92 protein-coding genes, 1 tRNA gene and 1 pseudogene (2 of these 94 only partly in view) are annotated in these 115,343 nt (G+C 61.7%); 48 read left to right on the top strand and 46 right to left on the bottom strand.

Annotation, left to right across the window (positions count from 1 at the left end; all coding sequences use genetic code 11):
- From SIN04_RS08225 to SIN04_RS08215, 3 genes are all read left to right on the top strand, one after another.
- Window positions 1–434, top strand: partial view of a glycosyltransferase family 9 protein gene (locus SIN04_RS08225; protein WP_341264360.1) — the 3' portion only. The gene continues 661 nt to the left of window position 1, outside the view; 434 of the gene's 1,095 nt are visible here — the last part of the coding sequence; its start codon lies beyond the left edge, outside the window; the stop codon is at window positions 432–434.
- 87 nt (window positions 435–521) lie between these two features.
- Entirely contained in the window at window positions 522–1,076 is a 555-nt protein-coding gene (locus tag SIN04_RS08220; protein WP_134488226.1) for a D-glycero-alpha-D-manno-heptose-1,7-bisphosphate 7-phosphatase, read from the top strand.
- Between the two features lie 176 nt (window positions 1,077–1,252).
- Window positions 1,253–2,281, top strand: a complete 1,029-nt coding sequence (locus tag SIN04_RS08215; protein ID WP_166795879.1) for a CgeB family protein — start codon at window positions 1,253–1,255, stop codon at window positions 2,279–2,281.
- 450 nt (window positions 2,282–2,731) lie between these two features.
- Here the strand turns inward: SIN04_RS08215 and greA are convergent, their stop codons facing one another.
- The 3 genes from greA to SIN04_RS08200 form a co-directional block, all read right to left on the bottom strand.
- Window positions 2,732–3,205 carry a transcription elongation factor GreA gene (greA, locus tag SIN04_RS08210; protein WP_134488222.1) on the bottom strand — a complete coding sequence of 158 codons (474 nt, stop codon included), beginning with the start codon at window positions 3,203–3,205 and terminating at the stop codon, window positions 2,732–2,734.
- 271 nt (window positions 3,206–3,476) lie between these two features.
- A complete protein-coding gene (carB, locus tag SIN04_RS08205) occupies window positions 3,477–6,800 on the bottom strand; it encodes a carbamoyl-phosphate synthase large subunit (RefSeq protein WP_134488220.1) in 3,324 nt (1,107 codons plus the stop codon).
- A 406-nt stretch (window positions 6,801–7,206) separates the two neighbouring features.
- Window positions 7,207–8,211 carry an aldo/keto reductase gene (locus SIN04_RS08200; RefSeq protein ID WP_134488218.1) on the bottom strand — a complete coding sequence of 335 codons (1,005 nt, stop codon included), beginning with the start codon at window positions 8,209–8,211 and terminating at the stop codon, window positions 7,207–7,209.
- Between the two features lie 146 nt (window positions 8,212–8,357).
- Here SIN04_RS08200 and SIN04_RS08195 point away from each other — a divergent pair, with 146 nt between their 5' ends.
- From SIN04_RS08195 to SIN04_RS08180, 4 genes are all read left to right on the top strand, one after another.
- On the top strand, window positions 8,358–9,542 hold the full coding sequence (locus SIN04_RS08195; RefSeq protein ID WP_341264359.1) for a glycosyltransferase family 2 protein: 1,185 nt from the start codon (window positions 8,358–8,360) through the stop codon (window positions 9,540–9,542).
- 373 nt (window positions 9,543–9,915) lie between these two features.
- Window positions 9,916–12,321 (top strand): ATP-binding protein, encoded by a 2,406-nt coding sequence (locus SIN04_RS08190; protein WP_423136019.1) that lies wholly within the window; start codon window positions 9,916–9,918, stop codon window positions 12,319–12,321.
- The gene (tsaE, locus tag SIN04_RS08185) at window positions 12,311–13,882 is read left to right on the top strand and encodes a tRNA (adenosine(37)-N6)-threonylcarbamoyltransferase complex ATPase subunit type 1 TsaE (protein ID WP_134488212.1); all 1,572 of its coding nucleotides are present in this window, start codon (window positions 12,311–12,313) and stop codon (window positions 13,880–13,882) included. The genes SIN04_RS08190 and tsaE overlap by 11 nt, the downstream gene beginning before the upstream one ends.
- Window positions 13,883–13,904: 22 nt before the next feature.
- Entirely contained in the window at window positions 13,905–14,630 is a 726-nt protein-coding gene (locus SIN04_RS08180) for a nucleotidyltransferase family protein (protein ID WP_134488209.1), read from the top strand.
- Between the two features lie 94 nt (window positions 14,631–14,724).
- On the opposite strand, the gene SIN04_RS08175 is transcribed toward SIN04_RS08180, so the two are convergent.
- Complete coding sequence (locus SIN04_RS08175; protein WP_166795878.1) at window positions 14,725–15,822, bottom strand: acyltransferase family protein; 1,098 nt, start codon at window positions 15,820–15,822, stop codon at window positions 14,725–14,727.
- A 265-nt stretch (window positions 15,823–16,087) separates the two neighbouring features.
- Between SIN04_RS08175 and SIN04_RS08170 the strand changes: the two genes are divergently transcribed.
- The 3 genes from SIN04_RS08170 to rfaE1 all read left to right on the top strand — a co-directional run bounded on the left by SIN04_RS08170 (window position 16,088) and on the right by rfaE1 (window position 20,568).
- Complete coding sequence (locus SIN04_RS08170) at window positions 16,088–17,626, top strand: YifB family Mg chelatase-like AAA ATPase (RefSeq protein ID WP_174513272.1); 1,539 nt, start codon at window positions 16,088–16,090, stop codon at window positions 17,624–17,626.
- Window positions 17,627–17,744: 118 nt separating this feature from the next.
- The gene (locus SIN04_RS08165; RefSeq protein ID WP_166795877.1) at window positions 17,745–18,956 is read left to right on the top strand and encodes an AGE family epimerase/isomerase; all 1,212 of its coding nucleotides are present in this window, start codon (window positions 17,745–17,747) and stop codon (window positions 18,954–18,956) included.
- Between the two features lie 136 nt (window positions 18,957–19,092).
- The gene (gene rfaE1 / locus SIN04_RS08160) at window positions 19,093–20,568 is read left to right on the top strand and encodes a D-glycero-beta-D-manno-heptose-7-phosphate kinase (protein ID WP_341264357.1); all 1,476 of its coding nucleotides are present in this window, start codon (window positions 19,093–19,095) and stop codon (window positions 20,566–20,568) included.
- 44 nt (window positions 20,569–20,612) lie between these two features.
- Here the strand turns inward: rfaE1 and SIN04_RS08155 are convergent, their stop codons facing one another.
- Window positions 20,613–22,175 (bottom strand): AAA family ATPase, encoded by a 1,563-nt coding sequence (locus SIN04_RS08155; RefSeq protein WP_134488201.1) that lies wholly within the window; start codon window positions 22,173–22,175, stop codon window positions 20,613–20,615.
- Between the two features lie 194 nt (window positions 22,176–22,369).
- Between SIN04_RS08155 and ribH the strand changes: the two genes are divergently transcribed.
- Genes ribH through thiL form a run of 3 tightly spaced genes read left to right on the top strand, consistent with a single transcriptional unit; the run spans window position 22,370 to window position 24,346 of the window.
- Entirely contained in the window at window positions 22,370–22,864 is a 495-nt protein-coding gene (ribH, locus tag SIN04_RS08150; RefSeq protein WP_134488199.1) for a 6,7-dimethyl-8-ribityllumazine synthase, read from the top strand.
- Window positions 22,864–23,328, top strand: a complete 465-nt coding sequence (gene nusB, locus SIN04_RS08145; protein WP_134488197.1) for a transcription antitermination factor NusB — start codon at window positions 22,864–22,866, stop codon at window positions 23,326–23,328. Before ribH ends, nusB begins: the two co-directional genes overlap by 1 nt.
- Window positions 23,267–24,346, top strand: a complete 1,080-nt coding sequence (thiL, locus tag SIN04_RS08140) for a thiamine-phosphate kinase (protein ID WP_134488195.1) — start codon at window positions 23,267–23,269, stop codon at window positions 24,344–24,346. Before nusB ends, thiL begins: the two co-directional genes overlap by 62 nt.
- A gap of 61 nt (window positions 24,347–24,407) precedes the next feature.
- Here thiL and SIN04_RS08135 read toward each other — a convergent pair whose 3' ends face one another.
- Window positions 24,408–25,295 (bottom strand): hypothetical protein, encoded by an 888-nt coding sequence (locus SIN04_RS08135; protein ID WP_134488193.1) that lies wholly within the window; start codon window positions 25,293–25,295, stop codon window positions 24,408–24,410.
- Between the two features lie 30 nt (window positions 25,296–25,325).
- Entirely contained in the window at window positions 25,326–25,694 is a 369-nt protein-coding gene (locus SIN04_RS08130; RefSeq protein ID WP_134488190.1) for a hypothetical protein, read from the bottom strand.
- 385 nt (window positions 25,695–26,079) lie between these two features.
- Between SIN04_RS08130 and SIN04_RS08125 the strand changes: the two genes are divergently transcribed.
- Window positions 26,080–28,218, top strand: a complete 2,139-nt coding sequence (locus SIN04_RS08125; RefSeq protein ID WP_134488188.1) for a sodium-translocating pyrophosphatase — start codon at window positions 26,080–26,082, stop codon at window positions 28,216–28,218.
- A 259-nt stretch (window positions 28,219–28,477) separates the two neighbouring features.
- On the opposite strand, the gene bamE is transcribed toward SIN04_RS08125, so the two are convergent.
- Window positions 28,478–28,966: an outer membrane protein assembly factor BamE domain-containing protein gene (gene bamE, locus SIN04_RS08120; protein WP_134488186.1), complete on the bottom strand. Its 489-nt coding sequence runs from the start codon at window positions 28,964–28,966 to the stop codon at window positions 28,478–28,480.
- Window positions 28,967–29,186: 220 nt separating this feature from the next.
- Here bamE and SIN04_RS08115 point away from each other — a divergent pair, with 220 nt between their 5' ends.
- From SIN04_RS08115 to SIN04_RS08090, 6 genes are all read left to right on the top strand, one after another.
- Window positions 29,187–29,714 carry a ubiquinol-cytochrome C chaperone family protein gene (locus tag SIN04_RS08115; RefSeq protein WP_174513263.1) on the top strand — a complete coding sequence of 176 codons (528 nt, stop codon included), beginning with the start codon at window positions 29,187–29,189 and terminating at the stop codon, window positions 29,712–29,714.
- A 28-nt stretch (window positions 29,715–29,742) separates the two neighbouring features.
- Entirely contained in the window at window positions 29,743–30,360 is a 618-nt protein-coding gene (locus SIN04_RS08110; protein WP_134488184.1) for a YceD family protein, read from the top strand.
- Between the two features lie 375 nt (window positions 30,361–30,735).
- The gene (plsX, locus tag SIN04_RS08105; RefSeq protein WP_134488182.1) at window positions 30,736–31,815 is read left to right on the top strand and encodes a phosphate acyltransferase PlsX; all 1,080 of its coding nucleotides are present in this window, start codon (window positions 30,736–30,738) and stop codon (window positions 31,813–31,815) included.
- 24 nt (window positions 31,816–31,839) lie between these two features.
- The gene (locus SIN04_RS08100) at window positions 31,840–32,832 is read left to right on the top strand and encodes a beta-ketoacyl-ACP synthase III (protein WP_134488180.1); all 993 of its coding nucleotides are present in this window, start codon (window positions 31,840–31,842) and stop codon (window positions 32,830–32,832) included.
- A gap of 358 nt (window positions 32,833–33,190) precedes the next feature.
- A complete protein-coding gene (locus tag SIN04_RS08095; protein ID WP_134488178.1) occupies window positions 33,191–33,526 on the top strand; it encodes an integration host factor subunit alpha in 336 nt (111 codons plus the stop codon).
- A gap of 89 nt (window positions 33,527–33,615) precedes the next feature.
- Window positions 33,616–34,176 (top strand): MerR family transcriptional regulator, encoded by a 561-nt coding sequence (locus SIN04_RS08090; protein WP_134488176.1) that lies wholly within the window; start codon window positions 33,616–33,618, stop codon window positions 34,174–34,176.
- 174 nt (window positions 34,177–34,350) lie between these two features.
- On the opposite strand, the gene SIN04_RS08085 is transcribed toward SIN04_RS08090, so the two are convergent.
- Window positions 34,351–34,917 carry a hypothetical protein gene (locus SIN04_RS08085; protein WP_341264356.1) on the bottom strand — a complete coding sequence of 189 codons (567 nt, stop codon included), beginning with the start codon at window positions 34,915–34,917 and terminating at the stop codon, window positions 34,351–34,353.
- A 108-nt stretch (window positions 34,918–35,025) separates the two neighbouring features.
- On the bottom strand, window positions 35,026–35,847 hold the full coding sequence (locus SIN04_RS08080; protein WP_423136018.1) for an EcsC family protein: 822 nt from the start codon (window positions 35,845–35,847) through the stop codon (window positions 35,026–35,028).
- Window positions 35,848–36,246: 399 nt separating this feature from the next.
- Between SIN04_RS08080 and SIN04_RS08075 the strand changes: the two genes are divergently transcribed.
- Complete coding sequence (locus tag SIN04_RS08075; protein ID WP_134488168.1) at window positions 36,247–36,891, top strand: transglutaminase-like cysteine peptidase; 645 nt, start codon at window positions 36,247–36,249, stop codon at window positions 36,889–36,891.
- Between the two features lie 134 nt (window positions 36,892–37,025).
- On the opposite strand, the gene SIN04_RS08070 is transcribed toward SIN04_RS08075, so the two are convergent.
- On the bottom strand, window positions 37,026–37,361 hold the full coding sequence (locus SIN04_RS08070) for a carboxymuconolactone decarboxylase family protein (protein ID WP_197731953.1): 336 nt from the start codon (window positions 37,359–37,361) through the stop codon (window positions 37,026–37,028).
- Between the two features lie 137 nt (window positions 37,362–37,498).
- Between SIN04_RS08070 and SIN04_RS08065 the strand changes: the two genes are divergently transcribed.
- Complete coding sequence (locus SIN04_RS08065; RefSeq protein WP_134488164.1) at window positions 37,499–38,065, top strand: TetR/AcrR family transcriptional regulator; 567 nt, start codon at window positions 37,499–37,501, stop codon at window positions 38,063–38,065.
- Window positions 38,066–38,298: 233 nt separating this feature from the next.
- On the opposite strand, the gene SIN04_RS08060 is transcribed toward SIN04_RS08065, so the two are convergent.
- From SIN04_RS08060 to SIN04_RS08030, 7 genes are all read right to left on the bottom strand, one after another.
- A complete protein-coding gene (locus SIN04_RS08060; protein WP_134488162.1) occupies window positions 38,299–40,731 on the bottom strand; it encodes a TonB-dependent receptor in 2,433 nt (810 codons plus the stop codon).
- A gap of 359 nt (window positions 40,732–41,090) precedes the next feature.
- The gene (locus SIN04_RS08055; protein ID WP_134488160.1) at window positions 41,091–42,107 is read right to left on the bottom strand and encodes an alpha/beta fold hydrolase; all 1,017 of its coding nucleotides are present in this window, start codon (window positions 42,105–42,107) and stop codon (window positions 41,091–41,093) included.
- Between the two features lie 293 nt (window positions 42,108–42,400).
- The gene (locus SIN04_RS08050) at window positions 42,401–43,876 is read right to left on the bottom strand and encodes a DEAD/DEAH box helicase (protein ID WP_134488158.1); all 1,476 of its coding nucleotides are present in this window, start codon (window positions 43,874–43,876) and stop codon (window positions 42,401–42,403) included.
- Window positions 43,877–44,230: 354 nt separating this feature from the next.
- On the bottom strand, window positions 44,231–45,064 hold the full coding sequence (locus SIN04_RS08045; protein WP_134488156.1) for an FTR1 family iron permease: 834 nt from the start codon (window positions 45,062–45,064) through the stop codon (window positions 44,231–44,233).
- 219 nt (window positions 45,065–45,283) lie between these two features.
- Window positions 45,284–46,339, bottom strand: a complete 1,056-nt coding sequence (locus SIN04_RS08040) for a S1C family serine protease (protein ID WP_134488154.1) — start codon at window positions 46,337–46,339, stop codon at window positions 45,284–45,286.
- Between the two features lie 69 nt (window positions 46,340–46,408).
- A complete protein-coding gene (locus SIN04_RS08035) occupies window positions 46,409–47,446 on the bottom strand; it encodes a glycosyltransferase family 4 protein (protein WP_134488152.1) in 1,038 nt (345 codons plus the stop codon).
- Complete coding sequence (locus SIN04_RS08030) at window positions 47,446–48,261, bottom strand: UDP-2,3-diacylglucosamine diphosphatase (RefSeq protein ID WP_244605724.1); 816 nt, start codon at window positions 48,259–48,261, stop codon at window positions 47,446–47,448. The genes SIN04_RS08035 and SIN04_RS08030 overlap by 1 nt, the downstream gene beginning before the upstream one ends.
- Window positions 48,262–48,555: 294 nt before the next feature.
- Here SIN04_RS08030 and SIN04_RS08025 point away from each other — a divergent pair, with 294 nt between their 5' ends.
- Both SIN04_RS08025 and SIN04_RS08020 read left to right on the top strand, forming a co-directional pair.
- Window positions 48,556–49,173 (top strand): helix-turn-helix domain-containing protein, encoded by a 618-nt coding sequence (locus SIN04_RS08025; RefSeq protein WP_134492362.1) that lies wholly within the window; start codon window positions 48,556–48,558, stop codon window positions 49,171–49,173.
- An 83-nt stretch (window positions 49,174–49,256) separates the two neighbouring features.
- Window positions 49,257–50,468: an MFS transporter gene (locus SIN04_RS08020; protein WP_341264354.1), complete on the top strand. Its 1,212-nt coding sequence runs from the start codon at window positions 49,257–49,259 to the stop codon at window positions 50,466–50,468.
- 3 nt (window positions 50,469–50,471) lie between these two features.
- Here the strand turns inward: SIN04_RS08020 and SIN04_RS08015 are convergent, their stop codons facing one another.
- From SIN04_RS08015 to SIN04_RS08005, 3 genes are all read right to left on the bottom strand, one after another.
- Entirely contained in the window at window positions 50,472–53,597 is a 3,126-nt protein-coding gene (locus SIN04_RS08015) for an efflux RND transporter permease subunit (protein ID WP_134488146.1), read from the bottom strand.
- A 3-nt stretch (window positions 53,598–53,600) separates the two neighbouring features.
- Window positions 53,601–54,692 carry an efflux RND transporter periplasmic adaptor subunit gene (locus tag SIN04_RS08010; RefSeq protein WP_341264353.1) on the bottom strand — a complete coding sequence of 364 codons (1,092 nt, stop codon included), beginning with the start codon at window positions 54,690–54,692 and terminating at the stop codon, window positions 53,601–53,603.
- 335 nt (window positions 54,693–55,027) lie between these two features.
- The gene (locus tag SIN04_RS08005) at window positions 55,028–55,909 is read right to left on the bottom strand and encodes a dienelactone hydrolase family protein (protein ID WP_134488144.1); all 882 of its coding nucleotides are present in this window, start codon (window positions 55,907–55,909) and stop codon (window positions 55,028–55,030) included.
- A 293-nt stretch (window positions 55,910–56,202) separates the two neighbouring features.
- Here SIN04_RS08005 and SIN04_RS08000 point away from each other — a divergent pair, with 293 nt between their 5' ends.
- Window positions 56,203–56,955, top strand: a complete 753-nt coding sequence (locus tag SIN04_RS08000; protein ID WP_134488142.1) for a GlcG/HbpS family heme-binding protein — start codon at window positions 56,203–56,205, stop codon at window positions 56,953–56,955.
- A gap of 108 nt (window positions 56,956–57,063) precedes the next feature.
- On the opposite strand, the gene SIN04_RS07995 is transcribed toward SIN04_RS08000, so the two are convergent.
- Window positions 57,064–57,258 (bottom strand): CsbD family protein, encoded by a 195-nt coding sequence (locus SIN04_RS07995; RefSeq protein WP_134488140.1) that lies wholly within the window; start codon window positions 57,256–57,258, stop codon window positions 57,064–57,066.
- A 139-nt stretch (window positions 57,259–57,397) separates the two neighbouring features.
- On the opposite strand from SIN04_RS07995, the gene SIN04_RS07990 reads away from it, so the two are divergent.
- Both SIN04_RS07990 and SIN04_RS07985 read left to right on the top strand, forming a co-directional pair.
- Entirely contained in the window at window positions 57,398–58,201 is an 804-nt protein-coding gene (locus tag SIN04_RS07990; RefSeq protein ID WP_134488138.1) for an ABC transporter permease, read from the top strand.
- Entirely contained in the window at window positions 58,191–58,943 is a 753-nt protein-coding gene (locus SIN04_RS07985) for an ABC transporter ATP-binding protein (RefSeq protein ID WP_134488136.1), read from the top strand. The genes SIN04_RS07990 and SIN04_RS07985 overlap by 11 nt, the downstream gene beginning before the upstream one ends.
- A 158-nt stretch (window positions 58,944–59,101) precedes the next feature.
- On the opposite strand, the gene SIN04_RS07980 is transcribed toward SIN04_RS07985, so the two are convergent.
- From SIN04_RS07980 to SIN04_RS07970, 3 genes are all read right to left on the bottom strand, one after another.
- Window positions 59,102–60,247 carry an LptF/LptG family permease gene (locus tag SIN04_RS07980; RefSeq protein ID WP_134488134.1) on the bottom strand — a complete coding sequence of 382 codons (1,146 nt, stop codon included), beginning with the start codon at window positions 60,245–60,247 and terminating at the stop codon, window positions 59,102–59,104.
- 17 nt (window positions 60,248–60,264) lie between these two features.
- Complete coding sequence (locus SIN04_RS07975) at window positions 60,265–61,170, bottom strand: hypothetical protein (protein WP_134488132.1); 906 nt, start codon at window positions 61,168–61,170, stop codon at window positions 60,265–60,267.
- Between the two features lie 111 nt (window positions 61,171–61,281).
- A complete protein-coding gene (locus SIN04_RS07970) occupies window positions 61,282–62,112 on the bottom strand; it encodes a sulfotransferase domain-containing protein (protein WP_134488130.1) in 831 nt (276 codons plus the stop codon).
- A gap of 347 nt (window positions 62,113–62,459) precedes the next feature.
- Between SIN04_RS07970 and SIN04_RS07965 the strand changes: the two genes are divergently transcribed.
- Window positions 62,460–63,731: a glycosyltransferase gene (locus SIN04_RS07965; protein ID WP_244605721.1), complete on the top strand. Its 1,272-nt coding sequence runs from the start codon at window positions 62,460–62,462 to the stop codon at window positions 63,729–63,731.
- A 92-nt stretch (window positions 63,732–63,823) separates the two neighbouring features.
- On the opposite strand, the gene SIN04_RS07960 is transcribed toward SIN04_RS07965, so the two are convergent.
- Entirely contained in the window at window positions 63,824–64,600 is a 777-nt protein-coding gene (locus SIN04_RS07960; RefSeq protein ID WP_134488126.1) for an FkbM family methyltransferase, read from the bottom strand.
- A gap of 145 nt (window positions 64,601–64,745) precedes the next feature.
- Window positions 64,746–65,512: pseudogene (locus SIN04_RS07955) on the bottom strand (IS5 family transposase).
- Between the two features lie 367 nt (window positions 65,513–65,879).
- Here SIN04_RS07955 and ahcY point away from each other — a divergent pair.
- Both ahcY and SIN04_RS07945 read left to right on the top strand, forming a co-directional pair.
- A complete protein-coding gene (gene ahcY / locus SIN04_RS07950) occupies window positions 65,880–67,286 on the top strand; it encodes an adenosylhomocysteinase (RefSeq protein ID WP_134488122.1) in 1,407 nt (468 codons plus the stop codon).
- A gap of 344 nt (window positions 67,287–67,630) precedes the next feature.
- Window positions 67,631–68,623 (top strand): cytochrome-c peroxidase, encoded by a 993-nt coding sequence (locus SIN04_RS07945; RefSeq protein ID WP_134488120.1) that lies wholly within the window; start codon window positions 67,631–67,633, stop codon window positions 68,621–68,623.
- Window positions 68,624–68,781: 158 nt separating this feature from the next.
- Here SIN04_RS07945 and SIN04_RS07940 read toward each other — a convergent pair whose 3' ends face one another.
- On the bottom strand, window positions 68,782–69,195 hold the full coding sequence (locus SIN04_RS07940) for an EVE domain-containing protein (protein ID WP_134488118.1): 414 nt from the start codon (window positions 69,193–69,195) through the stop codon (window positions 68,782–68,784).
- Between the two features lie 91 nt (window positions 69,196–69,286).
- Window positions 69,287–70,315 (bottom strand): NAD(P)H-dependent glycerol-3-phosphate dehydrogenase, encoded by a 1,029-nt coding sequence (locus SIN04_RS07935; protein WP_134488116.1) that lies wholly within the window; start codon window positions 70,313–70,315, stop codon window positions 69,287–69,289.
- Between the two features lie 143 nt (window positions 70,316–70,458).
- On the opposite strand from SIN04_RS07935, the gene ybgC reads away from it, so the two are divergent.
- From ybgC to tolB, 5 genes are all read left to right on the top strand, one after another.
- Window positions 70,459–70,905, top strand: a complete 447-nt coding sequence (ybgC, locus tag SIN04_RS07930; protein ID WP_134488114.1) for a tol-pal system-associated acyl-CoA thioesterase — start codon at window positions 70,459–70,461, stop codon at window positions 70,903–70,905.
- A gap of 191 nt (window positions 70,906–71,096) precedes the next feature.
- Window positions 71,097–71,840 (top strand): protein TolQ, encoded by a 744-nt coding sequence (gene tolQ, locus SIN04_RS07925; RefSeq protein WP_134488112.1) that lies wholly within the window; start codon window positions 71,097–71,099, stop codon window positions 71,838–71,840.
- Window positions 71,841–72,012: 172 nt separating this feature from the next.
- Window positions 72,013–72,459, top strand: a complete 447-nt coding sequence (locus SIN04_RS07920; protein WP_134488110.1) for an ExbD/TolR family protein — start codon at window positions 72,013–72,015, stop codon at window positions 72,457–72,459.
- Window positions 72,460–72,465: 6 nt separating this feature from the next.
- Complete coding sequence (locus SIN04_RS07915; protein WP_134488108.1) at window positions 72,466–73,596, top strand: cell envelope biogenesis protein TolA; 1,131 nt, start codon at window positions 72,466–72,468, stop codon at window positions 73,594–73,596.
- A gap of 80 nt (window positions 73,597–73,676) precedes the next feature.
- On the top strand, window positions 73,677–74,957 hold the full coding sequence (tolB, locus tag SIN04_RS07910; protein WP_244605941.1) for a Tol-Pal system beta propeller repeat protein TolB: 1,281 nt from the start codon (window positions 73,677–73,679) through the stop codon (window positions 74,955–74,957).
- Window positions 74,958–75,021: 64 nt separating this feature from the next.
- On the opposite strand, the gene SIN04_RS07905 is transcribed toward tolB, so the two are convergent.
- From SIN04_RS07905 to SIN04_RS07860, 10 genes are all read right to left on the bottom strand, one after another.
- Window positions 75,022–75,738: a hypothetical protein gene (locus SIN04_RS07905; protein WP_341264352.1), complete on the bottom strand. Its 717-nt coding sequence runs from the start codon at window positions 75,736–75,738 to the stop codon at window positions 75,022–75,024.
- Entirely contained in the window at window positions 75,735–76,286 is a 552-nt protein-coding gene (gene gspM / locus SIN04_RS07900) for a type II secretion system protein GspM (protein ID WP_134488104.1), read from the bottom strand. The genes SIN04_RS07905 and gspM overlap by 4 nt, the downstream gene beginning before the upstream one ends.
- Complete coding sequence (locus SIN04_RS07895; protein ID WP_134488102.1) at window positions 76,283–77,410, bottom strand: PilN domain-containing protein; 1,128 nt, start codon at window positions 77,408–77,410, stop codon at window positions 76,283–76,285. The genes gspM and SIN04_RS07895 overlap by 4 nt, the downstream gene beginning before the upstream one ends.
- Window positions 77,411–77,619: 209 nt before the next feature.
- Window positions 77,620–78,528 carry a general secretion pathway protein GspK gene (locus SIN04_RS07890; RefSeq protein ID WP_244605720.1) on the bottom strand — a complete coding sequence of 303 codons (909 nt, stop codon included), beginning with the start codon at window positions 78,526–78,528 and terminating at the stop codon, window positions 77,620–77,622.
- A complete protein-coding gene (locus tag SIN04_RS07885) occupies window positions 78,525–79,283 on the bottom strand; it encodes a PulJ/GspJ family protein (protein WP_134488097.1) in 759 nt (252 codons plus the stop codon). The genes SIN04_RS07890 and SIN04_RS07885 overlap by 4 nt, the downstream gene beginning before the upstream one ends.
- Entirely contained in the window at window positions 79,280–79,705 is a 426-nt protein-coding gene (locus SIN04_RS07880; protein WP_166795876.1) for a type II secretion system protein, read from the bottom strand. The genes SIN04_RS07885 and SIN04_RS07880 overlap by 4 nt, the downstream gene beginning before the upstream one ends.
- Window positions 79,683–80,144: a prepilin-type N-terminal cleavage/methylation domain-containing protein gene (locus SIN04_RS07875; protein WP_134488093.1), complete on the bottom strand. Its 462-nt coding sequence runs from the start codon at window positions 80,142–80,144 to the stop codon at window positions 79,683–79,685. Before SIN04_RS07875 ends, SIN04_RS07880 begins: the two co-directional genes overlap by 23 nt.
- The gene (gene gspG / locus SIN04_RS07870) at window positions 80,141–80,626 is read right to left on the bottom strand and encodes a type II secretion system major pseudopilin GspG (RefSeq protein ID WP_341264458.1); all 486 of its coding nucleotides are present in this window, start codon (window positions 80,624–80,626) and stop codon (window positions 80,141–80,143) included. The genes SIN04_RS07875 and gspG overlap by 4 nt, the downstream gene beginning before the upstream one ends.
- A 142-nt stretch (window positions 80,627–80,768) precedes the next feature.
- Window positions 80,769–81,986: a type II secretion system F family protein gene (locus tag SIN04_RS07865; RefSeq protein WP_134488091.1), complete on the bottom strand. Its 1,218-nt coding sequence runs from the start codon at window positions 81,984–81,986 to the stop codon at window positions 80,769–80,771.
- 136 nt (window positions 81,987–82,122) lie between these two features.
- The gene (locus SIN04_RS07860; RefSeq protein WP_134488089.1) at window positions 82,123–83,799 is read right to left on the bottom strand and encodes a GspE/PulE family protein; all 1,677 of its coding nucleotides are present in this window, start codon (window positions 83,797–83,799) and stop codon (window positions 82,123–82,125) included.
- Window positions 83,800–84,095: 296 nt separating this feature from the next.
- On the opposite strand from SIN04_RS07860, the gene gspD reads away from it, so the two are divergent.
- From gspD to SIN04_RS07815, 9 genes are all read left to right on the top strand, one after another.
- The gene (gene gspD / locus SIN04_RS07855; protein ID WP_341264351.1) at window positions 84,096–86,438 is read left to right on the top strand and encodes a type II secretion system secretin GspD; all 2,343 of its coding nucleotides are present in this window, start codon (window positions 84,096–84,098) and stop codon (window positions 86,436–86,438) included.
- Window positions 86,435–87,034, top strand: a complete 600-nt coding sequence (locus tag SIN04_RS07850; protein WP_134488085.1) for a prepilin peptidase — start codon at window positions 86,435–86,437, stop codon at window positions 87,032–87,034. The genes gspD and SIN04_RS07850 overlap by 4 nt, the downstream gene beginning before the upstream one ends.
- 8 nt (window positions 87,035–87,042) lie before the next feature.
- Window positions 87,043–87,612: a tetratricopeptide repeat protein gene (locus SIN04_RS07845; RefSeq protein ID WP_244605717.1), complete on the top strand. Its 570-nt coding sequence runs from the start codon at window positions 87,043–87,045 to the stop codon at window positions 87,610–87,612.
- Between the two features lie 78 nt (window positions 87,613–87,690).
- Window positions 87,691–87,764 (top strand) — tRNA-Gly (locus SIN04_RS07840).
- Between the two features lie 327 nt (window positions 87,765–88,091).
- Complete coding sequence (locus SIN04_RS07835) at window positions 88,092–89,543, top strand: carbohydrate porin (RefSeq protein ID WP_166795875.1); 1,452 nt, start codon at window positions 88,092–88,094, stop codon at window positions 89,541–89,543.
- A gap of 225 nt (window positions 89,544–89,768) precedes the next feature.
- Window positions 89,769–90,824: an enoyl-CoA hydratase/isomerase family protein gene (locus SIN04_RS07830; RefSeq protein ID WP_134488081.1), complete on the top strand. Its 1,056-nt coding sequence runs from the start codon at window positions 89,769–89,771 to the stop codon at window positions 90,822–90,824.
- Window positions 90,821–91,294 (top strand): hypothetical protein, encoded by a 474-nt coding sequence (locus SIN04_RS07825; RefSeq protein WP_134488079.1) that lies wholly within the window; start codon window positions 90,821–90,823, stop codon window positions 91,292–91,294. The genes SIN04_RS07830 and SIN04_RS07825 overlap by 4 nt, the downstream gene beginning before the upstream one ends.
- 241 nt (window positions 91,295–91,535) lie before the next feature.
- Window positions 91,536–93,923, top strand: coding sequence for an RNA degradosome polyphosphate kinase (locus SIN04_RS07820; protein ID WP_244605716.1), 2,388 nt, complete (start codon window positions 91,536–91,538; stop codon window positions 93,921–93,923).
- Window positions 93,924–93,969: 46 nt separating this feature from the next.
- Window positions 93,970–95,451 carry a Ppx/GppA family phosphatase gene (locus SIN04_RS07815; RefSeq protein ID WP_134492352.1) on the top strand — a complete coding sequence of 494 codons (1,482 nt, stop codon included), beginning with the start codon at window positions 93,970–93,972 and terminating at the stop codon, window positions 95,449–95,451.
- A gap of 22 nt (window positions 95,452–95,473) precedes the next feature.
- On the opposite strand, the gene rnd is transcribed toward SIN04_RS07815, so the two are convergent.
- On the bottom strand, window positions 95,474–96,667 hold the full coding sequence (gene rnd, locus SIN04_RS07810; RefSeq protein WP_134488077.1) for a ribonuclease D: 1,194 nt from the start codon (window positions 96,665–96,667) through the stop codon (window positions 95,474–95,476).
- Window positions 96,668–96,841: 174 nt separating this feature from the next.
- Here rnd and aspS point away from each other — a divergent pair, with 174 nt between their 5' ends.
- From aspS to SIN04_RS07790, 4 genes are all read left to right on the top strand, one after another.
- Window positions 96,842–98,647: an aspartate--tRNA ligase gene (gene aspS, locus SIN04_RS07805; RefSeq protein WP_134488075.1), complete on the top strand. Its 1,806-nt coding sequence runs from the start codon at window positions 96,842–96,844 to the stop codon at window positions 98,645–98,647.
- A 231-nt stretch (window positions 98,648–98,878) separates the two neighbouring features.
- On the top strand, window positions 98,879–102,247 hold the full coding sequence (locus SIN04_RS07800) for a DUF2126 domain-containing protein (RefSeq protein ID WP_134488073.1): 3,369 nt from the start codon (window positions 98,879–98,881) through the stop codon (window positions 102,245–102,247).
- A 329-nt stretch (window positions 102,248–102,576) separates the two neighbouring features.
- Window positions 102,577–102,876 (top strand): HdeA/HdeB family chaperone, encoded by a 300-nt coding sequence (locus SIN04_RS07795; RefSeq protein WP_134488071.1) that lies wholly within the window; start codon window positions 102,577–102,579, stop codon window positions 102,874–102,876.
- A 32-nt stretch (window positions 102,877–102,908) separates the two neighbouring features.
- Window positions 102,909–103,199, top strand: a complete 291-nt coding sequence (locus tag SIN04_RS07790; RefSeq protein ID WP_134488069.1) for an HdeA/HdeB family chaperone — start codon at window positions 102,909–102,911, stop codon at window positions 103,197–103,199.
- Window positions 103,200–103,242: 43 nt separating this feature from the next.
- On the opposite strand, the gene glgX is transcribed toward SIN04_RS07790, so the two are convergent.
- The 6 genes in view from glgX to SIN04_RS07760 are tightly spaced (at most 60 nt apart) and all read right to left on the bottom strand, a layout consistent with a single transcriptional unit that may run on beyond the window.
- Window positions 103,243–107,478, bottom strand: a complete 4,236-nt coding sequence (glgX, locus tag SIN04_RS07785; protein ID WP_341264349.1) for a glycogen debranching protein GlgX — start codon at window positions 107,476–107,478, stop codon at window positions 103,243–103,245.
- 17 nt (window positions 107,479–107,495) lie between these two features.
- Window positions 107,496–109,124 carry an alpha-D-glucose phosphate-specific phosphoglucomutase gene (locus SIN04_RS07780; RefSeq protein ID WP_134488065.1) on the bottom strand — a complete coding sequence of 543 codons (1,629 nt, stop codon included), beginning with the start codon at window positions 109,122–109,124 and terminating at the stop codon, window positions 107,496–107,498.
- 12 nt (window positions 109,125–109,136) lie between these two features.
- Window positions 109,137–110,615 (bottom strand): glycogen synthase GlgA, encoded by a 1,479-nt coding sequence (gene glgA / locus SIN04_RS07775; RefSeq protein WP_134488063.1) that lies wholly within the window; start codon window positions 110,613–110,615, stop codon window positions 109,137–109,139.
- 13 nt (window positions 110,616–110,628) lie between these two features.
- A complete protein-coding gene (gene glgC / locus SIN04_RS07770; RefSeq protein WP_134488061.1) occupies window positions 110,629–111,882 on the bottom strand; it encodes a glucose-1-phosphate adenylyltransferase in 1,254 nt (417 codons plus the stop codon).
- A gap of 60 nt (window positions 111,883–111,942) precedes the next feature.
- Window positions 111,943–114,159, bottom strand: coding sequence for a 1,4-alpha-glucan branching protein GlgB (gene glgB / locus SIN04_RS07765; RefSeq protein ID WP_341264348.1), 2,217 nt, complete (start codon window positions 114,157–114,159; stop codon window positions 111,943–111,945).
- A 2-nt stretch (window positions 114,160–114,161) separates the two neighbouring features.
- A protein-coding gene (locus tag SIN04_RS07760) for a glycogen/starch/alpha-glucan phosphorylase (RefSeq protein WP_134488057.1) crosses the window boundary here: on the bottom strand, window positions 114,162–115,343 show its 3' end. It continues 1,326 nt past the right edge of the window; only the last 1,182 of its 2,508 coding nucleotides appear in the window; the start codon falls outside the window, past its right edge; its stop codon occupies window positions 114,162–114,164.

Here is a 115,343-nt window from a genome sequence, read left to right as displayed (position 1 = left end):
GTCAGGAAAACTGGCGACAATTGTTGCGTGAGCTATCGGGCAGTTTCGGCGGCTATGGACTTTTGTTTCTCGGCGCCGCTGACGAGGCAGCCGCCGTGGAGGAGGTTTCGGCGAGTTGGCCGAGCACGGTGGTGAACAGCTGCGGAAAACTGGCCCCTCGTGAGAGCGCGGCGGCGTTGAAGCGAGCGAGCCTCTTCGTCGGCCATGATTCAGGTCCGATGCATCTTGCCGCGGCGGTTGGCATCGTCTGCGTCGCGCCATTTGGAAGCCTGAATAAGCCGCGCAAGTGGTACCCTTACGGAAAGCAGCACCGGATCGTGCATCGCGCGGATGGGGTAACGAACGTCAAAGTGGAACAGATCGTCGCGAAGGTGCGTGAAGTGCTGCCGGAACGCGCCGTTCTGAGGCTGAATGCAAAAGCCAGTCTCGGTTGAGGATCAATCTGTCTCGCGTCGATATGAGAGTCTGAACTTGCCGCATCATTCGCATTTCAAAACGACGCGTCGCGGCTAGGGGTGCGGATGTCGTCTCCAGCCATCTTTCTCGACCGCGATGGAACCATCATCGTGGAAAGAAACTATCCTTCTCATCCCGATCAGGTCGAACTTCTCGACGCCGCGACCGCCGGTCTTCGCGCTCTGGCGAAACATGGCTTTCCCTTCGTCGTCGTCTCCAATCAATCGGGCATCGGGCGTGGCTATTTCTCGGTTGATGAGGCAGACGCTGTCGAAGCCCGGGTCAGGGAGCTTCTCGCCGGCGAAGGCGTCATCATCGCTAAATGGTACCGGTGCCCCCATGCGCCGGACGAAGACTGCGGGTGCCGGAAGCCTCTGCCAGGCATGATCCATTGGGCTGTCCGCGATCTTGATATTGATCCATCCCGCTCTTTCGTCATCGGCGATAAATGGTCGGACGTCGAGCTTGCCGCCGCGGTCGGCGCCGTCGGCATTCTGGTGACGACCGGACACGGACAATCGGATGCCGACCGCGCGCGCCGTCTCGGCGTCGCTGTCTGTCGCAACCTCCTCGAGGCGAGCGAGGAAGTCGCCCGCCAGCTGGCTCTGAACAATGCGTAAGCTTGGCGATTTCTGCTTTGAGCGGCGCGAGGGTTCGGCGCCCCTGTGTCTTGTCTCCCCCGGTCCGTCGGCGCTTTGCCGCGGCGGTTCATAGGTTCTTGCGCGCGTCGCCATGAGCGCGGCAAATCATGCTCATCAGTCTTTCGTCGCAGGGCGGATGCCAGAAGGTAAATCGAATGAAGATATTGTATCTGGGTCCAACAGAGGGAACTGCGATTCAGCGCATCAAGGCGCTCCGCAGGCTTGGCCATGACGTCACTGTCGTTGACCCCCACCTCGGCCGCTTCGTTCCGCTCATTCCTGAGAGGTTGATCGATGCATGGTGCTTCAGGACAGGCGCCATCGGCGTTGAGTGGCTCGTCGAGCGCTATGTCGCCAAGCAAATCGGAAACACCACTTTCGACGTCGCCTTTGTCGACCACGGAGACTTGCTCAACGCCTCGTGCATTGCCCATCTGAAGACGCTCGCAAAGGTCGTCGTCAATTATAATCAGGATAATCCCTATGTGCCGAGGGATAAGGGTCGCTGGCGCGTCTTCCTGACAGCGCTGCCTCTCTATGATTTGATTGCGACCCATCGGGTAAGCAGCGCCAATAGCGCCGCGCGGGCCGGGGCAAAGCGCGTATTGCTGACGAGAGAGGCGGCCGACGAGGCTGTCCATCGGCCGATCGAGCTGAGTGGCGAGGACCTTGCTCGATTTTCATCGAAAGTCGCTTTCGTTGGAACGTGGATGCCTGAACGGGGACCGATCATGCTCCGACTCATCGAACGCGGGGTCCCCTTGCGCATTTACGGACCAAGGTGGCAAAAGGCGCCGGAATACGAACAGTTGCGCTCCCACGTCGTTTTGGGGGAACTCAAAGGTGACGACTATGTGAAGGCGATCCGGGGCGCTTCGATCGCAATCGGCCTTCTGTCAAAGGGAAACGAGGACCTTCACACGACGCGAAGCTTCGAGATCCCCGCCATCGGCACGCTTTTCTGCGCCGAACGCACAAGCGATCACCTCGAAATGTACAAGGACGGTGAGGAAGCGGTGTTTTTCGATACGGTCGACGAATGTGCGGATCTTTGCCTGTCCCTGCTCAAGCATCCGGACCGTATAAAAGAGATCGCCGACGCCGGATTGAAGCGGGTGCATCAGAACGGCGACTTCAATGAGAAACTGGTGACGAAAATCATCGACGCGGCCTTGAAAGGCTAAGCGGCATTCCTTGCGCCGCGGCGCGTGATCAGGAAGAGCGGGGCAGGCATGTGCAGCTTGCTACGCCGTCTCAAGAAAAACAGCCTAAGCGAACGGCTGCAAAGCCTCGGCCTTGCCGAATTGATCATGGTCATCGAGCGCCTTGCAGCGCATCCGCCGGCCTGAAATCAAGCGCCCCCTTTGGACGATTGGATCACTTGCCCGAGCAGGCGATCGCATGAGATTCTCTGAAGCCGGGGCCTCTCGGCCGACGAAGGCGCAAAACCCTTGAGGCGTCGCAGCAGTCCTCCCCGCAAGACTAAAACGGTTAGCCTTGTCAGCGGCTTGGCGCGTGTTTTTCGAGCGAATCAAGAATTTGATGCTCTTCAATAGTCCTTGAAGAACATGGGACGCTGAAGTGTCGCGGGATCAAGGCTCATGCGCCCGTTGACGTGACGCACGAGCCTACGGTCACTGAAATGCTACTTTCAAGATTTCATAGCTCTTACCGCCGCCGGGCGTATTGACCTCGACCGTATCGCCGACTTTCTTGCCGATCAGCGCGCGCGCCGTGGGAGACGTGATTGAGACGCGGCCGGACTTCACGTCCGCCTCGGTCTCGCCAACGATCTGATAGGTTTTTTCCTCGTCCGTGTCCTCGTCGACCAAGGTTACGGTCGCGCCGAACATCACCGTGTTTCCGGACAGTTTTGAAACGTCGATCACCTCCGCGCGAGACAATTTATCCTCGAGTTCGGCGATGCGGCCCTCGTTCAGGGACTGCGCCTCTTTGGCGGAGTGATATTCGGCGTTCTCGGACAGGTCTCCATGCGAGCGCGCTTCCGCGATCGCCTGGATGATCCGCGGCCGCTCGACCTGCTGGCGCCGCTTCAACTCGTCTTCGAGCGCGAGATGCCCCGCTGCCGTCATGGGAAACTTGTCCATCGCGATTCTCTTTCACATCCTCTTTAACCAATACAGACCGCTCCGCCCAAGGCGCAACGTCCTCACAGCGTCGGGAGACGGCTTCTTAAGGCGCCGATAAAACGCCGCCGGATTTGAGCGTTTCACCGCTGCAAATCCGTTATTGAATAAGAGACACCTTCATGAATGCCGCCGCAAGGGGCTCGTTTCATAAAGGACGCCAAGGCGCCGGCGCCTCTCGCTCCGCGGCGGGAAGGCGCGGCGGTCCCGTTCTTGATTTGGCGTTGAATCGTTAAGCGAAATAGTCCTGGAGGGCGCGCACTTCGAGATCGCCGGCGAGATAGGCCTTTATTCCTTCCGAGGCGGCGATCGCTCCGGCCAAAGTGGTGTAATAGGGCACCTTATGGAGGAGCGCCGCGCGGCGCAGGGAGCGCGAATCAGCCAGGGCCTGCTTGCCCTCGGTGGTGTTCAGGACAAGCTGTATGCCGCCGTTCTTGATGGCGTCGACGACATGCGGCCGGCCCTCCGACACTTTGTTGATCCGCTGCGCGGGCACGCCCTCGCTTTCGAGATAGCGCGCGGTTCCGCCCGTGCCGAAGATCTTGAAGCCGAGCCCCGCGAGCAGCTTAACCGTGCCGAGGACGCGCGGTTTATCGACATCGCGCACCGAGACAAAGACGCTGCCCGAGACCGGCACTGTGGTGCCGCCGCCAAGCTGACTCTTGGCGAAAGCGACTGCAAATGAGCGGTCGAGGCCCATCACTTCGCCAGTCGAGCGCATTTCGGGTCCGAGCACAGTGTCAACGCCCGGAAAGCGCGCGAAGGGAAAGACGGATTCCTTGACGCCGACATGATCGAAGCGGGACGGCTCAAGACCAAAACTCGCAAGGCTCTCTCCCGCCATCACCCGCGCGGCGATCTTGGCGATCGGCGCGCCGATCACCTTGGCGACGAAAGGCACTGTCCGCGCCGCGCGCGGATTGACCTCGAGCACATAGATCTCGCCGTCTTTCAGCGCATATTGCACGTTCATCAAGCCGCCGACGCCGAGCGCCAGCGCCAGTTCTCTCGTCTGCCGCTCGAGTTCGGCGATCTTGTCGGCGGAGAGCGAGCGCGGCGGCAGGGAACAGGCGCTGTCGCCGGAGTGGATGCCGGCCTCCTCGATATGCTCCATGATGCCGCAGATGAAAACGTCGGCGCCGTCGGAGAGGGCATCGACGTCGACCTCGACCGCGTCGGAGAGATAACGGTCGAACAGCAGCGGATTCTTGCCGAGCACGGTGTTGATCTGGCCGGTCTTGTCGTTCGGATAGCGCGCCTTGACGTCGGAGGGCACGAGGCCGGGCAGGGTGCCGAGCAGATAATCGTCGAAGGCGCCATTATCGTGAATGATCGCCATGGCGCGGCCGCCCAGAACATAGGACGGCCGGACGACGAGCGGCAGCCCGAGTTCGGCGGCGACGATGCGCGACTGCTCGACCGAATAGGCGATGCCGTTCATCGGCTGCTTCAGTCCGATGCGATCGAGCAGCCGCTTGAAGCGGTCGCGATCTTCTGCGAGGTCGATCGAATCGACCGAAGTTCCGAGAATCGGAATGCCGGCCTTTTGCAGCGCATTGGCGAGCTTCAGCGGCGTCTGTCCGCCAAATTGCACGATGACGCCCTTGAGCAGCCCCGACTCATTCTCCTTGGCGAGGATTTCGAGCACGTCTTCCGGCGTCAAAGGCTCGAAATAGAGGCGGTCCGAGGTGTCATAGTCGGTTGAAACCGTCTCCGGGTTGCAATTCACCATGATCGTCTCATAGCCCACGTCCCTGAGGGCGAATGAGGCGTGGCAGCAGCAATAATCGAATTCGATGCCCTGGCCGATGCGGTTCGGGCCACCGCCGAGGATGACGATTTTCTCGCGATCCGAGGGGCGCGCCTCGTCGGCCGGCGCCCCCGCGAAGGGCGGCGCGTAGGTCGAATACATATAGGCGGTCGGGGAGGCGAATTCGGCGGCGCAGGTGTCGATCCGCTTATAGACGGGATGCACATTAAGCCTGTGACGCAGCTCGGTCACGGCGGTGCGCGGCGCGCCGGAGAGAGCCGACAGGCGCGCGTCGGAAAAGCCCGCGGCCTTCAGCATCCGCAGATTGGCGGCGTCATTCGGCAGGCCATGCGCGCGAACCAGCGCCTCGAGCTCGAGAATCTCCCGCAGCCGCTCGATGAACCAGAGATCGATTTTGCACGCGTCGTGGATTTCGTCCGGCGTCATGCCGTAGCGCAGCGCCTGCGCTGCGACCAGCAGCCGGTCCGGCGTCGGACGGCCGAGCGCGGCGCGCAGAGCGTTCATGTCGTCGCCAAGGCCAAGGCCCTCGATCTCGATTTCGTCGAGCCCATTAAGGCCGATGTCGAGCGAGCGCAGGGCCTTCTGCAGGCTCTCGCCGAAGGTGCGGCCGATCGCCATGGCCTCCCCAACGGATTTCATCGCCGTGGTCAGTATATTCTCGGCGCCGGGAAATTTCTCGAAAGCGAAGCGGGGAATCTTCGTCACGACATAGTCGATGCTCGGCTCGAAAGAGGCCGGGGTCGCGCCGCCGGTGATGTCATTGGCGATCTCGTCGAGCGTGAAGCCGACCGCGAGCTTGGCCGCGACCTTGGCGATCGGGAAGCCGGTCGCTTTCGAGGCGAGGGCCGATGAACGCGAGACGCGTGGGTTCATTTCAATGACGATCATGCGGCCGTCCGCCGGATTGACCGCGAACTGAACGTTGGAGCCGCCCGTCTCGACGCCGATCTCGCGCAGAACCGCCAGCGAGGCGTCGCGCATGATCTGATATTCCTTGTCGGTCAAGGTCAGCGCAGGGGCGACGGTGATCGAATCGCCCGTGTGAACGCCCATCGGATCGATGTTCTCGATCGAGCAGATGATGATGCAATTGTCCGCCTTGTCGCGGACCACCTCCATCTCATACTCTTTCCAGCCGAGCACGCTTTCCTCGACCAGCACCTCGCTCGTCGGCGAGGCGTCGATGCCCCGTTCGATAATGTCGATGAACTCCGCCTTGTTGTAGGCGATGCCGCCGCCCGTGCCGCCCATAGTGAAGGAGGGGCGGATGATGGCGGGCAGGCCAATGTCATCGAGGATCGCGAGCGCCTGGCTCAGCGTCTTGATCTGATGCGAGCGCGGCGTTGAAAGGCCGATGCGCGTCATCGCCTCGCGGAACAATTCGCGGTCCTCGGCCATGTCGATCGCCTCGGCGCTGGCGCCGATCATCTCGACGCCGAAATCGTCGAGCACGCCCATTTTCTTCAAGGAGAGAGCGCAATTCAGCGCGGTCTGGCCGCCCATGGTGGGCAAAAGCGCGAAGCCGCCGGGAATGGCGTAGCGCTCCTTGGCGATGATCTTGGCGACCACTTCCGGCGTGATCGGCTCGATATAGGTGCGATCGGCCATGTCCGGGTCGGTCATGATCGTCGCCGGATTGGAATTGACGAGGACGATCCGATAGCCTTCCTCGCGCAGCGCCTTGCAGGCCTGTGTGCCGGAATAATCGAATTCGCAGGCCTGTCCGATGATGATCGGACCCGCGCCGATGATGAGGATCGTCGAAATATCAGTCCGCTTCGGCATAAAATCTCTTTCCCCGTCGCGGCGGGCGTTAGAGCAAAGCCAGGCAAAGGGGAGATCCTTTATCCTGACCAGCGACAAGACAACGCCTCGGAGCGGGGCAGCCTGACGATCAGGGCCGCTCCCGGCGTTCCCGAGGGCATGCAAAAAGACCGCGCCGAGCCTTGCGGCCAGCGCGTCCGGGGCGCCTTTGCTCGAAACGGCATTGTTTCGAGGTTCGTTGACTATGGCGCGCGACTGAAGGCGCTGACCCGCGCGCAATTATTAGAGGCATACTCGTGATGAGACGTGTCTAAACCAGAATTCAGCCGCTGTGAACCCGCCAGCTTCAGGCATGCGTCATCGCCGCGCCCGCCATCCGGCGCAAGCGCGCCCGCGCGCCGAAAAAAGCGCCGCGCGCCCTCACTCGCTAGAGATAAGCGTTCTTCAGCGCCGCCTCGGGATAGCGCTCTCCGGCGGCGGCATTGTTCGGAATCATTGTCGAGAGCTCTTCGAGCTCGCCTGCGTCAAGCTTTACCGCGAGCGCGCCGATGTTCTCAAAAAGGCGGCTGGTCTTCGTCGTGCCCGGGATCGGCGTCACATCTTCCCCCTGGCTCATCAGGAAGGCGAGCGCGAGCTGCGCCGTCGTGCAGCCCTTCGCCTCGGCCATCGCCGCGACGCGCTCGGCAAGGCGGCGGTTGTGTGAAAAATTCTCCGGCGCAAAGCGCGGATGTTCGCCGCGCCGGTCACCTGCGACATCAGCCGCCGACCGGATCGCGCCGCCGAGAAGGCCGCGTCCGAGCGGCGAATAGGCGACAAAGGCGACGCCAAGCTCGCGGGTCGTCGCCAGAACCTCCTCGGCCTCGGCGCGATAGAGCAGCGAATATTCCATCTGCACCGCGGCGAGCGGATGAATCCTGTGAGCGCGGCGGATCGTTTCGGGCTTTGCCTCCGACAGTCCGATGGCGCGCACTTTGCCTTTGACGATGAGTTCGGCCATGGCGTCGACGGTCTCGTCGATCGGCACCTGCGGGTCGACGCGGTGCTGATAATAGAGGTCGATATGATCGGCTTTCAGCCGCGTCAGGCTGGCGTCGCAGGCCTTGAGTACATAGTCCGGGCGCCCGTTGACGCGGATTTCTCCGCCGGGCCCGCGGACATGTCCGAATTTCGTCGCCAGCACGACCTCATCGCGCCGCCCGGCGATCGCAGCGCCAACGAGCGTTTCATTATGGCCCCAGCCATACATGTCGGCGGTGTCGAGAAAATTGATCCCGGCGTCGAGCGCCGCCTTGATGACGGCCGCGCCATCGGCGTCCTCGCAGGCGCCATAGACGCCGGAAAAGGACATGCAGCCAAGGCCGAGCGCGGAGACTGTAAGCCCACTCCCTCCGAGGCGATGAAAACGGGTGACGGCGGGCGAAGATTGGGCCATGCGATGGACTGTCCGGAATGAGCGCCGCAACGACTGCGATCGGGAGCTTGCATGGCCGGACAATGTCCTCAGGACCCTTCGGAGCACAAGTCAATATTGACTGATGGCGGAAATCTCGTCCATGTCTCGGCTTTCGGGGATGAGCCATGAACGAAGTTCGAGTGACGGAGCGGTTTCGAAGCGAGCCGCGCGAGGCGCCGGCGCTGAGCCTTCCGCTCGTCAGCGTCATCGTCGTCAATTACAATTATGGCCGGTTCCTCGACGTAGCCGTCGATTCGATCTTTCGTCAGACCTATCCGAACGTCGAATGCGTGATCGTCGACAACGCCTCGACGGACGAAAGTCCCGCCGTCCTGCGCGGGATCGAGGCGCGCTACCCCAAAGCAAAGGTTGTCCGGCGGGCGGCCAATGACGGCCAGACGCCCGCGGCGCTCGATGGGCTCGCCGCGTCGAGCGGCCCCTATGTGATCTTCCTCGACGCCGACGACATGCTGCTGCCGCATGGCGTCAGCTCGCACATTTTCGTGCACCTTTCTTTGCGGGTTCACGTCGGCTTCACGTCCGGCGATCTGCTTCAGGTCCTGAACGATCAGGTGGTGCTGGGTTCGGAGGAAGCTTTCAACCGCGTGATCTGCGCCAATCGCGGCGTCAAAGCCGATTCGGTGCGGCCCTATCGGCACGCTACCGGCCAGGCGTTGGGCGCGCCCTGGCCGGAGGAAGGCTTCGACCGCTCGATTCTCGATCGCATCCGGTTCGTCGAGCCGATGACCAATGAATGGGTCTGGTCGCCGACATCCGGCAATTGCTTTCGCCGTGACGCTCTGGTTCTTTTTGCCGACAATCCCGCCCTTGGCGGCCTTCGCACGGGGACGGATCTTTATTTCTGTCTCGGCGTCAACGCCATCACCGGCAGCGTCCTGATCGATGACGCCATCGGAGTCTACCGCCTGCATGGCGGCAATATCTATTCGAAGCGGCCGCAGCTGCACAATGTTCTGTCTTATCAGCCAGGCTGCTCCGGCGACAGCAATGCCCAGGCCAAGGCGGTTCTCGTCGACCATCTCATTGACCGCGCGGCGTTCTTCCTGCAGCGCGGCTGGACTCCTTTTGATTATGCGCGGCTGCTGCGCCGAATCGACTGCTCGGACCCGGACGCCGGGCCCTTGAGCCCGCGCTGGTCGGCGCGCTCGCGCGTTGCGAGCGTCCTCGTCAAGCGCTTTCCAGAGGTCGCGCCGGTTCTCGGGCCGTGGATCACGAGGGGCTTGATGTTCGCCAGCGGCGCGCCCTGGCCGAGCGTCCTATCCGCGCGCGCCTCGCGCCAGGCGCTTTGACGGCCGCCTGGAGCGCTTTCGGGATCGAATGGAGTCATTCGATCGATCAGAAATCGCTCTAGATTCAAAAGCTTGAGCATATTATTGTCAATCAGATCGAACCGGTCTGATCGGAATATGCTCTGGCCGCTCCGGCGCCTTGAAGGGAAAAGCCCCGCATAGGGTCTTAACGGGATTCTCAAAGGTTGGCTGTACCGCTACAGTGCTGCGAATCAGGCGGCGGTCGGCCTCCATCGAGACCGATTCGGAGACGTGTATGGAGCGGCGCTGGGATCAGCGGGGGGAAACAATGTGGAAGCCGGCGGCGGGGTTGCGTCTTGGCCTCGGCGTTTGTCTCGTGCTGGCCCTCTTCCTCGCGCCGGCATCGGCCGGGATGGAAACAAGCGCCGGCGAGGCTTTGCATCACAGCGCCGAGGCGGCGGGACTTGCGATCATCGCCGGGCTCATCCTCTTTTCGACGCTGACCGCGCTCTTTCATCTGAAGGAACGGCGCCAGGGCGCGCGGCGCGAGAGCGTCCTCACCACTGAGGTCGCCGCTTTGCGGGCGAGGCTCGATCGCGCCGAGCTCTTCCTTGCGGGCGAATCGCAAATCGTCATCGTGTGGGGCGGCCCCGACGACGAACCCGAGATCGAGGGCGATCTCGGCCTCGTCACCCAGGCGTTGATCGCGCATCGCGTGCTCGCCTTCGGCTCATGGCTGCCGCCCGAGATGGCGCGAAACCTCGAAGACAGCGTCGCGCGTCTGCGCGCAAGGGGCGAAGGCTTCCGCTTCGCGGCGACGGATCTTGAAGGCCGTCATCTCGACATTGAGGGCCATCCGATCAGCGGCCTCGCCGTCTTGCGGATCAGGGATGTTTCAGGCGAACGACTCGAAGTCATTCGCCTGCACGAAGTGCAGGCGCGCACCGTCGGCGAACTGCGTTCCTTGTGGGCCATGCTGGACGCCGTTGCGAGCCCCGCCTGGGTGCGCGACGGGGAAGGGCGGCTGACCTGGGTCAACGCCGCTTATGCGCGCGCCGTCGAAGCTAAAGATCCGGCCGAGGCGGTGGCGCGCGGCGTCGAGCTTCTCGAGCGGACGACGCGCGACGCAAGCGCGGAAGCGCGGGAATCAGGTTCGATCTGGCGCGGTCGAGCGCCCGCGATCGTCGTCGGCGAGCGCCGCATCTTCGACATCGTCGACGCGCCGGCGGGCGCGGCTTCCGTGGGAATGGCGATGGACGTGTCGGAGATTCAATCCGCCCGCGACGCGCTCGAACGCGAGATGCAGGCGCATGCGCGAACCCTCGATCAACTCTCGACGGCGGTGGCGATTTTTGATCGCACGAAGCGGCTCGTTTTTCATAACGCCGCTTATCGCCAGCTCTGGAGCCTCGATCAGGCCTGGCTCGATCAGAAGCCGGCCGATTCCGAAATTCTCGACCGCCTGCGCGCGGCGCGGCTGCTGCCCGAACAGGCCGACTTTCGCGCCTGGCAGGCGAGCCTTCTTGGCGGCTATCAGTCTCTCGAGACGGAGGAGCAGGCCTGGTATCTTCCCGACGGCCGCACGCTTCGCATCGTCATCAATCCCAATCCGCAGGGCGGCGTCACCTATCTCTTCGACGATGTGACGGAGCGATTCCATCTCGAACAGCAGTTCAACGCCGCGATCCGCGTCCAGAGCGAAACGCTCGACACGCTGAAGGAAGGCGTCGCAGTGTTCGGCAGCGACGGCCGCCTCAAGCTGTTCAATCCGGCCTTCGCCCGCCTATGGGCGCTGCGGCCGGAACAGCTGGATGATCAGCCTCATATCGACCGCGTGGCGCAGATCTGCGCGCCCCTTTCCGTCGATGAATCGGACTGGAACGAACTGCGCGCCATCGTCGCCGGCCTGCAGGATCATCGCCTCGGGTTTGAAAGCCGCCTTGTCCGGCGCGATCATTCAGTTCTGGATTGCGCCGCCGCGCCGCTGCCGGACGGCGCGACCATGCTGACCTTCATCGACGCCACGGCGGGCGTCAATGTCGAGCGCGCGCTGACCGAACGCAACCAGGCTCTGCTCGACGCCGAGAGGCTGCGCAATGATTTCGTTCACCACGTCTCCTATGAATTGCGCTCGCCGCTGACCAACATCATCGGCTTCATCCAGCTCCTTGGCGACCCCGCGGTCGGCCCGCTCAACGCCAAGCAGTTCGAATATGCCGGCTATGTGACGAAATCCTCCTCCGCGCTTTTGGCGATCATCAACGATATTCTCGATCTCGCCTCGATCGACGCTGACGCCATGGAGCTGTCGTTGGAAGCGATCGACATTGCCGAGACGATGCGCGGCGCGGCCGAGGGCGTGCAGGACCGTCTCGCCGAGTCAAATCTTACGCTGCGCGTCATCGCGATGGACGGCGTCGGCTCGTTTGTCGCGGACGGCAAACGAATCCGGCAGATCCTGTTCAATCTGCTGTCGAATGCGATCGGTTTTTCTTCGGCTGGCCAGACCATAGATCTCGCCGCCCTGCGCCGCGGCGAAGAGATCGTATTCAAGGTGAGCGATCAGGGGCGCGGCATTCCGGCCGATGTCATCGATCATATTTTCGATCGGTTCAAGACGCATACCACGGGCTCGCGCCATCGCGGCGTCGGGCTTGGCCTTTCCATCGTCCGGTCGTTCGTCGAATTGCACGGCGGCCGCATTCTGATCGACTCCGCGCTGGGGGAGGGAACAACGGTGACTTGCATCTTTCCAGGCGAACGTATGAAGGTGAGCGCGATCGAAACAGGGCGGGAGCGTGAACGTAATGGGGGCTGAGGCGGAGCTGGCGACCCGGCCCGAGACAGTGTGGCTGCGCCGCCTCACAGACGAGGCGGCGACGCAGGCTCTCGCTGTCGACATCGCCGAACTGGTCGGCGCCGGCGATCTCATCACGCTCTCCGGCGATCTCGGGGCCGGCAAGACCACCTTCGCCCGCGCCCTGATCCGGCGGCTCACGGGCGAGCCCAATCTCGAAGTGCCGAGCCCGACTTTTCTCCTCATGCAGATCTATGACGGCGGTCCCGCGCCGATCGTACACGCCGACTTCTACCGGATCGAGCGGCCGGACGATCTCGTTGAACTCGGCTGGGACGAGGCGACCGATGGGGCGCTGGTCCTCGTCGAATGGCCCGACCGCGGCGGGCGCCATCTTGGTCCCGACCGGCTCGACATAAAGTTTACGCTCGATCCAGCTTCGGGCGAGGGCGGCGGTCCGGCCGGATCGCGCACCGCGACGGTGACTGGCTTCGGCGCTTTCGCGGCCCGCCTCGCCAGAGCCAAGGCGGTTCAGGATATTCTGGAGCCGACGAGCTGGCGCGACGCGCAGCGCCATTTCATGCAGGGTGACGCCTCGACTCGCTCCTTCGAACGCCTCGTCAAGGACGACGGCTCGAGCGCCGTGCTGATGATCGCGCCGCAGCGTCCCGATGGTCCGCCGATCCGCTACGGCAAGCCCTACAGCGCCATCGCCCGGCTCGCCGAGGACATCAGACCGTTCATCGCCGTCGATAAAGGGCTGCGCAGCCACGGCTTCTCGGCGCCGGAAATCTACGCCTTCGATCTTTCGACGGGCGTCATTTTAATGGAGGATCTCGGTTCTGAGCCGATCGTCAACGACGCCGGCGTCGACATTGAGCGTTACGCCTCGGCGGCTTCGGCTCTCGCCAGGCTTCACGCGACCGCGCTGCCAGACGTCTTGCCGATCGGCGATGATGAGACCTATCGCATCCCGACCTACGATCTCGACGCGCTTTCCATCGAGGTCGAACTGCTCCTCGACTGGTATGCGCCGCATTGCGCGCGCGCGCAGCTCTCTTCCGGCGCCAAAGCGACCTTCGTCAACCTCTGGCGCCGCACCTTGACGGAAGGGTTGACGACGGATTCGACCTGGACCCTGCGCGATTATCATTCGCCGAACCTGATCTGGCTTCCGCGGCGCGAAGGCGTGGCCCAAGTCGGCATGGTCGATTTTCAGGATTGCGTGCTGGGCCATCCAGCCTATGACGTCGTCTCGCTCCTGCAGGACGCGCGGGTGGATGTCCCCGACGTCGCCGAGCTGAAGCTTCTGTCGCACTATGCGCGGCTGCGGCGCGAAGCCGATGCAGGCTTCGACATGGGCGATTTCGCGCGCGCCTATGCGATCTTGGGGGCGCAGCGGGCGACCAAGATCCTTGGGATTTTCACGCGGCTCAATGTGCGCGACCATAAGCCGCATTATCTTGCCCATATCCCGCGCGTCGAAAAATATCTGGCGAAAGATATGAACCACCCGGTTCTGGCGGAGCTCAAGATCTGGTATGAGACAAATCTTCCACGGATCTTCGAAATAGCCGCCTGAGCGCACCATAACCAGGGCCGATATGTCTTTCACTGTGCCAAGCAAAGCGATGGTCTTCGCCGCGGGGCTTGGCACGCGCATGCGCCCCCTCACGGAAACTGTCCCGAAGCCGATGATCAAAGTCGCGGGCAAGCCGATGATCGACCATATGCTCGACCGTTTCGCGCGCGCGGGAACCCGCACCGCCATCGTCAACGTGCATCACCTTGCCGATCAGATCGAGGCGCATCTTTCGACGCGCACGGATCCCGAGGTCATTATCTCCGATGAGCGGGACGAGCTTCTCGATCAGGGCGGCGGCATCGCCAAGGCGCTGCCCCTGCTGGGGAGCGAGCCCTTCTTCCTCGCGAACACGGATGCGCTCTGGCTCGAGGGTCCGCGGCAAAATCTGCGCCGCATGGCCGAAGCGTGGGACCCCGTCAGAATGGATATTCTGTTGCTTGTCGCCGCGACGACGGCGAGCGTTGGCGTCGACTGGCCCGGCGATTTTCTGATGGCTGCGGACGGCCGGCTGACCCGCCGCGCGGAATTTCAGGTCGCGCCGTTCGTCTATGCCGGCGTCGGCATCGTGAAGCCGGAGTTGTTCGCCGCGCAGACGCGCAGAGTGTTTCCGCTGGCGCCATTTTTCTTCGAGGCGGCGCAAAAGGGCCGGCTTTATGGACAAAGGCTGGATGGTTTGTGGCTGCATGTGGGCGTGCCGGAGATGATCGCCGAAGCCGAATGGATCATCTCGCGCAGCGTGCTGTGAGGCGAAACGCCGCTGTCCGCCCTGCATCCGGCTCTCATCAATAAGTTAGAGCATGATGTCGCCCGAAAAATCTGCACCTTTTCGGCGTCATGCTTTAATCCAGCGCTTTCGCGAGCCTGTAGCCGCTTTTCCTGAAGCCGAGGAGAAGAGCCTCCTTCAGCCGGGGGTAAAACGGCCGCACGAGCGCGCCAAGAGCAGCCGAGGCGACCAACGCGCCAATCACAACCGCGCCGGTTTTGACCGGACCATCGGGCCGCTCATGAAGCGCGGCGGCGATCCAGAGCTCCAGCGGGAAATGGAAAGCGTAGATTGCGAAGGTCAGGGCGCCCGCGTGGCGGATCGCTCGTTCGGCCGGTCTCAGCAGGCGTCCGAGTCGCCCAGCGATGGCCATCGCCCCTAGAAGATGAAGGCAGATCAAGGCTCCGACCAAATTTTGCCAGAGGAAATTCTCGGCGATATTGAGATAACGATCAGCTACATTGGCGCCGAGCAGCAGGCGCTGCATTGAGAACAGCCACGGACTGACGTGGAGCGTCTTCAATGCGAAGATCAGGGCTGGCGCTCCAAGGTAAAGCGCGAGGCCCCAGCCTGGGCTCAACTTTAACTTGTCCCGCCTCTGGTAGAGCCATACGCCGAATAGCCATCCAGGCATGAGAAGCAGGATCTGCGGACCCGCGAAAAGTGCGACCGCCGCGACGATCCAGTTGCGCCACGCGCGCGGCGAAAACATGAACGCTGCGAAAATGGCGTAATACCAGGCGATATATCCAATCGACCACAGTGGAATGTTCGAAAGCGGGGAGACTTCGAGGAACCAGGTCTGGTTTTGAAATATGGCTGTCAGGAAGAGCCGCAGCAGGGGATTGTCGAATCCCATATACTCGCCCCAATCCTCATAGGGCGCCGGGGACAGGCGTAATCCGATGCCGTCGAGGATAAAGGTCAGCGCCAGCGCCGGCAACACGATAGACCACAATCTGGCGAGGCGCGACGCGCTATAAACAGCGAGACTGCGTTCGCGCGTCGCCACGACATAGGCGATGACAAAACCTGACAATACGAACGTCGCCTCGATCGCCTCCAGTCCCAAACTGAACTTGAGCCAGTCTCCACCCATCTGCGTCACAAGTCCATGGGAGATGACTATACTCAGCACTGCCAGGAAACGAAACAGGTCAATGTAAAGCGACAATCCTGGAGCCATAGAGCCAGCCTCAATCCTGGAAGAACGGGAGATCTAAACCAAAAATAATACCGTCAAGACGCGGAGAATTCCTGGGATATGATTTCAGCGACGCGCCGAAGACGCGAGAATGACGGCATATTGTGTGCATTTTTTGGCCTATTCTTGGAGATCTTCGCCGCGCTGCCCTGCTCAAGCTCCGTTCCCCGATTGTTCTTGCTGGTCCGCGAGATCTCCGTTAAGCTGAGTATAAGCTGAGAAATGAGGCGTCTCCATGGTCGTCAGAATCGCGACAGTCGCTTTCGAAGGCATCGAGGCTCGGCCCGTCGACGTTCAGGTGCAGATCGCCAACGGCAACGTCGCCTTCACCGTTGTCGGACTCGGCGACAAGGCGGTCGCTGAATCGCGCGAACGCGTGCGCGCCGCCCTCAACGCCTCGGGCCTCGCGCTCCCGGCCAAGCGCATTACCGTCAATCTCGCGCCCGCCGATCTGCCGAAGGAGGGCAGCCATTATGATTTGCCGATTGCGCTCGGGGTCATGGCGGCGATCGGGGCGATCCCTCCCGACGCGTTGCAAAATTATACGGTGCTCGGCGAGCTCGCGCTCGATGGGACGATCACGGCGGTGACCGGCGTTCTTCCCGCGGCGATGGCCGCCAATGCGCGCGGGCAGGGGCTGATCTGCCCGCATGACAGCGGCGCGGAGGCGGCCTGGGCAAGTCAGGATCTTGACGTGCTGGCGCCGATCTCCCTGATCCAGCTCGTCAATCATTTCAAGGGTCTTCAGGTCATGGCCGCGCCGCGCCCGGCGATCCGGCAGGCGGGGGGAGCTTTGCCGGACCTTCGCGACGTCAAGGGCCAGGAAAGCGCCAAACGCGCGCTCGAAATCGCCGCGGCGGGCGGCCATAATCTGCTTTTCAACGGACCGCCCGGCGCCGGCAAGTCCATGCTCGCGGCGCGCCTCCCCTCGATTTTGCCGCCGTTGACGCCGCGCGAATTGCTGGAGGTTTCGCTCATTCATTCGATCTCCGGCGACCTTGCGGGCGGCGCCTTGACCGATCGCCGTCCGTTCCGCGCGCCCCATCATTCCGCATCGATGGCGGCTCTCGTCGGAGGCGGCGCGCGCGCGCGGCCGGGAGAGATTTCTCTCGCCCATCATGGCGTGCTTTTTCTCGATGAATTGCCAGAATTTCAGCCGCAGGTCCTCGACAGCCTGCGCCAGCCGATAGAGACCGGCGAGGTGGCGATCGCCCGCGCGAACCATCGCGTCATCTATCCCGCGCGCTTTCAGCTTGTCGCCGCGATGAACCCTTGCCGTTGCGGTCATGCGACCGACCCGGGATTTGCCTGCAATCGCCAACCAAATGCGCGATGCATCGCGCAATATCAGTCGCGCCTATCAGGGCCTTTGCTGGACCGCATCGACCTTCACGTCGAGGCGCCCGCCGTCGCCGCAGCCGATTTGATGCTGCCGCCGCCCGCCGAAGGGTCCGCCGAGGTCGCCGCGCGGGTCGCCGCGGCGCGGGCGATTCAGGCGCGCCGCTATGCCGAGCTTGGCCTCCAGGGCGTAGGCTCCAATGCCGCCGCTCCATCCGCCGTCATTGAACAGGTCGCGCAACCGGACGCCGGCGGCCTCGCCCTTGTCCAGGAAGCCTCCGACCGGCTCCGTCTCTCGGCTCGAGGATTCCACCGCATTTTGAAGCTCGCCCGCACGATCGCGGATCTCGACGGGGCGGGGACCGTCGGCAGTCTGCATCTGGCAGAAGCGCTCTCCTACCGCGTCGATGCGACGCGCCAGTTACGGGCCGCTTGACCTAACTGTGAAGGTCACGCTTCGTCTGGACGTCTCAGAAACGTGCTACACAAGCGTGAGGCTCATTGGATGCGGTCTGGACAGGCGCCTCTACGCGAGGCGCGCAATGGAGAGAATAATGGATGTCGCCGCTCCGGTTACGGCAGACGCATTGAAATCGGCGCGCGCCAGCGCGACGGCTTTGCGCGACTGGATAGTCGAGAGAGCGCTTCCCCTCTGGTCGACGATCGGCTTCGACGCGCAGCGGGGCGTCTTTCAGGAACGCCTTGACTGGAGCGGACGGCCAGTCGAGACGGTCCCGCGCCGCGCCATGGTGCAAGCCCGGCAGATCTATGTCTTTGCCCATGCGGCGCATCTTGGCTGGTTCCCCGAAGGCGGGCGACTGGCCGAGATCGCGATGAGTTCGCTTTTGCAGAAGTTCCGCGAGGCGGGCGGCGGATCCGGCGGCTTCGCCTTTTCAGTCAGCACGGAGGGCCGCGTCGTCTCGACGGCGCGCGACGCTTACGCGCATGCCTTCATCCTCTTCGCCATCGCCTGGCTCTATCGCCTTAATGGCGATCCGCGGCTAATTGGCCACGCTGACGAGACGATCGCCTTCATTGACGCGGCGCTCGAAGATCGCGCGCATGGCGGTCTCTACGACCAAAGCCCGGTTCATGACCGCAACAAGCGGCAAAATCCGCATATGCACCTGCTCGAGGCCTATCTCGCGCTGGAGGGCGGCGCTCCCGGCCGCGGCTACGGCGAACGCGCCAAGAGCCTCGTCGATCTTTTCAAGACTCATTTGTTCCGCGAGGATCCCGGCGTCCTGCTCGAATATTTCGCCGAGGACTGGAGCGCTCATCCCGATCCGCTGAAGCGCGGCGTCTTTGAACCCGGACATCATTTCGAGTGGGTCTGGCTTTTGGCAGAATATGAGAAACTCACCGGCGAGGATCTGCGGCGGTGGATTTTGCCGCTCGATCGCATCGCCCGGCGCAATGGGCTCGCGGAAGACGGGATGATCTTTGATGAAGTCGACAGCGAGATGCGCGTTCTGAAACGCTCGCACCGGATCTGGCCGCATACGGAAGCGGCGAAGGCGGCGGTCGCCCGGTGGGAGATGGGCGACGACGCTTCGCCGCGCTTCGCCGCCGCGATGATCGACGCGCTGCGGACAGGTTTTCTCGACAGGCCATTCGTCGGCGGCTGGACCGATCATATCAGCGCGGACGGAAGCCCTCTTGTCGATTACGCGCCGGCGAGCTCGCTTTATCATCTGTTCCTGGCGACGGCGGAGACATCGCGCGCCTTTCCCCGCAGCCCACCGGCTGAACCGCAGGAGTCCTAAGCTCAAGCTTTTGCCCAGGCGCGCTTTCACGATAGACTTCAGCTATGTTCTGGCTGGATCCTTGCTAGCCCTTCCTTCACTCCCGAGGCGTCGTGGCTGCGCCGCCAACGCCTTTCTATTGTCGATTGGATCTTAAATGCTTCCTATTCTCGATCGCTTTGCGAAAGCTCGCGTCGCGGTGATCGGCGATCTAATCCTGGATTGCTATCTGCACGGGGACGTCAGCCGGATCTCGCCTGAGGCTCCGGTTCCTGTCGTGCGCTCTCTTTCGGAGGAGGTGGTCGCCGGCGGCGCCGCGAATGTCGTCGCGAATCTTGCAACGCTCGGCGTCGTCGTCGACGTCGTCGGCCTGACCGGCCTCGATAACGCCAGGGACAGTCTGATCGATCGTCTCCAAACGCACGGCGAAATCGACATATCCGGCATGATCGGCGTCGCGGACCGCCCGACGACCAGAAAGCTCAGGGTTTTGGGCGCGCATCAGCAGATCGTTCGCGTCGATCATGAAGACACCTCGCCATGCGGCAGCCAGGTGGAAGATCAGCTTCTGGAGGCCGCTCTCAGCGCCGTGGACCGGGCCGACGTCGTGATTTTGTCGGACTATGGCAAGGGCGTCCTCTCGCAGCGCGTCCTGCGGGAGGTCATCGCCAAATGCAACGCGGTGGAGAAGAAAGTCCTTGTCGATCCCAAGCAGCTTGACCTTTCAGCCTATAGCGGCGCGTCGATTCTCACGCCAAACCGCAAGGAACTGACCGCCTCGACGCGGTTGCCCTGCGAGACCGACGCCGAGGCGCTGGTCGCGGCGGCCGCGGCCCAGGAGATGAGCGGGGCCAATATTCTGCTGACGCGTTCCGAAAAAGGCATGTCCTTCTTTCCGCTCTCCGGCGAGCCGATCCATCTTGCAACCGTCGCGCAGGATGTGTTCGACGTGTCTGGCGCGGGCGACACAGTGATCGCCGTGATGGCGGCCTCGCTGGCGACAGGCCTCTCCGTCCGCGACTCGATGAAACTCGCCAATCACGCGGCCGGCATCGTCGTCGCCAAAGTCGGCACGGCCTGCGTCATGCCGGAGGAGCTTGCCGCCTCGCTCGCGGCCGAACTGGCCTCGCCCTCGGTCAATGACGGGCGCCACATTTCCCGCGAGGAGGCCGTCGCCCAGCGCTGGGCCTGGGCCAGGGAGAAGCTTACCGTCGGCGTCGCCAACGGCTGTTTCGATCTTTTGCATCCCGGCCATGTGTCGCTCATCAAGCAGGCCGCCGCAGCGTGCGACAGGCTTATCATGGCCCTGAATTCGGACGCCTCCGTGCGCCGTCTTAAAGGGCCGAGCCGTCCCATCCAGGATGAAGAGTCGCGTGCGGCGGTGATGGGCGCCCTCAAAGGCGTCTCCGCCGTCGTGCTTTTCGATGAAGACACCCCGCTCGAACTGATCAAGGCCTTGCAGCCCGACATTCTGGTCAAGGGCGCCGATTATACGGAAGACAATGTCGTCGGCGCCGAGATCGTCAAGGCGCGCGGCGGCCGCATCGTCCTCGCGCAACTGTCGCCCGGACAGTCGACGTCGAAGCTCGTTGCGACCTCGAAACTGCTCGCAAAAACAGAAACCACCTATTGAGCGGCGCCGTGGCGCGCAACTGAGAGCAGGGCCTCGGCTTTGCGTCACTTCGGCGTTTCAGCGCGGCTGCTTGCGTCGATTGCAGCAAGCGCCTGATTGACGAGCGCCTCGATCGGCTGTGATGCGTCGAGGCGCCGCCAGTCGATGATCCCGACCGCCTCCCGCGCCTGCGCGGCGGCGATTTCGGGGCCGGCGTCCGACGCATCATCCTTGCGGCGCGAAACCCGTTCCAGCCTGATCCCGGTTGGCGCTTCGAGCCAGAGACCCGTGAATCGCGCCCCCGCGCTTTTGCCGATATCGGCCTGCGCCCGCTCTTCGGCTGTTCGGTGGGCGGCGTCGAGGACCACGCTCTGGCCCGCTGCGAGCGCCGTCGCCGCGAGATCGCGCAAACGGTGGTAGACGATCACCGAGATTTCCGGCCGGTAGGCCTGCTGCGGCAAGGTCTCGAATTCGCCGGCGTGAAGAAAGCGCTTTCGCTCGATGTCGCTGCGCAGATGGACCGCGCCGGGCGGACGGCCGATCAAAGGCGCGATTTTTCGTGCGAGCGAGCTTTTCCCGGTCCCCGAGAGGCCGCCGACGGCAACGAGCTGAAGCGGCTCCGGCACAAAAAAGGCGCGGGCGGCGGCGAACAGCGCCCGCGCCGCGGCGATCGTCGTGGCCGTTTTGCAAGGTTCGAGGTTGGTCACTTTGGCGCGGATCGCCGCGCGCAGACTGAGAAAAAGCGGCAGCGCGGCCAGCGCCTCAAGCTGCCTTTCGACGTCGTCGCACTTCGAAAAATAGCGGTTCATCAGCAAATTGGCCTCGATCTTCAGGCCGCGCGTCCAAACATCCATCAGCAGAAAGGCAAGATCATAGAGAATGTCGCAGGTCGCCAGCCGCTCGTCGAATTCGAGCGCGTCGAACAAAACGGGCGTGCCGTTTATCATGGCGATATTGCCTAAATGGAGATCGCCGTGGCAGCGACGCACTTCGCCTGCGGCTTCGCGCCGCTGGAGCAGCGATTTTAAGCGCTCGAAACTGTCCAGCATGCGGCGCTTGAGGTCAGCCGTTTCACCGGCCGGAAACACACCGGGAGCGCCTTCAAGGGACGCCATCGTTTCTTCGATTTGAGCGCGCAGGGCCGCCGGCGCGTCCCTGTCGCGCATGATCGGCGCTCTTCGGTGCGAGGCGGCGACCGCCTCGGCGAGCTTTTCGACGAGCTTCATATCGAGTTCGCCGCGCGACGCGAGCCGATCCATCGCACGGTTTTCGTCGAAGCGGCGCAGATGCACAGCCCATTCGATGATTTCGCTGCCAGAGCCAAGCTTTAAGCGGCTGTTCTCGCGTGAAATGGGAACAACGCCGAGATAGATCTCCGGCGCATTTCCCTTGTTGACGGCGATCTCGCTCTCACATGCCGCGCGCCGTTTTTCCAGCGTCGAAAAATCCATGAAGGGAAAGTGCACGGCGCGCTTGACCTTGTAGACATGTTTGCCGGCGAGGAAAACGGCGGCGCCATGCGTGTCGATCCTCACCACCGGCTCATCGAGCCCATACGTCGCGGAATCTGCGAGGAACGAGAAAACCTCCGACTGGTCCGGCTTTTGGCTACGCTCAGCTTCGTTCATTTGAAAGTCTCGCTGTGGCTTTGAGATCGCAGCGCCAGGCGCGAGCATCGCCGTAGGATTGTGGCGCTTTGAAGCGGAGGCCTCGTTCGCGCGCTTTCAGCTTGCCGCGACGGGCGGGCCTTGTTACTCCCAAAAGAAATTTGCGAGGTTCGTCCTCGATCCTTCCCGAAATCGTCTCGAGTTTAAGATCCATCATGGTCATCCCGCGCCGGTCATCCCTGGATGCCGCTGAAACAAACGCCGCCGGCGCAAGATTTCTGATCGTTGAAGCGCGCTTTTACGACGCTATTGGCGCGATGCTTCTCGCCGGCGCGGAGGCGGCGCTGAGCAGGGCTGGAGCGCGCCATGACGTCCTCACCGTGGCGGGCGCCCTCGAAATTCCCATCGCCATGGCGATCGCGCTCGACCATGCGGAGAAATCGGGCGAGCCCTTCGCCGGCGCGATTGCGCTTGGCTGCGTCATTCGGGGAGAAACCTATCATTTCGAAATCGTCTCCAATGAAAGCGCGCGCGCTTTGATGCAGCTTGGGGTGGCGCGTCAGCTTGCTCTCGGCAATGGCGTCCTGACCGTCGAAACCGAGGCCCAGGCTTTGGAGCGGGCGGACCCCGGCCGGGGCGATAAGGGAGGCGACGCCGCGCGCGCTGCTCTTGGCCTTCACGCGCTCAAACAGAAAATAGGAGCGCTCTGATGGCCAATGCCGATGGACGCTCCGCAGCCCGCCTCGCCGCCGTTCAGGCCCTCTATCAAATGGAAGTGTCGGAAAAAGGTTTGAACGAGACCTTCGCTGAATTCGAGTCTTTCTGGATCGGCAATGAAATCGAAGGCCAGCGCTACAAGGCGGCTGAAGTTGCATTTTTTCGCGATATTCTAACGGGCGTGCTGGCCGATCAAGGCCCCATCGACCGGGCGATCGATCAAACGCTTGTCGACGGCTGGCCTCTTGCGCGGGTCGATGCGGTTTTGCGCGCCATTTTGCGCGCGGGCGCCTATGAACTGAAGAAGCGCGCCGACATTCCCGCGCGCGTCTCAATCAAGGAATATGTCGATGTCGCCGGCGCTTTCTTCGATCGCGAAGAGGCCGGGATGGTCAATGCGGTGCTGGACGGCCTCGCCCGCCGTTACCGCGCCGCCGAATTCGAGCCGCGCGCTTAAGAGGCTGAGTGAGGCCGGGCATCTGACGCAACTCACCGAGGACGAGCTGATCGCGGCCTATTTTGCGCCGCTCGCGGGCGACGCGGGGTTGCGGCTCAGCGACGACGCGGCCCTTTTGCGCGCTCCCTTGGGACGCGAACTCGTCCTCACCAAGGATATGCTCGTCGCGCGCGTGCATTTTTTCAGTAACGATCCGCCCGCGGCCATCGCGCGCAAGGCGCTGCGCGTCAATCTGTCGGACCTCGCCGCCAAGGGCGCCGAGCCTTTGGGATTCCTGCTTGGGCTCGCCTTGCCGGAAGACTGGACGACGGACTGGCTCGGGGCCTTCGCGAAGGGGCTCGGCGAGGACGCGGCCCTCTTTCAATGCCCGCTGCTTGGCGGCGATACCGTCAAGACGCCAGGGCCTCTCACGATCTCGATCACAGCCATCGGCGCCGTGGCTCCGGGAAAAATGATTTTACGCGGCGCCGCCGAGCCTGGCGATCTCATCTATGTAACAGGAACCATCGGCGATGCGGCGCTCGGCCTCAAGCTTCGGCTTGGCGCGACGTGCGATCAGGACTGGATTGGCGCCCTGAATGAAGCCGACGCGGCTTTTCTGCTCGATCGCTTTCTGCTGCCGCAACCGCGCCTCGCGCTGAAAGGAGCGCTCGCATCAAACGCCCATGCCGCGATGGACGTTTCCGACGGTCTTACCGGCGATCTTTCCAAAATGCTGCGCCTTGCCGGACTGACGGCGAAGATCCCGGCAGCAAATATTCCCCTCTCGCGCGCGGCGCGGGAGGCTTTGAGGTTGGAGCCAAAGCTCATCGAGCCGGTCTGCGCTGGCGGCGACGATTATGAAATTCTATGCGCCGTTCCGCTTGCCAAAAGCGCGGCGTTCGAGGCGGCGGCTCAAGCAGCCGGGGTCATGGTGAGCGCAATCGCCAGCGCCGCGCCGGGAGATGCGCCGCCCGTGTTCGAGGACAGGGAAGGACGAAAACTGATCTTCGCCCGGCCTTCCTTTCAGCATTTTTAGCTTTCACCGGGCAATGGCGACAGCAACGGCTTCAATGGTCCGCACGAAGCCGGCCGGCAGTTTACCCGACATTGGGCGGCAGATCGCTTGCCCAGAAATCCAGTCTCATCGGGGAAAGCCCTCTGTCGGACTCGCTATGGGTTAGAAAGTCGTTTCCTTTAATGCTTTTATCAAACGCCGGCAGGAAGATATCGTTTGCGATGGGTCCCGATGGATTCGCCAGAATGGCCTGCAAATCAGCGTCGCGGGGCGGCCCCGCGACAAATTTATCCAATATTGTAAACGAGCCCCATTCGGATGCGGATGGAACTCCCGATCTCCAGAAAAAATCAACCTTGTGCGCGACGCGCCAGTGGAAGTGCGCCAGATAGTTGCGAGACTGGTCGGGAGCGATCGCTGTAAGAATCGTCCAGAATTCACAATCATGTTTAAAGTCATACAGAAAATTATTGATGTTCGACGCTGTATGGTTCTGCATCAGCAGCGGCACGCTTAAACGCGGTTCATCATGCGCGCTTGGACTGGCCAGCGATCCTGTGAATTTGGATTTGCCGTCTGGGTCGCGCATCCACGGAATGGTGGATTTGTTCAAACAATCGAGCAGCGTTTGACTCGAAATTGCTGGAGTGGCGTCACAGACGATTGAGCCTTCCGATTGAACTCTCCCAGTATAGCGCGTCCTCAAAGCTGTTTGACGCACGATCTGAAAGAAGCCGACTTTCCAGCCGTCGAGCGCGTCTCCGGGCGCCATCGAGAATCGGACCCGCGCATCCGCCTTAAAACCGAATGCCGCCAATGCTTTTTCATCTTTGTTGCTCGTGAAGAACGCAGCGGATCCAGGCGCGGCCGGCACGATTTTGCCCGGGAAATTGAGGATAACGGCGAGCGGCCTCACATCATCGGCATGAACGGTAATCTGGATCGATGACATGTCGATACTAACAGTCATTTGGCCTCCCAAGCAATCTGGAGGGACAAGTCAGGACACTTTCATGCCATAAGTTGACGGATCCGGTAACAAGCGCGGCTGCTGTTCCTTGCGCAGCATCTCTTCGTCGAGCGCGGCGATCGTCATCTTGCCAACGATGTTGTCTACCTCGTTTTCATACGTGTAGTTGATGATCTTTCTTTTTCTTTTGAACGCCAAAACTGCGGCGACGGTGGATTGACCATAGCGGCAGGTCTGCAGATCGTCGGTCGACACAGATAAATTATCAAGCGCGAACAAGGCCGAATGTATCTTGGACACATGGTCTCCCGTCGCCCCCTCGTTGATGTGAGCGGAATTATCGACGAGGCAGGCCTCAAGCGCGGGATCGCCTTTGAAGAGTTTCGATCGCAGCCCCATTTCTCGCTCCGAAGAGGACTCGCCACGATGGCGGAGGGTAAGCCTGGAAATGATGTCATAAATTATTAGTTGACAATATCAGAAAATGGCGAACCCCCAAACGGGCGAAGACGAGGTTCAAGCTCTCGAGTCCGGCGGCGCAGCGGCGCGGGAATCGCGGCGGCCCCGGCCCAACGCAGCCAGTCGAGCCCCAGTTTCCGCATTTTTGTAGAAGCTCATGATTACATGGGTATTTCTTGCCAATTGTCGCCGATCGCGCAACCGATAAAAGCCTTCCGAATTTGATCGGTTCGATTGCGCCCCGCGGCGGTTTCTGCAAAACTCATTCATCAGGCGCGAGCAACGTCTCTTCAAAGCCTCAACAAAAGATCAAGGTAGGAAACTGATGAACGCCATTTGGCTTGTCATCCTGGCAGGGCTTTTATCCATTGTTTACGGGGTGACGACATCCTCGAAGCTGATGTCGGAGAGCGCCGGCTCGGCGCGAATGCAGGAAATCGCGGGGGCCATCGCCGAGGGCGCGCAGGCTTACCTCAAACGCCAATATCTGACCATCGCCCTTGTCGGCGTCGTCATTTTTCTCGCTTTCTGGTTTTTCATGAGCGGGACGATCGCGATCGGCTTTCTCATTGGAGCCGTTCTGTCCGCCGCCGCCGGCTTCGTCGGCATGAACGTCTCGGTGCGCGCCAATGTGCGCACGGCGCAGGCCGCCTCGCGATCGCTTGCCGCCGGACTTGATATTTCGTTCAAGGCAGGCGCCGTCACCGGCATGCTCGTCGCCGGCCTCGCGCTGCTCGGCGTCGCCTCATATTTTTATGTGCTGACCGGGCCGCTGGGTTTCGCGCCGAACAGCCGGCCGACCATCGATTCGCTCGTCGCCCTCGGCTTCGGCGCTTCGCTGATCTCGATTTTCGCCCGCCTTGGCGGCGGCATCTTCACCAAAGGGGCCGATGTCGGGGCCGATCTCGTCGGCAAGGTCGAGGCCGGAATTCCGGAGGATGATCCACGCAATCCAGCGACCATCGCGGACAATGTCGGCGACAACGTCGGCGATTGCGCCGGCATGGCGGCGGATCTCTTCGAGACCTATGCCGTGACCGTCGTCGCCACCATGGTCCTCGCCGCGATCTTTTTCGTCGGTCAGCCGGTTCTCTACAGCGCCATGCTCTATCCGTTGGCGATCTGCGCGACCTGCATCGTGACCTCGATCGCTGGAACCTATTTCGTCAAGCTCGGCGCCGATGAATCGATCATGGGCGCGCTTTATAAGGGTCTGATCGCGGCAGGCGGCCTGTCCATCATCGGACTGGCGCTCGCGACAACCGTGACGGTCGGCTGGGGAACCATCGGCGTCGCCAACGGGACGCCGATCTCGGGGGCGCATTTGTTCGTTTGCGGCCTGATCGGCCTGATCGTCACCGGCTGCATTGTCGTGATCACGGAATATTATACCGGGACCGGCAAGCGTCCGGTGGTGTCGATCGCCCAGGCCTCCGTCACGGGACACGGCACCAACGTCATTCAGGGCCTCGCCGTGTCGCTTGAATCGACAGCGGCGCCCGCGCTCGTCATCATCGGCGGCATCATCGCAACGAGCCAGCTCGCGGGCCTCTACGGCACCGCGATCGCCGTGACGACGATGCTCGGAATCGCCGGCATGATCGTCGCGCTCGACGCTTTCGGGCCGGTGACCGACAACGCGGGCGGCATCGCTGAAATGGCCGGCCTGCCGAAGGAGGTCCGCCGCGTCACGGACGCGCTCGACGCCGTCGGCAACACGACAAAGGCTGTGACAAAAGGCTATGCGATCGGATCGGCGGGTCTTGGCGCCCTTGTGCTGTTCGCCGCCTATAGCCACGATCTCGAATATTTCGCCGCAAATCCCGGTCAGTTCCCATATTTTAAGGGGATTGGCGCGATCTCCTTCGATATCTCCAACCCTTATGTCGTCGCCGGGCTTATCTTCGGCGGGATGATACCCTATCTGTTCGGAGGCATTGCCATGACGGCGGTGGGGCGCGCCGCCGGCTCCGTGGTGGAAGAAGTGCGGCGTCAGTTCAGGGAGAAGCCTGGCATCATGCAAGGGACGGAGCGCCCTGATTACGGCCGGGCGGTCGATATGCTGACCAAGGCGGCGATCAAGGAAATGATCGTTCCCTCGCTCCTGCCGGTGCTGGCGCCGATCGTCGTCTATTATGGCGTGCTGCTGATCTCCGGCTCCAAGGCTTCGGCTTTCGCGGCGCTTGGCGCCTCGTTGCTCGGCGTCATCGTCAACGGCCTTTTCGTCGCGATCTCGATGACTTCCGGCGGCGGCGCCTGGGACAACGCCAAAAAAAGCTTCGAGGATGGCTTCGTCGACAAGGATGGCGTCAAGCATTTCAAGGGCGGGGAGGCGCATAAGGCGTCGGTGACCGGCGATACGGTCGGCGATCCTTATAAGGACACGGCCGGTCCCGCGGTAAACCCGGCGATCAAGATCACCAATATCGTCGCTCTGCTGCTGCTCGCCGCGCTGGCCCATTGAGAGGCCGCGCGGCCAGTTTGCAACCGCATCCGGCGCAAACCTCAGGCGACGTCCGCCTGAGGGATACAAAGCGCTCTTTGCTTATAATCTGTTTGTGAATTGTCCCGTCGCGCGCTGCGCGGGCGGACTGAAAACGCTGGAGCCGGATGGCTTTGGGCGGGATCGCGCCACGATCCCATCCAAAGTCTAAATCCGTCTCTCATCAATAAGTCAGGGCATGATGTCGTGCGAAAGCCGGTCTTCGCTTCTCGGCGGCCGGCTAGAAGTGCATCAGGTTAAGGAACATTCCCTTGAGGAGAGATGATTCGGCGCCGGCCGTCGGTGTCGTCCGTGAGACGAAATCGAACACTTTGCCGTCCTGAACGCCGTAATTGGCGACGCGCTCGACCTTCTTGTTCTTGTCGAAGTAAACGGCGAAGACGCGCTGGTCTATGAGCTTCGGCTGCATGAATGCAAGGCCGTGGTCTGTGACCTGCGTCACGTAGTACCAGGCGTCGCCGCCCACCGTCGACGTCGTGGTCGGCGTTCCAAGAAGGGTCAGGATCTGCTCCGCGGAGGAGCCTACTCTTACCTGATCGAAAGTGCGGGCGTCGGTCTGATAACCGTGGATGACCTGACCGTCATAGCCGAGGCAGCCGCCAAGGCCGAGCGAAAGCGCCGCCGCCAATGCGATTTTCAAGCTGACCGATCGGGAGCCTGAAGCCGGCGCCTTCTTGCTGCGAACATTGGCCGCGATGCCGAACCACATTCTTTGAAGCCTCCGGCTGAAGTCGTGTTGAAGAGATTGAAAGCCGGCCGTCAGTTGCATTTACGGCGAGGCTGAGCGATGCCTAACCTCCGGCTATGTCAAAAGCAAGATATCGCTCCAGGGCTCGAGCCGGAACCGTGCGGCCTTCGCCCGCAGCAATTTGGCCATTCGAGGTTAAGCCGAGGTGAATTTCAGCCCGGCGAAACGTGGATATTTACGCATGCTTTCGAGCCTTTTCCGCCGCTCCGCCAATCGTCCGGTGCTTGATCGCCTGCATGGCGAGATCATCGCGGCCGCGCGCGAGCCGGCGCTTTACGCCGATTATGGCGTCCCCGACACTTTCGAGGGGCGCTTCGAGGCGATGACCCTCCACGCAACGCTTGTCTTGCGGCGCCTCAACGTCATGGCGGCTCCAGCGCCCGACCTCGCCCAGGACCTTGCCGACGCCATTTTCGCGCATCTCGATGCGACGCTGCGCGAAATGGGCGTGGGAGACGCGGCCGTTCCGAAGCGCATGAAAACTCTTGCCGAGGCTTTCCTTGGGCGCGGCGTCGCCTATGATCAGGCCTTGCGCGCGGACGCCTCGGCGCTCCTCGCGGCGCTGGCGCGCAATGTTTACGCGGACCGTGCCGACGCGGCGCGTCTTGCGCGTTATGTAAAGGCTGCGAGCGCGGCCCTTGAGGAAGCCCCGTTTGAAGCTTTCGCCAAGGGGCCGGTTCCCTTTCCAAAGCCCGCGGCGATTATTTGACGACCATAAGGTCAAGGAGGCGATTGCGATGAAATCGAACAGCGACGCCAGCTCCAGGAAAGCGCCGCGAGGGAACGCCGAGGCCCGCGCGAGCGAAGTTCCCAATCTGTCGCGCCTCGTCGAGGTGGATAATATTCCGGACGCAGGGCTAGACATTTCAGTGCGGGCCGATGCGGCTGAACGCGCGGCAATCGCTAAAGCCAACGGCCTCGTCGCCGTCGAAAGTCTTGAGGCCGACCTTGACGTGGTCAAGGAAAGCGCGAAAAAATTCAGGATCACCGGCCCGCTGCGGGCGCGCATTGTGCAGGCCTGCGTCGTCAGCCTTGAGCCCTTTGAAAGCGAAATCGAGGCGCAGGTCGAAGCCGATTTTCAGAATTTCGTCGAAAAAGCCGCGCCGCGGGCAAGGTCTGCGCGGCGGGCGGAGGCCGAAGCCGAGCCGGAGCCATCCTTCGCCGCGCAGCTCGATGCGCCTGATCCCGTCGTCAATGGGCGGATCGACGTTGGCGCGCTTGTGGAGGAATTCCTTGTCCTCAGCCTTGATCCTTATCCGCGCAAACCCGGCGTCCAATTCGAAGGCGCCGAATGTCCCGGCGCGCCGGATGAACCAGCTTCTCCCTTCGCGGTTTTGAAAAAGCTGAGGGATTAAGACTGAGCGGAGGACATCCCGCGGGCGGCGAATTTGGCAGGACTTGCGCCTGCGCCCTGAAACATGGGCTTTTCTCAGAATCCTGCGCCGCGTGTTTTGGGCGCCACTACCATCTCGTAAGTTTATCCTATATTTGAAGCCAAGGGAGCGTCAGAGTCCCATCGAAACTCCATAACGCTGAACGTCAGAAAGCCGGTTCACCTGAGAGCGCCTGATCTCGAAAGCCATGGGAATGACTGGATCAGGCCCTTTGGTTTGCCTCGATTTAGCATGGGCCGTCGCCGATCAGGACGAATTTTCAACTCCTTACCACATGATCTTTAGATCTGCCGCGAACGTGGCGCCTTGGCGCGCATGACCTGAGTTGCGAACCTTATGATGAAGCCAGTGCGAATAGCGCTCGACGCGATGGGCGGCGATTTTGGACCGGAGGTTATGCTTCCAGGGGCCGCGCGCGCGCTTGAGCGAGGCTCGGATATCGCCTTCTCGATTTTTGGCGACGAAAAGCTGATCGGCCCTTATCTCGCAGCCAATCCAGGGCTCGCCGCCGTCTCCAGCCTGCGTCATACGGATGTCGCGGTCCGGATGGACGACAAGCCGAGCCAGGCGCTGCGCGCCGGGCGGCGCAATTCGTCGATGTGGCTGGCGATCGAAGCTGTCAAGAAGAACCAGGCCGACATCGCCGTTTCGGCCGGCAACACCGGCGCATTGATGGCCATGGCGAAAACCTGCCTGCATACCATGCCGAACGTCGATCGGCCGGCGATCGCGGCCATCTGGCCGACCGTGCGGGGTCGGACGATCGTGCTCGACGTCGGCGCCTCGATCGGCGCCGATGCGCAGCATCTCGTCAACCTCGCCATCATGGGGGCTGCGATGGCGAGGATCGTTCTCTCCGTCGAGCGTCCGACCGTCGGCCTTTTGAATATCGGCTCCGAGGAGATGAAAGGGATCGACGAGGTGAAGAAAGCTTCGCGCCTTTTGCGGGAGGCCGCCTTGCCCAACCTTGACTATGTCGGCTTCGTCGAGGGCGGCGACATCGGCAAAGGCACGGTCGATGTCGTCATTACGGAGGGGTTTGCGGGCAATATCGCCCTGAAGACGGCTGAGGGCACCGCCAATCAGATGGCGCAGTATCTCCGCGAAGCGCTGAGCGGCGATCTCCTGTCGAAGATCGGCTATCTTCTGGCGCGCAAAGGCTTTGCCGCGCTCAAGGTCAAGATGGACCCCCGCAACGTCAATGGGGGCGTCTTCCTCGGTCTTGATGGAGTCGTCATCAAGAGCCACGGCCATTCCGACGTTTTTGGCACCTCCGTGGCCATCGAAATCGCCTATAAAATCGCGCGCCACCAGCTTCTTGGCCAGATACGCGAGGCGCTCGCGAGATCGCATGAAGCGCGCGCGCCGAAGCTCAGCGGCGCCAGCCAACCTGCAACCGCGCCGTCTCAATCCTGACCGGCTTCGATTGGATCATTTGCTTTGATAGATGCAGCCAAAGGCAAGCTCCGTTCCGTCGTCGTGGGACTTGGCTCTTACCTTCCCAAACGGATCGTCAGCAACGCCGATCTCGAAAAGTCGCTCGACACGACCGATGAATGGATCGTGCAGCGGACCGGGATAAGGCAACGCCATGTCGCGGCCGAAGACGAGCCGACGTCAATACTTGGCCTGAACGCCGCGCGCGCCGCGCTGGCGGACGCAGGCTTGACCGCCGACGACATTGATCTTGTCATCGTCGCGACCTCTACGCCCGATTATACTTTCCCAGCGGTCGCCACTCAGATTCAGGCTGGCCTTGGCATGCATCACGGCGCGGCCTTCGATCTGCAGGCCGTTTGCTCCGGCTTCATCTTCGCCGTCGCCACCGCCGACAAGTTTCTTGTGTCAGGCTCTCACAAGCGCGCGCTCGTGATTGGCGCGGAGACATTTTCGCGCCTGCTCGACTGGAACGACCGGACGACATGCGTTCTCTTTGGCGACGGCGCGGCGGCGATCGTGCTCGAAGCCACGCCCTCCGCGGGAACTTCGAGCGATCGCGGCGTGCTGACATCGCACCTTCGCTCGGACGGGCGTCATCGCGAAAAACTCTACGTCGATGGCGGCCCATCCTCGACGAAGACCACCGGCGTGCTGCGCATGGCGGGGCGGGAGGTCTTTCGCCATGCCGTCGGCATGGTCACGGATGTCGTCACCGAGGCTTTCGCCGCGACCGGCACGACCGCTGAGGATCTCGACTGGTTCGTGCCGCATCAGGCGAATCGCCGAATCATCGACGCCTCCGCTGAAAAACTCGGCATTGACGCGCGCAAGGTCGTCATCACCGTCGATATGCACGGCAACACTTCCGCGGCTTCCATTCCGCTCGCCCTCGCGGTCGCACGCGACGATGGCCGGATCAAGCGCGGCGATCTTGTCATGATCGAGGCAATGGGCGGCGGCTTTACCTGGGCTTCCGCGCTGATCCGCTGGTAAAAGGCGCGGGCAATCCAGCGTCAGACGCCTTGATTTGACCTGTGATTTGCTCCAGACTTCGCGGGCCATCGTTTTCAATCAACCGGCGGCGTCAATCAATCCGATAGATTTCGTTTGATCTATACGCCTTCCCGGCCGACGGAAACCTGCGCGAAACGCTGGACTCGCGACTTTCCTCGGCTACACTTTATGTATCGCCTCGGATCGGCTCCGGTCAGGTCCCCGCTTTTGGGCACGGTCACATCGTCTGAATTAAGCTCAGACGCAAGGTTCGCTCGGACAGACAAGAGATTGAAGGATGACAAAGTTTGCAACCATATCCGCCGCAGGTAAGCTTGCAGACACGCCTGCGGAGCAAATGGTTGATGCGCTCCCAAAGCTTGACGCGCGGACGATTACGCGCGTGGATCTCGCCGAGGCAGTCTACCGCTGTGTCGGCCTGTCGCGAAAAGAATCCGGCGCCCTCGTGCAGATGGTTCTGAATGAGCTGTCGGACGCCCTGGCCCAGGGCGAAACCGTCAAATTGTCCTCCTTCGGCTCCTTTGTCGTGCGCTCAAAATCCGAGCGCGTCGGGCGTAACCCTAAGACCGGGATCGAAGTGCCGATTACGCAACGCCGCGTTCTCGTGTTCAAGCCGTCGAGCGTGCTCAAGGGGCGCGTCAATGGCCAGACCGTGACGGAGGACGACGCATAGCCGAAGCGCGCCCTGAATGCTTTACATGATTTGATCGACATAACCGATTGGGAGCGCGATCGCGCCTACGGCCTGGAGCCCGAAGCGAAATGGACAAGAGCGCCGACGCTTTTCGAACAATCAGCGAAGTCGCCGAAGAGCTTGATCTGCCGCAGCATGTGCTGCGTTTCTGGGAGACGCGTTTTCCGCAGATCAAACCGATGAAGCGCGCTGGCGGGCGCCGTTTTTATCGCCCGAACGACATCGACATTCTTCGCGCTATCAGGCGGCTCCTTTATAGCGAAGGCTATACGATCAAGGGCGTGCAAAGGATCCTGAAAGAGCAGGGCGCGCGGGCGGTGATCGGCGCCGGACTCGCCGCCGCAGACGTCGGCGTTCATGCCGCCTCGCCAGCCGCGCCTCAAGCGCGCGCGGCGCGCGGCGACGATTTATTCAGCCAGCCCGCGGATCCCGCCGTACTCGACGAGGATTCAAATTACACTGTGCCAGAAGGCATGGCCGCGATGAGCGATCAGGGCGCGGCTCATACGGGCGCCGAAACGGGCGCCGGCGCCGGAGCCCTGAACACGGAAGCGATCGGGCGTTTGAAGTCGATCGTGCGCGAACTCGACGAATGCGAGCGGATGCTCGACGCGGCCCGCCGGCGTTAGGCGGCCTTTCCCGGACTGCTGTGATTTTGTACTCATTTCATCCGAAAGCGGCGCGCGATTTTCGCCGCCGATACTTCGAGCAGAATGAATCCCGGAATCGCATTCCGCGCTTTAAGCCTTTGTTTTACCACATGATGTGGGTCAGGAAAGTCTGCAACTTTTCGGCCTCATGCTTTAGGGGCCAACGTAGCGGATCCTGTGGCCTTTCGCGTCGGTGATCATCGCGCCTTCCGATAGTCCCGAATCGGCGACGGAACGGCCGACCAGGAGAGCGGAATCGCCGCTACCGCCGGAACTGCCGGCGTCGATGGCGAGCAGGACGTTGCGCTCGCGGCTCGGGAGCCCTTTGATCTCGGATATTTTGGCGAAGTCGTCGGTGCTATGATGAGTGCTTGAGGATCCCGTGAAGATGCGGATGCCGTCCGGCGTCATCACTGCGTCGCCATCCCTGAGGCTGTCGTCATCCATGAAGCCCGTCACGCCATGCGCCGAGGAGGGGTGACTCCTGGCGACGACGATTCGCGGATGGCGCGCCGCGATTTTTCTTCTGTGCTGACGATGCTCATAGCGAAACCCGGGCGGGTAGGCAGGCGCGAGGGCGGGGGACGGCTGAGGCGGGAAAAGGAAATCGAAAAACCCGGCCTGCGCCGGGCTGACAGGCGCGATGAGGGCGACAAAGACTGCCGCGGCGACGCCGGCGCGGCCGGCGTAATTCCTCAGCGAACTCGTCAGGGATTTCATGGAAGCTCCATAGCTGATCGAAGACCAGCGCTGTTCAGCCGGAGGAGACGCCTCTGAAGCGCCGCATTATTACCACAATGGCGCCATCTCGGGCAAGGCTCCGGCCCGTTACATTTCGCGCGCGAGCCGATTATATTCGGCCCGAACCAGGCTCGCTCCATAGATACGCTCCAGCCGGCGAACGGTGAAATGGCCGCGCGCCAGCGTCTGGAAGTGATCGACGAATGCGTAATTGATGGCCGCGCCGCTGGCGGCGCCGATGATTGGGACGCTTTGAGCCGCGAGCTTTTGCGAAACCACGACGCCGAAACGCGTGCTGATCTGTGCGATGAGGCGCACGAGCATAGGGGCCGCCTGCTCGGTCAGCCCGCGATCCAGAAAATGGCGGGCCGATTCGCTGACCGATCTGGCGAGCATGACCCGCACGGCGAAATAGCCGGTTTCGAGCGCGCCGCCGCGCTCTTCCCGGCGGCTTGAGCCGGCGTCGCCGCCAAGGGCGAAGACCTCAAGACAGGCCAGGGCGACGTCTGGATCGGTCAGATCCTCGCCTTCGCTTCGGGCGACGTCCGCGATCGAGCGCAGCATGACCGTGGTTGTGAACGGAAGCTCGACCGGCAGCCCGGCGAGACCAAAAGCCCCGCCGGCTGCGCCGGCCATTGTCGCAAGGGATTTGTGCAGCCGTCGCCGATCGCGCACTCTCGCGCTTGAAAGGCTGCGCAAGGCAAGGCCCATGGCGGTATGAATGGCGGTCTCGGCCGCCTTGTTGACAACCTCCGCGACGGGCGCTGGAACGACAAGGCCGATCAAGCCGATCTGGCGGCCGATCAGCGACGTGAGCCGCATCGCGAGGCTCGAGCGCTTCAGTTCGTCGATGGCGCGCCGCAACGACGCCTCGTCGGTCGGCGACAGCGGAACGGCTTCGGTCGGCATGAGATCCCGGCTGGTCGGCGCCGGCTGAATGTTCGTCGAAGAGTTCAAAATGGCGCCTCGTTAACAATGTTTTAATTCTGTAGCGTGGCGAAAGGGCCTTGAGGTTGACCCTGCGTCAGCATCGCATTAACGATTTAGAAACGAATTGGGCAAGGCGCGGTTCGCCATCCGGATCGTTGAATTGTAGGTGCTCCCGCGGGCTCAGTTCTACAAGAGGGCTGTCTGCGATCCGAAACAAAATTACGTAAGATTGGGTTGGTTCCACGGAAGAACAGATTAAGCAACGTTCGGCTTCCGCCCAGTGTTCGCTCCGTTAGGATAAAATCCGAGCATCGCATTTAATCGCGCGACAAACCCCCGCTGCGAAGACTGCCGACACATGACGTTGGAGGCTCGAAGATGGACAGTTGGGTTGCAGACAGGAAATTGGCCGGGGGGCTTGTTTCATTCGCAATGCTCTCGGTCTGCCTTTTGTCGCCAAACGCCGCATCGGCGCACGCCGCGCTCCCCTCAGCTGCTTCCTTCACGCCCGTCGGAGAGCCAACCAGTACGCCTTACGGTTGGGCCGATTTCTGCCGCCGTTACCAGGGCGAATGCGAGGGCGCCCCGCTCGAGCCGGTCGATATCGTCGCCGCCTCAAAAACGTCGAAAGAGATCGAGCGTGTCAATAAATGGGTCAATGATCATGTCACGCCCGTGACCGACATGGAGCATTGGGGCGTCGTCGATCAATGGGACTATCCGACCGACGGCAAAGGGGACTGCGAGGATTTCGCGCTGATGAAACGCAAGATCCTGCTGGAGGAAGGCTTTCCGCGCCAGGCTCTGCTGATGACCGTGGTCAAGGATTCCGGCAACGAGGGCCATGCCGTATTAACGATCAAGATGAGCGACGGCGATTTCGTTCTCGACAATCTGTCGGGCGAGATGAAGCCTTGGGACAAGACGGGCTATCGCTTTGTCAAGCGCCAATCCCAGAGCGACCAGAACGTCTGGGTTCAGCTTGGCGATCCGACGCCCGCTCCCGATTATGTGTCGCGCTGATCGCTAGCGAGGGAGATCTTTGCCCGGCGGCTTGAAGAGGACGCGTTTTCGCGAAAAACGCATCCCGCCGTCTAAGCTCTTGTCTAATCGCATGATTTGCGCCCAAAAGCCGGCGGCTTTTGGGCATGGATGCTTTAACCGGCGTCGAAGGCGTGCATGGCGCGCGCCGAGTAAACCAAAGCGGCGCCCGTGTTCAGCGCGATGGCGACGCCGAGCGTTTCCGCCAGCTCCTCCTTTGTCGCCCCCGCCTTGCGCGCCGCTTCCGTATGGAAGGCGATGCAGCCGTCGCAACGCGTCGTGACGGCGACCGCGAGCGCAATGAGTTCGCGCATCTTCGCGCTCAGAGTGGCTGTCTTTGGCGCGGCATCGGAAAGGATCTGATTTCCTTTGAGGATGTCGGGATTGATTTGACCGATCGTTCCGAAAGTTTCGGAGAGTTGCTCGCGGTAGGCTGCCCAATTTTGCATCATTTTCCTCCTGTATCTATTTATTAGTAGATAGAACATTTATCTATTAATAGATAGATGGGCGGGGATCAAGAGGCAGTTTGCGCATCTTGCCGTGATGGCATACTGGCCTATCAAGGGAAGGTTCAGGCGCGCAACACATGAAAGACACGCGATTGGAGCTGCTGACCAAAGCGGAGGCGCTGGTCAGAAGCCGGGGCTATAGCGGCTTCAGCTATGCGGACCTTGCGCTTGCCGTCGGCGTGCGCACAGCGAGCATTCACTATTATTTCCCCGCCAAGAAGGATCTCGGCGTCGCGCTGGTCGCGTTTTACGACGAAAGATATGACGCGGAGATGGCCCGCATACTTCGCGCCACCGACGATGGGCTGGAGCGCGTCACTGCTTATGCGAGACTCTACCTGAGCGGATTGGAGCAAAAGCTCGGCTGTCTGTGCGCTGTGCTTGCGATAACGCCTGAATTTCTGCCCACTGAAATCCGGGAAGCGGTGCGGCGCTTCTTCAGGAAGCATTTTTTGTGGCTCAAGACCGTCCTTGAAGAAGGTCGCGCCAACGGCAGCATCCGGAAAGACATAGACTGCGACCAGCAGGCCCGCGTCGCGATTGCGCTTCTGGAAGGCGCCTTGCTGATGGAGCCGATGCTTGACGGCTCCAGCGGATTCATGAGCGCCATCGCGGCGCTCCAGAGCCAGTTGCGGCCGGCATAGACAGCGCCCCATGCGCCCCAAACAGCCAATGGCGTTGATCAACGGAAAAAGGCATGACCCCGCGCCGAATTTGCATGGTCATGCCAAGGCTTCCGGAGAGAAGCTGGGATCGGGCCGGCCTAGAGCATATTCCGATCAGATCGGTTCGATCTGATCGACAAGAATATGCTCAAGCTTTTGAATCTGGAGCGATTTCTGATCGATCGAATGTCTCCATTCGATCGGAAAGCGCTCTAGAAAGTGACCTTGACGCCGCCATAGAGCGAGAGGGGCGTCATGGGCGTTTGATTGCGCGGATCGGTCAGTGGCGTGCCATTGGCGATCTGGGCGTTCGTCGTCGTATCGAAAAATGAGCCGTAGGTAGCGTTGCGGTTGTTGAATAGATTATTGACCAGCCCGAAGATCTGAATGTTGTCGGTCAGCTGGTAGGACGCGTGAATATTCGCCGTCCAGTAGAGCGGAAGCTGCGGATTTAGGTTTGAATTGTCGCCGATATAATATTGGCTGCCAACGATCAAAATATCCGTCCCCGCTTTGAACTTCGGCGTGAAGGCATATTCGCCGCCGAACTTCAGCGTCTGCCGGGGAATGCCGGGGATATGATCGCCGGGAGTCACCAGCACATTGCCGTTGGCGTCGGCGTAAGGGTTAAAGGGAGACGCCAGCTCGCCGGTGAAGCGGTAGGTCGCGTCGGTGAAGGCGTAGTTTACATAGGCCATGAGATCGCCATTGTGATAATCGAGCCCGGCCTCGACGCCCTGGCGCAGGGTCGCGGGCACATTGGCGTAATAGCCGTGGCCGGTGATGGTGCTGGATAGAGAGATGATGTCGTTTGTGTTTTCGGTGTGGAAGTAGCCTGCCTTCCAGTTGATCCGTCCATCGCCGAATATGTTGTTCGAGGCGCCGCGCAGGCCTGCTTCGATCGTGTGCGAGACGACTTGCTGCAAAGGCGGGTCCGAGACGAGAGAATTCTCCAGCAAGCAAGGATTGAGCTTGTTGGCGCAATCAAGCTCCAGCGGGGTCGGGGCGCGGTTGGCTTCCGAATAGCCGCCATAGGCGGAAATCCAGGGCTGGATCTGATAAGTGATCCCGACGACCGGATTGATGCGATCGAAATTATTGGAGCTGTTCAGCTCCGAATTGTAGCCGCCGCTGGCGTCCTGCGTGTCGATATTGGCGATATTGAGCCGGGCGCCCGCCGTCACCGCGAGATCCGGCGTGACGTTGAAGGTATCGAGCGCGAAGACGCCGTAATAAGTCGTCGTGCCCGTCAGCCACGTCGGCACATAGCCAATATCGCCCGCCGTTTGGATGACTGACCCTGAGCCTGCAAAGAGTCCAGTCGGGGAGACGAGCAGATTAGGTTGAATGGCCCCGAGAGTGCTGTTGGAGCTGAAGCTGAAAGAGCCGCGGTCGACGCTGCCGCCGAAGACGAAATAATTGTCATGGCCGAAGAATTTATCCTTGTTCGTCGCCTGCAGGGTCGTACCGGCCGTCGTCGAATGGGTGACGGTGCGGTCGATCGTCCCGTAGACCGTGGTCGGCGAGAAAGGGATCGGATTGCCGTTCTTATCGTGGAGAACGAAAGCGGCGCCGTTTGTCTCTGATGGGAAATTATCGCTCGCGAGGCAGAGAAAGCCCGAAAATCCGGCCGGATCTGCGTTATCGGCGCAATCCTGAAGATCGGAGTCGTTGCCGTCCGTATGCTTTTGCTGGAACGTGCGGAGGTAGAAATTGCTGCCGATCTGCCAGTTCTTGTTGATGTCGAACTTGCCCGTGAAAGCGATCGAGCCGGCGTCGTTCTGCGTCGATTGCGGCGAGGTGAAGACGCTGGAAAGGCTTTGGCTCAAGAGGTTGACCGGCGTTGGTCCAATAACCCCGAGGTTCGATGTCGCGCCCGAGGCGATGAGGTGAATTTCGGCGTCCTGCGTGCGGTAGCCGAGATCGCCATAGACGCGCGCCAGCGTCGACGGCGAGAAATAGCGCCAGCCGCCGTCATGCGCCGCGTCGGCGGTGACATAGAGGCTGAAATTGTCGACCTGCTTGCCATATTGGAAATAGCCGGAGACGCGGCCATAAGAGCCGCCGAGAATCTGCGCCTCAAATCCCTGCCAGTTGAAGCCGTTCTTCATCTCGATGCTGATGGCGCCGCCGAGGGCGTTGAGCCCGAAGATCGGATTGGCGGTGAAGATGTCCGTGCGGGCGATGGCCTGCGGCGGGATCAGATCCCAATTGACTGTGTCGCCGAACGCCTCATTGACGCGCATGCCGTTCTGGTAAACGGCAAGGCCTTGCGGCGTGCCCTGCAGCGGCGAGGCCTGAAAACCGCGATAATAGAGATCCTGCGAAAATGGGTTGCCGTTGACGTCGATAACTGTGACGCCCGGCACGCGCTGCTGCAGCGCATCCGTGACGTTGGGAGATCTGGTGCGCGCGAAATCATCGGGCGTCACCGTCTGCACCATGCTTGGGAAGCTGTTGCGTTCTTCGCCCGTTCCGCCAGACAGCGGCGAGGTCGAAATGACGTCGACCTCAGGGAGCGCGACGACATTCGGATCAGCGGGCGCGGCAGCCGTCGGGCTCTGCGCCAAAGCGCTGGTAAAAGCCAAAGGCGTCAGCCCGGCCGCCAAAAACAATATTTTGGATAAACCGAATTTCCCCAGCACTCTTCCCCTCCCGATCGCTGACGCCTTTGGCCGTCAACAAGTTTCGCGAGAGAGTAGTTTCAGGTTCTGTCTGGAACAAGCATTTTGCGAGGCGAATCCGTACAAAACGCCAAGTCTGTTGCGTAATTACTTCACATCAGCCCTATCTTCGGAAGAATTCTTTTCAAGTATAGAAAAATCCATGAAGTAAAAGACCATTCTGGCGCCCGGCATGGATAAGACTTGGCGCCGCCGTGGCAAAAAGCCGAGGGCTGGCAGGGTCAAGGGGCCGCGCGAGGGAGCCTTGACCCGATCTTCGCGCGCAGAAAAATCAAAGGCGCGTCATTGGCCTCGCGGCGGCGCGCCCGGCGCCGGTGGCGTCAGCTCGCCAGCAATTCGCGCAGAGCCGCGTCCAGCGTCTTGACGTCGGCCGGGCTCGTCCCGGGCCCCCCGGCGAAATGTCCCCAAATGGAATCGATGACCCGCAGCTCGGCGTTCGGCATATGGGCGACCTCGAAGGCGTTGTCTTCCGGCGGGAAATAGAGATCGGTTTTCGACGGCATGATAAACGCCTTCGATTTGATAGCGGCGAGCGCCTTGGGAAAATCGCCGTTGAACACCTCATTGTTGCTGATGTCGCCATTCTGCCAGGTCCAGAGCATCGTCAGCAGGTTGTTGGCGTCTCGGGGCAGGAAGATCCCCTCCCAGAATCCGACGAGGAAATCCTCCAGCGAGGCATAGCCCATCGCCTTGATGTCGAGTTCTTCGCGATAGAATGCTTGCGAGAAGCCCCAGCCGGCATAGACGCGCGCCATCGCGCGCAGGCCCTTGGTCGGCGGCGACCTGTACCAGCCGTCCTGAAATGCGGCGTCCGCCGTCAAAGCCGCCTTCACGCCTTCAAGGAACACGAAATTGTGGCGTGAGCATTTAGCCGACCCAGCGAAGGGAAGAATGCGCTTCACCATATCGGGGTAAAGCGCGCCCCAATGATAGGTCTGTAACGCGCCCATCGACCAGCCGGTGACAAGTTCGAGGCTCTCGATGCCGAACTTTTCCGTCACCAGCCGGTATTGTTGCCGCACATTGTCATAGGCGGTGACATTCGGAAATCGCGCCTGATTATAGGGTTCCGGCGCGTTGCTCGGCGAGGTCGACAGCCCATTGCCAAACATATTTGGAACGATGACAAAATATTTGCGAGGATCGAGCGCCATTCCTTCCCCGATCAGCCACTCGTTTTCATAGTGCTGGCCGGAATACCAGGTCGGGTAGACAATAGAGTTGTCTTTTTTGGCGTTCAGCGCGCCATAGGTCTTATACGCGAGCTTGGCGCCGCGCAGCGTTTTCTTGCTTTGCAGAACAACGTCGCCAAGTTCGAAGATCTCATAATCTGTCATCTCTACCTCTGGAATATGTTCGGGCCACCGGTCACCGTGGCAGAGACTGGTCCGGGCGAACCATCGCCGTGATGAGGCGCGAGGCTCAGCGCGCCCCGGCCAGCATATGGACGCGGCTGAGCTTCGACATACGTGTTGCTACGTATGTCGAAAGATTGCGCCCGGCGCGCTGACGCCGCTGGAGCCGTGAATTGATTTTTAAGGGAAAACGACGCCGAGCCGGGCCCGGCGGGTTTGATATGCGCAGGGCTGCAGAGGACTGGCGTGTTGAAGCGGCGCCCGCGTCGAGAGGGTCAGCCGACGCGGGTCGACTCGTCTTCGTCCGCAGCGACGGTCTTTCCAGGCTTCAGCTTGACCGGGCGCAGCATGAACATGGGCACATGGTCGCCCATGCCGACGACGGGGGCGTCATCGTCCGCGTGATGCCGACCGCGCTCGCGGCTGGGCGCCGCCGCCCGCGCCTGCGGCTCGGGGGCCGGCCGCTCTTCCACGTGCTGGCGCTGGGGTTCGCTCTTTTCCCTGCGTCGCGATTTTTGCGGAACGTCGGCTTCCGCGCGCGGGCGCTCGCCGCGCGAGGAGCCGCCGCGCCTCGAGCCGCGCTCATGATGCGGCGCCTCGGCCTCGCCTTCATCAGTCAGATCGGAGAGCGCCTCGCCGCCGAGCCAGTCAATCTTGCGGGCGATCAGCTTTTCGATCTCGGCAAGGTATTTTTGATCGGCCTTGGTGATGATCGAAATGGCGACGCCGCTCTTGCCGGCGCGTCCGGTCCGCCCGATGCGGTGGACATAATCTTCCGCGTGGGTCGGAAGGTCGAAATTGAAAACGTGGCTGACATCGGGAATATCGAGACCGCGCGCGGCGACGTCGGAGCAGACGAGGAGTGCGACTTCGCCAGACTTGAAGGCGTCGAGCGAGGCGGTGCGCGCACGCTGATCCAAGTCGCCATGCAGTGCGCCGGCGTTGAATCCGTGCTTTTGCAAGGACTTATGCAGCAAAGCCACGTCGCGCTTGCGGTTGCAGAAAATGATCGCGTTCTTGAAGTCGGCGGCGCCGCGAAGAAGGCGGCGCAGGGTTTCGCGCTTCGCTGGCCCCGGCGCCGAGGCGACGAGCCCCTGCGTGATGGTCGTGGCGGTGGAAGCGGCGCGCGCCACCTCGATCCGCACCGGATTGTGCAGAAAAGTCTCGGTCAGGCGGGTGATTTCCGGCGGCATGGTGGCGGAAAAGAACAAGGTCTGCCGCGTGAAGGGCACGAGTTTGCAGATACGCTCGATGTCCGGGATGAAACCCATGTCGAGCATGCGGTCGGCTTCGTCGATGACGAGGATCTCGATTGCGGTAAGCAGCAGCTTGCCGCGCTCGGCGAAGTCGAGCAGGCGGCCGGGCGTTGCGATCAGCACGTCGGCGCCGCGCATGATCTTGGTTTCCTGATCGCCAAAGGAGACGCCGCCGATCAGCAGCGCGACATTGATCTTGTGATTGACGCCATAGCGCGCGAAACTCTCTTCGACTTGCGCGGCGAGCTCACGGGTCGGCTCGAGAATAAGGGTGCGCGGCATTCTCGCCCTGGCGCGGCCCTGCTCCAGCCGCGACAGCATCGGCAAAGTGAATGCGGCGGTCTTGCCCGTGCCTGTCTGCGCAATGCCGAGCACGTCGCGTCCGGCGAGCGCGTAGGGGATGGCCTGGGCTTGAATCGGCGTCGGCGTCGTATAGCCTGAAGCTTCGACCGCTTGCAGCACTTTCTCGCTGAGACCGAGTTCGTTGAATGTCATTCTGTTCCTGAAATGGGCGTTGATGCTGGATATTATCCGGTTGAGGCTGCAAACCCGCCAGCAAGAGGGAGAGCCTTAGGCTGTCAGGCGATGAATTTCGTCTTGGCCGCCGGGACTTTTAGACTGAAGCGTGAGGGCGCGCAGGGCCGAACGGCGGATTAAGCCTGACGCGGCTGCGCGACACGACAAGAATTCAGGCGTTGTCTTGAGAACACTCTTGCCTGAAATCTCTGCCCGAAGCAACGAAATTAGACGCGCGCGCCTCTACGCCCGGCGCAATCAATCGGATCGCGCGATAAAAAAGCCGGCGGCTCTTCTCCGGGGGCCGCCGGACCCGCGCCGCCGCCCGCGTCGTCAGTTGACGGCCAGCCTCGGGTTTTGCTTCACGGATGGCGCCGTCAGTTTCATCAGGGCGAATATGACGAGAAGCGTCCCGACATAGGCGAGCCCCTGCAATTGCGTCGGCCGATCCGTATAGCCGAGAAGCGTGTGGAGCACGCGGCCGGGAATGCTGCTGTCGGACAGGAACGCCGACGTATTCCAGAGCGTCCGTCCAAGACCCGTTGCAATGTCGGCCTGCTCAAGAAAGGCGATGCATTGCGCGGCCATGCCAGCGGCCATGAAAGCAATGAGGAGGCTCGTCACCCGGAAAAGATAGCGCACAGGTATGATGACAAGGCCGGTATAGGTCAGCATGCAGACGCTAACGCCCAAAAACACGCCCAAGGCGCCGCCGGCAAAGAGGCTCAAACCCGAATCATGGGTTGAAATCACAACGCCATAGAGGAACAGAACAACCTCGGAGCCTTCGCGTAGCACAGCGACGGCGATAACCACCGCCAAGGCCATCAGCGAGCGCGATCCGTTGCTGACCTCGCTGCCGACGCGGCGCAGCTCCGCGCTGAGCTCGCGCCCGTGCCTGGCCATCCAGACATTGTGCCAGGTCAGCATGATGACGGCGATGGCGAGGATCGAAGCGTTGAAGAGTTCCTGCCCGACGCCTTCGAAGGCGTTTGAAAGGACGCCCGCGAAAACCGCGACGAGGCCGGCGCCGAAAAGGCCGGCGGCAAGGCCGCCCCAGATGAAAGGAAGGCGTCCAGGCATGGTTTTCGTGACGGCGAGCACGATGCCGACGATAAGTCCGGCTTCAACCACCTCGCGCAGAACAATGATAAGAGCCCCAATCACGCCGAACTCCCTCGCGCCGACTCCGCGGCGGTCGCCGCGTCGATACCGAGCTCCTTGGCAAAAAGCGCGCCGCTCGTCAGCGTTGCTCCGGCTCTACACCAGAACAGATGGCCGATCAATCGAAGCCGCGTTTTTTAGAATGATTACAATGGGCTGCCTGCTTCGACAGCGAGCCGGGCAAAAGCCGGCCCGCGTCGAATTGTCCCAGCGCGCAATATTTCATTTGGGCCTCGGGCCGCTGTCGCGCTCGCGCAGCGCAACCCAGAATCTGCGCCTGTCCGACCGGCGAAGTATATCGAGCGGCGCCACGCGGTCGATCAGATCGGCGCCAAGCAAGCGTACGAGATCGTCGGCGCCAGACACAGGATTGCCGTCGACGGCGAGCAGAATATCGCCGCTGAGAAGGCCCGCATGATCCGCCGGACTTTGCGGCTCGACCGAACTGACGACAGCGCCCTGCGTCTGCTGGAGCCCGAGCCGGAGCGCGATTCGCCGCGGCAGAGCGACCGTTCCGGCGCCGACGCCGAGATAGGCGCGGCGCACGCGGCCATGCGCGACAAGTTCGCCGAGGACGAAGCGCGCCGTATTCGCCGCCACGGCGAAGCAGATGCCCTGCGCGCCGGCGATGATCGCCGTGTTGACGCCGATGACGTCGCCATTGGAGGCGACGAGCGGCCCGCCCGAATTGCCGGGATTGAGCGCTGCGTCGGTCTGGATCACATCGTCGATCATGCGGCCATTATTCGAGCGTAGCGAACGGCCGAGCGCCGATATGACGCCGGCGGTGACGGTCGAATCGAAACCGAGCGGATTGCCGATGGCGATGGCGATTTCGCCAGGCCTCAATCTCTTGGAATCGCCAAGCCTTGCGGCGGGAAGAGTCGTGTTTTCGTCGATCCGCACCAGGGCGAGGTCCGTGTCCGGGTCATCGCCAAGGACGCGGCCGGAGAGCGAGCGCCCGTCGAGGGTCGAGACGTCCGCGCGGCGGGCCCCCTGGATAACATGGCTATTGGTCAGAATGAGGCCGTCCGGCGAGACGATGACGCCAGAGCCGGAGCCGCCTCTTCGCCCGTCGCCGCGCCTGATGTCGAGACGCACGACGCTCGGACCCACCTGTTCGACGATGCGCGTCACGCTCTTCGAATAGGCGTCGAGAAGGAAGCCGTCGTCAGCAGCGCCGAGCGCTTCGGAGCGCAGGCGCGCGCCAGCCTCGGAGGGCTCATCCGAAAAGCCAGCCTCGGTTTCATCGAGAATAAAGGAAGGAAAAGACTCCATGTGCGAAAATCCTTGAGTGTTCCCACAATATGGGACGGGATTTTCGCGTGTTAAGAGCCGATGAGGGTTCTAAAAGCCGGGGCTGGCGATGAGGCGCGTGGAACTCGTCGATTTGGCCAGAAGGATATTGTCCAGAAACTGGCGCGCGCTATTGGCCCAGGTGAAGGTCAGCGCATGGGCGCGCGCCTTCTCGCGCGGGATATCGAGCGCCCTGAGGCAGGCGCCGCGCAAATCCTCGTCGAGGATGCCGGCGCCGCTGTCGCCGATGACGTCGAGCGGGCCGGCGACGGGCAGGGCGGCGACGGGCAGCCCGCAGGACAGCGCCTCGAGCAGCACCATGCCGAAGGTGTCCGTGCGGCTCGGAAACACGAAAACATCCGATGACGCATAATGGACGGCGAGGGCGTCGCTGGTCTTCGCCCCAACGAAATGGGCGTCGGGATAGGCGCTCTCCAGGGCCCGGCGCGAGGGACCGTCGCCGACGATGACTTTCGATCCGGGCAGATCGAGCGCAAGAAAGCTCTCGACGTTCTTCTCCGGCGCGAGGCGCCCGGCATAGAGGAAGATCGGGCGCGGCAGATCCAGCTTCAAAGCTTTGGCCGGGGTGAACTGGCTATGATCGACGCCGCGCGACCAATGCATGAGACGCTCAAAGCCGCGGCTTTGGAGGTCGCTGGCGATCGAGGCGGTCGATACCATGACGCCCGAGCCGGCGTTATGGAAGCGGCGCAGCACAGCATAGGTGATCGCCTCCGGAAGACGCGTGCGGGCGGCGATGTATTCGGGAAAACGGGTATGATAGCTCGTCGTGAAGGGGCGATTGCCTTGCAGGCAGTAGCGCCGTGCGGCATATCCGACAGGGCCTTCGGTCGCAATATGAATGTGGTCGATCGGCGCGCCGTCGAGCCTTTTGCGGATCGCCCTCGCGCTCGCAAAAGCGAGCTTGATCTCGCTATAGGTCGGCAGTGGGATCGAGGCAAACCCTTGCGGCGTCAAGAATTCGATTTCCGCGCCGAATTCGCGCAGCGCCTTCGCCACCGATTCGAGCGAGCGTACGACGCCGTTGACCTGTGGCTTCCAGGCGTCGGTTGCAATCAGAATGCGCATCAGGCGACTGCCTTGGGAGCGGTTCGCGGCGGGGCGGAGGCCGCGGCCGCGTTTCGCTCCTCGGCCGTGCTCTGCCAGCGCAAGATCTCGAGGCGTCCGTCCGCGTGTTCCGCAATGGCGGTGCAGGACTCCACGAAATCACCCGTATTGACATACATGATTCCGTCCATCTCGCGGATTGCGGCATGATGAATATGCCCACAAACCACGCCGTCAGCTTGATGGCGCCGCGCCGCGTCGGTCAAGGCAAGCTCGAAAGCGCCGATGAAGTTCACCGCGTTTTTCACCTTAAACTTGGCCCAGGCTGACAGCGACCAGTAGGAAAAGCCAAGCGATCGCCGGGCTTTGTTGAGCCATAGATTGGCCCAGAGCGCGAAGTCATAAGCCCAATCGCCGAGAAGCGCCAGCCAGCGGGCGTGTTTGACGACGACGTCGAACTGGTCGCCGTGGATGATCAGCAGGCGCTTGCCGTCGGCTGTGACATGAAAGGCGTGATCGATGACCTCCACCCCGCCGAGGAAGATGCCGAGGAAATCGCGCGCGAATTCGTCATGATTGCCGGGCACGTAGACCATTTTGACGCCTTTGCGGACCTGACGCAAAAGCTTTTGTACGACGTCATTATGCGTCTGCGGCCAGTACCAGCCGCTTTTCAGCCGCCATCCGTCGATGACGTCGCCGACAAGAAAAACCGTTTCCGCTTCATTGTATTTCAGGAAGTCGAGGAGCAGATCAGCCTGGCATCCGCGCGTGCCGAGGTGAATATCGGAAAGGAACAGCGTGCGATAATGGTTCGGCTCTCGTTCGTGGTCCACCGGCGCGCTCTGGGCTATTCGATGTGGCGTTATCGACAAAGAGCAGATTCTCATAACTTTTGCATGACGGCGCGCCTCAATGAATAACGAGGCTGCTTGCGTGACGAACAAAATCGTTCGATATTCCAAACGGAATTGGCTCTTTTGCCTGACGCGAGGCCGCCGCTGCTCTTGGCGCGCGTTTGCACGGGCGCCTGACGGAGCCGCGCATTCCGCGCGCCGACTGAGGAGTTTGACCTCACCAAATCCCTCAGGATCGGCCCCGCGTCAACGAACCGGATGAGCGAACTGCATATGGGCGTAGAAGGGCGCGACAAGGTCAAGGTTTTGGAGGCGGGCGCGCTCGCCTTGTCGGGCCAGCTCGGCAAAACGGTGCAGAGGCTCCGCAAAGCCTATAATCTGTCGCTGTCCGAGCTTTCCGAACAGTCGGGCGTCGCAAAATCCATCATCAGTCAGATCGAACGCAACGAGACCAATCCCACCCTCGCCACCATCTGGCGGCTGTCGCAGGCGCTCGATGTGTCGATCGAGCGCGTTCTGCAGGCAGCGGACGACGAACCCTTCCTTGAGAAATCCTCGCGCGGGGATACGCCGATCCTCGTCTCCGACGATGGCAAGTGCCGCCTGTCCATCATTGGCTGGATCAAGACCGTTGAATGGCTGCAATGGTATGAGTTTTCGGCCGATCCCGGCGGCGTGCTCGAGTCGGAGGCGCATCAGCGCGGATCCGTTGAAAGCCTTTCGATCAGCGAGGGCGAACTCGAAGTGGAGGTTTCCGGCGCGATCGAGCGTGCGAAGGCGGGCGAAACACTCCGATATCGCTGCGATCGCCCGCATATCATCCGTAACGTTTCCGCCAGGCCCGCGAACGCCATGATGGTCTGCATTTTGAAGGCTGCGGCGATGGAATGAGGCTTTGCCTCTTCCTCATCCGCAGCGTTCATTGCGCGCGGGACAAAGACCCTGGACGATTCAAAGTTGCGGCGGACTGACATTTGACACCGGCCAAACACGGAGAGCTGCCCGGCGAAAGCCGCGACCAGACCGCGGTTCAGCTCTCGATCATCGCCGCTCTGCTGTTTCTGCCGCTCGGACTTCATCTGCCTTATTTTCCGGTTTGGCTTTCCGCGCGCGGCCTCAGCGATGCGGAGATCGCGGCGGCGCTGGCGACGCCGATGGTTTTGCGCGTCATCGCAACACCTCTCATCGCTGCTTTTGCGGACAGGCGCGGCATCGGCGTCGCGCTCGCCGCCTGCGCCGTCAGTCTGTTCGCGGGCTATTGCGGGCTCCGCTTCGCCACGGGCTTTGGGCCAATTTTCATCGGCGCGCTGATCGTCGCGGTGGCGATGGGTTCGCTGCCGGCCCTCGCCGACGCCCTGACTCTCACGGAGATCCGGCGCGCCGAGGTATCCGCGCGGGCGCCCATCGCCTACGGCCATATTCGGGTCTGGACCTCGATCGGCGTCCTCGCCATGATGCTTTCGTCGGGCCGGATCGTCGAGGCCTTTCCAGGCGATCGCATCATCGTCGCGCTTGCCGGGCTTTCGTTGTTTTCGGTCGGCGTCGCCGTGTTCGCCGCTCTCAGGATGAACCCGACGCATGTTTATGCGCCGGGCGAGGGCGGACGCCTGACGGCTGACGGCGCGCGTCTGCGCCTCGCCATCGTCGGCATCGCGGCGGCGGCCCTGATCCAGTCGAGCCATGCGGAGGTCTATTCATTCGCGACCATCCATTGGCGTGAATCCGGGCTCTCGCCGGATCTCATCAGCGCCGCCTGGGCCATGGGCGTCGCGTCCGAAAGCATTCTCTTCGTCATTGCCGCGCGCTACTTCAAGAGCGACCGCAGCGCCATCACTTTTCTTCTCATTGGCGCGGGCGGAGCGGTGTTGCGCTGGACCGCCATGAGCTTCGATCCGGGGCCTGGCCTCGTCATCGCCCTGCAGGCGATGCATGGGCTGAGCTTTGGCGCGACGACCTGCGGCAGCGTGCTGCTGCTCGGGAGCCTTGCATCCTCATCACACCGCGCGCGGATGCAGGGTTGGCTCGCCGCGGCCTCCTCGCTCAGTCTTGCCGCCGCGACCTTCGCCTGCGGGCGGCTGACGGGCCTTTTCGGCGAGAGAGCCTATCTCGCCATGGCTGCCCTCGCCGGCGCCGGCGGCGTCGCCGCTCTCCTCGCCGGATGGCTGAAGCAACGGTTGCCGGAGTGAGCGCTATTCGGCCGCCGAACGGTCGGCGATGCTCTGATGCCGGGCAAACAGGTCATAGTCCGTGTCGGACCTATCTTTTTTGTGTTTCTGATGATCCCGCGCGATCAGCGTATAGACCGCGGGCGTCACGAACAGGGTAAAGAGCGTGCCGATGCTCATGCCGGAGGCGATGACGACGCCGATTGCGAAACGGCTGCGCGCGCCTGCGCCCTCGGCGACGATGAGCGGAATCATGCCGACCACCATCGCCGCCGTGGTCATGAGAATCGGACGCAGCCGCACGGCGGCGGCGTGTTCGATCGCCTCCCTGCGGCTCATGCCTTCTTCCTGCTGCATCCGGTTGGCGAATTCGACCATCAGGATGCCATGCTTGGAGATGAGGCCGATGAGCGTGACGAGGCCGATCTGCGAATAGATATTCATGCTTGCGGCGCCGACGACGCCGAGGATGTTCAGGGGCAGCAGCGCGCCGAACATCGACGTCGGCAGGGCGATCAGGATAATCAGCGGATCGCGGAAGCTTTCGAACTGGGCCGCCAGAACGAGGAAAATGACGACGATCGCAAAGACGAAAGTCCACAGCAGTGTGTTGCCTTCCTGGACATATTGCCGGCTCTCGCCCTGATAGTCGACGGTGAAGCCGGCGGGCAGAAACTCTTTTGCCTTCTCCTGCAGGAAGGCGATGGCCTCGCCCATCGTATGGCCCGGGAAAGGCACCCCCTGGAGCGTCGCCGAGTTCAGCTGCTGAAACGTCGGCAGGCCATTTGGCTGCACGCTGATTGAGACGCTTGCAACGGTCGCGAGCGAGACGAGGTCGCCGCCGGTGGTGCGGACCTGATAGCGGGTCAGCCATTCCGGAGTCAGCCTGAAATCGCGCGGCGCCTGCGCGATGACATGATAGCTGCGCCCATTCATGCTGAACTGATTGACGTAATTGCCGCCGAGCAGCGTCGCCAGCGAGGAGCCGATTTCCTGCATGTTGAGGCCGAGCCGATTGGCCTTGTCGGCGTCGATCTTGAACTCGATTTGCGGCAGATCGAATTTGAGATCGCTGTCGGTGAAAATGAACAGTCCGCTTTCGCGCGCCGCGGCCTCGATTTTGGCCATGACTTCGGCGATTTGCTTATAGTCGCCAATGCTGCGCACGACGAACTGGATCGGCGGGCCGCCTGTCGATCCCGGCAGCGCGGGCGGCGAGAACGCGATCACCTGCGCGCCCGTGACCGCTGAAAGCTTGGGCTGCAGGGCGGTGAGAATTTCTTTCTGGCTGCGCTTGCGCTGCTCCCAGGGCTTGAGGATCAGACCGCCAAGACCCTGATGCACGCCAGCCGAGCCATTGATGAGAAAAAGGTGATCTTTCTCCGGGATTTGGTCGGCGGCGGTCTGAACCTGCGCGGTCGCTTTCTCCATATAGTCGAGATTGGCGTATTGCGGCGATTTGACCAGGATGAAGATCACGCCCTGATCCTCCTCGGGCGCGAGTTCCTTTGGCGTCGTTACGAACAAGAGGCCGGTCAGCACGAGCACGCCAAACAGAATTAAAATCGTCAGTGCGCGGAAATTCAGCGTCTTGTGCAGGCGGCTTTGATAGGCGGCGCGCAGCCAGTTGAAAAATCGGTCGAGCATGGCCGAAAAACCATGCGGCTTCTGCTCAGGCGCCTTGAGCAGAAGAGAGCACATCATCGGAGACAGCGTCAGCGCGATGACGCCTGATACGACGACGGAGCCAGCCAGCGTGAAAGCGAACTCGCGAAACAACGCGCCGGTCAGTCCGGAGACGAAGCCGATCGGCGCGTAGACGCAGGCGAGCGTGATCGTCATGGAAATGACGGGGCCGGTGATTTCGCGCGCGCCCTGTAGCGCCGCTTGTTTTGGCGTCATTCCGTCTTCGATGTGACGATAGATGTTTTCGACAACGACGATGGCGTCATCGACGACGAGGCCGATGGCGAGCACCAGGGCGAGCAGCGTCAAAAGGTTGATCGAATAGCCGAGCGCCAGAAGAATGATCATCACGCCGACGAGGGAAAGCGGGATGGTGACGATCGGAATGACCGTCGCGCGGAGGCTCCCAAGGAATAGGAAAATCACCACGATGACGACGACCGCGGCTTCCGCCAGCGTCTTTTCGACTTCAAAGATCGAGGCCCGGATGAATTCCGTCGCGTCATATGCGATCGCCGCGTCGAGCCCGACGGGAAGCTGCGATTTGAGCTCGGGAAACGCCTGCCGCACGGCGTTGATGACTTGGAGAGGGTTGGCGCTGGGGGTTGGATAAATGCCGACGAAGACCGCTTTCAGGCCGTCAAACGCCGAGGAGGAATCGACGGACTCGGGTCCAAGTTCGATATCGGCGATCGCTCCCAGCCTCGTCAGGGCGTCGCCGCGCGCCGACACGACCAACTGGCCAAAGGCCTTGGCGGAATTCAGCGAAGTTTGCGCATTGATGCTGGTCTGAACGAAATCACCTTTGATCTGCCCCGCCGCGGCTGTAAAATTATTGGCCGCCAGCGCCAGTTTGACGTCGTTTGGCGTGACGCCGCGCGCCGCCATCTTGTTCGGATCGAGCCAGACGCGCATGGCGAAGGTCTGGCCGCCGAGAATTTGCGCGTTGGCGACGCCGTCGATCGTCTGCAGCTTCGGCTGTACGACGCGCGTCAGATAATCCGTGATCTGCGAAGGCGTCATGACTTTCGAATTGAAAGACATATAGAGGAGGGCCGTTGAATCCCCGGTCTGCTTCACGACGACAGGATCCAGCGCCTCGCGCGGCAGCAGATATTTGACCTGATTGACTTTCGACAGAACGTCGGCGACCGCCCGGTCCGCATTGGCGTTCAGCAGAAGATTGAGGGTGATCGTCGACGTGTTCTGTTGCGAGTCGGACACCAGAGTATCGATGCCTTCGGCGCTGGCGACGGCCTGGGCGATCGGGGTCGTGATGAAACCTTTGATGACGTCGGCGTTGGCGCCGGGATAAGAGGTGGTGATGGTGATCGTCGTCGAGGACAGTTCCGGATATTGCCGGACCTGAAGCTTGAGGCCGGCCTGCAGGCCGACCAGCAAAATCAGCAGGCTGACGACGCTGGCGAGCACCGGCCGACGAACGAAAATATCGGTGAATGACATTCTCTATTCCTTCGGCCGGACGGCCTGCGGCGTCAGTTTCGCATCTGGATCAATGCGAACGCTGGCATCCGGCGTCAGCTTCACCTGGCCCTCACTAACGATCTTCTCGCCCGGCTTGACCCCCTCAAGAATGGCGACCCGATCGCCACGCGCTTCCCCAACGCGCACGAACCGGCGCTCCAGCTTCAAAGGGACGTCGCCGCTGGCCGTCGCTGCCTGCGCGCCGCCGCTGGCCGTTGCCGCCTGCGCGCCGCCGCTCGGCGTTTCGGCGGGCACGACAGCGAAAATGCTATCGCCGTAGAGCGAATAGCTGATCGCGGTGCGCGGCAGCGTGACGACCTTTTCGGGTTCGCCGGCGTTGACGCTCACATTTGCGAACATCCCCGGCAAAAGCTGTTTGTCTTTGTTGTCGAACTGGCCGCGCACCAGAACATTGCGGCTTTCTGGCGAAATGCGCGCGTCGATCGTCGCGACCTGCCCATGAAAGGTCTTGCCGGGAAAAGCGTCGACCGTGACGTCGATCGACTGTCCCGGCTTCAAAACGTCGAGCCATTTCTCCGGCACGGGAAAATCGACATAGATCGGATCCAGTTGCTGCAGGGTGATCATGCTGGTCCCTGGCGAAACATACTGCCCGAGATCGATTTTACGGATGCCGAGCCGGCCCGAAAACGGCGCGACCAGCTTCTTCTGGGCAATGACGGCGCGTATGCGCTCGACCGATGCGGCGGCGGTGTCGCGCGCCGCCTGCGCTGAATCGAAATTCGCTTTGGCGGTATTGCCTGTCGCGCTCAACTGACGCTGCCGCTCCAGAGTGAGATCGGCGTTTTTGAGGACGGCGAGATAATTCTTGAGATCCGCCTGCTCGACGAAATTGTCGATCTCGAACAAAGGCGTGCCTTTTTCGACATCCTGCGCTGACCGCACATTGACCGCGACCACGGCGCCGCCGACCTGGGGAGCGACGTCAATGCCCTGCACGGCGCGAAAGCTGCCGATCGCCGGGAGGATCGGCGTCCAGGTCTCAGCCTTCGCCTCGGCGACCGCCACGGTCAGGGGAGGGCGCCCCATCTGCGCGATGAATTGTTTGATCATCTGCGGCTTGACGATGAACTGGAAATAGCCGAGCCCAGCGCAAAGTCCGGCCAAGATCAAAAAGACTGATATAAAAGTGATGCTGCGCTTCAAGGTCAACCAGACTGGCTTGGGGTGAAACAATACGCTAAGCAACGAAAGTTTAACTGGTTCATGGCCGCCGGCGCAGAACGCCGCTTGCAAAGAGCGTTCCCGCAATCAAAGCGCAGAGTTTCAATGGTCGCAAATTGTTTTTCTAACAGGATGTAGAGCGAATAGGATCGCTGACAATATTAAGCATTCGTCATAATTCGTTTGTCGGACCTCTAAACTCACGTCTAGACGAAGCGGCGGCCTCAATCGAGGACGCCATATTTTTTGAACCAGGCGGTCGCGCGCCGCCATGCGTCTTCGGCTGCCTCCTGGCGATAGCTCTCCCGATAATCGGCAAAAAAGCCATGTGGCGCGCCGGGATAGATCCTGAATTCCGCCGTCTTGCCGGCGTCTTTCAATCTGCTTTCCATCTGCCGCACCTGCTCTGGCGATATGCCCTGATCTTCCGCGCCATATAATCCGAGCACCGGCGCTTTGACGTCTCCGGCCAGATCGAAAGCATTCTTCGGCATGAAGGCGTTGGGCGGATCCATCAGGCTCCCATAAAAGGAAACCCCCGCCTTCAACGCCGGATTATGTGTGGAATAGAGCCAGACGGTGCGCCCGCCCCGGCAAAAGCCGATGATGCCGAGACGGCTCCCATCGCCGCCCTGCGCCTTCGCCCAGGCGACGGTCGCGTCGAGGTCGGAGAATAATTCCTGATCGGGCTTGCTGTTCACGAGCGGCATCAATTGCGCGAAATTCGTAATCTGCGTCAGATCGCCCTTGCGGAAATAGTAATCGGGCGCAACCGCGAAGGCGCCTAATTTGCCGAGCCGGCGCACGACGTCCTTGATGAACTCATGCAGGCCGAAAACCTCCATCGCAACGAGAATGATCGGCGGGTTGGCGACGCCTTCCGGCCTTGCGAAGTAGAGCGGCATCTCGCCATCGCTCGCCTTCACGGCCGCAGCGCCCGCGATGAGGCCGTCCGCGGTGGTTTTGATCGCATCGGCGCGCACAGGGCCGGTCGCCAAGGTATAGCCCGCCGCGGCGGCTGTCGAAGTCGCCATGAAAGCGCGGCGGGAAACAGGTAAGGGGAGCGTCAGGCCTGCGATGTCGGACATTTTGGCGTCAGCGGGCATGGGAGTCCTCTCTGTTCTCGCCAGCCCTTTACATGAAATGCGCGCCGCCCGCTCGTTTATCTTTGGTAAGGATTCGTCCGAACCCCTCATGCCGTCCAGCCGCGATCGTTGCAAACACAGCGAATCGCTAAAGCGGGTCAAAACAGATCCATAAGAATTAATTTAGGTCAATTCTTTGTGATTGTGCTAATTGTCGCACGGGCGGACTTTGCATCAGCGACGAAGCCCCGCGCGCGCAAAGCCTCGCCCCCAAGGAAGTTGGTTTCAACAACTTCGGCAGGAGGGAGGAACATATGAAAAAAAGCGCTTTGCTAATCAGCCTTGGAATGCTGGCGACGCAGCCCTTTGCAACCGCCGCGATGGCCGGGGATCAGTGGTCGAGCCAGTGCGACATTCCCGAAGCGGTCATCACCAAAATCCAAAGTCAGCTCAAGACCGTCGTGAATTTGCCCGATCACAATGGGGGAATTTTCGCGCCGAACCGCATGTGGTCGGCGATCGTCGATCGAAAAGGACAGTTCTGTTCGATCATCAGCATTGGCGACGCATGGCCAGGAAGCCGGGCCATCGCCATCGCCAAGGCGGAGACGGCGAACGATTTCAGCAATGATGGCCTCTCGCTCTCGACCGCCAATCTGTATGCGCCGACGCAGCCGGGCGGATCGCTCTACGGCCTCAACAACTCCAATCCTTTCAATCCTGATTATCTCGCGCAAAATTCGCTTTCGCCGAATTACCATATCGCCTCCAATAGCGACAATTGGGGCGGCGGCAATGGCCCCAAAGTGCCCGGCGGAATCATTACGTTCGGCGGAGGCGTCGCGCTCTACGTCGGCGGCAAGGTGATCGGCGGATTAGGCGTCAGCGGGGACAGTTCCTGCGCCGATCATGCCATCGCCTACCGCATGCGCAAGGCGGCAGGCTTCGATAAAATCCCATCCGGCGTCGGTCCGGGCGGAACGGACAACATCCTTTACGCGGCGGCCGGCACGACGCCGACGGGCTTCCAGCATCCCCATTGCTTCCCGCAGGACATCACGCCGTAATCCACGTGGCAAAAAAAGAAGCGCGCCTCCCCGGGGAGGCGCGCCCTTGCGCTCTGATTGCCCTGGCCCCGCGGGCGCGGCGTCCAGAACGTCGCGCCGCGAAAAAGACTAGCGTTTGACGCTATCGGCGACCTTGCGGCCCGCGTCCTTGACGTCGCCCACCGATTGACGCACCGATCCTTCCGCCTTGTCAGTCTTGCCCTCGGCGACGAGCCTGTCATTGCCAGTCACCTTTCCGGCGGCTTCCTTGACGGCGCCCTTGACCTTATCGGCTGCGCCTTTGATGTGCTCTTTATCGACCATAATGGGCTCCTTTCCTCGGTTTGGACCTGAACGTCGGACCCATCTCATGGTTCCTGAGGCCGCGTTGACGAATTGACCTCAAACTGGTCTACATCCGCGGCATTGCGCAGCTCTCAGTGACAGAACCGGTTTTTGAGGAATGAACTTAGCGACGCCGTTTGAAAATGCTTGGCGCTATCAGGAATTGATCAGGGCCGTCGTGCGCCGCGAATTGGCGGTCAGGTTTCGCGGTTCGATCCTTGGCTGGCTCTGGGCGGTATTTGGACCGCTGGTCATGCTCTCCGCCTATACGGTGATTTTTTCGAGCGCCGTTGGCGTGCCCCCGTCGGCCAAGGGAGCGGGCGTCGGCGGCTATGCCTTGTCGATCTTCACCGGCTTGATCATCTTCAACCTCTTCAGCGAACTCGCCTATCGCTCGCCCGGAATGCTGCACGAGCAGGCCGCGCTCATCAAGAAGTCGATCTTTCCGAGCGAGACGCTGGCCTGGACGGCGACCATCAGGGCGTCCGTCTATGCGCTCATCAGCCTTTGCGTCCTCCTGGTTTTCAAGATCGCCGTGACGCACGGGCTGCCGCTGACGGCCTTGCTCGCGCCCTTTGTCGCCGTGCCGTTCTTTCTGGCCTTACTCGGCGTCTCATGGTTCCTGATGGCGCTCGGATCGTTCACGCGCGACGTGGCGCATCTCATGATTTCGATCGTGCCGGTGTTCATGTTCGCGACCCCGATCTTCTATTCGATCGACGACGTTCCGCCGCATTTGCGCCTTTACGTGCATTTAAATCCCATAGGCAATTATGTCGAGATGATGCGCGATCTCCTTTTGTTCGGTCGATTGCCGGGCGCGCTGCTCTATTTCGGGACGGTTGCGGGGTCGCTTTTGGTATTCTACTTCGGCTATCGTTTCTTCATGCAATACAAGGCCGTGTTCGTCGATGTCATCTGATCCCGTCATCAGCTGCAGCAATGTCGGCAAGGCGTTCCAGCTCTATCTGCGCCGGAACGACCAGCTGAAACAGGCGCTTTTTGGACGCTGGAAGCAGTTTTACCATCAGCACTGGGTGTTGAAGGACGTCAGCTTCAAGGTTCAGCAAGGCGAAACCGTCGGCATTATCGGTCGCAATGGCGCGGGCAAAACGACGCTTTTGCAGATCATTTGCGGCATCACGCGGCCGACTCAGGGCGCTGTCAAGGTGGCCGGGCGGATCGCTCCGATCCTCGCGCTCGGCTCCGGCTTCGACCACGAACTGACTGGCCGCGAGAACGCTCTGATCGGCGGCGCCATCCTTGGCGTCAAGCGCTCGGTCATCGAAGCGCGGCTCGATCAGGTCGCCGCCTTCGCCGACATCGGCGAGTTTTTCTATCAGCCCCTGAAAATGTATTCGACCGGCATGGCCGCGCGTCTGGCTTTCGCGGTCTGCGCTCACGCCGACGCCGACATTCTGATCGTCGATGAAGCTCTTTCGGTCGGAGACGCCGACTTTCAGGCCAAATGCGACGCCTACATCCATAATTTCGCCAAGCGCGGAACGATTATCGTCGTCTCGCACGATCTTGAGATGCTGTCGATGCTCTGCGACCGCATCATCTGGATCGACGATGGCGCTGTCCGTGAATTGGGCGATTCGCGCGCGGTGATCGAGGGCTACCGGCACTCCACCGACGACAAGGCGACGGCGACGCTTTAGCTGTTCCGCCGGTTTCTTCAGGTCCTCAAGCAGGAACCGCTCAGATTGCCCCCGCTTTTCGCCGGTGGCGCGTCCTTCGGCCGCAGGCAACGCATGCGGGCGCAAATCGCGCGTTATGGTGCTGGTCCGGAAAGTCCGCGACTTTTCGGCGTCAGGCTCTAGCCGCTGGCGAAGGCCGGGGCCGCGACAGGTTCCTTGACCTTCGGGAAATCCGCATTCTGCCGCCAGATCAAAAACAAGGCCGTGATGAACTCGGCGACGATCGCGAGAGCGACGACAATGACGAGGCGCGGGTTCTGACGCACCAGTGATTCCGATCCGACGAGAATGGCGACGTGAATCAGCGGGATGATGAGAATCATTGATGTCGTCGCCGCGGAGCCGCGTCCGGTCGCCGCCGAAACGGTGAGCACAAGGCCGACGGCGAGCAGAGAGTGGCTCAGCGCCAGCAATGGGATTGCGCAGCGTTTGGTCGCCTCGCTCATCCATTCGGCGTAGCCGCGCGGATCCCAGGCGGCGATCGGTATGGAGGCGAAAAATTCGCCGAAGGGCAGTTCGAAAACGCCGCGCCAGTCGCGTTTCGGCAGGCCGCCGGCGCCCTGCATGTCGACTGGGATGGCGTATTGCTCGAAATTCGCGTTGCGTATTGATGAACCGCCATCGGGCAGCGTCTCGATCGAGCCATGATTGAGAACGATAACGACGCCCTGCTCGTTGCGGCGAAATTCCGCCTCATCGGCGTTGATGATCTGCTCTTCGTTCTTTTCCGTGGAGAACTGGTGGATGAACATGCCGCTGGCGACGTCGGAAGATCGCCAGCGCTGGAAATAGAGCGTCCGCGCGCCCTTGTCGAAAGTGTAGAAATGCGCCGGCTCGAGCATCCGGTGATTGAGCGAATTGCGGATCACATAAATGACGTCGTGCATCTGGCCGACGTAGGAGGGCGCGAAAAAGGATGACAGCCAGTAGCCTATGCCGACCGCCGCGCAAGCGACGACGATCGCTGGAGCGCAGAGCGACCATACTGAAAGGCGCAGCGAATATAAAACGGCGATCATGCCGTCCGACGACATGCGGCTGAATTCGAGGGCGACGGCGACTCCGACAGCCATCGGCAGAGCGAGATAGAGCACGGTCGGCAATGTCCCAAGCAGCGCCGGGACCAACAGGCCGCCGCGCACCGCCGCCGCCGGCAGCGTCTGGAACAGGGAGGTCATGACGAGAGGAACGCAAAGCGTCGTCTCGATCAGCAGCGCCGTCAGCGCAATCCGCTTGGCGAGATAAAGGGTAAGCAGCCGAGGCATCAGGTTTCCGGTCGCGGTCAGGCCTTCATGCGAGCCTGCGCCCGTTTTGCATAATCGAGCCACGCCTTGTCGAAAACACGGCGGCTCGGAAGCGAAACGGCGCCAGCCCAATGCGCGAAGAAAATGCGATTGCCGGCGCCGTCGAGAGGAAGCCCCTCCGCGTCGAAACTGACGTCCTTGGCTTTATAGAAGCTTTCGTCGGAGGCGCCGGCGACGCGTTCCGTGAGCGAAGCGATCTTAAGGCCGCGCCGATGCGTGACGAAATTGCTCAAGGGCTGGGCGAACAGCATGCCATGTTTGCGCACGTCATGAAAAATCGCCTCATCCCTTTCGATCACCTCATAGAAATGCTGAAGCGACAGAATCCTGTTCGAAGTCAGGAAAAAACCATCGTTGAACAGTCTGACGTCGCGCAGGAATTCATATTTTGCGCGCTTCTTGTTGTAGACATATTCCTCGCTGGTCGAGGCCATGATGAAGTCGGTGCTGCCGGGTTCAAGCTTGCCAAACACTTCGCTGATGTCGCGAAAAAGGATCGTGTCGACGTCGATATAGAGGACCTCGTCGAGGGGCAGGGCGAGCGACAGAAATTTCCGCAAACGGCGGCGATGACCCGGGAACAAGGGATAAAGCCGGCTCGCGAGCGCGTCGAGTTCGCGCGAATCCTCCGTGACAAGATGTGCGCCATAGATCTCCGCGGCGCGCCGCGTCACAGCGAGATTGTCGTCGTAAGGGATAAGATAGAGAGGCGTTTGCGCGTTGGTCGCGTAATAGCTCTCAAGAAACGGCAGCAGCCAGTCGGCAATGCGATCATTGGCGACGATGGCGACGCCCGTCGCCGCCGATCGGCCGGGCGAAGGGCTCGTCGAAGTCTGCGCGGCGGCGTTGTCGATCGTCTGTTCGTCGATATGGGATTCGCGCATCAGCTCAAAGTTGGTCGGGTCTGCTTGTTCAACGATGGCCCATAGCGCAATGCCGCGTTCAAGTAAAATAAGGCCGTCCCTCGCACCGGGCAGGTTTTCGTTCCAGCGTCTTCATTCCAGCGTCTCCTGGACGCATTCGGCGCTGTTCACGAGGTAGCCGAAGCGCTGCAGGGTGGATCTGGCCTGGTCCATGAAGAGCTTCAAGGCGTCAGCGGGCATTTCGTCCTTATGGCTGCCCGCCACGCCACGGCGAAAAAAGAACGGGCCGGATTCAAATGTGTGGTCGGTCCGGCCGAACCCCATTTTCGCTTCTTTATCGCGTAGCTGGCGGAAGGAACTCGCCGCCGCCACCGCGGAAAGATGGCCCACATCGCGCTGCAGGCCGGCGAATTCGCAGAAGCGCTGGAGCTGTCTGACCGGTTCGCGCAGAAGGTCCTCGTACTTGATCACGATCATTTCCGCGCCATGGGGATTCTGCGCCCAGGCGTCCACATGCTCATTCCAATGGCAAGGGTAAAGATCCGTTTCCGGACTGACGAAATTCAGAAGATCAAGTTTTTCTCCATCGACAACCTCACGATAATGCCGGTAGGACACCATCACGTCGCGGCCGTCGCGCAAAAGATAGACCACGCGTCGATAGTCCGGACGAGGGAGCGCATGCGACTTGAAAAACATCGGCGTCGCATAGCGCCGATAGTGCTTGTTGTAATGGACGTCGGGAACGAGTTCATGCACCAGCGCCGGCGGACTCCATCTGGGGTCGACGCCAAATGCGACGCCGGCGATCAAATTCTGGAACCAGGTATTGCCTGATTTCGGGTATCCGACGATGAAGATGTCATCGGCGCGGCACTCGCTGATTGGCGTGAACCCCTCGGGGAGGGGATCCTGATGTCTTAAGGCTTGCAAATAGGCCCCAACTTTCCCAAAAAGCGACATGTAGCGATCGCCTCCCTTTCAATAACCGATTTTTCTCGATGGCGGCGGCGGCTCTGGATAGCTGCGTTGGTGAAGCTGAGAAAGCCCCGCAATGTGACAGATTCATTTCTGTTTGGACAGATCCGGGTTGTCCGTCTCGCCTCAATTTCCGCGAAGGCGCGAGTTGATGAGCATAGTCGCGGAAGGATTCGGCATCTTCCGAAGGACGTTTTGAACATGCCGCGTTCGATCTCTTGTATTGCGTGAGATATTCTCCCGATGAGCGTGTGATATTTTCCTGCCGCCATCGCTCTTCATGATGGATGGCATTGACGCGCATGGATGCGCATTTGAACGGAACCGCAATCATGATGCTTCCCGGGCGCCAAGATTCGCACGGCTCGGCGGCCGTCTCCGGCAATCTGCCCATGGACGGCAAAGCCGTGCTTCTCGTGCATCCGGCCTGGCATTCCTGCGGCAGCCATCAGGTGTTTGTGTCGCAGGCGCGCGCCTATCGCAGTCTTGGCGCGCGCGTCATCAGCCTCGCGATCGCCGACTCTCCTGGCGCCGTCGAAGGTTCGGGCGCGCATAAGACCTACGCCGCCGCCACGCGCGATCTTGAGGCCGACGCGCGGCTTTATTCCGGGATGCCGCTGCTTTCGGTGCTCAATCCGGCCTTCCTGGGGGCGGCAAAGCTCTGGCTACATGGAAACTTCGCGAAAATTCTCCTTGAAAGCGCCAAGCTTGCGCCAATTCCGGCGGCGCTCAGGGCGGAGCCGCGAATCGATCTCATCCATTGCAATCACTTCTTTTGCATGCCGGTGGCGATGCGCCTCAAGCAGAGGCATGGCTGCGCTATTTTGCTCGACACTCATGATCTTCAGGCGCGCCAATATGCGCTGCGGAATGAAGCGGGCTGGACATTGCCGCCGGCTGCGAATTTTGAAGATATGCTCGCAGTCGAGCTTGCCGCCATGCGTGACGCAGACGTTCTGCTGCACCTGAACGATGAAGAGGCGGCAAGTTTCAAAGTTCTGCTGCCCGCCATGCGGCACGAACTGCTTTATCCCGCCGTCCCGGCTGTCGCGGCGGGGCAGGGCGGAGCCGATCTCATCATAGTCGCCAGCGCCAATTACGCCAATTTCCTCGGCGTCCTCTGGTTTCTGGAGAAGGTTTTGCCGCTTGCGCCCGGCGTCGGCGTCAAGATCATCGGCAATATCGACGGCGCCTTTCGCGCCAGGGCCCCGGCGCTGCTGAAACGCCATGCCGCCCTGTTTAAAGGGCGCGTCGCCGATCTTGACGCGGTCTATGCGAACGCCTCCGCCATCCTTCTGCCGACGACCGAAGGTCATGGCATTTCTATCAAGACCATCGAGGCGATGTCCTCCGGCGCGCCCTTGATCGCGACCCCGCACGCGTTTCGAGGCATGAATATCGACCCGGCGCAGTTGAAGAACGTCACTCTGGCCGCGGACGCGCGGAGCTTCGCCGCGGCCTTGCTGCGGGCCGATGCGGAAAGAGGAGGAGCGCAGATCGATCAAGGCGCCTCCGACACGCGCCGGACCTATCAGGAACGATTTTCTTTTGAGGCCTATCGCTCCTCTCTCGTGAAAATCGCCGCCCCCCTCGTTCGGGGGTAAAGCGGCCGGCCGCCAGTCAGAGTCCAAGAAAATCGGCAGGCAGCGCGCCCGGACCGTGCAGGCCGGCGAAATTGCTTGCCTCGTAGTCGGCCTTACGTGCGGCCACCTTCGCCTCTGAAGGCGGTCAGAGGGAAGGTGTCATTGACTGTAAATCCAAGCTTGCGAAGCATAACAGAAATTTCCTTCTCGTTCCGATTAGGCACTTTATGCACCTCCATCGAAATTTGCTTGATGCGGAAGGAAAGATCCTTGTCGAGGGACTCGAGTATGGAATACTCCGAACCCTCGCAATCAATTTTCAGCAGACTAATTTCGCCGTCTATATTCGAGATGATCGAGTTGATAGATCTTGACTTCACTTTAATTTGCGTGGCGCCCGAGTTTCCCCTCTGGTCGACAGAGTCCATGAGAGTGCTGAAGGCGGACTTTGGATGAACGAAAAAACTCATTTCACCATCTTTGCCGCTGACGGCCTCGTTAAAGGTGATGACGTTTCCTAATCCATTAGAATTTATATTTTGATTTAAGCGCTGATGTATTAGAGGATCAGGCTCAAAAGCAATAACTTTCCCCGTCTGGCCAACTTTTGCTGAAGCTAGTGCTGTGAAGGCGCCAAAATTCGCGCCAATATCTAATACGATGTCGCCTTTCGATAGAGATACGCCGTGCTTTAAGTAGTCTTCTTGAATTAAGTTTTCAAAAACTGTATACCACTCGCCGCATTTGGCTTTTAGCTCGAATTTAAATCCCTTACACTCGGCGACGTAGTTGCTTCGCTTTAGTCTTAGTAAGTCTAGAACGAGCGGTATAGGGTCTGAGCTTGCTCTATATATGGACGTCACTTGTATGGCTTTTGCTTTAACATCCATGAAGAATCTCCACTCCGGCAATTAACGCTGCTCTGCCATCAAATGGCTCTCGCAGTGATGGCGCGGTCGGATGGTCAGGCGTTCAAAGCTAGTTCATGGTTGATCCAGGCGCTATTGCGGTCTCTACCTAGGTCGTAGTGACGATTTACCTTAGCACTATGGCGATAGCGGCGAGGAGAACGAAGCCTCGGTAGTTGGCGATGAGCTTGTCGTATCTTGTCGCGACCCGTCGAAACTGCTTCAACTTGTTGAAGAAACGCTCGACGAGATTGCGCTCCTTGTAGAGCGCCTTGTCGTAGTGGAGCGGCGCGCGGCGATTGGATTTCGATGGGATGACGGGTTTGGCCCCGCATTCGAGGACAGCCTGGCGCAAGTGATTGGCGTCATAACCCTTGTCGGCGATGACGGCTTCGGCCTCGAAGCCTTCGATCAGGGCGTGCGCCTTGGTGATGTCGTTGCGCTGGCCTGGCCCGAACAGCAGGCGGACGGGATTGCCGAGCGCGTCGGTCGCGGCGTGGATCTTGGTGCTCAGGCCACCGCGAGATCGCCCCAAACCTTGGGCATCCGCCCCCCTTTGGCGATTCTTGCGCCGGCAGCGTGCTGGTGAGCCCGCACGATGGTTGAATCGATCATCAGCCATTCGAGGTCGGCTTCGGTGGTGAGCGCTTTCAGAAACCCATCCAACGCGCCTCGCTCGATCCAGCGGTAATAGCGTCGTTTCACCGCTTGATGGTCGCCGAAGCGCTCGGGCAGGTCGCGCCAGCGCCCGCCCGAGCGGGCCATCCATAACAGCGCATCGACGAAGCGCCGGTTATCACAGCGCGGCCCGCGCTGACCGGCCCTGCCGCCCGGCACGAGGTCGCAAAGCCGCTCCCATTGATCGTCGCGTAGCGCATCGACATCCCGAATCATCAGAGCTGATCTCCAAAAATCAGCCTTGAATCATGGAAAACGACCGCCGAGAATCCCTCCAGCGAGGAATTCGTCACTACGATCTAGGTTTCCCAAATTCGCGATCGGAACGCCCCCCATGACGCTAACGCGCAGCGGCATTTGGCGCTCCTCGGCTCCAGCTTGTCGTTCAGGGGGGCGGCCCATGACGCTCCGCGCCAGCTGCAATCCGCCCTCAATCTGGATTCATCGAAAATATCGCGCCACGCCCTGACGCTGCTTGTGAACCGTTGAAATCTCCCATATAAAGACTTGCTTATATCTTTATTGCCTACGCCGCGCTGTCCTGATATAGAGCCGCGATCGCAATTCGGGAGCGTCAAACGCCATGACCCATTCGTTCAATGACTACGCCATCACGGATATCAAGCTGGCCGAGTGGGGCCGCCGCGAATTGGCGATCGCCGAAACGGAAATGCCCGGCCTGATGGCGACACGGGCGGAATATGGTCCGAGCCAGCCGCTGAAAGGCGCTCGCATCGCGGGTTCGCTGCATATGACGATCCAGACGGCGGTGCTGATCGAGACCTTGAAGGCCCTTGGCGCCGATATCCGCTGGGCCTCATGCAATATTTATTCGACGCAGGATCACGCGGCCGCCGCCATCGCCGCCGCCGGCATTCCGGTCTTCGCGCGCAAGGGCGAGAGCCTCTACGACTACTGGGAATACACCCACAAGATTTTTGAATGGGAAGACGGCGGCGCGCCGAACCTCATTCTCGATGACGGCGGCGACGCCACCATGCTCGTCCATCTCGGCATGCGCGCGGAAGCTGGCGATACGGCCTTCCTCGAGACGCCCGGCAATGAGGAGGAAGAGGTTTTCTTCGCGGCCATCAAGCGCCGCCTTGTCTCCCATCCCGGCCTCTACACGAAATATGGTCAGGCCATCAAAGGCGTCAGCGAAGAGACGACCACGGGCGTTCACCGCCTCTATCTCATGGAGCGTGACGGCAAGCTTCTCTGGCCCGCAATCAACGTCAATGATTCCGTCACCAAGTCGAAATTCGACAATCTCTATGGCTGCCGCGAATCTCTCGTCGACGGCATCCGGCGCGGCACGGACGTGATGATGGCCGGCAAGGTGGCGATGGTCGCGGGCTTCGGCGACGTCGGCAAGGGCTCGGCGGCCTCGCTGCGCAACGCTGGCGCGCGCGTGCTCGTCTCCGAGGTCGATCCGATCTGCGCGCTGCAGGCGGCGATGGAAGGTTATGAAGTCACGACGATGGAGGACGCCGCTCCCCGCGCCGATATTTTCGTGACCTGCACCGGCAATATCGACGTCATCACGATCGACCATATGCGCGCGATGAAAGACCGCGCCATCGTCTGCAACATCGGTCATTTCGATTCGGAAATTCAGGTCGCTGGCCTGCGCAATCTCAAATGGCATAATGTGAAGCCGCAGGTCGACGAGATCGAATTCACGGACGGCAAGCGGATCATCCTTCTGTCGGAAGGGCGCCTCGTCAATCTCGGTAACGCCACCGGCCATCCGTCATTCGTGATGTCGGCCTCCTTCACCAACCAGACGCTGGCGCAGATCGAACTCTGGACCAAGCAGGGCCAGTATGAGCGCAAGGTCTACACGCTGCCAAAGCACCTCGACGAAAAGGTCGCAGCGCTCCATCTCGACAAGATCGGCGTGAGGCTATCAAAGCTGACCCCCGCGCAGTCAGTCTATCTCGGCGTGCCGGAGCACGGCCCCTTCAAGCCGGATCATTACCGCTACTGAGCTTTACCCCGGCGGAAAAACCTTGAGCGCGGTCGTCGTCTTTGCACGTCGGCCGCGCTTTCGTCTGCCTGGACCTATTTCCGAAGGAAAAATCCGCAATTTGCGCTGAGAGGTTGCCCGCGCGCTTTGCCGCGAGGAGGCTGCTTGCGGCAAAGAGCCTCAATCAATTAGTCGTTTATGGACGCAAATCCGAGGTTCGTCTAAGTAGACACTCACGCTGCGCTTTTCAACTGAGGCTTCGAAGCAAGTAGAACTTCGCGTGTATTCTACGTTTCTGCAAGCATTAGGCGACTCAGAGGCTACAGCGTCCCGATATATTCGGATGGCGCCCTCGGAGATATCTTATGAAACGCCGCATCCTCGCAATTATGCTCGGAGCTTGCGTGACTGTGTTCGTTCGACCAGTCCGCGCAGAAGAGCCTATCCAGCCGATCGCTCCCGCTAAAGTAACAAATCCCGCGCTCGTCGAACTCGGCAAGAAGCTCTATTTTGACCCTCGCCTTTCCAAATCCGGCGCGATCTCGTGCAACTCCTGCCACAACTTGAGCTTGGCTGGGACCGACAATCTTAAAATGTCGATCGGCGACCACTGGCAGCCGGACCCCATCAATACGCCGACGGTGCTCAATTCGCGCCTGAACCTCGCGCAATTCTGGGACGGGCGGGCCAAGGATCTGAAGGCGCAGGCCGGCGGTCCAATGGTCAATCCCGTCGAAATGGCCTCGACGCATGAGTTGGTGGTCAATGTCGTGCAGTCGATCCCGGCCTACGCCACAGAGTTCAAAGGGGCGTTCGGGTCGGACGGCGTCGACATCGATCGCGTGACAGCGGCGATCGCCGCCTTCGAGGAGACGCTCGTCACGCCCAACTCTCGCTTCGACAAATGGCTTGAGGGCGATAAGTCGGCGCTGACCAAGACGGAACTCGAGGGCTATGCGCTGTTCAAGGATAGCGGCTGCGTCGCGTGCCATAACGGCCCTGGAGTGGGCGGCAATTCGTTCCAGAAAATGGGCGTGGTCGAGCCCTATAAGACGTCGAATCCGGCGCAGGGCCGGGTCGCCGTGACTGGCGACGACGCTGATCGTTTCAATTTCAAAGTGCCGATGCTGCGCAATGTCGAGCTCACCTATCCCTATTTCCATGATGGCGGAGCGGCGACGCTTGAGCAAGCAGTCGAGACGATGGGCAAGCTCCAGCTCGGCCGAACCTTCACGGAGGAGGAAAACGCGAAAATCGTGGCCTTCCTCAAGACGTTGACAGGCGATCAGCCGCAGATCGTTCTGCCGCACCTGCCGCCGTCAACCAAAAAGACCCCGCAGCCGCAACCCTTCGGTTGAGCGCGCGATTTCGCAGGCGGGCGCAAGGAGGTTGACGCCGCTCGCATCAGCGTCGGGTCAAAACGGGATGACTCGTCGATGGCGGACAGTCTCTGTTCGCTATCGACCGGAGCTTTTCTCTCTTCCCGCGCCGCCGCTTCGGGTGCATCAGGCGCCCTTCAAACCCCGCCCTCCGCGCAAATAATCTGCCACTCGACGTCGCTGACCGGCTGCACCGACAGCCTTGAATTATTGACCAGCACCATATCCTTCAGCCGCGGATCGGCCTTGATCGCCTCCAAGGTCACGGGGCGGTTCAGCGCCTTTTTCGCGCGGACGTCGACCATGCCGAACTTGCCGGTCGGATCGCTGTCATCCGGGTAATAGGGCTTGATGATCTCCACGATGCCGACGATCTGTTTTCCCTCATTCGAATGATAGAAAAAAGCCTCTTCGCCGACCTTCATCGCCATCAAATTCTGTTTTGCCTGATGATTGCGCACGCCGTTCCAGAAGGTGCCTTTTTTGCCCGCCGCGACCTGGTCGTCCCATGACCATTTATTCGGCTCGCTTTTGATCAGCCAATGCGCCATTTCGTCCGTCCCCGCCGCGCGAAGTGATTCTGCCCGGCGCAATCTATCCGCTTGGACGGCGGAGTTACGCGAAAATTCAGGAAATTCGGCTTTATACGCCCTCGGCTTTAGAGGGGCGCGCCAACAATTCGGCGATCGCCTCGTCGATGGTGATCCGCTCGGCCAGCACCGCGTCGACGGCTTTGGCGATCGGCATATCGACTCCTGCCGCGTTGGCGAGATCGACGAGGACGCCGCAGGTGTAAAGACCTTCTGCAAGGCCGATGCGGGCGGAGGCCTCGGCGACGGTCTGGCCGCGCCCGAGCGCAACGCCAAGCGAAAAATTGCGCGACAGCGCGGATGTGCAGGTCAGCACGAGATCGCCAAGGCCGGACAGGCCCATCAAGGTCGCGGGCTCCGCGCCGAAAGCGCGGCCAAACCTGATGAGTTCTGCGAAGCCGCGCGCGACCAGCGCCGCGCCGGCGCTAGCGCCAAGGTCTCGCCCGGCTGCGACGCCGTTTGCGATGGCGAGGACATTCTTCGCCGCGCCGCCAAGCTCCACGCCGCGCACGTCGGTTGAGGAATAGACGCGAAATCCAGGACCCGCGAGCCGGCCAGCGAGGATGGCGGCGAGTTCTGCGTCCGCGGCGGCAAGAGCGACGGCGGTCGGCAGGCCGCGCGCGACATCCTGCGCAAAACTCGGACCGGAGAGAACCGCCGGCGGATGGTCCGGCAGCACTTCGCTCACGACTTCGCTGAGGAAATGGCCCGTGCCATGTTCGATGCCTTTGGCGCAGACGACGATTGGCGCCTTGCTCCCCGCGACGAACGGCTCGAGCGATTCGAGGAGACCGCGCAGCGCCTGCGCCGGCACGACGGCTAGAATGACATCGGCATCCGCCGCCGCCTCCGCGAGATCCGAGGTCGGGCGAACGTTCGAGAGGAGCGGCACACCGGGCAGACGCCGGGCGTTGACGCCGGTCGCCTGCATCTCGGCGACATGGTCGCAATCACGCGCGAAAAGCGTCACAACGGTTTCAGCGCGCGGCTCGCGGCCGCCGCGCGCGGCGAGATTGGCCAGCGCCGTGCCCCAGGCGCCAGCGCCGAAGACCGCTATTCGACCGCTGCGCCCATTGGTCATGATGTTTCCCCATCCCCAACCGATTGTTCGTGAGCCAATATGCCGACCATGTCCGCCGGTTCGGCCACTCCGGCCAAGCTTGAGCGATCGCTCGCAAAAAAGCTAAGCTTTTTCGTGGTCAGAAAACCCATTGTCCGAGGCTCATGCGACACAAATCTGAACAACCGGCAAGCCCTGCGGACGAGCCGCACCGCTTTGACCTGCGCGTCTATTATGAAGATACCGATTTTTCCGGCGTTGTTTATCACGCCTCCTATTTGCGATTCTTGGAGCGCGGGCGCACCGAATTTCTGCGCGCTCTCGGCATTGGACACCGCGAGATTTTCGAGCAGGGGAAGGACAGCTATTATTTCGCCGTGCGGGCCATGGCGCTCGATTTTCGCAAGGCCGCTCTGATGGACGACAAGCTCAGCGTCGAGACGCGGACGGATTCGATCGGAGGCGCGTCGATCGAAATGGGCCAAAAGATTTTGCGCGGGGGAGAGCTTCTGGTCGGCGCGAAGGTCAAAATCGCTGTCGTCTCGGCCGGAAAACCCATCCGTCTCCCTGCGTCGCTCCTCGATAAGCTCAGGGCGGTACCAAAAACCTGAATGGCGGCCTTGTCCATCCTGGACGGTAACCGGATTTTAACTGCGCTGACGGTTAAACTTTGGGTCAGATAAAGCCGCAGAAATGACCGATTTTGGCGTCAAGAGGAATCGGCTTTGCGGAGCATTGGGCGTTCGCGCAGCGCAAGGCGATAGCCTTCCATTCAAATTCGCCAGCCGATGAGGACGATGAGATGAACCCTGCGGATATCGCGGCCACGGGCGTGGCGGCAACCGGTTTTGCTCCGGGAAGCGAAGTCTCGCTCCTGTCGATGTTCCTGTCCGCCCATATCGTCGTCAAACTCGTCATGCTGGGATTGCTTGGCGCCTCCGTCTGGTGCTGGGCGATCATCATCAACAAGGCCATTTTGCTCCGCCGGACCCAGCGCGCGATGGCGCAGTTCGAGGAAGTATTCTGGTCGGGGGCCTCGCTCGACGAGCTTTACGCCACTCTGTCGTCGCGGCCAACGACAGGCACGGCAAGCCTTTTCGTCGCCGCGATGCGGGAATGGCGCCGCTCAGTGCAAGGCGGCGTCTCCTCCTTCATGGGATTGCAGGCGCGCATTGAAAAAGTGCTCGACGTGTCGATCTCCCGCGAAGTTGAGAAGCTGGAATCAAATCTTCTTGTTCTGGCGACGGTCGCCTCCGCCAGCCCCTTCATCGGCCTCTTCGGGACGGTCTGGGGCATCATGACGTCGTTCCGGTCGATCGCCGCTTCGCGCAACACCTCCTTGGCGGTGGTTGCGCCCGGCATCGCGGAGGCGCTTTTCGCCACCGCGATCGGCCTCTTCGCCGCCATTCCGGCGCTGATCGCCTACAATAAGCTGCAGGGCGACGTCGCCAAGAAACAGGCGCAGCTCGAAGGCTTCGCGGATGAATTCTCCTCGATCCTGTCGCGTCAGATTGACCAGCGGACGGCGCACGACCAGGCAGCCTGAGCATGATTTTTCGGGGCATTTTCAACGGAAGCGATGATCGTCTCGCTTCCGGGAAACGTGGTGAATGGAACAGAGCTGAAAGTCGCGGACCATTCGGCGGTCCTTCAAGCGGACAGCACGGCGGCCGCGACCGACCGCTTCCTATCCGGCGCTTGCACGGGAGTTTTTGAACATGGCCATGTCGGCGATTGCAGTGCGCAAGGGCGGCCGCGGACGGCGCGGCTCGCCCCGCTACCGGCCGATGGCCGATATCAACATGACGCCGTTCATCGACGTCATGCTGGTGCTCTTGATCATTTTCATGGTCGCAGCGCCCTTGCTGGCGACTGGCGTGCCGATCGACCTGCCGCAGACGAAATCAGCGGCGCTGAATGTCGATCAAAAGCCGCTATCCGTCGCCATCGACGAGAAGGGCGCCGTCTTTGTCATGGACCAGCCGGTGGAAATGAACCAGCTCGCCGACAAATTGAAAGAGCTCGCGAAATCAGGCTTTGACGAGCGCATCTATGTGCGCGGCGCCAATCAGGTGAATTACGGCAAGATCGCCGAGGTCATGTCGATCATTACGACCGCCGGGTACAAAAAGGTCGCTCTGGTCACCGACCCCAGCAAGAATTGAGCTTCAATGTCGTTGCGGGACAACCCGGGAGCTGCGGTCTCTGGCGGCATGCATGCTTTGCTGCTTGCCGCCGCGCTGCTGTCCTTTTCGCACACGGCCAAATTCGAGGATGCGCAGGAGAGCATCCCGGTCGACATGGTCAGCGATCAGGAATTCAACCAGATCATGAAGGGCGAAAAAACCGCCGCGAAACGCGAGAAGCCACAGCAGAAAGTTGAGAAACTGGCCGAGGTCGCGGAAGCGAAACCGCAATCGACGCTGCCCGACGCCAAGGTCGATATTCCAGCGCCCCCGACCCGCGCCAAGCTTGAGGACGATCCCGGCCGCGACGACGCGAAAAGCCCGCCAGAGCCGCCGGAGCGGCCGGTTCAGGACAACGCCAAAGCCGAGCCCAAGCCGGAGCTAAAGCCCGAGGTCCAAAAGCCCGTCGTCGCGGCTGCGCCGCCGCCAGCGCCGCCTTCGGCTGAATCGCCCGACGCCGTCGAGCCGAAGCCCGTCCCGCGGCCGAAGGCGGAGCCAAAAAAGGTGACGGCGACGGAGCCGAAGCCAAAACCGGCCGAGCCGCCGAAGAAGGCCGAGCCGAAATTCAAGCCTGATGAATTGGCGAAGCTGCTCGAGCAGGAAAAGCCGCAGAAGGATCAGCCGCCGAAACCGGCAGCCAAACCAAAGTCGGGCGAGGAAGCCGCTGATCCCGCGGACAAGTTCGATGCGAGCGACATCAGCCGGTTCCTCAACAAGGAGGCGCCGCAGAAGAAAGCCTCGACCGGCCATGAGTTGCAGCAGGTCGCCTCCCTCGGCGCGGCGACGGCGAGCGCTTTGAAAATGTCGCCCTCGCTCTGGGCGCAACTCGACGGACTGCTGCAGGATCAGTACAGGCATTGCTGGAATTACGTCGGCGTCACCAGCGAACAGAAATATGTGCCCGAGATTCATGTTCAATACGGGCAGGATGGCGCAGTGATGGGTCAACCGGAACTGCTGAATCCGCCATCCGACCCCAATATGCGTTCTCTCGCCGAAAGCGCCCTACGGGCCGTCCGGCGTTGCAATCCGTTGCGCATTCCCGCGCAGTACCAGCCCTATTATGACCAGTGGAAAGGCCGGGTTGTTCGCTTCGATCCGGAGGACATGCTTTGACAATTTTCAATCTGACGCCTCGCTTAAGGAAGACCCGGCTCGCTCGGCTGATCGCGGCTCCGCTCGCATTATGCGCGGTCCTGCTCACGCAGCCATTGGCTGGATGGGTCACGAGTCCGGCTCACGCCGAGGACCGCTACCTCGATGTTCGCCGCGGCGAATTCAAGCCGGTGTCGATAGCGGTGACGCCTTTTGCCGGAGATCCCGCCGCGGCGGCGCAAGCCACCAGCATCATCACCAATAATTTCAAGCGCTCCGTGTTCCTCGCGCCGCTCGACTCGAAAACCTTCGTCGAGCCGATCGCCAATCCGGATCAGACGCCGAACATGGACGCCTGGCGCGCGCTCAATGCGCAATTCGTCGTCACCGGGCGGAGCGGGCGCAGTCCGGATGGCCGGCTGCAAACCGAATTCCGTCTTTGGGACGTCTCCACAGGCCAGCAGGTCGCCGGCCAGCAATATGTGACGGACCCCAATAACTCACGCCGCGTCGCGCACATCGTTTCCGACGCGATCTTTTCGCGGATCACCGGCGAGGGCGGCTTTTTCGATACCCGCGTCGTCTTCGTTGACGAAACGGGGCCACCCGAACATCGGCGCAAGCGCCTTGCGATCATGGATCAGGACGGCGCCAATGTCCGCTATCTGACGCGTGGCGATGATCTCGTCGTGACGCCGCGCTTTTCGCCGTCCTCGCAGGACGTCACTTATATGTCTTTCGGCCCGACCGACCCGAAGGTCCTGTTGCTGAACATCGAGACTGGCCAGCGCGAAGTCGTCGGCAATTTCCCCGGCATGACTTTCGCGCCGCGGTTTTCGCCCGACGGGCAGAAGATCGTGATGTCGCTGGCGCAAGGCTCGGCCTCCAATCTCTTCACGATGGACGTTCGCTCGCGCACGACGACGCGGCTCACCGATTCGAGCGCGATCGACACGTCTCCCTCCTATTCTCCGGACGGAAGCCAGATCGTTTTCGAGTCCGACCGCGGCGGCAGCCAGCAGATTTATATCATGTCGGCGAATGGCGGCGCGCCCAAGCGGATTTCATTTGGCGAGGGGCGCTATTCGACGCCAGTCTGGTCGCCGAAGGGGGATCTGATTGCGTTCACCAAGCAGAAAGCGAATACATTCGCGATCGGGGTGATGCGGCCGGACGGGTCTGGCGAGCGAATTTTGACCGAGGGCTTTCACAATGAAGGGCCGACCTGGGCGCCGAACGGGCTCTATTTGATGTTCTTCCGCGATCCCGGCGGCTCGAGCGGAGCGAAAATCTATATGATCGACGTGTTTGGCAGGGCTGAATTTCCTGTCCCGACGCCGAGCTTTGCGTCCGATCCGACCTGGAGCCCGCTGCTGAATTGAGCAGAGTTCGCTTCAAGCCATAACGTCGCGGCGTCAGGCCGGACGCCGCGACGCAGATTGGGGCCTAAGGCTGCGGACAAGGCCCATGCGGCGGGCAGGGCGGCGGATTAGAAAAGGGGTGGGGCGAAAAACGGCCTCCGGGGGGCGGCGGCGCCGGGCTTGTCGAGGCCATAACGCCGACAGGAGGCGCGAATGGCGATCCCGCGGTCTCTGCGTTGCGGGCCGGCAGCTCCAGCTTCACCTGCTGATTGTCCTTCTCGAGCGTCGTCGCCCTAAGATCGACCGAGCGAACGACCCAGCCATGATCATCCTGACCCACGTGAAGCGTGATGGGTTTGCCCGACGAATCGGAAAACAGGCCCAACTCCGCCTCCCCTCCGTGGACGACGCCGACAAGCGTGATCTGCGGTTTTTCTGGCTCCGGGGGCGGAGGCGGCGCGCTGACTTCGACCTGGGCCGGCGCCGTCATCGGGGGCGGCGGCGGCCGCCGCGATGCGGAGAAAAGCGGACGTTCGCGCGTCGCATGCAATGAGTCGATGGGGATCGCCCAGAGCGGATTGGCTGTTCCCGATATCGGCTGCGCGGCGGGCGCGTCCGCGCGTCGCGGCTCGATGTCGATATGTTCGACCGGCGCGGCGAGGCGCGCCGGAGACGCCGAGCTGAGATCGTTGTGGTCGGCGCTCAGCTGAGCGTCGCTGGGACTTTGCGCCCGGGCGAGGGCCGCCGCGCTGCAAAAGGCCGCCAGCGCCAAACCGAAAAGCGCCCTGTCGCGCCGGATCATTTCGCCACCTGCCATTGCCCGGCGACGTCGATTTGGATGCGCATTCGTTTGTCTTCCGAATCAGCGCCGGCTTGCGGCGCCTGGACGATCAGTTGTTCGACGAAAAGAAAGGGCATGCCTGCTTCTATATCATAAAGGAGCGGCTGCAACGCGGTTTGGCTCAGTTCGCAGTTCGCGGTTAGCACGACGTAGCCCTGGCTCGCCTGAGATCCCTGCAGATCGATCTGCGAGGACAGCACGGCGCCGCCGACGGCCGTGACGGCGTTGACGATGCGCTGCTGCAGATCGGCGCCGGCGATCGTCACCGTAGGCCCATCGAGGAAAGGCGAGCCGGCGGCTTCATCGTCGCCGGATTGATCGCCCGATTTTCCGTGGTGTTCAAGCGCCGCGAGCCGGCCGGAGGCGGCGGCATAGTCGGCATAGGCGTCGCTCAATCCAGATAATGTCACCGAGATGACTGCGAGCAAAGCGATCACGGCGGCGGCATAGGCGAGGGCCGCTGGCGCATGCGATTGATTGAGGCGTTTCCAGAGTTCGGCGCTGGTCATTGGCTCGCAGCCCCGGGCGCGCGGAAGACCGGCGCGATATGCGCTTCGATTGAGAAATGCTGAGCCGTCTCCGACTGCGAGCGCGTCGTCGCCGCGAAAAACGTCGCATGTGTGAAATGCGGCGATTGCTCGATGAGGTGGATCAACTCAGGCGCGTCATGCGCGAGGCCGACGATCTGCACTTTGTTGCCCTGAATGTGCATCTCGGTCAAATAAGCGTCGTCGGGCAGGATGCGCGAAAGCTCTTCGTAAACGATCACGGCCGAGGGCGTATCGCGCTTTCTTTGCCGCAGCGCAAGCGCCGCAGCGCTGTTCGCGTCGCCGTTTCGATGCAGCGCGGCGCGGCGTTGCGCGATGCTTTGGTTGATCTCATCGCGCTGCGCTTCGAGCGCGCTTCCGGCGATGGCGGAAAAGATCACGGATGCGACGCAGACAAACGCCAGCGCGCCGATGAGAACGATGAGACCGCGCCGAAGCCGGCGCGCTTCGAGGACGCCCTCGAGTTTTTGTTCGAGCACCTTGATCGGGGCCGCGCCTTCTGGCGCCTGCGTCGAGATCGTGACGGCCTGGACGCGAAGGCCCCGAACGGCGTTGACGTAAGGCGCGAGCCGCGCGCGCGCCGTCGCCGCGACAGTCACCAGCATGCGCTCGCCGGACGCCTCCTTCGAGGGGCGCCAGCCGAAGGCGGCCTCCGCGGGGCTCCAGGGCGTCAGCCTGTCAATCTGGGCGCGGATGATGCCTTCGAGAAAATCGGTGGCGCGGCGCGGCAGCTGAAGCGGCCGGATCAGGAATCGGTCCGGTCGCAGCACGAATTCGACTCGTGCGTGCGACACGAACGGGGCCAAGGTCGCTGCGTCCTTCGGCGCGATGACGCCGTTGACAATATGGATCGCGCCGCGCGGCAACTCGGCTTGCGCCTTTTCCCGCGCCGCCCTTTGCCGGATCGTCAGCTTCGAGGAGGCGTCAGGCGCCGACGCCGCTTGCAGCAGGAAGCCACCGTCTTCCTGTTCGACAAGACGTGCGAAGCGCGGCGGGCGCAATGCTTCGCCCGCCGCGAGAATCGCCGCCGCGACTTCGTCGATCCAAGCCGAGGCCCGATTGAGGATCTTGTGGATCCAACTCATGTCATGTCCATTTCGGCGGCCAGAATGGCCAAAGTGAGGGCATTTTCAAGCGAAACGCCGCCGTTCAGCGGCCAGAAAATGCGAAAAGAGAAACAGCTAAGCTTCCCTGGCGAAAAAACTTTAGAGCAGAATGCGTTCCGGAGGAATCGCATCCGGCTTCTAAGCCTTTTTCTGATCGATCGAATGACTCCATTTGATCGGAAAGCGCTCTAGAAAACGCCGTCGAAATCATCGCTCCAGGCGAGGATGGCATAGGGCTCCGTGTCTTTGTCGTTCTGGAGGATGACCGCCTCGGCGTTCACGCGCCGCCCGTCCTTGAGCCGAATGGCCATGTTGACGCGGTTCGCTTTGCGAGGGTCGAGCGAAACGCTGTCCTTGGCCTGACCGAGCTGGGACATGATCGCTTTGGGATCGCTCGTCCTGCGGGTGTCGAGGAGCGTTTTTGCAAGGTCGGGCGTCATGTGGGGCAGCGACTGGATCACCTCCGGGGGCGCCGCCATCACATCGATCTGCGGGATTCCATTGTAGATCGTCAAGAAAGGCATCGCGCTTTCGACGAGTTCCGGCGGCAGACCCAGCACGAACCGGAGTTCCGCGACATTCTGAAATGGCGATTGACGGGGTAAATATTTCAGCCCGGCGTCCTTATAGGCGTCGGCCTCCTTGTTTTGACCGGCGCCCTCGTTTTTTTTGCGCCATCCGATAATCCTATCGGCGTAATAGGCCGCGTCGCTGGACTTTGCGCCGAGCGTCTCGAACAGGCCCGCAAGCAATTCCTTCGTCGCCGCGTTGAGGTCGACGCGCGCTCCCTCGGTGCGGAAATTCACAGCGACATTGGCGCCCGCTAGCTGAAACCGGAAATCGCCAGTCGGACGGGGATCGTCAGGCGTCCGGCCGGTCAGCTGCAGCGCGGTGAGTTCGAGCCCGGCTGAAATCAGGGCGTCCGACTGCAGCCTGTCGCTGGAAACGCGCGCCGCGAGCGCGCTATTGCCGACATAGATCGCATAGCATGACGCGAACGTCGCGAGCGCCGCGATAATCCAGAGCACGGCGACGATGATGAAGCCGGCCTCTCCTTGCTCTCGGGGGAGATCCCTTGCCGTCGACGACAGCCTCAAAGGACCTCTCCGTTCGCTGGTTTCGTAGCGTCGTTCGGCGGCGGCTGACCACCGCCTTTGGTCGACTGTCCGCCGCCGCATTGCGACGAGGGCGTGGCTGAGGCGCAGATGGCGGCTGTGTTGACATGAATGAGGGTCGCCGTCGAAACGGCGAGAGTCTCGCCCGAATCCGCATTGCTGACGGTGATGCGGACGGCGGCGGGCAACACGGTCGCCTTGTCCCAGCTGTCGACCCAGGTCCGGTCGGGTCCCGCGAAAGCGAAAGATAAACGCAATGGGGCGCGCAACAGGAGGCTTGCGTCTGAAAATTCGAAATCATCAGTGCTGACGCCGACGCTGGCGGCCGGCGAGAATGCGATGCGCGAGCGCACCAATCCGCCTTCCTTTTCACTGTTTGCGAATCGTATGATCTCGAGGCCCGTCGGCGCTGGCCCGGTGGAGGGTTTAGGGCCGATCGGCGATCGCACAAACGTCACGGCGGATTCCGAACCGTAGAAAAGGACGCGTTCTTCGCCGATTGGCGCGATGAATTCCGCGGCGGCGAGGTCGGAGGCGACGCGATCAAGCCCGAGGCCGACGAGTTCGGTGCGCTGGAGAAGAGAGAAGCCGGCCTGCCAATGCGGAGACCATTGCGCCGTGACGACCGCGAGAATCGACAATATGAGCCCCATGAGGGCGACCGCCACAAGCGTTTCGATAAGCGAAAAACCATGCTGCGCCAGGCCGCGGCGCGCGATCGCGCGCAGAGCTTTCATTTGTCCGTCCTCGGGACAAGACGGAGTGTTTCGACCTCGACAAGCGATCCCGATGGAGAGCGAACCTTCACGACAATCGCCTCGGGGACCCAGTTTGGCGGCTCTTTCCCGGCGACTGGCGGCGATGGGTCGATAAAGGGAGAGGCGGAGACGCTCCAGGTCCCGCCAGAAGCGTCGCCGGCAAGATCCGCGGCGACGAGCTTCGACCGCTCAGGCAGGGCGGTTTCGACCTTACGCAACGTCGAAACAGCCACGAGCCGCTGATCGATCTGATGCACGGCGCGAATATTCGTCCCCATCAGCGCTCCAATGGCGCTGATACAAACGGCGACGACGGCGAGCGCGATCAGAACCTCGATCAGCGTGAATCCCGCTTCGCCACCCGCGGACGCGCGGGCCTCAGAAGGTCTTCTTTTGCACAATCTCAACGCCTCCGGTCAGCCACGCGACGCGGATCTCGAACGTGGCGCCGAGCCGCGAGAGAGATAACGTGCCGCCGCAGGAGAGTCCCGACCCGAAAAAGGAAATGCTCGTTCCCGCGTCGTGCTGGTCGCAGCTATCGGCGAGGATTGCGCTGAAAGCGACATCCCCTGGCACCCTGACGGACCCCCCGCCGGCGCCCGAGCGGACCGTTCGCGCAACCGTGTTGATTTCCGTCGAAACAGGAGCGCCCCGGCGCAGCGCCGCGTTGCGGTCGGACTTGAGCACGGCCGCGGTCGCGACGGCCAGAGCCTCGAGCCGCGAGCGCGAGGTGCCGTGCGGAAACGCCGGCAGCGCAATCGCCGCCAGCATCGCAATGATGGCAAGGACGCAGACGATTTCAAGCAGGGTGAACCCGCTCTCGTCCCATCGCTCCTTCATCGCCCCTCCGCTTTCTTCGTGCCTCCGATTTCCCAGCTCTTGATGTCGGCGGCTAAGCCGGTTCCGCCTTCCTGTCCGTCGGAGCCAAGGGAGGTGATCTCATAGGGGCCATGTTCCGAAGGCGAACGATAGATATAGGGATGAGCCCAGGGATCATTCGGAACATTGGCGTTCTTGAGGTACGGGCCATTCCAGGCGTTCGCGCCGCCGGGGCGCTGCACGAGGGCCGCGAGCCCTTGCGCGGTCGACGGATAGCGTCCGAGATCGAGATAATAGAGATCGAGCGCGCCGGACAGGCTCTCGATCTGAATTGTAGCGGCCTTGACCTTCGATTCGGAAAGATAGTTCAGGACGCGCGGTCCGACGAGGCCCATGATGAGCCCGATGATCGTGATGACGACCAGAATTTCGACCAGCGTAAAGCCAGCCTCGCCATGTCTTTCGTCCGGCGGCGGTCCGGCGCGGCGATTGGCGGCGCGCATCGTCAGCCAGAGCGCCGCGCGCCTCGGATGGAGTTCAACTCGCGCGGTCCGGCGTTCGCCTATGGTTTTGGCAGGCCCGTCTTTTTTCTTCATGTTGTAATCGCTTCCAAATTCAAGAATTTATTACCTTCAGGGGCATCGCTCACCCTACCACCTGGCTCACCGACATGAGCGCCGTCATGATCGATACGATCAGTCCGCCGACTATGACGCTGATGCTGATGATGGCCAGAGGACCGATGACCCCGACGAGCTTATCAAGGCTGCGTTGCAGTTTGACTTCATAGTAGCCGGCAATTCGCTCGGCGAGCATCGGCAGCTGGCCTGATTCCTCGCCCAGCCTGAGCGTGCGGATGGCCATCGGCGGAAGCGCCTGCGTTTCGCTCAGCGCATCGGACAGCTTGCCGCCCTGACGGACGATGTCGACGGTTTGGCCCCAGGCCTTCGAGCGCCCCGTCGTCGCCATCATATCGGCGAGGATGCGCAATGTCGCGGTGAGCGTCACTCCCGCCGTCAACAGCACGCCGAGATTGCGGCAAAAGACCGCGGTCCGCTGATAGCTCAAGACTTTGCTGAGCAAAGGCATGCGCCCGAGCGTCTCCATGATCGCGGCGCGCACCTTCTGCTGGCGCAGCAGCAGCCACGCGCCGACGGCGAGCGTGACGAAGCCGGCTCCCAACGCCTGAATGTGGGCGGAGAAAAAATCAGACAGGTTGAGAAATCCGGTGACGATCGGATCGAGCTTGGCGTTGAAATCGCGCAGCACGGCGCCGAACTGCGGCAGCACGAATGTCAGAAAGAAGATCAAAACCGCGCCGGCGGCGGACAGAACGAATGCGGGGTAGCGCAGGGCGTCGACGACCTTGCGGCGCAACGCCTCGGAGCGCGTGCGCTCCGCCGCCAGCGCCTCGAGCACGGGCACGAGATTGCCGGACGTCTCGCCGACGCGCACGAGGGCGACGTACATTGGCGAAAACAGCGAAGGGTAATGCGATAGCGCATCGGCGAAGCTTTCGCCGCCGAGAATTGTCGCGGTGATCTTGGCGATGGTCGGCCGCAAACGTCCGACGTCCGAATCCGTCGCGACGAGATCGAGCGCTTCATTGATGCGCGCGCCTGTCTTGAGGAGCAGCGCCAGGTCGCCGGTGAAGAAGGTCACATCCTCAAAGCGCGGGGCCGCGGCGACGCTGATCGTCCACCAGGCCGACCCGGTCCGGCCGCCATCGTCGCGCACCGTTTCAATGGGGATGAGGCCGAGATATTCGATGCGCAGCGCGACTTCCGACGCGCTCGCGGCCGAGATCGTTCCGCTCACCACCTCGCCAGTCTGGGTTAAGGCCTGATAGCGAAAATTCAACATCTGGAACGTCTTGGCATGTTGAGTGAACTTTGCAGCGGGATCGCGAAAGCTATTACGTTACGCGGCTGTGGTGTTCTTATCGCTAATATTTTATGCCTTCTCCTAGTCGATTTGGAAGTCCTTGAAAAGACCTTGGCTAGCGCAGCGTCGTTACGCGGAGCACTTCAGCGGTGGACGTTATCCCTGCGCGGCATTTGGCTACGGCGTCCTCGACCATGGTCGTCATGCCGGACCGGCGCGCGGCAAGATCGATCTGATGCGCGTCAGCCTGCGGCCCGACGAGGTCGTAAGCCTCCCCCCGCAATTCGAGCATTTCGAAGATCCCGTTGCGGCCGCGATAGCCGACGCCGCCGCAGCGTTCGCATCCCGCCGGCTCGCAGATGCAGTCGTCGGCCTTAAGGCCGAGAGCGCTGAGGCGGGGATCATCGGCGAGATCATCATCGGTCAGGGTCCGTTGGACCTTGCAGCGGTCGCAGAGAACGCGCACGAGACGTTGCGCGATGATGGCGCGCAGGGTGGACTTGAGAAGAAAGCCTTCAACGCCGAGGTCGAGCAGCCTCGGGATGGCGGCGGCGGCGGATTCGGTGTGCAGTGTGGTCAGGACGAGATGGCCTGTCAGCGCCGCGTTAACGGCGATATTCGCTGTCTCGGCGTCGCGCACTTCACCCACCATGATGACGTCTGGATCCTGGCGCACGAATGCGCGCATCGCCGTGGCGAAAGTGAGACCGATCGCGGGCTTGACCTGGCTTTGGTTGATGCCTGGAATTTCATATTCGACCGGATCCTCGATCGTCAGAATTTTGCGCGACGGCTGATTGAGCAAGGAGAGCATGGTCGCGAGCGTCGTGGTCTTGCCGCTGCCGGTCGGCCCGGTGACGATGATCATCCCATGCGGCAGAGCAAGCAGCCGCGTTACGATCTTTTCGTCGGCCGCGGATAATCCCAATCGGGCGACGTCGAGCAGACCGCGATCTTGCGGCAGCAAGCGCAGCACCGCGGATTCTCCATATTGCGTCGGCATGGTTGAGACGCGGATGTCGACGTCGGATCTTGCGATGCGCTGGCGGGCCGCGCCGTCCTGCGGCAGGCGCCGCTCGGCAATGTTAAGCCCGGCGAGGATCTTGATGCGGGAGATCAGCGCCTGCGGCAACGTGTCTTTCGGGGCCGGAACCGCCCGCAGCAGCCCGTCGACGCGCATGCGCACCGTAAGCGCATTGCGAAAGGGTTCGATGTGGATGTCGCTGGCGCGTAGCTCCACGGCTTTTTCAAACAAATCATTGACGGCGCGGACGACAGGGGCGCCGCTTGCCAGATCGCGCAGGCTTTCAATGTCGTCGTCGGCGCCTGCGGATCGGCGCTCATTCTGAGGCGCGGCGTCCTCTCCGCCGAGCCGCTCGCCAAGGATGATCGCGATGTCCTCGAAGGAGGCGACCTCGACCGCGACGGAAACGCCAAGGACGATTTCGGCGGCGCGCAGGGCGGCGCGGTCGCTTGGATCCGCGGCGGCGAGCTTATGCTCGCCCTCGGCGGTCACGAAGGGAAATACCGTGGTCTCGCGCAAGAAGCGGGGCGCAAAGCGATCGCATAAGGATTTCGCCGACACGAGTTCAGGCAGGCTCAGACGCGGTATGCCATAAAAATGTGCGACTTCGTCGGCAAACCCATGAGCCGAGAGATCGCTTGCTTCCCATAATTTGCGTAAGGTCGGTTCCGCGCTCCCTTCGGTCGCGGAGTCGAGCGGGGTTTCCGACGACAAGTGTCTTTTGTCCACAAGATGCTTGGCGAATTCGTTGAGTGGATTTTGATTCATAGCGTCCTGCCTGCCAATGAGACTAAGCTAGCCGTTCGGCGAACCACGAAGGGATCACTGGGAAAATGGGACCTGACCGACGCTGCCGGCGCATAGCTTGACCTCTACCGTAAGAATGGCGAAGATTTACATTATAGTGTCAAACTGTGACGATATTCGCTAGCGGGCTTTGGACGCGCATCAGTTGGTCGCTTTTATTCGGGTTGGGGTTATTGTTCAGAATTCAGCGCCGCGCCAAAGTTTATCTTTCGAGCCGATTGGTTTCGATCGCCTTGCTCCTGTGGGCGACGGCGTTTGTGGCGTCGTGCTCTCAGCTGCCATTGACGGGCGGCGGCACTGAATCGCCTGACGCGTTTGACAAGGTTCGCGGCCTCGATCTTCAGCCGAGATTTCCCAAAGGAGCCGAGACGGCCAACACGGGAGCGTCGGGCAGCGACCGGCCGGCGATCTATTATGGCGTCGAGGGGCCGGCGGGCGGAGCAGGCTCCGCTGCATCCGCGACCGGCGGCGGGGGCGCCGGAGCCGGCGAAGGCGTCGACCTGAATTTCGACAACGCGCCGGTTACGGCGGTCGCGAAAGTCATTCTCGGCGACATTCTGGGCGTTGGCTATTCGGTCGACCCGCGGGTGCAGGGTTCGATCACGCTGTCCTCCGGCCGTCCGGTTCCGAAATCGCGGCTCCTGTTCGTGCTCGAGAGCGCGCTTCGCACGGCCAATGCGGTGCTGACCCATGACGCCGGCGGCTATCGGATCATCCCGGTCGACGACGCCGTCGGCAATGGCGGCGTGGACCACGCCGGCGGCGAGCTGGAGCCGGGTTACGGGATGACCATCGTCCCGGTGCAGCATGTCGCCGTGCCGACGATCATGAAGCTCTTGGAGGGGTTTGCGACGCGGCCCGGCTCGATACGCGCTGATCCTGGAAATAATCTGATCATCGTGGTCGGCAATGGCGTCGAGCGCCGCACCGCCGTCGAGACCATTCTCAGCTTTGATCAGGACTGGATGCGCGGCCAGTCCGTCGGCATTTTCCCGGTGCGCAACACGAGTCCGGAGCCGGTTGTCGCGGAGCTCGAGAAAATTCTCGATTCGGGCGAAGCCGGCCTCAGCCAGAACATGGTCAAGCTGCAGCCGATCGCGCGCTCGAACGCGATTTTGGTGGTGGCCCGCAAGCCCGAGCTGCTGCGCGCCGCGGCGACCTGGATTTCCCGCCTCGACGGATCGTCGATGACCAGCACGGGGGTCAAGGTTTACCGGGTCCGGTATGGCGACGCCAAGCAGATCGCCAAGCTGCTGAATGACTTGTTCACGGGCGGCGCCGGCGGCGGCCTCGACTCTGGGGCCAATCAACTGGCGCCAGGCTCCGGCAGTCTCTCGGCGGCGGATCGATTGACGGGCGGCGGATCGGCCTCATCCTCGGGCCTTGGCGGCGGCGGCGCAGGCGCGGGAACGGGCGGCGGGATCGGAGGGGGTGCTGGAACGGGAACGGGAATGGGCGCCGGAGGCGCGGGGGGAATGGGAGCGGGCGGCGGCGGTGGCGGCGGTTTTGGGTCCTCGGGCTCGAACCCAAGTCCGTTCGGCGGGCTCGGCGGGGCGGCGGGCGGCGCAGATACAGGCGGCGCGGGCGCCGGCGCGGGTTCGGGATCGAGCGGCGGCGGCAAAGGACCGGTGTTGCTGCCCGGCGTCAGGATCATGGCGGACATTCCCAACAACGCCATCGTGATCTACGCCAATCAGCAAAGCTATCATGTCATCGAAAAAGCGCTGGAGCAGATCGATCGTCCGAAGCTGCAGGTCGCGGTCGATCTGACGATCGCCGAGGTGACCTTGAACGACACGCTGAATTACGGCGTCCAGTTCTTCCTCGGCAGCAGCAATCTCGGCCTTGGCATCAATAATGGGTCGATCACCAACACCGCGACCGCTATTCCCTTGGCGCAGACCTCCGCCACACAGGGGGGCACTTTGCCCGGCTTCAATCTCGTGCTGGGCAATCAGTTGAGCCCTCACGCGATCATCAACGCTTTGCATCAGTACACCAATGTGAAGGTGCTCTCCAATCCATCGCTCGTCGTCGTCGACAATCAGGTGGCGACCCTGCAGGTTGGTCAGCAGGTGCCGATCCAGACGGGTTCGGCGACCGTGCTCTCCGCCAACAACGCCGTCGTCAACACCATCGACTATAAGGACACGGGCATCATCCTGCGGGTTCAGCCGAGGGTCAATTTCAACGGCAATGTGTCGCTCGACATCGAACAGGAGATCAGCGCACAGGTCGCCGCGACGACGACGCTCGGGCCGACCTTCACCCAGCGCAAGGTGAAGAGCTCGATCAATGTCGCCAGCGGACAGACGGTTTTGCTCGCCGGCCTGATCCAGGACCAACAGGGCGGCGCCAAGCAGGGCATTCCCGTTCTCGACCAGATCCCCGTTCTCGGCAACGCCTTCAACAACAACGCCTACAACAACGTGCAGCGGACCGAACTCATCATCTTCATCCGTCCGCAGGTGATCCACGACGGCGTCGACGCTTCTTTCGTCGCCGAGGAATTGCGCGCCAAATTGCGCGGCGAGAAGGTCGGCAGCGTCTATCCGACAGGCGCCGTGACCCCGGTGCCAACGCGGGCCCTGCAGCAATGAACCGCAGCGCGGCTCCAGGCGCCTCCCGCATGCCGGCATGGGCCGACCGCGCAATGATCAAGCCGGCCGCGCTCGCCGCCGTGGCGCTTGGCGCAACTGTGTCCGTCGCCGATGGGACCGGGCGCTGGTTCGGGAGCGGGCTGGCGCTTCTGATGCTGGCCATCGCCGCCATTGACGCGCGCCGTTTCATCATTCCAAACAGCCTCTGCCTCGCCGCCTTTCTGCTGGGCCTCGTTGAGGCCTCCTATGACGCGTGGCCGGACGCGCTCGAGGGGATAGGCCTCGCCCTTGGCCGCGCGGCGGTCCTCGGCCTCGCCTTTTTCGGACTTCGCGAGATCTATGGCCGCCTGCGCCGGCGTGAGGGGTTGGGCCTTGGCGATGTGAAGCTCGCCGCCGTCGCGGGCGCCTGGCTTGACTGGACTTTCATGCCGCTTGCCGTCGAGATCGCGGCGCTTGCGGCGCTGGCTGTCTACGCGTTCAATCAGATAGCGGACCGGCGTCCGTTCGACCGTGCCGCCCGGTTGCCATTCGGGCTGTTCTTTGCGCCCGCGATCTGGGTGTGCTGGCTCATTCAGACCGTTGCTTTTCAGTTCTGAGGATGTCTATGGCGATCGCAACTTTCGGGCTCAGGGGCAAGAAGAATATAGCGCGAACGGCGGCGCTCCGTCGCGGGCGCCGCATTATCTTCATGGTTCTGCTGGTCGCCGCGCCGCTGCAATGCCTTGCCGGGAGCCGCCTGCGCGAGGGCATGTCCGCCGCCGCCGCCCACAATTATGTCAAGGCGGCAGAAATTTTCCTGCCGCTCGCCGTCGGGGGCGACGCACGCGCGCAGTCTTACCTTGGCTACATGTACGCCAATGGCGAGGGCGTGCCGCAAAACTACATGGTCTCGGCCGGCTGGTATCATTGCGCGGCCGGGCAGGGTTTCCCCAATGCGCAATATATGCTCGGGCTCATGTATGACAGAGGGCAGGGGGTGCCCCAGGATTACGTGATGGCCTACACGTGGTTGAACCTCGCCGTCGGAGGCGCGGGCCCCGAGCGCGACCAGTGGGTCAAAATTCGTGACGCCGTCCTCTCGAAGTTGACGTTAGCCGAGCGGCAGATGGCGCAGCTGCTGGCTTTTTCGGGGCCCCCGCCGACGCCTTGTCTGCCGATCCAGGCGGGGTTCTGACGATCGGCGATTTTGACTCGATCCGAGCGGATAGCGTATAGGCTTCAGGCGGCGCCGGGGACGACTCGGCCGCGCGACGCGGGTGTAGCTCAATGGTAGAGCAGCAGCCTTCCAAGCTGAATACGAGGGTTCGATTCCCTTCACCCGCTCCAGCTTCCACATTGTCCGGCCCGGCGCTGCAATGGGCGAGGGCCGTCCCTTGCTCCTGCAATTATCGGTCAGTCCTGGGCGTGGCTCCAGCTTGAACTGCCCCGTGAGCCCTGCGCGAGCGTATCCGCCGTCGGCCGCAAAAAATCCGCGTCTTGTTGTATATTTGCATCTACATATCACGCCGCTTTGAATAGCTAAATTATATCCCGAGAATTGTATTTAGAATTAAAACAATAAGAGAATAGAAATGTTGTAGATAGCCCAGCCTGCGCCTTATCGAACGCCATGCGCCAAGCATTGGCATGATGAGCGAGCATAAGGCGATCGGGATGTTAAGAGCTGTGGCCCCCCAAAGGCTTCGCGCGGCCAAGAAATTGTGGATCCTCTGCTCCGCCGCGGTCGCGAGCATGGCGTCGATGGCGATGGCCGAAGCCGCTGACGTTGCGGCAAGCGCGCCGGCGGCTCCTCTGGAAGCGTCGGCCGCTGCTCCCAGCGATCAGCCCTCAATCTCATCCAGCATTCCGCAGCTGGGAGCTTTCAAGACGATGCTGCTCGACCGGGGCTTCAACCTTCAGGTGAATTACATTGGCGAGGTTTTCGGCAATCCGATGGGCGGCGTCAGGCAGGGCGCGCTCTATGAACAGCGCATCGAACTTGGGCTCGACGCCGATATGGAGAAAATTGCCGGCGTCAAAGGGCTCACCTCTCATGTGAATTCCTATGCGATCGCCGGATCGAGCCTTTCAACTTACAATCTCTTCAACTATTCGGCGATCAGCTATATCGCGGCGCATCCCGCGTTCTTGATGTTTGAACTTTGGGTCGAGCAGAATTTCTTTGACGGCAGACTGGCGGTCCGCGCCGGTCAACTGGCGGCCGACTGCGAGTTCTTCATCAGTGAATTTGCTCAATTGTCCCTCAACTCGACCTTCGGTTGGCCGAACATTTTTGCGACCGATTTCCCCAGCGGAGGCCCAGCCTATCCTTATGCGACGCCTGCGGTTCGCGTAAAATTCAAGGCGACGGATCAACTGACGCTGCTGGGGGCTGTCTTCAATGGCGATCCGACAGGCGCCGGCATTACCGGAAGACCGGCGGAGTTCGACCACTTTGGCGCCAATTTTCGCCTGCGCGACGTTCCTTTCCTGATTGGCGAGGCGCAATATGCCTATAATCAGGACAAGGATTCTGACGGATTGGCCGGAAAGGTGAAATTCGGCGGCTGGTATCAATTCGGCAGGCTCGATGACGAGCGTTTTGGAACAGACGGCCTCTCGCTGGCGGACCCGCGCAGCAATGGCCAGGCTATGAAGCGCACCGGCGATTTTGGCGTTTATGGCGCGATCGACCAGATGTTCTGGCGGCTGCCGGGCGATGATCCGAAAGCGGGCATCGGCGGTTTTGCGCGCGTCACGGGTTCGCCCAGCGATCGCAATCTCATGGATTTTTATGCCGACGCGGGCGTCGATTTCATCGGGCTTTGGAGCCAGCGTCCTTGTGACCTGTTCGGCGTGTCGGTCGCCTATTCTGAACTCTCTCCATCGGTTCATGCGCTCGATCTTGACGCAGCCGCCTATGCCGGAACGCCGCGGGCGTCGCGCAATTATGAGTTGCTGCTTGAAGCGACCTATCAGGCACAGATCGTCCCCGGGTGGACGGTTCAACCCGACTTTGAATATGTCTTTCATCCGGGCGGAGGCGCCGTCAATCCGCTGAACCCGATGAGCGGACGCATTCCCGACGCGGCGGTGTTTGGCGTTCGTACCACGGTGCAATTCTAGAGCATTTTCAGCAAAAAGGCGGACACCGGTTTTGCGTCAGAAAATGTCATAACCTCTTGAAATGGTGGCGGTTTCGAAACGGCTGAGTGATGTCGCTCAACCTGAAACCGCTTGGAGAATTTCGGGGAGGCGCGCGGTTTTTCCAGACGCGGGTCCGCGGCGGCGGGCGCCGAGGACGTTGACGGAGCCGCCGCTCCAGGGCTAAGCCTCCGGCGAGGACAGTTAATGAGTGAGGCAAAAGTCATCATCGAGACGCTCGGCCGCTGCGGCGTGATTACGCTCAATCGCCCCGCCGCGTTGAATTCGCTCGATCTCGATATGGCCCGGGCGATCCACGAGGCTCTCGACCGATGGGAAAACGACGCGGCTGCCGCTAGCGTCCTTATCAGGGGCGCCGGAGGCCGGGCCTTTTGCGCCGGCGCTGACATTCGCGCCCTTTACCAATTGGGCAAGGCCGGGCGCGCAGCCGAACAGCTGGCTTTCTTTCGCGAGGAATACAGCCTCAACCGGCGGATCAAAAATTACCCCAAGCCTTACGTCGCCCTGATGGATGGCGTCGTGATGGGCGGCGGCGCCGGCCTTTCCGTGCACGGCTCGCATCGCGTCGCCGGCGACGCTCTCGATTTCGCCATGCCGGAGGTCGGCATCGGCTTTTTCCCGGACGTCGGCGCGACTTATTTCCTGCCGCGTTTGCCCGGCCGGACCGGGGCTTATCTCGCGCTCACCGGCGCGCGCATCGGCTGCGCGGAGGCTACCGCCCTGGGGCTCGCCTCCGCCTACGTCCCTTCCGCGCGCCATGACGCTCTGACCCGAAGGCTGATCGAGGGCGAGGACGCCGCAGCGGCGATCGCCGCCGAAAGCAAGCCGGCGCCGCCTTCGACCCTGTCCGGACAGCGGCCTTTCATCGACGCATGTTTCAGCGCGGCGACCGTCGCGGAGGTCGTCGCCAAAGCCGGCGCGGACGGCTCCGCCTTCGCGGACAAGACCCTCGCCGCGCTCTTGCTGAAATCGCCGACCAGCCTCGCCATCGCCCTGCGCCAGATGCAAATTGGCGCCGACCTTGGCCTCGAGGAGGCGTTGCGCATTGAATTTCGCATCGTCGCGCGGATATTGCAGAGCAATGACTACTATGAAGGCGTTCGTGCGACGATTATCGAGAAGGATCATCGTCCGCGTTGGAGCCCGGCGGCCATCGACGCGGTGAGCAAGGCCGACATCAACGCCTATTTCGCGGCTCTGCCGGATGATCTCGCCTTTTGTACCCCGGTGGCACGGCGATGAAAGCTTTGCGGGGCTCTGACGGGACCGTCGAACGCCCGGACTCAGGCGCTGCGATCCGGCTCGGCGAAGCCAGCGAAACCGGCGAGGAGTCGCCCTGGGGCGTGATCCTTGTCATTTTTATGCGCCTATTGGCCGCGTTATGGGTGTTGCAGGGGCTGATCCAATGGAGCGCCGTCCTGGTTCCGAGCGAACCTTTCCTCGACGCGGCGGCGCCGGTCGCGAGCGCGGCGGTGATATTCTTTGCCGTGCTTGATCTCGTCGCCGCGGTCGGCCTCTGGCTCGCGACCCCTTGGGGCGGCGTGCTCTGGCTATTCAGCGCGGTCGCGCAAATCTTCGCCGCGGCAATGATTCCGCCCTTTTTCGGCAAAGTCTGGATTGGCGTCAACGCCGTTCTAATCGTCGCCTATTTTGTGCTGACGTGGCAGGCGAGCCATCCGGGCGCTCATGCGGCGCGGCGCAAGCGGCGCTGACGCCAGGGCTTGCGCCTTTACAACATATGCGTCAGCGATCAAGCTGCCGCAGGATCCGCCGCTTCCAACCGCGGAGGGCCGGGCGGATTCAATCGGCCCGCTCTTTGCAATCCATGCGGACGGCCGGAGATGGCGCGCGGAACCTCGCGTTCAGTCATGTGGGCGTCATCAGGGTTGATCACATTCCAGCGACTTTCACCGGGAGACCATGGCAGTGACTTCGCAGGCGCAAGAACCGAAGATGTCGGAAGTCAAACGGATCGGCGATGCGAAGCGCGCCGCCAAAGCCAATCTCGAAGGGAATGAGGCTTCGGCTCAGGGCGAGAGCGCCGTCAAGGACAATGGGAATGCCGAGACGCTCGCGGCGAGCGACGAATTCCTCGCCAGCGTCGAAGAAATCGCCGTCGAGCCCGATTTCGCCAGCGCGGCTGCGGTGGCGGACGAGGCGGGGCCCGCGCCGCTCTCAGACCGCGCAGTCCGCGAGGCGCCCCTGGACGATCTCCGCCAATCGCCGCACCGCTTCATCAATCGTGAGCTGTCCTGGCTCGAATTCAACAGGCGCGTTTTGCAGGAAGCCTCCAACCGCAATCATCCGCTCCTCGAACAGGTGCGCTTCCTTTCGATTTCGGCGACGAATCTCGATGAGTTCTTCATGGTTCGCGTCGCCGGCCTGCGCGGACAGATGCGCGCCGGCGTGACGACGCCGTCAGAGGATGGGCTGGCCCCGACGCAGCAACTCGCCAGAATTCGCGAACGCGTCGGACTGTTGACTGTCGAGCAGCAGCGCCGCTGGCGGGAGCTCCGCCAGGAACTGATCGGCGCCGGCATCACTCTGCTCGATCCGCCGGACCTTGACGCCGCCGACAAGGATTGGCTCGAGCAATATTTCCTGACCCATATCTTCCCGGTTTTGACGCCGCTCGCAATCGATCCCGCGCATCCATTTCCATTCATTCCGAATTTTGGCTTCACCATCGCCCTCGAGCTCATCGGCCCGGTCGATCGAAAGACGTCGAAGGCGCTGATCCGGCTGCCGGCGAAGATCCAGCGTTTCGTTCGCCTGCCCGAGCAGGGGGACGAAAAGCGCCAGCGTTTCGTCGCGCTCGAAAACGTCATCAGCATGTTCACGCATAATCTCTTCCCAGGCTATCGCGTGCGCGGGCTCGGCCTTTTCAGGGTTATTCGCGACAGCGATCTCGAAGTCGAGGAGGAGGCGGAAGATCTGGTTCTCCTGTTTGAAAGCGCGCTGAAGCGCCGCCGCCTCGGTTCGGTGATCAGGCTCGAATTCGACAGCCAGATGCCGGAAGAGCTCAGCAGCTTTGTCGCGGAGGAGCTTGATGTTCCTCCCGAGGAGATTTTCGTTCTCGACGGCATGTTGGCCTTGAACGAGTTGTCCGAGATCGTCAGCCTCGATCGGCCGGAGCTCAAGTTCAAGCCTTACAATCCGCGCTTCCCGGAACGTCTGCGCGATAATGGCGGCGACTGCTTCGTCACCATCAAGCAGAAGGACCTCGTCGTTCACCACCCTTATGAATCATTCGACGTCGTCGTCCAGTTCCTCAATCAGGCGGCGACGGATGCGAATGTCATTGCAATCAAGCAGACCCTTTACCGCACCTCTTCCGATAGCCCGATCGTTCGCGCCCTCATCGACGCGGCGGAGGCCGGCAAGTCGGTGACCGCCCTTGTCGAACTCAAGGCGCGTTTTGACGAGGCCGCCAACATCCGCTGGGCGCGCGATCTCGAACGCGCCGGCGTGCAGGTCGTGTTCGGCTTCATCGAGCTGAAGACGCACGCCAAATTATCGATGGTGGTGCGCCGCGAGGGCGGCGCGCTGACGACCTATTGTCATGTCGGCACCGGCAATTACCACCCCGTGACGGCGAAGATTTACACCGATATTTCCTTCTTCACCGCCGACCCTGCGATCGGCAGGGATGTGTCGCGCATCTTCAACTACATCACCGGTTATGCCGAGCCGGAGGGCCTTGAACTCATGGCGGTTTCGCCTATCTCCCTGAAGGCGCGGCTGCTCCAGCATATCAGCGAGGAAATCGCTTTCGCGAAAGCTGGCAAGCCCGCCGCGATCTGGGCCAAATGCAATTCCCTCGTTCATCCTGAGATCATCGACGCCTTTTACGCGGCGAGTCAGGCCGGCGTAAAAATCGATCTCATCGTGCGCGGCATCTGCTGCCTGCGCCCCGGTTTGCAGGGTCTTTCCGAAAACATCCGCGTCAAATCGATCATCGGACGCTTTCTCGAACATGCGCGCGTCTATTGTTTCGGCGGCGGCCACGGCCTGCCGCATCCAAAGGCGAGGGTCTATATTTCCTCGGCCGACCTCATGCAGCGCAATCTCGACCGGCGTGTCGAAGCCTTGCTGCCAATTTTGAATCCGACCGTGCATGAGCAGGTGCTGGATCAGATCATGGTCGCCAATCTCATTGACAACCAGCAGAGCTATCGCGTCTTGCCTGACGGCGCGAGCGCGCGCATACAAGCCCCGCCGAGCGAAGAACCATTCAACGCCCATTCCTATTTCATGACAAATCCGAGTCTGTCAGGCCGTGGAAAATCTCTTAAAACGTCCAGTCCCAAAACCCTCTTCAAGCGCCTGGACAACCGCTGAGCCGTTGCGCGTTGCGACTGAGGGCGAGGCCGGGGCGCAGGCCTCGATGAAGCGCCCCGTCGCCATCGTCGACATCGGCTCGAACTCCGTGCGGCTCGTCGCCTATGAAGGCCTCAGCCGCGCGCCCCGGCAGATTTTCAACGAGAAGTCCCTCTGCGCTCTCGGCGACGGCGTCGCAACGACGGGCAAATTGCCGAAAGCCGGCATGGAGAAGGCGCTTTCCGCTTTGCGCCGCTTCAAGGTGCTCAGCGAAATTCTGCAGGTCGGCGAGCTGCATGTTCTGGCGACCGCCGCGGCGCGCGACGCCTCAAATGGCGCCGAATTCGTGGAGGCGGCAAAGCTGGCGATCGGCGCGCCGATCGCCCTGCTGTCGGGCGCTCGCGAGGCCGAGCTTTCAGCGCATGGAGTCATTTCGGGGATCCATAAGCCGGACGGCGTGGTCGGGGATCTCGGCGGCGGCTCGCTCGAACTGATCGACGTCAAGGGCGCGCAATTGGGCAAGGGCGAAACCCTGCCGCTTGGCGGCCTCAGCCTGATGGACGCTTCGAAAAAATCGCCACGCGCGGCGGTTAAAATCGTCCGCGACTCATTAGCGCAATCGCGCGTCATCGATCGCGTCGCCGGGCGCACCTTCTACGCGGTGGGAGGCACCTGGCGCGCCCTCGCGAAACTATATATGAGCCAGCGGAACTATCCGCTGTCGGTGATGCATGGCTATGTCATTCCAGCGAGGGACGCCGCCGATTTCGCGGGCCTCGTTGCGCGCGTGGATACTGAAACGCTGATTTCGATCGACATCGTCAATTTGCAGCGTCGTCCGTTGCTTCCGTACGGAGCCGTGGCGCTTGCGGAGATCATTCGCCAGGCAGGACCGAAGGAAATCATGATCTCCACCGCCGGCGTGCGGGAGGGGCTGCTCTATGAAAAGCTTGATCTTGCGCAGCGCCGGCAGGATCCGCTAATCGTCGCCGCGAGCGACGCCAATCAGATGTTCGCACGCGCGCCGCGCCATGCCGACGATCTGTGCGACTGGACAGACCGCTTCATGAGATCGACGCATCTCGAAGAAACGGCTGACGAAAGGCGATTGCGTCATGCGGCTTGCCTGCTCGCGGACGTCAACTGGCGCGCGCATCCGGACTATCGCGCCGAAGAGGGTTTGAATCTCGTCGAGAACACGACCTTGACCGCCATCGACCATCCTGGCCGCGCGTTTCTCGCCCTGACGATTTCCTATCGCTATCTCGGACTCGATGACGATGGCGTCAATCCGCAGATCAGGGCGCTCGTGTCCGCGCGCATGCTGGATCGGGCGCGGATCGTCGCCGCGGCGGCCCGCCTTGCCTATCTGGTGTCGGGCGCGATGCCGGACATTTTGCCGAGCACGCCCGTCGTTTGCCTCAAGAGCAAGGTGGTGTTGACGCTGCCGAAGCAACTCGCCGACCTTGCCAGCGAGCGTCTGTACAGCCGGGTCAAACAGCTTGCGCGGCTGATCGGACGCGAGCCGGTCGTCACCATCGGGGAATGAGCGGCGGCGCAGCGCGCGCCGTTCATTCGGCGATTCTCGACGCCGCCTCGGTTTGCTCAGGCGGAGCGTCCTGCCATTCAAGCGTGACGATGCGGCCCTGCTCAACCGTGAGCGCCAGCCGGCCATGTTTCAGCTCCAGCGCCTTGACGCCGAAAAGCTCGCGCCGCCAGCCGGCGAGAGCCGCGACGTCCGCCTTGTCGTCGGCGGCGATCGCTTCGAGATCCTCGACTGTCGCAATCATTTTGGCGGCGACGCCGTGACTTTCGCTGACCTGCCGGAGCAGCACTTTCAAAAGCTCGACGGTCGCGCCATTACCGCCGGAGCGGCGTTCGCGATCGAGTTTCGGCAAGGTCTTCGGATCGCGGGAGAGGCCGCGTTCGATGGCTGCCAAAATATCGAGGCCCGCGCGCGAACGCTCCATGCCGCGCGGAAAGGCGCGCAGATTGCCGAGGGCTTCCTCCGTCCGCGGCGCGGCGAGGGCCAATTCGATCAGAACGTCATCTTTCAGCACGCGCGAACGCGGGACGTCGCGCGCCTGCGCTTCGGCTTCGCGCCATGCCGCCACCTCCATCAGAACGCCAAGATCACGCGGCTTGCGCACACGGTTGCGAAAGCGCTCCCAGGCGTTGTCCGGATGCTGTTCATAGGTCGCAGGCGAGGTCAGCATCGCCATTTCGTCGCTGAGCCAGGACAGACGGTCCGTCTGCTCCAGCTTGCGGCGCAGGAAGAGATAAATGTCACGCAGATAGGTGACGTCGGCGATGGCGTAATCAATTTGCGAGGGAAGCAGCGGGCGGCGCGACCAGTCGGTGAAGCGCGATGACTTATCGAGCGTGACCTTGGCGACGTTTTGCACGAGATCGCCATAAGAGACCTGATCGCCAAAACCGCAGACCATCGCCGCGACCTGCGTGTCGAACAGCGGGGCAGGGATAAGTTTGGCAAGGTTCCAAATGATTTCAACGTCTTGACGGGCCGCGTGAAAGACCTTTGTGATCTCAGGATTGGCCATCAACTCGAACAGGGGCGTTAGGTCCAGGCCTTCGGCCATGGCGTCGATCGCGGCCGCTTCATCGGGCGAGGCGAGTTGAACGACGCAGAGCCTCGGCCAGAAGGTCGTCTCGCGCAAAAACTCGGTGTCGACCGTGACGAAGGGATGCGCCGCGAGGCGGCCGCATGTCTCCGCCAGGGATTTGGTTGTCGTAATGAGGCTCATGATTTTTTTAGATAAAGGAAAGCTCAGCAATCGGCTATAGCGGGATGCGCGATCATCGCCCTCAACATTTCATTTCCGGCCGGCGACGGCGATTTGACGCAAAGCCCCGCCCCGTGACAGAAACCGCCCGTGCGCTTTCGCGCGCCTCCTTTTCCTCTCTGTTGTGACGATCAAATGCACCGCTATCGCACCCATACCTGTGGCGACCTCCGTGAAACGCTCGCCGGCGAAACGACCCGGCTCTCCGGCTGGTGCCACCGCATTCGCGACCATGGCGGCGTGCTTTTCATCGATCTTCGCGATCATTACGGAATTACGCAATGCGTGGTCGATCCTGATTCGCCAGCCTTTTCTCTCGCCGAGAAATTGCGCTCCGAGTGGGTCGTGCGCATCGACGGCGTCGTCCGTCGGCGCCCGGCTGGAACCGAAAACGCGGAAATGCCGACCGGCCTCATCGAGGTCTATGTCACGGAAATCGAAGTTCTGGGGGCCGCCGCCGAGCTGCCGGTCCCGGTTTTCGGAGATCAGCCCTATCCCGAGGATATGCGGCTGCGCTACCGCTTTCTCGATCTGAGGCGCGAGAAGCTGCACCAGAACATCATGCTGCGCGGAAAGGTGATTGATTCGCTGCGGGCAAGGATGAAGGGACAAGGCTTCTTCGAGTTCCAGACGCCAATCCTCACGGCCTCGAGCCCGGAGGGCGCGCGCGATTTCCTCGTGCCCTCGCGCCTTCACCCCGGAAAGTTCTACGCCCTGCCGCAGGCGCCGCAGCAGTTCAAGCAGCTTTTGATGGTCGCCGGCTTCGACCGCTATTTCCAGATCGCGCCCTGTTTTCGCGACGAGGATCTGCGCGCCGACCGCAGCCTCGAATTCTACCAGCTCGACATCGAGATGAGCTTTGTCACGCAAGAGGATGTTTTCGCAACCGTCGAGCCCGTGCTGCGCGGCGTATTCGAGGAATTCGGCGAAGGTTTTCCGGTGACGCAGAAATTCCCGAAAATCGCCTATGCCGAAGCGATGCTTAAATATGGAACGGACAAGCCTGATCTGCGCAATCCGCTCGTCATCGTCGATGTGACGGAAGAGTTTTCCCGCGACGACGTGAGCTTCAACGCCTTCAAGAACGTCATCAAGGCGGGCGGCGTCGTGCGCGCCATTCCTGCGACGGGGGCTGGGGCGCAGCCGCGCTCCTTCTTCGATAAGCTGAATGATTGGGCGAAGGGCGAAGGCGCGGCCGGATTGGGCTATGTGATCTTTGAAGGCGAGCCGGGCGCGCTCATTGGCAAAGGTCCGATCGCCAAATTCCTTCCGGCCGACGTTCAGGCGAACATCGCCGGGAAAGCCGGCCTCAAAGCGGGCGACGCCGTATTTTTCGCGTGCGACAGGCCGGACAAGGCGGCAAAGCTCGCCGGCGCGGCGCGTCTGCGCATCGGCCATGAACTCAAACTCTCGAAGACGGGCGTCTTCGAGTTTTGCTGGATCGTCGATTTTCCGATGTTTGAATGGAACGAAGAGGAAAGCCGGATCGATTTCTCGCATAATCCATTTTCGATGCCGAATTTCGATCACGATGCATTCGTCGCGCTCGATCCAGCCGACAAAGAGACGATTCTCGGCATCAACGCTTTCCAATACGACGTTGTTTGCAATGGTTTCGAGCTTTCCTCGGGCGCGATTCGGAACCATCGTCCCGACATCATGCGCAAAGCCTTTGCGCTCGCCGGCTACGACGAAGACGTGCTGGAGCAAAAATTCGGCGGCATGTATCGCGCGTTCCAATATGGCGCGCCGCCGCATGGCGGCATTGCGCCGGGCATTGACCGCATCGTCATGCTGCTCGCGGCGGAAGAAAATCTGCGCGAGATCGTCGCCTTCCCGATGAACCAGCGCGGCGAGGATCTGCTTCTCGGCGCGCCGTCCAGCGCGACCCTTAAGCAGCTGCGCGAATTGCACATCAAGCTCAACCTGCCGGAAAAATAGGAGGGCGTCGTCGCCTCCTTTTTCAAAAGAACTTGGCCGATCGCACCGCATCGGGCGCCTTGGCGAGTCTTTGTTATCCCGTTGGACAAAACATAGGCGCCGAGGCAATCGCCCAACCTTTCGCTTGACTCGTTTGATTGCTATACCTTTGCGAGCCCTGTGGGCGCCTGGAAGTCCCGACGCGCTCCGCGGGGGACGGGCACGGTCCGGCCGGGCAACGGGTCAGCAGCATTGTCCATATCGGCCGCAATCTATCATCTCACCCATTATAAATACGACCGTCCCGTCGGTCTGGGGCCGCAGCTCGTGCGTCTTCGTCCGGCGCCGCATTGCCGCACCAAAATCCTGTCCTACAGCCTGAAAGTGTCGCCTCCTGACCATTTCGTGAATTGGCAGCAGGACCCGCACAATAACTGGCAGGCGCGATTCGTATTTCCTGAGAAGGTGACGGAGTTCAAGGTCGAGGTCGATCTGACCGTCGACCTGTCGGTCGTCAACCCGTTCGACTTCTTCATCGAACCCTATGCCGAACAGTTTCCGTTCGCTTATGAGCCTGAACTCAAATCGGATCTGACGCCCTATCTGCAGGCTGAACCGCTCGGTCCGCATCTTTCCGCCTATATGGAGAGTTTGCCGAAAGAGCCCATGCATATCGTAGACTTTCTGGTCGGTCTCAACACGAACCTCCAGAAAGCGATCCGTTATGTTATTCGCATGGAGCCTGGCGTTCAGACCCCGGAGGAGACGCTGGAGCTGGCCGCCGGCTCATGCCGCGACTCGGCCTGGACGCTGGTCCAGATCCTGCGCAATCTCGGCCTCGCCGCGCGCTTCGTCTCCGGCTATCTCATTCAATTGCGCGCCGACATCGAGCCGCTGGAGGGGCCGAAGGGAACACAGGTCGACTTCACCGATCTGCACGCCTGGGCGGAGGTCTATCTGCCGGGGGCAGGCTGGATCGGCATGGACGCGACCTCCGGCATGTTCTGCGCGGAAGGTCATATCCCCGTTGCCGCCACCCCGCATTATTCCTCGGCCGCTCCCATTTCTGGTGGCGTGGAGGCGGGCGCCAATGTCGATTTCGCTTTTGACATGCGCGTGACGCGCGTCGCGGAAGCGCCGCGGATCACAATGCCCTTTTCCGGCGAGGCGTGGGAAAAGCTCGACGCTCTCGGCGAACAGGTCGACGCGGATCTGAGGAGCCAGGACGTGCGGCTGACCATGGGCGGCGAGCCGACCTTCGTTTCGATCGATGATTTCGAATCCTCCGAATGGAACACGGCCGCCGTCGGGCCGACGAAGAGGAGCTTCGCGGACGCCTTGATCCGCCGCGTTCGCGATCGCGTCGCGCCGGGCGGAATGCTGCATTATGGCCAAGGCAAGTGGTATCCAGGCGAATCTCTGCCGCGCTGGGGCTTTTCGCTTTATTGGCGAAAGGACGGGCAGCCGATCTGGCGGAACAGCGATCTCATCGACGCCGTCGGCCGCACGCTTGCGCCAGAAGCGGAGAAGCCGCCGGAAGCCGCCCATATTACTTTTTCCGACGAGCAGCGCGCGAAGGCCGAGGCGCTGACGCATGGGATCGCCGAATTTCTCGGCGTCGCCGATGATTGCGTGATGCCGGCCTATGAAGATCCAGCCACATGGCTTGTCAAGGAAGGCAATCTGCCGGGCAACGTCGATCCGCTTGACCCCAAGATCGAGGATCCGGAAGAACGCAATCGCATGATCCGCACCTTTTCGCGCGGCCTCACCAAGCCGACGGGGTTTGTGCTGCCGGTGCAGCGGTGGAACGCGCCGGCGCAGATTTCGCGCGGGCTCAAGTGGGTCAGCGAAAAATGGTGTCTGCGGCGCGGCAAACTCTTCCTTGTGCCGGGCGATTCGCCAGTCGGCTATCGCCTGCCGCTCGGCTCGCTGCCCTATATTCCGGCGTCCTCCTATCCCTATGTTCACCCGCAAGATCCGCTGGAGGAGCGCGGCTCCTTGCCGGATGCGCAGACGCTGAAACAGCGCGTCGAGCATTTCCAGCGATCGCTCGAGCCTGCCTCCAGCCGGCAGCAGCTCATCGAGCAGGAAATCATCGAAGGCTCGGTCAGAACGGCGATGTCGGTCGAGGCGCGCGACGGCGTGATTTGCGTCTTCATGCCGCCGGTCGAGCGGCTTGAGGATTATCTCGAACTTGTCGCCGCCGTCGAAGTCGCCGCCGAAGGCATCAAGACGCCCGTTCATATCGAGGGCTATCCGCCGCCCTATGATCCGCGCATCGAGGTCATCAAGGTGACGCCCGATCCCGGCGTGATCGAGGTCAACATCCAGCCCAGCGCCACCTGGTGGGAGGCGGTCGAGACGACCAAAGGCCTCTATGAGGATGCGCGGCAGGTTCGTCTTGGCGCTGATAAATTCATGGTGGATGGACGCCACACAGGCACGGGCGGCGGCAATCACGTCGTCGTCGGCGGCGCGACCCCGCAGGACTCGCCGTTCCTGCGCCGGCCCGACCTTTTGAAAAGCCTCGTCCTTTATTGGCAGCGTCATCCCTCGCTGTCTTATCTCTTTTCGGGTCTCTTCATCGGCCCGACCAGCCAGGCGCCGCGCGTCGACGAGGCGCGCCTCGATCAGCTTTACGAACTTGAGATCGCGCTGGCGAATACGCCCGGGCCCGATCAATCGATCCCGCTCTGGCTGATCGACCGGCTCTATCGCAATCTGCTTGTCGACGTCACCGGCAATACGCATCGCGCCGAAATTTGCATCGACAAGCTCTATTCGCCCGATGGGCCGACCGGCCGGCTCGGGCTGGTGGAGTTTCGCGCCTTCGAGATGCCGCCTGACGCGCGCATGAGTCTTGCGCAGCAATTGCTGCTGCGCGCGCTCATCGCCTGGTTCTGGCGTGAGCCGCAGCAGGGCGGTCTTGTGCGATGGGGAACGACCCTGCATGACCGCTTCATGCTGCCGCATTTCGTCTGGCAGGATTTCCTTGGCGTTCTGGCCGATCTTGGCCGGGCCGGCTATCAGTTCGATCCCGTCTGGTTCGAGGCGCAACGCGAGTTCCGCTTTCCGTTCTATGGCTCGATCGAGCATAGCGGCGTCAAGCTCGAAGTGCGTCAGGCGCTCGAACCCTGGCATGTGATGGGCGAGACGGGCGCGATCGGCGGCACTGTGCGCTTTGTCGATTCCTCGATCGAACGGCTGCAGCTCAAAGCCAATGGCTTCGTCGAGGGCCGCCACGTCGTCGCCTGCAATGGGCGCCGTCTGCCGATGACTTCGACGGGCGTTTCCGAGGAAGCGGTCGCCGCGGTGCGTTTCAAGGCGTGGCAAGCCGCGGTGGGTCTGCATCCGACCGTGCCCGTCCATGCGCCCTTGACGTTTGACCTGATCGACAACTGGAGCGGCCGCTCCATCGGCGGCTGCGTCTATCATGTCGCGCATCCGGGCGGGCGCAATTATGAGACTTTCCCGGTGAATTCCTATGAAGCCGAAGCGCGTCGGCTCGCCCGGTTCCAGGCTTTCGGCCACACGCCGGGGCCGATCTTCGTGCCGCCGGAAGAGCGCACGGCCGATTTTCCGCTGACGCTCGATCTGCGCCGGCCCCGCGGAGTCTGAAGTCTTTTGGAGCGAAGCGGCAACCCGGTTCGCTCCAAAATGCTCGAACGCCCTCGGATTTTGCTTGATAACGAGGGGCGCGCCGACGCTCTTCCATCTAATACTTTACAGACAAGTTGTTGAATCAAATAAGATATGGGGCTGCCGAGCGGTGTGATGCGATTTGGCCAATCGGCGCGCCTTGCGGCTTCTATTCTGTCTCGAATTTATTCCCCGATATCAGCGTGGAAGCCTCTGGTGCTCTTGCCGCCGAAGATAAAAGCTCGTACCCAGCCGTAGACTGATCTTCATCAGCTGGCGATCGGTCAACATATGGGGAGAAAAGTCATATGAAAAAACTTGCCATTACAACGCTGGCTCTTGCCGGCGCGCTTTGCGCCGGCGCCGCGCAGGCGCAGGTCATGATTGATATGCGGGCGGTCACCTGCGCCGATTTCCTCGCCATGCCCCCGGCCGACGCCGTGCTCACGTCAGCGTGGCTGAGCGGCTGGTTCAATCAGAAGATCGGCTCGACCACCATAGATCTGAACGGCTTCGCCAAAAATGTCGAGAGCGTCTCGAAATGGTGCGGCTCCTATCCCAAAGAGACGGTGATGAGCGGTCTGCAGCGCGCACTTGCGCCGAAATGATTTTCGTCTCGGACGACGTTAGGAGAGTTTCCATGAAGAAAAGAATTCTCGCCGCCATCATCCTTGGAACGGGATTTGCCCCGATCGCTCATGCTCAAGTCAAGGTCGACATGTCCTTGATCACCTGCAAGCAACTTCTTGAATCGCCTGAAGAGCGCATGCCTTTCATCACGGCATGGATGGCTGGTTACTTTAGCGCGACGCAAGATCGCTCGACTGTCGACATGCGCTATCTCGAGCGCAACACGAAAGTCGCGACCGACTATTGCAAAAATCATCCGTCCGAAACGCTGATGGACGTTATCAAGAAGACCGCAAAGTAAACCAAACGATAACCAACTTGAGCCGATTGCTTTCCGATTCTCTTCAATCGGAAAGCGTTCTTTGGCGCCTCACGGCCTCGATGATCGCGCGCGCCGCGGGAAGGTCAAAGAGCCCTTCAACGGGCGAAAAAATCTTGCGCCGCCAATTCGGCCGCTCACGGTCGGTGCCGGGCAGGTTGGTCGGTATCGTCTCCATGGCGAGATCGTCAGTTTGCACAAGGACGAGCGCAGCGTTGGACCGCGCAATGAACTCATGCACCGCCGCGGCGGTCGCAGAGGTCAAGGGCGCATCGAGGTCGACTTCGCGGGCGGAAAATTCAGGGCCAGCCACGGCCTCGATCAACTCCGCCTTTTCTTCTGTTCGGGCGGCAAAAGCCTGCCCCTCGTCAGCCAAATGGCCAAGGGTCGCGGCTTCGGCAAGATCGGCGCCTTGCCACCAGCCGGCGAGCGGCGGCAGGTCATGCGTTGCGACGCAGGCCGCCGCGAGCGCCGGATAATCTTCCGGCCGCACAAAATCAGCGCCCTCCCGCTCGAAACGCATGACGCGATAGGAGAGAATGTTCCTCGCGGCGAGCTCTTCGCGCATCCCCTCGGGGACTGTGCCGAGGTCTTCGCCGACCACCGCGGTGTTGTTGCGTACGCTTTCCAGCATCACCTGACCCATCAAGGCGTCAAAGGGGCAGGCGAGGTAGGCGCCGTCGGCGGCTTCCGCGCCGTCCGGCACGAGAAACAGACGTTTGAGCCCGAGAACATGATCAATGCGTAAAATGCCGGCATAAGCCATGTTCGCGGCGATGAGGCGCCCGAAGCTCGCATAGCCATCTCGGGCGAGAGCGCGCGGGTCGAATGGCGGCAGCCCCCAGATTTGACCCTTTGGCCCCAGCGGATCGGGCGGGGCGCCGATCGATACGCCCTGCATCAGGCGGCTCGCTTCTGAAAAAGCCTCCGCGCCATCCGGCGCGCAGCCAACCGCGAGGTCCCGGTAAAAGCCCAATGAAAGGCCGGCCTCAAAGCCGGCCTGCGCGGCCGCGGCGAACTGCCGGTCCGCGAGAAATTGCAGGAAGTTCGCGCGCTCGATCTCGTCTTCATGCTCGGCGGCGAAACTCGCGATTCCCGGCGCGTGGGGCGCGGAAAGTTCCGGCCCGAATTGGCCGAGCGTTCCGCCGATTCTGCGCTCAATGGCGGTGAAGATCGCGAAGCGCCGCAGGCTCTCTCCGCCGCCGGCGACAAAGCGCTCATACGCGATGACCAAGGCGTCGTCGGGGGCTGCGAGGCGCCGCGCGCGGAAAGCCGCGTGAATGACGTCGAAAAGGCGATTTTTCAACGCGGAGACGGCGCTGTAATCGACCAGCCGCAACCCGGAAAGCCGCGTGGCTTCGGGCGTCAATCTCGAAAGCGCGGCGCGGACCGAGTCGGTGAGGAGTTGCGCAGGCGGGTCGAAGGCGTCGATCGCAAGTGGATCGAGAAAGCGCCGGTCGGAGGGATGATAGGGGCTCGCGCGTTCAGGATCATGCGGATAAAGCGCATGCAGCGGATTGACGCCGACCGTCACGGCGCCCGCGCGCGCGGCTTCTTCGGCAAGCAGGCGCAGGCAGGTGAAATCGCCGACGCCCTGATCGCCGCGCTCATTCGGCCCCTCGCGCCGTAGGCCATAGAGTTGGGCGGCGAGACCGAAGACGCGGCCTTCGCGCAGGCTCGTAGGGAGGAAGGCGACGCCAGGGACGACGGCGAGATGGCCCGAACTCTCCGGCGCGGCGTCGGCCATGATTTCATGGCGCCCCAGCGGCAGTTCGGGAAGCGGGATGTCGCAGATCAGCGCCCGACGCCCGTCTGGCGCCAAGGCCTCGCCGCGGCGGCCGAGCTGCGGCGTGATCTCGACCTCATGAATGGATCCATCCTCGCAGGCGATGGTCAGGGCGAAGGGCCGCTGGCTCCCGGCGAGCGCGCCGCCGAGGCGAAGCGTTCGATCCCCGCCAACCGAAATCGTCGTGGCGACGGGCAGGGGCCGGAATGTGCGCTCCTGCGAGAGTTCCGCGAGGCGCGCGCGGGCCTCGCCCGTCGAGACCGCCGAAAGATCAAGGCTTTTGAGCAACGCCTGCTTGGCGCCCGCCTTGACTTTATGGAGGCGGCCCTCGACATCCCACCAATGGCTGACGACGCCGGCCGCCTCCGCCAGCGCGTCAAGCACGTGATCGTCGATTCCGCCGCGCCCCGCCGCCCGCGCGCGCGTCTCGATCAGGATCGCCGCCGAGCGCGGCGCGAGAGACAGCCTGCCGTCCGCGACCGGCTTTCCCTCCGCGCCGGGATCGGCTGAATCAATTTCGAGCATCCAGACATGGCCGTCACGCGGGGCGGGAAGCTGCGCCTGCGGCGCATCAAATCCGCGGTTCAGCAAAACGGCGGCGCGGCTTGCCTCCTGTTCCTTATCCCCGCCGTCATAAAAGACGGCGATGAGCGCTTCAGAGCCCGGTTCATGCCAATCGCGCGGCCGTAAGGGGGACCCATTGAGGTTGAGCCATTCGACGTCTGGAATGCCTGAGGGATCGGACGGCGCTCCGGTCAGGGGCGCTTCGGCGCTCAGTGCGCCAACCGTGCGGCGAAGCCTGATGAGACGGCTCACGAAGCCGATGAGTTCGGCGTCGGCGCCGGCCCAATCCACCCAGGTGAGGCTGTTGTCTTGCGCATAGGCGTTGTTGTTGCCTTTCTGCGTGCGGCCGAGTTCATCGCCCATGCACAGCATCGGCGTGCCGCGCGATGCGATCAAGGTCGCAAGCAGAGCGCGCGCGTCGCCTTTTCGGCGCGCGATGATGGCGGGATCAATGCTCTCGCCTTCGGCGCCGCAGTTCCACGACAGATTATCGTCGCTTCCGTCGCGGTTATGCTCGCCATTGGCTTCATTGCGCTTGTGCGTGTGGGCGACGAGATCGGCGAGAGTGAAGCCGTCATGCGCCGTGACGAAATTGATCGAGCGCGACAACGCGCGATGGCGCGGCGCGAAAATATCGGCCGAGCCCGCAAGACGCGTCGCCAATGTTCCCTTAAGACCCTCATCGCCACGCCAGAAGCGCCGGAAGGCGTCGCGCGATTTATCGTTCCACTCGCCCCAGCCGGCGGGGAACGCCCCCAACTGATAGCCGCCGAGGCCAAGATCCCAGGGCTCGGCGATATGGATCAGATCGCGCAGCGTCGGGTCCTGAGCGACGGCCGCGAGGAAGGGATGGGCGGGGTCGAAGCCATCGGGCGCGCGCGCCAGCACGGGGGCGAGATCATAGCGGAAGCCATCGACGCCGGCGCGGGTGGCGGCGGTGCGCAGCGCCTCCAGCGCGAGGCGGAGAGTTTGTGGCCGCTCCAGCGCGAGAACATTGCCGCAGCCCGCCTGATTCTCATAAATCGCCAGATTGTCCGGCTCGAGGCGATAGGCGCTGTTGTCGAGCCCGCGCAAGCAAACGGTGGGGCCTAAATCGTCGCTCTCGCCCGTATGGTTTAGCACGACGTCGAGGATGACGGCGATCCCTGCCGCCTGCAGCGCCGCGACGGCGGCGCGCACCTCGGGCCAGTTGCCGGGAGCAAGCCTTGGGTCCGGCGCGAGAAAGGCGATCGGATTATAGCCCCAGTAATTGGAGAGGCCGAGCGCAGGCAGATGGCGTTCGTCGATCCATGCCGCGATTGGCAGCAGTTCGACGGCTGTCACTCCAAGCCGGGTCAGGTGAGCGATCGCGGCTGGATGAGCAAGTCCTGCGAAAGTGCCGCGAAGGGCCTCAGGAATATCCGGATGGGCCTCAGTGAACCCCCGCACATGCATTTCATAGATGATGAGATCGCGCCAGGCGACGGCGGGGCGACGTGGCTGAGGCAGCGGGACCGGCGCTTCGACGATCGCCTTGGGGACAAAGGGCCCGCTGTCGGCGTGATCTTCCGCCGCGCCGTGAATGCGCGCGTCGAACAGTGAAGCGTGCAGCTTGAACGGGCGGTCGAGCCGGGTCGCGTAAGGATCGACGAGAAGTTTTTCGGCGTTGAAGCGCCGACCCTGCACGGGATCGAATGATCCTTGCGCGCGCAGGCCATAGCGCGCGCCGACGCCGACGCCCGATATATGTGCGTGAAACACGTCGCCCGTGCGCCCGGGAAGCTTTATGCGCGCGGTCTCGCGGTCGGCTTCATCGAAGAGCGACAGAAAGATGGCCTCGGCGTCGCCGGCGGCGACAGCGACATTGATCCCGCCTTCTTCTGCAAAAACGCCGAGCGGCTCCGCCCGGCCAGGGCCGACGCCATGCATCATTGGTTCGGACGGCGCGCTCAGGTGATCACCGACGGCGCCGTGCGCCCGGTAAATTTCGCGATTCCCGCAATCTCGTTCGAAAGGCCGATCAGATCGCCAAGGGCCGTCGCGGTATCCTGATGCTGGCGCGCGGGATCCGGCTCGAAGCGCTCGATATAGACCCGCAGCGTCGCGCCGGCGGTGCCGGTGCCGGAGAGGCGATAGACGATGCGCCCGCCATCCTCGAAATGGATGCGAATGCCCTGATGTGTGGAATCAGAGCCGTCGACGGGATCGTGATAGGCAAAATCATCGGCTGCGTCGATCCTCAAGGCGCCATAATGCTTGCCCTTAAGGCCCGGCAGTCCGTCGCGCAACGCCTTGATCAGGGCGTTGGCGCCATCGGCTTCGACTTCTTCATAATCATATCGGGCATAGAAGTTGCGGCCATAGTCCGCCCAATGTTTCGTGACGATGGCGTCGATGCTTTCGCCGCGCACCGCCAGTATGTTGAGCCAGAGCAGGATCGCCCAAAGTCCGTCCTTCTCGCGGACATGATCGGAGCCGGTTCCGGCGCTTTCCTCGCCGCAGATTGTGGCCAAACCCGCGTCGAGCAGATTGCCGAAGAATTTCCACCCCGTCGGCGTCTCGAACAGAGGGACGCCAAGCTTTTCCGCGACCTTGTCAGCGGCGCGGCTTGTCGGCATCGAGCGGGCAATGCCCTTGAGGCCGCCTGCGTAGCCGGGCGCCAGATGCGCATTGGCCGCGAGAATGGCGAGACTGTCGGAGGGCGTCACGAAGCGCCCGCGGCCAATGATGAGATTTCGGTCGCCGTCGCCGTCAGAGGCGGCGCAGAGGTCAGGGCCATCCGCCGTCATTGCGAGATCGTAGAGATGCCTGGCGTGGACGAGGTTTGGGTCTGGATGGTGGCCGCCAAAATCTGGCAGAGGCTTCGCGTTGAGGACCGACCCCGCCGGCGCGCCGAGGAGATCCTGGAAAATCCGCGCCGCATAGGGGCCCGTCACCGCCGACATGGCGTCAAAACGCAGGCGAAAGCCGGATTTGAAAAGCCCAGCAATCCTGTCGAAGTCGAAGAGCTGCTGCATCAGTTGCGCGTAATCGGCGACGGGATCGATGATCTCGACGGCGCCCGGCCCGAGCCTCAGCGAGCCGGTTCTGTCAAGGTCGACGTCGGCGGTTTGCAGGATGCGATAGCGGGAGATGGCTTTCGTGCGCTCAAAAATCGCTTCCGTGACTTTTTCTGGCGCCGGTCCGCCATTGGCGGAATTGTATTTGATCCCGAAATCGCCGTGCGGGCCGCCCGGATTGTGGCTGGCGCTGAGAACGACGCCACCAAAAGCGCTGAATTTGCGGATCAGGTGCGAGGCGGCGGGCGTCGATAATATGCCGCCGCGTCCGACCAGTATTTTGCCGAAGCCATTGGCGAGCGCCATTTTGAGGACGACCTGTATTGCTTCGCGATTGAAGAAGCGTCCGTCGCCGCCGAGGACCAAAGTCGCGCCCTCGAAGCCTTCGAGACTGTCGAAGATCGATTGCACGAAATTTTCGAGATAGCCTGGCGTCTGGAACACGGGCGTCTTTTTGCGCAGCCCCGACGTTCCAGGCCTCTGTCCCTCGAAGGGCGTCGTCGCTATGGTTTCAATCATGCGTTTTCCAGATCACGAGGTTGAGAATTTGAGGCCAGCGCGCCGATGGCGGATGAGGTCGCGATAGAGTTTCGCGTAAGCGGCCGCGGGGCGCCGCCACGACACATCGGTCATCATGCCGTTTTCGATCAATTCGTCCCAGATCTCGGGCTCGCCCCAGAGCCGCGAGGCGCGCTCCAGAGTGGCGCCCAGCATTTCGGCCGTTACCGGAGAAAATTGCAGGCCGGTTCCAAGCCCGGCGGCGAGAGCCATCTCATTGGCGTCGACGATGGTGTCGGCAAGACCCCCGACGCGGGCGACAATGGGAAGCGCCCCGTAGCGCAGCGCGCAGAGCTGCGTCAATCCGCAAGGCTCGAAGCGCGATGGGATCAAAATGGCGTCCGCGCCGGCCTGAATCTGATGAGCGGTCGCCTCGTCATAGCCGATCAATGCGCCAATGCGGCGCGGCTGTTTGGCCGCCGCCGCCAGAAGCTGCTGTTCGAGATCGGGATCTCCCGAACCGAGGACGACGAGCTGAGCGCCGATGCGCTCGAGAACGCCGAGATTGGCCAGCAGGAGGTCTTGCCCCTTTTGCCAGGAGAGGCGGCTCACGACGCCAAACAGCAGCGCGCCCGGATCGACGTCGAGGCCGAACTTGCGCTGAAGTAGCGCCTTGTTGGCCGGGCGGCGCGCCAGCGTGCGCACGTCGAAAGGCTCCGCAATCAGCGGATCGATGGAGGGGTCCCAAATGTCTTCGTCGACGCCATTGAGGATGCCGGTCACCGCCATGCCCCGGGCGCGTAAAAGCCCATCGAGGCCCATGCCGAAATCTGGCGTGCGTATCTCGGCGGCGTAAGTCGGCGACACAGTGGTAATGCGGTCGGAGAGGGCGAGAGCGGCTTTCAGAAAGCCGATCATGCCGTAATATTCCACCCCCTCGATCGCGAAGGCTTCATGCGGCAGACCGAGCGCGCCGAGCAGCTCGGCGGGATATTGGCCCTGAAAAGCAAGATTGTGGATCGTCGCCACGGTTCCCGGGCGAGGGCGGCCGTCATAGTGGAGATAGGCCGCGGTCAGGCCCGCCTGCCAGTCGTGCGTATGAACGACATCGGGGGCAAAGCCGGGCGCGAAGCCGAGGGCGAGCTGCGCCCCGGCGCGGCTGAGGGCCGCGAAGCGAAAGGGATTATCCGGCCAGTCCTGCCCGTCGGGTCCGGCATAGGGACCGCCCGGACGATTGAAAAGATGCGGCGCGTCGAGCACGAAAAGATCGAGCCCGGCGGCGTCGGCGCGCAAAACCCGCGCCTCGCCGCCAAAAATCTGCTCCGCCTCGACCACGGTTTCAGCGTGAATGATTGCCTTCATCACCGCGGGATAGCCGGGCGTCAGGGTCACGACCTCAACGCCCTCGGGGACCAGTGCCGAGGGCAGCGCGCCGGCGACATCGGCGAGGCCGCCGGTCTTGACCAGCGGGAAAATCTCGGAAACGACGGCCAGAACCGTGACGTCGCTCATGCCGGGCCGTTGCTCATGCTAAGCGGTCGATCATGGTTTGAGTAATCAGGCAGATCCCTTTCTCCGTGCGGCGAAATCGCTTGCCGTCTGCGACCGGATCTTCGCCGACGACGAGACCCTCCGGGATCTTTACGCCGCGGTCGATGACGACATTGCGAAGGCGGGTTGACCGTCCGACCTCGACATAAGGCAGGATGACCGCATTCTCAACGTCGCAATAGGAATTGACCCTGACGCCGGTCGAGAGAAGCGATCGCTTGACCTTGGCGCCTGAAATGATGCATCCGCCTGACACGACCGATGAAACCGCCATGCCGCGGCGCGTGTCTTCATCATGCACGAATTTTGCCGGCGGCGTGACCGCGCTATCGGTCCAGATCGGCCAGTCCTTGTCGAAAAGGTCGAGATCGGGAACTATGTCGGTGAGGTCGATATTGCCTTCCCAGTAGGCGTCGACCGTGCCGACGTCGCGCCAGTAGGAGGGCTCGTCGTCCGAAGAGCGCACGCAGGAATCCGAAAAGTGATGCGCGACCGCTTTGCCGTGTTTGACGAGATAGGGAATGATGTCCTTGCCGAAATCGCGGCTTGAATGCGGATCATAAGCGTCTCGTTCAAGCTGTTCGAACAGGAAGTTCGTTTCAAAAACATAAATGCCCATCGAGGCGAGCGCCCTCTCGGGATCGCCTGGCATCGGCGGCGGAGCGGCGGGTTTTTCGATGAACGCGATGACCCGGTCCTTGTCGTCGACATGCATGACGCCAAAGGCGCTCGCCTCGAGCCGCGGCACTTCGAGGCATCCGATGGTGACGTCGGCGCCCGAGTCGGCGTGCTGCTGCAGCATGACCTCATAGTCCATCTTGTAGATGTGGTCGCCGGCGAGAATGACCATATATTTCGGGGCGCGGTCGCGGATGATGTCGATATTCTGAAACACTGCGTCGGCGGTGCCGGCATACCATTGATCCTCGGACACGCGCTGGCTGGCCGGCATGATGTCGAAGCTTTCATTGCTGCCGGGCCGAAAAAAGTTCCAGCCGCGCGTCAGATGTCCGATGAGGCTGTGCGCCTTGTATTGCGTGGCGACGCCGATGCGGCGGATGCCGGAGTTCAGCGCATTCGACAAAGCGAAGTCGATGATCCGCATCTTGCCGCCGAAATAGACCGCTGGTTTGGCGCGCCGGTCCGTCAATTCGAGTAGGCGGCTGCCGCGGCCTCCCGCCAGGACAAAAGCCATGGCTTGGCGTCCAATTGGCGCGCTCAATCTCATTTCGCTTGTCCCTCCGGGGCGATGGTCTTCTGAGGCATGTCCGGGCGCGCGCGCTTTTCGTCAGGCCTCCGGGACGAAATAGAGCGTCGCCAGTGGCGGCAGCGTGACTTGCGCCGAGGCAGGCTGACCGTGCGCCGGGACGTCGCGCGCCGTGATAGAGCCGAAATTGCCGACGCCGGAGCCCCCGTAGACGGTGGCGTCCGTGTTGAGGAATTCGCGCCAGATCCCGGCGCGCGGCAGGCCGACTGTATAATTATGGCGCGGCTCCGGCGTGAAATTATTGATGACGACGACCGGCGGGTCGCCGGCCTCGCCAAACCGCGCGAAGGCGAAGACGGACTGATCGCGGTCATCGCCGATGATCCATGCGAAACAGCCAGGCTCGCTATCGCGCAGATGCAGTGCGCGCAAGCTCCTGTGCAGGCGGTTGAGGTCGCGGATCAGCGTCTGCACGCCCTTGTGCGCCGGCGCGTCGAGAAGACGCCAGTCGAGTTCGCCCTCTTCGCTCCACTCGCGCCGTTGGGCGAATTCCTGCCCCATGAACAGGAGTTTCTTGCCGGGATGTCCCCACATGTAGCCGTAATAGGCGCGAAGATTGGCGAACATCTGCCAGTCGTCGCCGGACATTTTACTGAGCAGCGATCCCTTGCCATGCGTGACTTCATCATGGCTGAGCGGCAGTACGAAATTCTCGGAAAAGGCGTAGATGAGGCCAAAGGTCATCTTGTCATGATGCCAGCGGCGATGGATCGGATCGATCTCCATATATTCCAGCGTATCGTGCATGAAGCCCATGTTCCACTTGAAGCCGAAGCCGAGCCCGCCCGAACTGGTCGGAGCCGAGACGCCGGCCCAGGCCGTGGATTCCTCCGCCAACGTGACGACGCCCGGATAGGTTTCATAAACGAGTTCGTTGAACCTTTTCAAAAAGCCGACCGCGTCGCGATTGTCGTTGCTGCCGTCGGGATTTGGCAGCCATTCGCCGGGGTTGCGCGAATAATCGAGGTAGAGCATCGAGGCGACGGCGTCGACGCGCAGCCCGTCGATATGATAGCGGTCGAGCCAGAAAAGGGCGTTCGCCGCCAGGAAACCGGCCACTTCGCGGCGGCCGAAATCATAGATTGCCGTGTTCCAGTCTGGATGAAATCCACGGCGCGGGTCGGCGTGCTCATAGAGAGGCTGCCCGTCGAAGAGGGCGAGCCCGTGCACGTCGGTTGGGAAATGGGCCGGAACCCAGTCGAGGATAATGGCGAGCCCGGCGGCATGCGCCTTGTCGACAAAACGCGCAAATCCCGCCGGATCGCCAAATCGGCGCGTCGGGGCGAAAAGACCGATCGGCTGATAACCCCAGGAGGCGTCAAGCGGATGTTCGGATATGGGCATCAGCTCGAGGTGAGTGAAGCCGAGATCGACGGCGTAGGGGATCAATTGCTCGGCGAGTTCGTCATAGGTCAGGAAGCGGCCGCCTTCGCCGCGCCGCCACGAGCCAAGATGCGCCTCGAGAATCGTCATCGGCTGGCGCCAGGCCTCGCCGTTTCGGCGATGGTCGAGATAATCGGCGTCCGACCAGGTGAACTTGTCCGTGCGCGCGACGAGCGAAGCCGTCGAGGGACGGAGCTCTCCGGCAAATCCAACAGGGTCCGCCTTGAGCGGCAACAGCCGCCCATCGCGCGAGATGATCTCATACTTGTAGGCGGTTCCCTCGATGACATCGGGAGCGAAGATCTCCCAGAGCCCTGAGTCGACGCGCTTTCGCATCTGGTGCAGCCGCCCGTCCCAGCCGTTGAAGTCGCCGACGACGGAGACGCGGGCGGCGTGCGGCGCCCAGACCGCGAAATGAACGCCATCAACGCCTTCAAGGCGCATGAGATGAGCGCCGAGACGCTGGTAGAGCAGGCGATGCGTGCCTTCGACGAGGAGATAATCATCCATCTCGCCAAGCACGGGCGGCAGGGCGTAAGGATCAATGAAACTCCAGGATCCGCCGGCGTTCGACGCTTCGAGGCGATAGCGCGGCGGCGCGGTCCGGCCCTGAGCGAGCCCTTCGAAAAAGCCGCCGCCGCGCGCCTCGAGCGCGACCGCTTCGCCATCGTCGATCAAGGCGGCAAGCTTTTCGGCATGCGGCGCAAAGGCCCGGATAACGACCCCTTGCGCAACCTTATGGGCTCCAAGAATCGCGAACGGATCATTGTGGCGCGCTCTTAGGATGGCTTCCACATCGGCGTCGCTGATCTGCCAGCAAGGCCGCGTCGCGATTATGTTCGCGTCATGCCCCATTCTCACTTGCGTCCTGGCGGAGTCACTGGGACGTTCCATATTTCTTCGGCGTATTCAGCGATCGTCCTGTCCGAAGAGAACCATCCCATGTGCGCTGTGTTGAGGATGGCGGAACGCCACCATGCGGGTTTGTCGCGCCAGCGTCTGAACACCGCGCGCTGCGCGTTGTAATAGGCGTCGAAATCGGCCGTCACCAGAAAGAAGTCATGATAGGTTAGGGCGTCGACGAGGCCACGGTAGCGATGCGGCTCGTCCGGCGAAAAAACCCCTGACGCGATCGATTCCAGCGCTTCAGAAAGTTTCGGCGATCGTGCGATCGCGTCCTGCCCACTGATGCCCTGGCTCCGTTTGGCTTCGACCTCGTCGGCCGTCAATCCGAATATAAAAATATTGGCTGAGCCGACATGCTCCATAATTTCGACATTGGCGCCGTCGAGCGTTCCGATGGTCAGCGCCCCGTTCAGCGCGAATTTCATATTTCCGGTGCCGGACGCCTCCATGCCGGCTGTCGAGATCTGCTCTGAAAGATCGGCGGCCGGAATAATCCTTTCCGCGAGGCTGACATTGTAGTTCGGCAGGAACACGACTTTCAAAAGCCCGCGCAGCGCAGGATCCGAATTGATGACCTTGCCGACATCATTTGCGAGCTGGATGATGAGCTTCGCCGTTGTGTAGCTCGCCGCCGCTTTGCCGGCGAAAATTTTTACGCGCGGTATCCAGTCCCGGAAGGGCTGCGCGCGAATTTCATCATAGATCGTGACGGCCTCCAGAATATTCAGCACCTGGCGCTTGTACTCGTGAATGCGCTTGATATGCACATCGAACAGCGCGTCGGGATTGAGCTTCACGCCGATGCGTTGCTGCACCAGCCGCGCCAGCGTCATCTTGTTGGCGCGGCGGATCGCGGCGTAGCGCTCCTGGAACGATGAATCGTCGGCAAGCGCGGCGACTTTCTCAAGCACCATCGCGTTGTCGAGCAGATTGTCGCCGACAACTTCCATCAAAAGCGAGGTGAGGCCAGGGTTTGCTTCTTTCAGCCACCGGCGAAAGGTGATGCCGTTGGTCTTGTTGGTGATCTTTCCCGGCGCTATCGATTCGAGATCGTGGAACACCGTCGTTTTCATCAAATCGGAGTGAAGCTGCGAGACGCCGTTGACCTTGTGCGAGCCAAGGAAGGCGAGATG

This window comes from Methylocella tundrae (assembly GCF_038024855.1).
Taxonomy (GTDB): domain Bacteria; phylum Pseudomonadota; class Alphaproteobacteria; order Rhizobiales; family Beijerinckiaceae; genus Methylocapsa; species Methylocapsa tundrae.
The sequence above is the reverse complement of the archived record's forward strand: the minus strand, read 5'-3'. Positions and strand labels throughout refer to the sequence as shown.

Excerpts from the sequence above, each read along its gene's own strand:
- SIN04_RS07835 (WP_166795875.1), top strand. The coding sequence starts at position 88,092 with ATGTTAAGAGCTGTGGCCCCCCAAAGGCTTCGCGCGGCCAAGAAATTG.
- SIN04_RS07960 (WP_134488126.1), bottom strand. The coding sequence starts at position 64,600 with ATGGATGTTAAAGCAAAAGCCATACAAGTGACGTCCATATATAGAGCA.
- SIN04_RS08055 (WP_134488160.1), bottom strand. The coding sequence starts at position 42,107 with ATGACAGATTATGAGATCTTCGAACTTGGCGACGTTGTTCTGCAAAGC.
- glgX (WP_341264349.1), bottom strand. The coding sequence starts at position 107,478 with ATGATGCATGGCGTCGGCCCTGGCCGGGCGGAGCCGCTCGGCGTTTTT.
- tolQ (WP_134488112.1), top strand. The coding sequence starts at position 71,097 with ATGAACCCTGCGGATATCGCGGCCACGGGCGTGGCGGCAACCGGTTTT.
- SIN04_RS08065 (WP_134488164.1), top strand. The coding sequence starts at position 37,499 with ATGAAAGACACGCGATTGGAGCTGCTGACCAAAGCGGAGGCGCTGGTC.
- SIN04_RS07935 (WP_134488116.1), bottom strand. The coding sequence starts at position 70,315 with ATGACCAATGGGCGCAGCGGTCGAATAGCGGTCTTCGGCGCTGGCGCC.
- SIN04_RS08190 (WP_423136019.1), top strand. The coding sequence starts at position 9,916 with ATGGAAACAAGCGCCGGCGAGGCTTTGCATCACAGCGCCGAGGCGGCG.
- SIN04_RS07790 (WP_134488069.1), top strand. The coding sequence starts at position 102,909 with ATGAAGAAAAGAATTCTCGCCGCCATCATCCTTGGAACGGGATTTGCC.
- SIN04_RS08115 (WP_174513263.1), top strand. The coding sequence starts at position 29,187 with ATGCTTTCGAGCCTTTTCCGCCGCTCCGCCAATCGTCCGGTGCTTGAT.
- SIN04_RS07940 (WP_134488118.1), bottom strand. The coding sequence starts at position 69,195 with ATGGCGCATTGGCTGATCAAAAGCGAGCCGAATAAATGGTCATGGGAC.
- SIN04_RS08165 (WP_166795877.1), top strand. The coding sequence starts at position 17,745 with ATGGATGTCGCCGCTCCGGTTACGGCAGACGCATTGAAATCGGCGCGC.
- SIN04_RS07965 (WP_244605721.1), top strand. The coding sequence starts at position 62,460 with ATGATGCTTCCCGGGCGCCAAGATTCGCACGGCTCGGCGGCCGTCTCC.
- SIN04_RS08080 (WP_423136018.1), bottom strand. The coding sequence starts at position 35,847 with ATGCCGACCGAAGCCGTTCCGCTGTCGCCGACCGACGAGGCGTCGTTG.
- SIN04_RS08050 (WP_134488158.1), bottom strand. The coding sequence starts at position 43,876 with ATGACATTCAACGAACTCGGTCTCAGCGAGAAAGTGCTGCAAGCGGTC.
- SIN04_RS07815 (WP_134492352.1), top strand. The coding sequence starts at position 93,970 with ATGAAGCGCCCCGTCGCCATCGTCGACATCGGCTCGAACTCCGTGCGG.
- SIN04_RS07850 (WP_134488085.1), top strand. The coding sequence starts at position 86,435 with ATGAACCGCAGCGCGGCTCCAGGCGCCTCCCGCATGCCGGCATGGGCC.
- SIN04_RS08135 (WP_134488193.1), bottom strand. The coding sequence starts at position 25,295 with ATGACTGTTAGTATCGACATGTCATCGATCCAGATTACCGTTCATGCC.
- SIN04_RS08075 (WP_134488168.1), top strand. The coding sequence starts at position 36,247 with ATGGACAGTTGGGTTGCAGACAGGAAATTGGCCGGGGGGCTTGTTTCA.
- SIN04_RS07885 (WP_134488097.1), bottom strand. The coding sequence starts at position 79,283 with ATGAAAGCTCTGCGCGCGATCGCGCGCCGCGGCCTGGCGCAGCATGGT.
- SIN04_RS08195 (WP_341264359.1), top strand. The coding sequence starts at position 8,358 with ATGAACGAAGTTCGAGTGACGGAGCGGTTTCGAAGCGAGCCGCGCGAG.
- SIN04_RS08090 (WP_134488176.1), top strand. The coding sequence starts at position 33,616 with ATGGACAAGAGCGCCGACGCTTTTCGAACAATCAGCGAAGTCGCCGAA.
- plsX (WP_134488182.1), top strand. The coding sequence starts at position 30,736 with ATGATGAAGCCAGTGCGAATAGCGCTCGACGCGATGGGCGGCGATTTT.
- rfaE1 (WP_341264357.1), top strand. The coding sequence starts at position 19,093 with ATGCTTCCTATTCTCGATCGCTTTGCGAAAGCTCGCGTCGCGGTGATC.
- ybgC (WP_134488114.1), top strand. The coding sequence starts at position 70,459 with ATGCGACACAAATCTGAACAACCGGCAAGCCCTGCGGACGAGCCGCAC.
- SIN04_RS07970 (WP_134488130.1), bottom strand. The coding sequence starts at position 62,112 with ATGTCGCTTTTTGGGAAAGTTGGGGCCTATTTGCAAGCCTTAAGACAT.
- SIN04_RS08035 (WP_134488152.1), bottom strand. The coding sequence starts at position 47,446 with ATGCGCATTCTGATTGCAACCGACGCCTGGAAGCCACAGGTCAACGGC.
- SIN04_RS08095 (WP_134488178.1), top strand. The coding sequence starts at position 33,191 with ATGGTTGATGCGCTCCCAAAGCTTGACGCGCGGACGATTACGCGCGTG.
- SIN04_RS08005 (WP_134488144.1), bottom strand. The coding sequence starts at position 55,909 with ATGCCCGCTGACGCCAAAATGTCCGACATCGCAGGCCTGACGCTCCCC.
- rnd (WP_134488077.1), bottom strand. The coding sequence starts at position 96,667 with ATGAGCCTCATTACGACAACCAAATCCCTGGCGGAGACATGCGGCCGC.
- SIN04_RS07865 (WP_134488091.1), bottom strand. The coding sequence starts at position 81,986 with ATGTTGAATTTTCGCTATCAGGCCTTAACCCAGACTGGCGAGGTGGTG.
- SIN04_RS08085 (WP_341264356.1), bottom strand. The coding sequence starts at position 34,917 with ATGAAATCCCTGACGAGTTCGCTGAGGAATTACGCCGGCCGCGCCGGC.
- ahcY (WP_134488122.1), top strand. The coding sequence starts at position 65,880 with ATGACCCATTCGTTCAATGACTACGCCATCACGGATATCAAGCTGGCC.
- SIN04_RS07995 (WP_134488140.1), bottom strand. The coding sequence starts at position 57,258 with ATGGTCGATAAAGAGCACATCAAAGGCGCAGCCGATAAGGTCAAGGGC.
- SIN04_RS08215 (WP_166795879.1), top strand. The coding sequence starts at position 1,253 with ATGAAGATATTGTATCTGGGTCCAACAGAGGGAACTGCGATTCAGCGC.
- SIN04_RS08040 (WP_134488154.1), bottom strand. The coding sequence starts at position 46,339 with ATGGAGTCTTTTCCTTCCTTTATTCTCGATGAAACCGAGGCTGGCTTT.
- SIN04_RS07820 (WP_244605716.1), top strand. The coding sequence starts at position 91,536 with ATGTCGGAAGTCAAACGGATCGGCGATGCGAAGCGCGCCGCCAAAGCC.
- SIN04_RS08010 (WP_341264353.1), bottom strand. The coding sequence starts at position 54,692 with ATGATCAAACAATTCATCGCGCAGATGGGGCGCCCTCCCCTGACCGTG.
- SIN04_RS07825 (WP_134488079.1), top strand. The coding sequence starts at position 90,821 with ATGAAAGCTTTGCGGGGCTCTGACGGGACCGTCGAACGCCCGGACTCA.
- SIN04_RS08155 (WP_134488201.1), bottom strand. The coding sequence starts at position 22,175 with ATGAACGAAGCTGAGCGTAGCCAAAAGCCGGACCAGTCGGAGGTTTTC.
- SIN04_RS07980 (WP_134488134.1), bottom strand. The coding sequence starts at position 60,247 with ATGCCTCGGCTGCTTACCCTTTATCTCGCCAAGCGGATTGCGCTGACG.
- glgC (WP_134488061.1), bottom strand. The coding sequence starts at position 111,882 with ATGAGATTGAGCGCGCCAATTGGACGCCAAGCCATGGCTTTTGTCCTG.
- SIN04_RS07895 (WP_134488102.1), bottom strand. The coding sequence starts at position 77,410 with ATGAGTTGGATCCACAAGATCCTCAATCGGGCCTCGGCTTGGATCGAC.
- SIN04_RS07875 (WP_134488093.1), bottom strand. The coding sequence starts at position 80,144 with ATGAAGGAGCGATGGGACGAGAGCGGGTTCACCCTGCTTGAAATCGTC.
- SIN04_RS07985 (WP_134488136.1), top strand. The coding sequence starts at position 58,191 with ATGTCATCTGATCCCGTCATCAGCTGCAGCAATGTCGGCAAGGCGTTC.
- SIN04_RS07830 (WP_134488081.1), top strand. The coding sequence starts at position 89,769 with ATGAGTGAGGCAAAAGTCATCATCGAGACGCTCGGCCGCTGCGGCGTG.
- carB (WP_134488220.1), bottom strand. The coding sequence starts at position 6,800 with ATGCCGAAGCGGACTGATATTTCGACGATCCTCATCATCGGCGCGGGT.
- glgB (WP_341264348.1), bottom strand. The coding sequence starts at position 114,159 with ATGGGGCATGACGCGAACATAATCGCGACGCGGCCTTGCTGGCAGATC.
- SIN04_RS07945 (WP_134488120.1), top strand. The coding sequence starts at position 67,631 with ATGAAACGCCGCATCCTCGCAATTATGCTCGGAGCTTGCGTGACTGTG.
- SIN04_RS08025 (WP_134492362.1), top strand. The coding sequence starts at position 48,556 with ATGGGCGTAGAAGGGCGCGACAAGGTCAAGGTTTTGGAGGCGGGCGCG.
- bamE (WP_134488186.1), bottom strand. The coding sequence starts at position 28,966 with ATGTGGTTCGGCATCGCGGCCAATGTTCGCAGCAAGAAGGCGCCGGCT.
- SIN04_RS08110 (WP_134488184.1), top strand. The coding sequence starts at position 29,743 with ATGAAATCGAACAGCGACGCCAGCTCCAGGAAAGCGCCGCGAGGGAAC.
- SIN04_RS07975 (WP_134488132.1), bottom strand. The coding sequence starts at position 61,170 with ATGCGCGAATCCCATATCGACGAACAGACGATCGACAACGCCGCCGCG.
- SIN04_RS08220 (WP_134488226.1), top strand. The coding sequence starts at position 522 with ATGTCGTCTCCAGCCATCTTTCTCGACCGCGATGGAACCATCATCGTG.
- thiL (WP_134488195.1), top strand. The coding sequence starts at position 23,267 with ATGCGGTGCTGGACGGCCTCGCCCGCCGTTACCGCGCCGCCGAATTCG.
- SIN04_RS07915 (WP_134488108.1), top strand. The coding sequence starts at position 72,466 with ATGTCGTTGCGGGACAACCCGGGAGCTGCGGTCTCTGGCGGCATGCAT.
- ribH (WP_134488199.1), top strand. The coding sequence starts at position 22,370 with ATGGTCATCCCGCGCCGGTCATCCCTGGATGCCGCTGAAACAAACGCC.
- SIN04_RS07905 (WP_341264352.1), bottom strand. The coding sequence starts at position 75,738 with ATGATCCGGCGCGACAGGGCGCTTTTCGGTTTGGCGCTGGCGGCCTTT.
- SIN04_RS07860 (WP_134488089.1), bottom strand. The coding sequence starts at position 83,799 with ATGAATCAAAATCCACTCAACGAATTCGCCAAGCATCTTGTGGACAAA.
- SIN04_RS07920 (WP_134488110.1), top strand. The coding sequence starts at position 72,013 with ATGGCCATGTCGGCGATTGCAGTGCGCAAGGGCGGCCGCGGACGGCGC.
- SIN04_RS07795 (WP_134488071.1), top strand. The coding sequence starts at position 102,577 with ATGAAAAAACTTGCCATTACAACGCTGGCTCTTGCCGGCGCGCTTTGC.
- gspM (WP_134488104.1), bottom strand. The coding sequence starts at position 76,286 with ATGACCAGCGCCGAACTCTGGAAACGCCTCAATCAATCGCATGCGCCA.
- SIN04_RS08200 (WP_134488218.1), bottom strand. The coding sequence starts at position 8,211 with ATGGCCCAATCTTCGCCCGCCGTCACCCGTTTTCATCGCCTCGGAGGG.
- SIN04_RS07990 (WP_134488138.1), top strand. The coding sequence starts at position 57,398 with ATGAACTTAGCGACGCCGTTTGAAAATGCTTGGCGCTATCAGGAATTG.
- SIN04_RS07845 (WP_244605717.1), top strand. The coding sequence starts at position 87,043 with ATGGCGATCGCAACTTTCGGGCTCAGGGGCAAGAAGAATATAGCGCGA.
- SIN04_RS08180 (WP_134488209.1), top strand. The coding sequence starts at position 13,905 with ATGTCTTTCACTGTGCCAAGCAAAGCGATGGTCTTCGCCGCGGGGCTT.
- SIN04_RS08015 (WP_134488146.1), bottom strand. The coding sequence starts at position 53,597 with ATGTCATTCACCGATATTTTCGTTCGTCGGCCGGTGCTCGCCAGCGTC.
- greA (WP_134488222.1), bottom strand. The coding sequence starts at position 3,205 with ATGGACAAGTTTCCCATGACGGCAGCGGGGCATCTCGCGCTCGAAGAC.
- aspS (WP_134488075.1), top strand. The coding sequence starts at position 96,842 with ATGCACCGCTATCGCACCCATACCTGTGGCGACCTCCGTGAAACGCTC.
- glgA (WP_134488063.1), bottom strand. The coding sequence starts at position 110,615 with ATGAGCGACGTCACGGTTCTGGCCGTCGTTTCCGAGATTTTCCCGCTG.
- SIN04_RS08130 (WP_134488190.1), bottom strand. The coding sequence starts at position 25,694 with ATGGGGCTGCGATCGAAACTCTTCAAAGGCGATCCCGCGCTTGAGGCC.
- SIN04_RS08000 (WP_134488142.1), top strand. The coding sequence starts at position 56,203 with ATGAAAAAAAGCGCTTTGCTAATCAGCCTTGGAATGCTGGCGACGCAG.
- SIN04_RS08170 (WP_174513272.1), top strand. The coding sequence starts at position 16,088 with ATGGTCGTCAGAATCGCGACAGTCGCTTTCGAAGGCATCGAGGCTCGG.
- gspG (WP_341264458.1), bottom strand. The coding sequence starts at position 80,626 with ATGCGCGCCGCCAATCGCCGCGCCGGACCGCCGCCGGACGAAAGACAT.
- SIN04_RS07780 (WP_134488065.1), bottom strand. The coding sequence starts at position 109,124 with ATGATTGAAACCATAGCGACGACGCCCTTCGAGGGACAGAGGCCTGGA.
- SIN04_RS08125 (WP_134488188.1), top strand. The coding sequence starts at position 26,080 with ATGAACGCCATTTGGCTTGTCATCCTGGCAGGGCTTTTATCCATTGTT.
- tsaE (WP_134488212.1), top strand. The coding sequence starts at position 12,311 with ATGGGGGCTGAGGCGGAGCTGGCGACCCGGCCCGAGACAGTGTGGCTG.
- SIN04_RS08070 (WP_197731953.1), bottom strand. The coding sequence starts at position 37,361 with ATGATGCAAAATTGGGCAGCCTACCGCGAGCAACTCTCCGAAACTTTC.
- nusB (WP_134488197.1), top strand. The coding sequence starts at position 22,864 with ATGGCCAATGCCGATGGACGCTCCGCAGCCCGCCTCGCCGCCGTTCAG.